The organism is Alteromonas confluentis (assembly GCF_001757105.1).
Lineage (GTDB): Bacteria > Pseudomonadota > Gammaproteobacteria > Enterobacterales > Alteromonadaceae > Alteromonas > Alteromonas confluentis.
Map to the genome: position 1 here is coordinate 1 of NZ_MDHN01000032.1, position 108,377 is coordinate 108,377.

Consider the following 108,377-nt stretch of genomic DNA (forward strand, 5'->3'; position numbering starts at 1 on the left):
CCAGGACACGCTGATTACGTTAAAAACATGATCACTGGTGCTGCTCAGATGGACGGCGGTATCCTGGTAGTTGCGGCGACTGATGGTCCTATGCCACAGACTCGTGAGCACATCCTGCTGGGTCGTCAGGTTGGTATCCCTTACATCATCGTATTCATGAACAAATGTGACATGGTTGATGATGAAGAGCTGCTGGAACTGGTTGAGATGGAAGTTCGTGAACTTCTGACTGAATACGAATTCCCAGGCGACGATCTGCCAGTAATCAAAGGTTCTGCTCTGAAAGCCCTTGAAGGCGACGCAGAGTGGGAAAAGAAAATCATCGAACTGGGTGAAGCACTGGATTCTTACATTCCAGAGCCAGAGCGTGCTATCGACAAGCCGTTCATCCTGCCAATCGAAGACGTATTCTCAATCTCAGGCCGTGGTACTGTTGTAACTGGTCGTGTTGAGCAAGGTATCGTTAAAGTTGGTGAAGAAGTAGAAATCGTTGGTATCAAAGATACGACTAAAACGACTTGTACCGGTGTTGAAATGTTCCGTAAGCTGCTTGACGAAGGTCGTGCAGGTGAGAACGTTGGTGTTCTGCTGCGTGGTACTAAGCGTGACGACGTTGAGCGTGGTCAAGTACTGGCTAAGCCTGGTTCAATCACTCCTCACACTAAGTTTGAAGCGGAAGTATACGTACTGTCTAAAGATGAAGGCGGTCGTCACACTCCATTCTTCAAAGGTTACCGTCCACAGTTCTACTTCCGTACAACTGACGTAACTGGTGCCGTTGAACTGCCAGAAGGCGTTGAAATGGTAATGCCAGGCGACAACCTGAAATTCGTAGTTGAGCTGATTGCTCCTATCGCGATGGAAGAAGGTCTGCGCTTCGCAATCCGTGAAGGTGGTCGTACTGTAGGTGCTGGTGTTGTAGCTAAAATCATCAAGTAATTGATGACTACAAACTAGTCCAAAAAAAGGTCGCGAAAGCGGCCTTTTTTGTTTTTGTTCCGCTGTAAAATCTAGCTTTGCCCCCGCTATATCTTTTCTCTTCGCTAAATTAGCGTACTTGCGCTTATCGTCTATAGTTAATTCATCGACTTAAATCCTAATTGCGAGCGCTTTTTTAACGAAATGGCAATTCGTCTGGCTAGCCTCAAACTGCTGTTTGTCTTTGTTGTACTGAGTACTTCGCCTTTTGCCGTGTGTGCAATAAGTGCAGATCAGCAAATAGTGGTGGTGGTGCCATCAACGAGCAAGGTAACAACGCTTTCTAAATCTGAAGTTATTGATTTGTTTATGGGGCGCTTTAGTGAAACCAATAAAGGGCAAGCCCTGGTACCACTAGACTATAAAGCTGAAAGCGAGCTAAAAGGCGATTTTTACCAAACCTTAGTTAATCGTTCGTTACGTCAGGTTAATTCCTACTGGTCTCGATTGCTGTTCTCGGGGCGTGCCAGAGCGCCCATTCAGGTTTCTTCTATCGATAATTTGGATGATCTTTTCAAAGATAATCAAAATTATGTCGCGTATGTTCCTATGAATGCTGTTTCGAAGGAGATGAAAATTGTTCTCGTACTCGAATAAATGGCTTCTGCTTTTCGTCTTACTGGTACTGTGTTGTGTCGAAACGCGCGCAGATGAAAACGATAACTGGCGCTTCAGCGGGTTTGCAACGGTGGGAGCAAGCTATAGCAGTAACGACGAACTTGCATTTCGTTCTTCTTATCTGAATAAGCCGAAAAAGCACTTTAATTTACTTACCGATACTTTGATTGGCTTTCAATTCAACTATCACTTTTCTAGTGACTTTGACATGGTCGTTCAGGCTATTGCGCAAGATCGGGGCGATCACGACATCACCAATTACTTCGAAATGGCATTTTTACGTTATCAGTTCGGTCGCAACTGGTCTATGAGAGCGGGGCGAATGAACTACAATGCTTACCTGCTTTCTGAGTATCGAAACGTGAGCTATGCGTATCCTTGGGTGCGTCCGCCGGTAGATTTTTATCTTCCCACTTCATCGGTGTCGTTTGTCGACGGAGCGGAAATTCAATATCGGCACAACAGTGAAAGCGGTATTTGGCAACATACTTTCGCTGCCGGAGAGTCTCAATCGAACCTGGTAACACTCGACAGCTTCACCACCATCCTTTACGACTATGTGCTTAACGCTACAACGTCTTTTGAGTCTTACGACTGGTCATTCAAGGTAACGGCGTCTTATTTTATGGGTCACAAAACGGAGATCCGCGGTGCCGACTTTGATGTTCTGTACAATGCACTACTGAATACTCCAGACTTTCTCTGGCCAGGTGTTGCTGGGGTTTACGATCATCTGCATATGGACGATGAGCCAATCTATTATCTGTCTATGGGTTATCAGTACAACGATGATGAATGGATGTTCATGACAGAACTGGTTGGAATGAATTCGGAGTGGACGTTGCTGTCTCCTTATCTTGCGGGTTATGTGAGCGTCGGCTATCGGTTTGGAGAGCTACTGCCCTATGTAACGGTTGCTGCAATAGAGCCACTGGAATCTCCCAAGCAGCTACCGACGCCTGCTTATGAGCGCGCGCCAGATTTGGCAACTGCAGAAAGCCTGGCACAGCTGTCTTTTATTACACAAAGCATTTCCGATGCTATTACGCAGAAACAGCAATCGCTGGGCGTGGGCGTACGATGGGACTTCACTGAAGAGTCAGCCCTGAAATTTCAGTATGATCACTACTGGATACATGTGCCTGGATACGCCTTGTGGGGCTCATCGGTGGGGCAGCAGATAACCGGCGATCAGAACAGCAACGTTATCAGTGTAACTTACAGTACCACTTTCTAAATGTAGCCGGACTGAACGGGTTTTATGTTTCTCAAACGACTCCATTTACGTGTTGCATCAATTATTGCTCTTATCGGCACCGTTATCGCTGTAGCAGGTGGCGCAATAGTCTATCAACAAAGTGAAGAGACGCTGTTGACGTCGACAGACAGATTGATTCAGCAGTTGGCCGATAGTACCCGCAAACCTGCTGCTATTTCGGTTTACGTTGAAGATGACATACTGGCTAAAGAGATTACCGAAGGGCTGATTAAAAATGACCTTATCCGTTCGGCTGTGGTAACCGGAAATACAGAAGATCTCGCCGTCAGTGGCACCATCCCATCCGATGAAACCGGCATTGAAATTCAACTGGCCCATCCGTTTATTGAAGAGCAAATCATAGGCAAGTTAACTATATATCCTGCCCGCTCTTTTATTCTGGAGAATGTAAGCAATCTATCCATGCAGAGCAGTTTATCGATGCTGCTCGTCGCACTTGCCATTACCGTGGCGGTAGCCGTAGTCACCAACGAAATGTTGTCCAGACCGCTTCTTAAAATGAGTCGGGAATTCGAATCTGTAGATCCGTCTGATCCAGAAAATCTGCAAAATATTAAGCAGGGCTCTCGCCGCGAGGACGAGTTAGGGAATCTCATCAAACGAATGAACGACATGATATCAGCCACGCGCCATTTCTATCAGGAAGAAAAGTTACTACGCAAAGAAACGGAAAAACTGGAGCGTCAATTTCGTTTGCTATTTGAAAGGGCAACCATTGGCATCGCCTTAATATCATTAAAGCGCGGCGTGTTGCAGGTCAATACTGCGTTTATCGGCATGCTGGGGAAAATTGATAGCATGCAGGATTTTTGTAAAACCTTTAATGAAGAACACACGGTAAATGAAATTGTAACAGCTATTCGTTCGCAAAATGGCACCAGCCATGACTCCGCCGACCTGTCTTATTATGTAGACGGGAAAATTCGCTGGGTACATTGCCTTTTCGCTGTCGTCAGTGAGCAGCGATTAAATCGAGCCAGTGAGGGGGATGTACTCATAGAAGTGGTGGTTAATGACATTACTGAGAGAATGAAACGTGAAGAGCAGGTCCGCTTCGCGGCAGAGCATGACCCGCTCACCGGCTTGCACAATCGCAGAGGGGGGGAAGCCTTCCTGCGCAACCTGATCACAGCTTCCAGTATTGATAAGCCCTTTGTACTCATGATGATTGATCTCGACAGGTTCAAGCCTATTAACGATGAGTTTGGTCATGAGGCTGGAGATAAAGTACTTGAAGCAGTGGGTAGACGTATTCCCAAATTCTTCTCTGATTACACCTGTGTGTGTAGCCGTTGGGGCGGCGATGAATTTGTTGTTGGCCTGATTGCCCCGCGAAGTTTTATCAGCGACATCGATATTCAATGCAAATTACTCATCGATATGATCAGTGTGCCAGTGCCCGTTGAAGGAGTAGGAAAGTGCGCGGTGTCAGCCACCGTGGGTGCAATTTTGCTAAGGAAAGAATCGGCCGACCTGAACACGTTACTGGTTAAAGCCGATGAGTTGATGTACGCGGTTAAACGGCGAAACCGGGGCGAACATCAAGTCGATACTTACTGAATTTTCCCTTCTGAATTCTGCTTTTAGAGCAACGTTATATTTATCAGGTTGAATGAACTGTTTTGTTAGATTAACGTAGGTAAAATTTAACGGCTTATAAACAATTCAGTATCTTTTATACGTGTCTGCAGCGGGTACAAAAATAATCGATGGCAGCGTGTATTTGTTAACTCGTTAAAGAAGTTTAGCGAAGCCGTAGTTAGCACAGAAAGGATGCGACTTTACCTTCAGGATATCGCTATGCAATCAATTATGATCGTCGTGTTGGGTATCATTGGCATGTTGTTGGGATGGTTCGTTTATTCCAAATTCATTGCCAGTAAAATATTCCGTCTGGACGAAAACTTCGTAACTCCCGCTCACGAATTGCGTGACGGCGTCGACTTTGTACCTACCAATAAAGTTGTTCTCTGGGGGCACCATTTTACCTCTGTAGCAGGTGCTGCGCCTATTGTTGGTCCAGCTATTGCCGTTTACTGGGGTTGGGTTCCCGCCGTACTTTGGGTGGTATTCGGCACCATGTTTTTTGCTGGTATCCACGATATGGGCGCGTTGTGGGCGAGTAGCCGCCACAAAGGTAAATCCATGGGCGCGCTGGCAGAAGACGTCATTGGTAAACGTTCCCGATCGTTGTTCATGGTGGTCGTATTCCTGGTGCTGCTAATGGTAAATGCGGTGTTTGGTGTGGTCATCGCCAAGTCTTTCATTTCGCAGCCTAACGCGGTATTCCCTGCCTGGATGGCGATTGTAGTTGCCCTGATTATCGGCCAACTTCTGAAGCGTAACTTCAGCCTAATTCCTATGTGTGTTGTGGGTATCATTGTGCTGTACGCCTCGGTGTTTGCGGGTAGTTACATTCCTATTGAGTTACCAGAAACACTGTTTGGTTTGTCTGCGAATGCGAACTGGATCATCATCCTGTTTATCTACGCCGCTATTGCTTCACTGCTACCGGTGTGGATGCTGCTGCAACCCCGTGACTTCATTAATGGTATGCAACTGCTGGTAGGTTTGTTCCTGCTGTACGGCGCGGTGTTCTTCTCGCTGCCAGACATTACAGCTCCGGCATTTAATACCCAGACTGCAGTAGATACACCCAGTATTATTCCGCTGCTGTTTGTAACCATTGCCTGCGGTGCGGTATCCGGCTTCCACGGTATTGTTTCTTCAGGTACCAGCTCTAAGCAGCTGAATAAAGAAACCGATGCGCGATTTGTGGGTTATTTAGGTGCGGTAGGCGAAGGCTGTCTGGCACTCATCACCATCGTTGCGGTAAGTGGTGTTGCACTGGCTGCATCGCCTGAAGAGTGGCACGAAGTGTATAGCCATTTAGGTGATGGTTCGGTGTCTGCGTTCATTACCGGTGGCGCAAACCTTATACAACAGGGTTGGGGATTACCGGTAGATTTCTCATCCACTATTCTGGCTACCATGGTAGTGCTGTTTGCCGGTACGACCATGGACTCGGGTGTGCGTTTACAGCGCTACATCATTCAGGAATGGGGCGAAATCTATAATATTAGCCTGCTGAAAGGTGGTTTCGTTGCTACCATGATTGCAGTAGGTACCTGTTTGCTCTTAGCCTTTGGTGCCGGTGGTTCATCAGGTAGCGGCGGCATGATCATCTGGCCTCTGTTTGGCTCAACTAACCAAATTCTGGCTTCTATGACGCTGCTGGTGATCTCAGTGATGCTAATCAAAATGGGCCGTCCGGCGAAGTACACGTTAATCCCAATGACTTTTGTTATCGTGATGGCGTTCCTGGCCGGTGTTATCAAACTGAAAGAATACTGGCTGGCAGAGAATTATCTGCTGGTAACACTCGACGCGGTTGTTCTGGTGGTGAGTGTTCTGGTTATGCTGGAATCCTGGTCGGTAATTTCTAAATTTAAGCGTGAAAGTAAGGCGTCTCAATAACGTTTATTGACTTCTCAACGCTTTAAACGCCACCTTCGGGTGGCGTTTTTGTTGGCGTTTATTTCACCGTAGAGTGAACAAACTGATCTCGGAATACGTTTTAGTAATCTGTACACTGGTTGCAATTAAACTCAATGTTGGCTGAATGGTCGGCACAAAATAACGAAAATCATGTTTCTACTCATCATCTATGTTGTTATCGCCCTCGGTTTTTCTTTTCTCTGCTCTATTGCAGAAGCCGTTATTCTGAGTATCTCATCGGCTTACATCTCTGTACTGGAAAAAGAAGGCTCTCCAACCGGTCAGCAACTGCGTAGCCTGACTGACGATATCAACAAACCCTTATCGGCCATTCTTACATTAAATACCATTGCGCATACCATGGGGGCTGCGGGCGCAGGTGCACAGGCTGCGGTGGTATTCGGCGATGCCTACCTGGGAATCATTAGTGCCATACTTACTCTGCTTATCCTGGTGTTCTCTGAAATTATCCCCAAAACGCTCGGTGCGACTTACTGGCGTGCGTTAGCTACGCCAACAGCATGGTTTTTGAAATACCTTACCTGGTTACTGACACCTTTTGTGTGGTTCTCTGAGCTAATCACAAAGGGATTTAAAGAAGAGAGTCCTTTACGGGGTTTAAGCCGCAATGAATTGCAGGCAATGGCGGACGTTTCCCGGCAGGAAGGCCAGCTTGCTGAGAAAGAGAACGTGTTTTTACAGAACATGCTGAACATGTACGATGTGAAGGTGAAAGATGCCATGACGCACCGCACATCTATGTTTTCACTCTCTGAAGATCTCACTGTGGAAGGGTTCTTCCATCAGCACGCCCATATGGAATTTTCCCGCATACCGATTTATGGCGAGAACGACAGTGAGCACATCACAGGTTTTGTTATGCGCTCCGATTTGCTGCTTGCTTACGCCAGAGGAAACACCTCAAAGCAACTGAAAGACTATCGTCGTGACATGATTACCGTACTGAGCAGCATGCCTATCGCAAATGTGGTGGATTTGTTTACGGCTAAAAGAGTGCATATCTTTCTGGTGGTAGATGAGTACGGTGGCCTGGAAGGGATTGTTACCCTGGAAGATACCATTGAACATCTGCTGGGCATTGAGATTGTCGATGAGAAAGACTCAACCGTCAGTATCCGGCGCTATGCGCAGAATGTGGCGCGCAAGCGAACGGCGATGTTTATGAAGAATGTACCCGACAACAAGATGTCTGACGGAGAATAGTCAGACATCTATGCTTAGCCGGTATCAAAAGTAAACGCTCAGATTAGCCCTGCAGCGGTAACTGCACAACAACGCATACACCGGTGTTATCTGGCAGGTTCGCCAGTTGAATGCGCCCTTTGTGGTAGCTGGCAATCATATTGGCGATAAACAGTCCGAGCCCAAGGTGAGGGTGGGTACTGGTTTTATGCCTTTCTTCATCGGGACGAACTGAGACCATCGATTGCAGTAATTGGTCGTTCATGTCTTTTGGCAGTGGCGGACCGGGGTTAGTAACCGAGAGCTTCATTTGTTTGTTATCCCGCCACAGATGCACGGTAATCGTGTCACTTACGTGGCTAAATTCCACCGCATTAGCGATGATCTTATCAAACATCTGCGCGAACAAATCCGCCGAGCCCCGCAACTTAGCTTCCTCCAGCGATATTTTTAGCTGGAATTGACGCTCGGTAAATATATGGGCGTAACCATCCACACAGCCAGAAACCACCGCGGCAGCATCGAAATATTCCGGCTCTTCCTGAGCGATGGCATGTTCAAGACGTGTAGCTTCACTCATGCTATTTAAAATGGTGCTCAATCGGGTAATACCGCTTTGCGCACGCTCTATGAGTACAGACTGCTGCGACGGGTCCTGCACTTGCCCAATGGTATCCAAAGAAGAGCGAACTACGGCGATGGGTGTCCGCAGTTCGTGAGACAACCGTGACGCCATATTTTCAAGATAAGAGTTGTATTGCTGTAGCCGGGAAAGCACGTCTGAGAATGAGCGGTGCAGATCATCAATTTCATCTACCCGGCGAACATCGGGCAGGCTACCAATGATTTTACCGTTGTCATCGATGACCGCTTCGGTATCGTCACGGAGTTTACGGATGCGGCTGGAAATGCGGTTAGCAAACAGAAATAAGCTTAGCGTGCCTAAAAGCATGACCGCCAGAATAACGTGAAAAAGCTGTTCCAGAGCTCGATTTCTCAAAGTACGAATGCCGTTAGTCGTCTGTTCAACCACCACCGCGCCCATGACATTTTCACCGATATAAATCGGATAAGCGGCTGATAAAATCACCGCTTTGCTGTCTGGCGACAATCGCCACAGGGAATCGGGGGCACCGCCAAGCGCAGAGGAAATATCCTGGCCAGCCAGTGCATAAGCGCCTTGAAGTTCATCGACGAAGTCTGCCGGTGGACGAGTGAGAATATGGTAATAAAGCGGAAACAGAATAGTATTTTCCAGCCAGCGTACCCAGTCGTAACCGCCTTCTTGCTGGTTACGTACTTTAAAGCCCGACGCTGAATGTATCGAACCCGCCCGGGCTAGCACGCGCTTGTGGTTGTCCACCACCCACACCCGGGAATCAGCATATTTCAAGCCAGACAAAATACGTTCAATTTCCGGTGATGGCGTTACCACCGTGCCCATGCCGTCGGCGTTGTTGGGGTTGGCGGTGCCCACAGCGTACTGTTTAATCCGCGTTTCCGGGTTGTCTACATCTACCAGCGCAAAGGCCAGTGCACCGGTGGTCATAGCAAGAGGAAAACGCAGCTCAATGCCATAGCCTTTATCAGTGAGTTGCCAACGACCCTGAATACGCAGTTCGTTGTCGGTGGCGCGGTAACCATTTGCGGTGTCGTCGAGTTTAAAGGCGTTTACCCAGCCTTCACCGTAGGGAGCAATAACAAAACGCTCCAGTTCTTCTTTATCATCGATAACGCTGATAAGCAGATGATCACTTTGATCGACGGCCAATGCGTTAGTCGAACGCCAGATAACAGCATCATCTTCCACATCGAACATGGCATACAGATACTTATCGTAGCGCCCCACCATGTGCCTGAAAGAAAGGGTTACAGGGGGAAAGTTCGTTACCTGACCAAACCAGGAAACCACTTGCTGCTCGCCATAAACCTGACTCAACCCCTGCACCGATTGCCAATCGCTGAACTTGCCATCTAACTGAATGGGAGAGGTAATTGGCGGCGCATAAAGGTCGGTACCGGGGCGCACATCTTTGAGGTACGCAGACTGACTGTCGAACAGTGCCGGGCGCTCATGCAGCGCGGTAGCCACTGCCCGGGCCGTGCCTATCATGGTTTGTTCCTGCCCAATACGCAGGTACTGCTCCAACTCCCAGACATAACGGTAACCCAGCCAGGGAATGGTGAATAAAAACAGTGACAGTACCAGTAACTGCAGACGGATGGTAAAACGAAAATTCACGTGTTATCAGCCCTGCCAGCGATAGCCCATACCGTAAACAGTATCGATATGGTCAAAAGTGTCATCCAATTGCACAAACTTCTTACGCATGCGCTTGATGTGAGAGGTGATAGTGGTGTCGTCCACGACCATGCGGGATTCATCCATGAGTTGCTGGCGACTTTTCACATGGCCAGGGTGCTTAATGAGCGCGTGTAACATCCAGAATTCTGTTACCGTGAGGGCAACGGGCTGGGATTTCCAGCTCACGGTCATCCGGCTGACATCTACCAGCAGGTGTCCCAATTGAATTTGTTCACTCTGTTGCTTGGGCGACGACAATAAATCGGTGCGGCGAAACAACGCGGCAATCCGCGCCAATAGGTGCGCCATGCTGATATCTTTGGTGAGGTAATCGTCTGCACCCATGCGCAGGCCGCTAATGGTATCTACATCGTTATCACGGGCAGTAAAGAATATGATCGGCATGGTCTGAGATATCTGACGCAATTGCTGGCAAAGCATGAAGCCGCCTTCCATTTCATCTTTAAGACCAATATCAATGATCGCCAGGTCGGGCAGAGTATGCTCAAACGCCGCTGAAGCTGAAGGACGGTCTGCGTAGGCATTTACCTGATAACCCTGCGCCTGCAGTGCCGCGATATAGTTTTCGCGAATGGCTACATCATCTTCGATTAGGGCAATTGTTCTTGGCATGATAATACGTGTTCCTGAATACTGAGGCGCAGCAGTGAATTGCGCGATGGCAAGACTATACACCAAGCAAACTGAACAAATCCTGATTGAGACAAAAATTCCCCGTCTCGCCACTTTTTAGCCATATTTGCCCGAATTTACCAAGCTGCAGCGGCCTCAATGGGCTAATTGACGTTTTTCATCACAATGTTCCGCCACCTTTCCCCATTTCTCCTCTGGCAAGGTCACATTGTGATTGTGTAATGCATTCTATCAGCACAGACAACCTCAAAACTGTTAAGGAAATCATGATGAACATGGCTAAGAAAACACTTATCGCTGCCGCAACCGCACTTTGTCTTAACCCAGTGGCAATGGCGAAAGACTATGAGCAGGAGAAAAGCAAAAATGCGGCTATTGGACTGGGCACCGGTATGGTGGTTGGCGCGGTGATAGCTGGCCCTATCGGCGCCGGTGTAGCAGGCATTTTAGGCGCAATGATTGGTGAGAATAAAGCGGCCACGGAAGCACTCACTGACAGCAGGGAAGAACTAGCGGCCAGTCAGGCTGCACTCACTGCATCACAGAAAGAGCTGTTTGCGGTGCGGGATTCACTCAATGAACTTCAGCAGCAAGCGACAATAACGCATGTGGGCCTGACGTCTTTCCCCAACGAGCAGGTGATGGCTATGGAAAGCGCCATTCAGTTCAAAACCGGTTCTGAAAATATAGAAGCGCTTTACACCGAACAGCTGGATCTGATTGCCAAAGCCCTGCGCAGCCATAAAGGCCTGGCGGTGCGACTCACCGGCTACGCTGATTACCGCGGTGATAGCGACTTTAACCAACTGCTGTCAGAGCAGCGCGCAAACGCGGTAAAAACAGCACTCACCGAGCGTGGTGTAAGCAGCGAGCAGATTTCTCTGCTAGCGGTGGGCGAGGCGGGCAGTACCAGTAACTCGCCGGAAAGTACCTTCTTCGATCGCAAAGTGGTAATGCAAATTATGCCTGACGAGAACGGCATGACCGCGCAGCGATAAATCCCTTTCGTTGTTCCTACCAACCGCAACGTTTAGCGCCCGCAACGGGCGCTTTTTTCATGGTAGACTAACCGGCTGAAATATGAATTAAAAGACGGGCAGAGCATGAAAGCGCTGGATATAAACGATCTTAAAAAAGTCTACAAAGGTGGCGTGCAGGCCTTGCGCGGTGTCAACCTGGAAGTAGACGAGGGTGACTTCTTCGCCTTGCTGGGGCCAAACGGCGCCGGTAAATCCACTACCATCGGTATTATCAGTTCACTGGTGAATGCTTCAGAAGGCGAAGTGAAAGTCTTTGGCTTCGATTTGAACACGCAGAAAGAGCAGGCGAAATCCTGTATTGGACTGGTACCGCAGGAATTCAACTTCAACCAGTTTGAAACGGTACTGCAAATTGTACTGAATCAGGCAGGATATTACGGCGTGCCACGTGGTGTTGCCAAAGAGCGAGCCGAGAAATATCTCAAGCAACTCGATTTGTGGGGAAAGCGCGACATGGCTGCGCGCACCTTGTCTGGCGGTATGAAACGTCGCCTGATGATAGCCCGCGCGCTGATGCATGAACCTAAGCTACTTATTCTTGATGAACCTACCGCCGGCGTGGATATTGAAATCCGTCGCTCCATGTGGGATTTCCTCAAAACCATCAACGAGCAGGGCATTACCATTATCCTCACCACCCACTATCTGGAAGAAGCAGAAATGCTTTGTCGCAACATTGCCATCATCGACAAAGGCACCATTGTTGAGAACACCAGCATGAAAGCGCTGTTGTCTAAGCTCACGCTGGAAACCTTTGTACTGGACTTAGGTGAGTACACTGCCAAGCCGGAAGTGGCTGGCTATCAAACTCGCTTTATCGATGACACTACGCTGGAAGTGGATGTAGAGAAAAGTGAAGGGTTAAATCCGGTGTTCTCCCAGCTTACTGAGCAGGGCGTACCGGTACTGAGTATGCGGAACAAGTCGAACCGTCTGGAAGAATTATTTGTGACCTTAGTTGAATCGGGTCGTCAGGCTCAGAAGGAGGCGTAAGCATGCACGGACAAAATAACTGGATTGCACTGAACACGATCTGGATAAAAGAGTGTACCCGTTTTCTGCGCATCTGGGTGCAAACGCTGGTGCCACCGGCCATCACCATGTCACTGTATTTCGTGATTTTCGGTAACCTGATAGGTAACCGCATTGGTGAAATGGGCGGCTTTACCTACATGGAATTTATCGTTCCCGGTCTTATCATGATGTCGGTGATCACCAACTCCTACGCTAACGTGTCGTCATCTTTCTTCAGCGCGAAATTTCAACGCAACATTGAAGAGCTGCTGGTGGCACCGGTGCCAACCTGGGTAATCATTTTTGGTTACGTAGGCGGCGGTGTTGCGCGGGCCATTCTCATTGGCATCATTGTTACCGCGGTGTCTATGTTCTTTGTGGACGTGAATATTCACAGTTTTACCGCCATTATCGTTACCCTGTTGCTAACCTCAACGTTGTTTGCCACGGCGGGTCTGGTGAATGCGCTTTACGCAAAAACCTTTGATGACATCAGTATGGTGCCTACCTTTGTGCTGACGCCGCTAACCTATCTCGGCGGTGTGTTTTATTCATTGTCCTTATTGCCTGAATTCTGGCAAGCAGTCAGTAAAGCCAATCCGATTGTGTATATGGTTAACGGTTTCCGTTACGGCTTTTTGGGTGTGTCTGACGTAAATGTGTCGGTTTCGGTGGGCATTCTGGTTGGTTTCAATATTTTGCTGTACGGCATTGCCCACTATCTGCTGACCAAAGGTCGCGGTATTCGGAGTTAATGTGAGTTCAGGTAATTCAAGGGAAGTCCTGAGTAATCAGCAGGGCATTCATGACAAACTGGATGAGCTGGTAGCGCGCTATCGCAAGAGTGAAAACAAGCGACCCATCAGCGACCATACCCGTCAGACCTTCAACGATGTGTGCGCCTGGCTCGATGGCTGGCAGGGCGAGGTTATACTCGATTCATGCTGTGGCGTGGGCGAAAGCACGGCCAATCTGGCGGCGCGGTTCCCGGATGCACGGATCGTTGGCATTGATAAATCTGCACTACGGGTAGGTAAGCACGAGCACTATCAGTCTGAAAATCAGAACTATGCGGTATTTCGTGCCGATGTGAATGATTTCTGGCGTCTGGCAGGTGAAACGGAATGGAATATCGTGCGGCATTTTTTGCTGTATCCCAACCCGTACCCGAAGTCAGCGCAAATTCAGAAACGCTGGTATGCATCGGCCGCAATGGTGGATTTAATGGCGCTAACGCCGAATATCGAGGTGCGCAGTAACTGGTTACTGTACCTTCTGGAATTTGGCCGTGCGGCTGCACAGTATGGATTGTCCAGCGATGTGGGTGAAATCACTGGCGATGATCATATGACGCCCTTCGAGCGCAAATATCGCGGAAGCGGTCAGACCTGCTGGCAGCTTAACGTGTATCATGATGAAGCGGAATAGGTCCTACTGACTGAGAAAACAAAGCGGGCTGAGTTTATTCAGCCCGTTTTTTGTTCAGCCCGTTTTTTTGCGTCGATTAATTGGGATAGCAAGCCTTCGATGCGTTGTACGCTTGCGGTCAGGGCGGCTAAATCCGATGTGTCAGCAGATTGCTTCGTGTCGCTCTCAGGCGGTGTAGAGGGCTTCCCAGCGAGGTTTTCTTTCTGTTCCAGTATCAACTCACGAAAATGTTCTGCGTCGACCACTCCCAGCAAAGATACCAGCGCCCCCATGCCGGATTGCCCTGCAGTTTCGAAACTCAGTTTATGAATGTTGAATGCACGCATGATAGGGCCTTGGACCAGAGACACATCGGTGATCTTATCCAGTGGAATCGTTTTTTCTTCTTTATTGAACACGCCCCGTTTGACGATGAGCTTACGTTCGGTCAGCGTCGCAGAAATCGACGCGAGCACGCGCCCGGCGCACAAAAAGAAAACAGGTATTGAGAGTACAAGTAAAGGAATACCAACCACTGTCACGGTGGAAATCAGCAGCAAATTGATTAGCCAGTAGGTTTTTACTGCCGGGTTCATCTGTGCATTGAATAAGACGTTTTCTGCCATAATTTCTGATTAATCTCAATGAGCCGTAGCGGTATTGGGTTGCGGCGAAGGCTCGCAGAATACAAAGCCTTGAGCGTACTGAATAGGCATGCTCATGACTTTCTCCAGGGTGTCGGCATCCTCAATGTGCTCGGCAACGATGCTCATATGGCGCTCTTTTGCTAAATCGCATACGCTCAATACAAAGTCTTCAATGGCCGAATGCTGGTCAAGACGGCGCAGCAGGCTCCCGTCTAGCTTCACACCGCGTAAGGGGAGGTTCATTAGGTTGCGGATATTGGCGCTTTGTTTGCCCAGGTTGTCGATGAATACGCCCATTCCGCTGTGCAAGGACTTATCAATAAAGCGCTTTAGCTTATCGTAATGCTTAAAGGCCACATCTGCACTCACTTCAACACTTACCCTGGACGGATTGGGATAGTTTGCCAATTGCGCAATCAAAGAATGAAGCAGATCATCGTTTTCCAAATCGCTGGCATCAAGATTAATATTCCAAGGGGTATTGGAATCTTCGAAATAGACGGCGCTTTTGCAAAACATCATTTCGGCAAGCTGCTGAACATGATTATGACGCTCAATTAAATAAAGAAAATCGCTGGGTAAAAATACTCGCTGCTCTGGAGTAACTAGACGTGCCAGACACTCATAGCGCCATACTCTTTCAGACCGGATATCGACGATAGGTTGAAAGTAAGGCACAATAGCATCCAGAGTGTAGTTATCTGTTATTTCTCGAAATGGCATGTCACTCGCCTCTGGCTATTCCTCATCTTTTCACTATAGCAGAGGTTGTCAGATTGCCCATTCTCTATTTTACCGTTCGTAGCGGAAACGGTGATGATGGTCGATAGTTACCATCATGTTGGCGGTATATCACGACAGCTTAATTCGACTGCCTCTTGGCGTTCGAGGGTTTCTGGGGTAAAGTTCCGCACTTTGTAAGATGCGTGCTAAGTTTTCATGGTTACTGACGAAGTGAGTCAGGGAGTGGTAAACGCCGTCCATTTCAGTGACGTGGCGCGGTTGCTCCGAATTAAATAAGAGGTGTGTGGAGTGGGTGAAGCTCAAGTTAGTCTGAAACATCTGTTTCGGGTCTTTACCAAGCCTGAACACAAAGACTCAAAGCTTGCACAAATCGAACAGCATTTGTCAGATAACATTCTGGATTTCTTATCCCAGCATGTGGTGACAAAGAAGACGTCTCTTGAAGAGATTGAGCAGGATTTCTCCGATGCTTTTGTACCGGAGTCACCTGAGTTCGTGTCGTCTCATGCCGAAAACTTGCTCGACAAACTGGTCGCGCATTCTGTTAATACCTATTCCCCGACCTTTATTGGTCACATGACTTCTGCGCTTCCTTATTTTCATTTGCCGCTGGCCAAGCTGCTGGTGGGGCTGAATCAGAACCTGGTGAAAATTGAAACCTCCAAAGCGTTTACCCCGCTGGAGCGTCAGGTGTTGGGGATGATGCACAATTTAGTGTATGGCCAGGAAGACAGCTGGTATCAGCAATATTTGCACAGCGCCCGTCATGCGCTGGGGGCGTTTGGTTCCGGTGGCACGGTTGCGAACATTACTGCATTGTGGGTTGCCCGCAATAAAATGCTGGGCGCGGATAAGGGCTTTGCCGGTGTGGCTAAATCAGGTTTAGCCGCGGCGTACCGTCACTACGATATCAATCAGATGGGCGTCATGTGTTCCCGTCGGGGTCACTATTCACTGTCTAAAGCGGTGGATGTACTCGGTATTGGCCGTGACAACCTGATCACATTGCCGTGCCCGCAGCAAACGCTACCGCCTGAGCAAGCGCTGGCAGAAGGTAAGCGCTATCAGGAAGAGGGAAATAAGCTATTGGCGTTGGTGGGGATCGGTGGTACCACTGAGACCGGCCACGTAGACCCTCTGGATGAATTGGCTGATGTGGCCAGAGAACTGGGGTGCTGGTTCCATGTTGATGCTGCCTGGGGCGGTGCGACGTTGTTTTCAGAAACCTATCGCACACGCTTAAAAGGCATTGAACGAGCAGATTCAGTTACTATTGATGCCCACAAGCAAATGTATGTGCCAATGGGCGCGGGTATGGTGCTGTTTAAGAATCCGGAAGATGCGAATAGCGTGCGTCATCATGCTCAGTACATTTTGCGCCAGGGTTCTAAGGATTTAGGTGCGACTACCCTGGAAGGCTCCCGGAATGGTATGGCCATGATGGTGTATTCGTCACTGCATATCTTCGGTCGCCGTGGTTACGAGCTGCTGATAGACGAAAGCATCAAGAAGGCCCGTAAGTTTGCGGACATGATTGAAGCCCATCCAGATTTCGAGCTGGTGACTGCGCCAACCTTATCTATTTTAACTTATCGCGTGTGTCCGCCGGTTATTCAGGAGAAACTGAAAACGGCTGATGAAGGTGAGAAAAACCAGATCAATCATAAGATTGATGTGCTGGTGGTGAATGTGCAGAAGCTGCAGCGTGAAGCCGGTAAGTCATTTGTTTCTCGAACCCGATTGGAAAACCCTGACTTTAATTCGCGCCCGATCACCGTATTCCGTGTGGTCATGGCGAATCCATTGACTACAGAGCAAGATCTTAAAAACATTCTTGCAGAGCAATCTAAAATTGCCCATGCACGCCATCTCTGGAAAGAACTGGAGAAAAGTGAGTCATCACTAACGACTTAGTAGTTAGTATTTGCTTGCATAAAAAAACCGCAAAAATTGCGGTTTTTTTGTAGGCAAATTTAGGTGAGCCAACGGGCCGTGCTTACACGCTGAAATAGAGGTTATCAATCAGTCGCGTAGTCCCTAAATACGCAGCGACCAGAATCACCAGGCTTTCTGTTTCAGCGTCGGCATCGCTTAAGTCGGTAGCATTCTTAACCGCGAGATAATCCGTTTTGAATCCGGCGTGATTAATTTTGCCAACAAACGCTTCGGTCAGGGCGGCGTAATCATTATTGCCGGCGAGAACAGACGCCTTCATTTCGCTAATCAGCTTATACAGTTGAGGCGCCAGTTCGCGTTCTGCGTCGGTCAGGTAGCCATTGCGGGAACTCATGGCGAGGCCACTGGCTTCACGCTCTGTGGGAACGCCAATGATTTCCAGGTTCATCGACAAATCCTTTGCCATTAAGCGAATGACCTGCAGTTGTTGAAAGTCTTTTTCACCGAAGAAAGCGATGTCCGGCGCTACCATATTAAAAAGTTTACACACGATGGTGGCTACCCCTCGGAAGTGTCCGGGACGGCTGGCACCACAGAGGATGTCGGAAATGCCTGGCACCTGAACAAATGTTTGCTGCTCCAATCCGCGAGGATACATCTCAGCAACTGAAGGCAAAAATACTGCAGCAACGCCAGCGGCTTCGAGCTTGGCCTTATCGGCATCAAGGGTACGCGGATAATTGTCCAAATCTTCGTTTTTGCCAAACTGCAAGGGGTTCACAAAAATCGACACAACCACTTCGTCGCATTTTGCTTTAGCAGCGTGAACCAGTTGCAAATGGCCATCGTGAAGGTTCCCCATAGTAGGAACAAACCCCACAACTTTCCCTTGTTTGCTCCATTCACGGCGCAGGGCGCGTAGATCATTTACAGTAGTCAGTGATTTCATGGATTACTCGAAGCTATGTTCTGGGCCAGGGAATGCACCGCTTTGTACATCTTCAATGTACTTTTGTACGGCCTTACGCATATCACCGGTTTCAACGAGGAAATTCTTGGAAAATTTCGGCATGTAGTTGGCTGAAATGCCGAACATGTCGTGCATTACCAGTACCTGGCCGTCGGTTTGTGCTCCCGCACCAATACCAATAACAGGAATAGACAGGGCTTCAGAAACAGTTTTTGCCAGCGAGGTGGGCACGCATTCCAGAACCAGCATTTGTGCACCGGCCGCTTCTAATGCTTTGGCATCGGCAAGTAACTTAGCCGCTTTATCTTCTTCGCGCCCTTGTACTTTAAATCCACCAATAACGTGTACAGACTGAGGCGTTAAGCCGAGGTGGCCGCACACCGGAACGCTACGTTCCACTAAGCCGCTAATGGTTTCCGCCAACCAGGTGCCACCTTCAATTTTTACCATACTGGCCCCCGCGGCCATGATCTTCGCCGCATTTTCGTAAGCAGCGACAGGCGTGGGATACGACATGAATGGCATATCGGCAACCACGAAGGCACGCTGCGTACCTTTACGTACGGCGCGGGTATGATAGGCAATGTCGTCGACGGTCACTGGCAAGGTGTCATCTTCGCCTTGTAAAACCATGCCCAGAGAGTCGCCAATAAGCAGAATATCTACATTTTGCTCATCGAACATTTTGGCAAAGCTGGCGTCGTAGGCCGTTAACATCGTTATTTTTTCACCGGCGGCTTTTTTCTTTTGCAGGCCAGAAATGGTGATTTTTTTCATAGAAAAACCTCAGTTGGCACAACCGACACAGGCAATTGGCGATGTGCGAACCATTCGGATTTATGCCTGCGTAGAAGGCGTCAGGCGTCGAAGTCCATCAAGATTGCAGCGGGATACCCATAAGGCGATAGGATTGCCGTCAGGCATAATCATTGATGGGGCAATTTCAAATAACGGAACCATCACGAACTCCCGCTCGGCTATGCCGTAATGGGGAAGGGTGAGTTCCTCGGTATTCATTTCTACGTTGCCGTAGAGCAGTATATCCAGATCCAGTGTCCGTGGACCCCAGCGCTCAGCTTTTCGCTCACGGCCATGTTCTTTTTCGATCCGTTGTAACTGGTGCAGTAACGTGAGCGGCTCCAGCGAGGTTTCCAGCAGACATACTGCATTCAGGTAGTCTGGCTGGTCCTGCGGACCCATAGGGGATGACCCGTAGACTGAAGAGCGCGCAAGTAAACGAGTCTGATCCAGCATGGCCATTTCACTACAGGCGGCTTCCAGCAGGGCGCCGGAATCCCCCAGGTTACTGCCTAGGCCAATGTAAACGTGTTCTTTATGCATCTCCGGCTTCCCGCTTTTGCGGCGCGCGACGGCGACGCTTGCGTGGACGAGGCGTGTTGCCGCCTTCGGTCTGGCGAAGGGTATTCAGCAGTTTCTTCTGCTTACCTGGATCGGCATGCTGGAATTCAGTCCACCAGTCAGCCAGTTCCATGGTGTCGCCGCCTTCAATTTCCCCTCGGACATGCAGGAAATCGTAACCGGCGCGGAATTTAGGATGGGACAACAGTTGGAATGCCCGGCGGCCAAATCGGCGGGGCAGGCGCTGCTGTAAAATCCAGATATCGCGGATCACCGTGGAGAAACGTTTCGGGATCATAATGCGCTGGGTCTGACGATGAATGACCTCGCCGGACGCAATATTAAAGGCGTCGTGCTGATTCAGGCCGCTTTCAGCCTGCAGCTTCTGTGCATGCTCTTCCAGCGGATACCATAGCAGGGCGGCGTACAAAAATGCCGGCGTCACACGCTGGTTGCTGTTAATGCGCTCGTCGGTGTTTTCCAGCACTTTCAGAATAAACTGGAATTCGCGGCTTTCCGGGTTCTTCACAATAGTTTCCAGTTGTGGGAACAGCGGAGCCAGTAACCCGTACTGCTGCAGCATTTTGAATGTTTTTACCCCGGCACCAGCCAGGAACAGTTTCAGGGTTTCTTCGAACAGGCGGGCCGGCGGAATATTTGCCAGCAGATGGGCCAGTTCAGGAATAGGTTTAGCCGTACGCGGCGTGAGCGTCATGTCGAGCTTGGCGGCAAAGCGTATCGCGCGGATCATGCGTACCGGATCTTCCCGGTAACGGGTTTCCGGGTCGCCAATCAGTTCTACTTCGCGGTTTGCTATGGCTTTACGGCCATTAGCAAAATCCGTCACGCTGAAATCAGCCACGCTGTAGTACATGGCATTAAAGGTAAAGTCGCGGCGCTCGGCATCTTCTTCGATGGAACCGAAAACATTGTCACGAACTAACTGGCCTTCTGCATCCTGCTGGCCGAGTTTGTTGCCGTCCTCATCATCGCTGTGATGACCACGGAAGGTGGCAACTTCAATGATTTCACGCCCAAACACGATATGTGCTAAGCGGAAGCGACGGCCAATCAGACGGCAGTTTTTGAACAGCCCTTTAATTTGCTCTGGCGTGGCATTCGTTACCACATCAAAATCTTTTGGCTTCTGGCCCAGCATGAGGTCGCGGACACAGCCGCCTACCAGGTAAGATTCAAAGCCAGATTTATTGAGGCGATACATCACTTTCAGCGCGTTATCACTGATATCTTCCCGTGAAATCCCGTGTTCTGCACGGGGAAGGGTAAAGGCCTGTATTGCCGCTTCTGAGGCCGAGTCCTTGTTAAGAACCCGTTTTACCGTTTTTAACACGCGCGTAATGATGATGCTGTCTCCAAAAAATGGGGCTGAAATTAAAAAGTCGTATGATAAGTGGATTCTGTTGCAGCGACAATAATTTCCCGCTGCCGAGGAAGTTTATCACAATTCCAGTGCTCAATTGCCCATTGTAGCACGCCGTTTACCGATTCGTTTAGCAGGTCATTCGGTACAGGCAAACCGAGAAAGGCCAGTGCCCGATGAAGGTTCTCAACTGCATGGGCATTGTCTAATGCCGTGGCATGGTTCTGCTTGCTTAGCTTTCTACCTTCGGCAACAGAAGCTACCGGAATATGAGCATAGCGGGGAGGAACTTCATTTAGCAAGGCATACAGGCTGAGATGCGTTGCAGTGGTGGTAAGTAGGTCGCTGCCGCGCACAATATCGGTGACACCTTGAAAAATATCATCCAGCACTACAACCAGGTTATAAGAAAACAGGCCGTCCCGTCGTTTAAGTACCGTATCTTCCAGAGCGTGTTCATCTGTTACCGTGATATCGCCGAGAATACGGTCGTGAAACTGATTTACTGGCATATCTAGTTTCAGCCGTATCGCCGCCCCTTCACTGCTATGCTGACTGTGGCGACACGTCCCCTGATAAATACCACCGGTTTCTTTAATCTTTTTGCGCGTACAGGTGCAATAGTACGCCATACCTTGGGCGACAAGTTTATCTACCACGGCTTGATAACGCGCGTGTTGCTGTGACTGGTAAATCACCTCACCGTCCCACGTTAAACCGTGAGCTTCAAGGGTTTTTAGTATGAGCTGGTCTGCGCCGGTAATGCATCTGGGTTCATCGATATCTTCCATGCGAAGCAACCATTTACCATGATTAGCACGGGCATCGAGAAAACTGGCTAGCGCGGCAACAAGAGAGCCGAAATGGAGCGGGCCGGAAGGCGAGGGAGCAAATCTGCCGATGTAAAGGGAGGAACCGGTCATGATTTTAAGCGTAAAAAAGGTTAAAAGTGCAGATCCAAGACCTGCACCTTCTTAAACAACAAAGCAGAGATTAGCCTTGCAGCTGTTTCTCTTTGATCTCAGCCATGGTTTTGCAGTCGATGCATAAGTCAGCAGTCGGACGTGCTTCCAAACGACGGATACCAATTTCGATACCGCACTGATCACAGAAACCGAAATCATCGTCTTCGATGCGACGCATGGTTTTCTCAATTTTCTTAATCAGTTTACGTTCACGGTCACGTGTACGTAGTTCAAGGCTGAATTCTTCTTCTTGAGCGGCACGGTCTACCGGATCAGGGAAGTTAGCAGCTTCGTCTTTCATGTGCGTTACTGTGCGATCAACTTCTTCACGCAATTGGTCACGCCAGGCTTTCAGCAACAAACGGAAATGTTCCATTTGCGCATCGTTCATGTACTCTTCGTCAGGCTTTGGCTGGTAAGGCGCAAGGCCGGCTAAGGCTAAAAGGCCCAGGGATTTCGTTTCTTTTCCTGTTGGCATGTGCCACATCTCCTACACTACGACACCCATAGTTATTGTCCTGAACAACCCAGTATCTATAGCAGAATCACTATGTTCAGGCAACGTTGGTGTCAAAGTTACCCTTCCGTTAATCACTGCATCCAATGCTTATCGATGCAAAGCGCCGGTGGCGTTTATACACCACTACGGTAAAAAGCAATGCGCAAATATGGCGTCCATCTGTGAAATTGCAACTACTTTTTCACAAAATAACAGGGAGTGTTTGATTTACTTTGATATTTTGTTCGTTGATCTCGCAGCCCACCGCGATTATCCGCATGCCTTTTCCATGAGCATCGTTTACGGCGGCAGCATATTTAGGATCAATATGTTCTGCTGGGCGCACGTTGGTAATACCGGTGTGTTGTACACAGAACACCAATGTGGTTGCCACCCCGCTGGCCGCTAAGTTTCCTAATGTCTCACAATGTTTTGCTCCCCGGTCGGTTTTCGCGTCCGGAAAGTAGCCCTTATTATCGGACAGAAGTGTGACAGACTTTACTTCTATATAAGCATCGCCTGCATCGGTATAAACGCAAAAGTCGAAACGACTGTCTGCGCCTGGCGGTGTCACCTCAGCTTTCCACCCATAGATCGCAGAAAAAGCAGGGATGACCTTGTTATCCAGTGCTTCCGCTACCAGTTTATTAGCATTGTGGGTGTTTATGCCGATAAAATCGCCGTTAAAGGTTTTGGCCAGTTCCCAGGTGTAGCCGAGTTTTCGCTTCGGATTATTTGAAGGGGACAGATAAACGTCGAACCCTGGTTCGGCGCAGCCTGTCATGGCACCAGTGTTAGGGCAATGGGCAACCACTATTTCGCCGTTGTCGAGTTCGACATCAGCTAAAAATCGTTTGTACCGGCGAATAAGCTTTCCGTGTAGTAACGGCGTAGTAAACTGCATACAGACCACAAATTATTTTGATTTAAATAAAGGCATGCTGAATTTCATACCCGCGAACCTGTTACGTTCGCAATGAATGAATCCAGTGTTCCCAGTGTAACAAGCAAATAAGGAATTGTTATGTCGATTTTTTCCGTATCGCTTTCTTCTGATAAAGCGCCTGCCCATTGGGGCGAAAATGCAAAACTAAGCATGACGGCAGAGGGTGCCGTAGTGCATGTAGGTGGCGCTAGCGATACTGTGCGCGTGATTCGTCAGGCTGGTCGTCGCATCGATGGCTTGGGTATTGCTGAAGTGAAACTGAGTGGCGAATGGAGCAAAGATCAGCAGTGGGCCTTCGCAATGAGCTACACCCGTGCTCGTAAGCCGGGTTCAATTATCTGGGCAGAAACAGCTGATAAAGACGAGCTTGAGCGTTGCTATGCTGCGTTGCTGTTTACCCGGAGCCTGGTAAACGATACTCCGGAAGATTTGTCACCTGAAACGCTGGCTTTGCGTGCGGCGCAGTGGATTGAATCCCTGGGCGGTGACAAAGTTACCGTGTCGACGATTGTTGGTGAAGCACTGAAAGAAGCAGGCTGGACTGGTATTTATAATGTAGGTCGCGGCAGTGAGCGGCCCCCTGTGTTCTTAGAGCTAGACTACAATCCTACTGGCAAAGAAGACGCGCCGGTAGATGCCGTGTTGGTAGGAAAAGGCATTACTTTCGACAGCGGTGGTTACAGTATTAAATCCAGTGAAGGTATGCTGGACATGAAATGTGATATGGGTGGCGCAGCCACCGTCACTGGCGCGCTGGGTTTGGCAATCAGCCAAGGGTTGAACAAGCGCGTTAAGCTACTGCTTTGTTGTGCTGAAAACCTGATCAGCGGCCATGCCTACAAGTTGGGTGATGTGCTGACCTACAAAAACGGCCTGACGGTAGAAATCGTGAACACCGACGCCGAAGGCCGCTTGGTACTGGCTGACGGTTTGATCCGCGCAACGGAAACCGGTGCTCCACTTATCATTAACGCCGCCACCTTAACGGGTGCGGCTACCGTGGCACTGGGTAACGAATATCATGCGGTATTCAGTATGGATGAAAAAGCCCGAGCAGCGATGCTTGACGCGGGTAAAGCTGAAAACGAAGGATTCTGGCCGCTGCCAATTGAGAAATTCCACCAAGACAAGTGTCCTTCAGCGTTTGCTGATACCGCAAACAGCCGTGCCCAGAAAGGTGGTGGTGCCGGTGGTGCTTCTAATGCCGCTGGCTTCTTGTCTCGTTTTGTTAATGAAGAAGGGACTGGCTGGGTGCACCTCGACTTAGCCGCGGCTTATCACGGTAGTGCAACCGCAGAAATGCCTGCGGGTGCAACGGGAATTGGCATTCGCAGTATTGCCAGAATGTTGCAGGATTATCAGGGCTGATAAAACCTTTGAACGACCAGGCCGGTAATGGAAACGTTACCGGCTTTTTTTATTTTTTTGCAGACAGTGTGAGAGGCTATATACCGCCAAGGCGCTCGGCCAGCTGTTTATAACGGGCAACGTCATCTTCTTCAAAAAGGGGTTTGCCATCTTCAGATTTACTTTTCGCAATTAAAAGGTGCTCACGTTCCAGACGCTCTACCCGGATAGGTTGTACGCCAAGATAATTTGCCACTTCTTCTATAGACATCATACTCATAGTTTTCATTCCTGATTGATTAGATAGTAAAATCAACGCGTAAATGCGACAATCCCGCGCTCATTCAGCCTTGCCTGCCGAAGCTTTCTGGATCTGATTTGCATTTGCCGGAAATTTAAAAATAGCAGTGCATGCTGTTAAGTCCAATTTCGTATCACTTTAGGAGTCAATCGTTAATGGATACCTGGTCTGCGGCCATCATGTTATTTCTGATCATGGATCCGCTAGGTAATCTGCCGGTGTTTATGTCGGTACTCAAAAGTATTGAGCCGAAACGCCGAAGAGTGATTTTAATCCGCGAGCTAATTTTCGCTCTGGTGATTCTGCTCATCTTTTTATTCAGCGGCCAAGCGGTGTTGGATTTTCTGAATGTACGGCAGGAAACCGTGAGTATTGCTGGTGGTATCATTCTGTTTTTGATTGCGCTTAAAATGATTTTTCCACCGCAGTCTGGTAATGCACTTGGATTAGCGGTGGGCGAAGAACCTTTTCTGGTGCCATTGGCAATCCCGATGATTGCCGGGCCGTCGACGCTGGCAGCATTGATTCTGCTAGCAAACCAAGGGCCAAATCGTATGCTCGACTGGACGTTGGCATTAGGTGGTGCTTGGCTCATCAGTGCGATAATTCTGCTATTTTCAGAAGTGTTCCATCGGTTGTTAGGTGAAAGAGGTCTCACGGCTATGGAGCGACTGATGGGAATGATTCTGGTTATGATCTCAATTCAAATGTTTTTAGATGGCATTAGCCACTACCTGGTTCACGCGTCAGGAGCGTTGCAACAATGAAAAAACTGTCAACTTTTGCCCGTGTAAGACAGCTGGAAGGCTGGCAAGCGGTGGCCTTCAGCGCAGCGCTGCTAGAGCGTATGTTACCGAACTATGCATTGTTTAAAGAAGTGACCGGCTACGATGACGAAGGCGTGTGTGCGAGTTGCCTGTCGTTGTTGTGGGAATCGGTGCGTAGCCCGAAAAGTAAAATCAACTTTTCTCTTCAGTTGGAAAAAGTGGAACTGGTCACGCCGGATACGGCAGACTACGACACTTTTGGTGTATACCCAGCTATCGACGCCACCATTGGTCTGGCGGCGGCAATTGGTTTAGTACTGAAGCAAGATTTACAAGGTGCTGTCGTAGTAAGTAAACTGTCTCAGGGCAGTGTTGAAGCCTATTTGCTGGCCTCTGGCGTTGACGAAGAAGAAATTAAAGGCCATCCACTGATGGTTTTCGAAGTGGAACTGCAAAACGCCATGCTCGACCTGCTGGAAAAAGACGGCAGCCCTCTGGCCACCTGCGATAAACTCAAAGCCCTCGCCCTCGAAGAAGGCATCTCTAACATCGGCCTCGAAATCAATCCTGAGTGAGCGTGCGGATCGCTGGGCAGGCGTTGATGCAGAAAACACGCAGTGAACCCATCCATGGGTGCTCGACTGCCGCATCCCTGCGGCAGACGGTTTTCTGCATCAACGCCTGCCTCTGGCTTGTCCGCTCGCCCCCGAGGAATTAGCTATCAAGGGAACACGCCGTGAATCCATTCCTGGCTAAGCAGTTATAGATAGCGCAGTCGCATCCCTGCGACTGACAGTTCCCGAACTACACACCTTCACCGCCTGCGGGCTCACTGCGTGCAGCAGTGCTCGACTGCCGCATCCCTGCGGCAGGCGGTTTTCAGCGACAACAACTTCCGTCGACTACGTGCTTTGGTTGGCATCATCAGGGAAGCCGCGCTTCACCGCTCGCCTTTAGTCTTCCAGCGACAGCAGGCAGTACATCACCTGTGCGAGTTTCTTTTCTTTGACAATCTGCAGGCGTTCGCTGATGAGCGGGGAAGGGGCGCTGATTTCCTGTTCGACATAAATCACGCCGTCAGGTTTGAGCAGGTTTCTGTCCAGAATGGTCTTCAGCACAGGTTCAACCAGCCCTTTGTTGAAGGGCGGATCGATAAAAATGATATCGAACTGCTTATCTGTCGTAGTTAACACCTGTACCGCATCGCCGTTTATCACTTCGCCACTTGCAGACAACGTCGAAAGGTTGGTTTTCAGCTGAGTGGCCACATTTCGGTCTTTCTCAATAAATGTGCAGTAACCTGCGTAGCGGGAAAGGGCTTCAAAGCCCAGGCCGCCAGAGCCGGCAAAGGCATCCAGACAGTGGGCGTCGGGCAGATCATGCATCAGCCAGTTGAACAGGGTTTCTTTGTTGCGGTCGGTGGTGGGTCGCAGTCCGTCTACGTCTGCCACGGGCAGTTTTCGGCCGCGATACTGGCCTGAAATGATCCTGACGTTGCCTGATTTCGTCTTTTGTGTCTGAGGCTTTCTGGAGACTCGCTTCATAGGGGCTGACAATGTATGATAACGGCTATTGAAAGCCGGCCAGTGTAGCCGAATTTTGCCGATTTACTAAGGATTTGACCAAACAATGTCGAAACTTTTTGGCTGGTTCAGAAAGAACAAGCAACCTGAAAAAGAACAAAGTGAAGTAAAACCGCAAGAAAGCATCGCGGTTGAGACGCCAGCAACAGAAGTGCCTGTGCCCGCGCAAAGTAACGTTGAAGCAGAGGCCCCTGCCGAAGAAACGAAACCTGAAGAAGCTGTACAGAATGAATCTGTGGCTGAAGCGAAAGTTGTTGAGCCGGTTGAACCTCAGGTCATCCTACAGGCCCAGCCAAAGAGTACGGCTGCTGAGCAACCTGAACCCGACGTGCCTGCTTTTGATGAGCCTGTAGAGCCGTCATTACGGAAAACTGGTCCTGAGGATGCATCGGGGCCTGGATGGGTTGAGTCTGAGAAGGTTACCCAACAGGTAAAACAAGACGAAGTTCAGTCGGAAGTGGTTACTGACGAAGACATTACGCCAGAAGAAATTACGCCGGTTGTGGCCGCTGTGCCGGTGCCAGAATCTGAACTGGAGCAGGAGCCAGTATCTGAACCGGAGCTGGAAGTAGAAGCAGAACCAGAGCCGGTTATTGAAGCAAAGCCTGAACCGAAAGAAGAAAAGAAATCCCTGTTCAGTCGTCTGAAAGCTAGCTTGTCTCGCACTAAAGCGAATCTGGGTAGTGGTTTTGTTAGTTTGTTTCGTGGCAAAGCCATCGACGATGATCTCTACGAAGAGTTGGAAACCCAGTTACTGGTTGCCGATGTGGGCATGGACACCACACAGAAAATCATCAACAAGCTCACCGATAGCGCCAAGCGCTCGCAGTTGAAAGACGCAGAGGCACTGGTCGATATTCTGAAAGGTCAGATGCGCGATATGCTCAAATCCGTTGAGCGTCCGCTGGTTGAAGACATGAAGAACCATGATGCTAGCACCGGGCCATACGTCATTTTGATGGTAGGCGTGAACGGTGTGGGTAAAACCACTACCATCGGTAAGCTGGCTAAACAGTTCCAGCAGCAGGGCAAGAAGGTCATGCTGGCCGCTGGTGATACCTTCCGTGCCGCAGCGGTAGAGCAGCTGCAAGTGTGGGGTGAGCGTAACAAAATCCCTGTAATCGCGCAGCCTACGGGCTCTGACAGCGCGTCGGTACTTTATGATGCATTGGAAGCTGCGAAATCACGTGGAACCGACATCCTTATTGCTGATACCGCGGGACGTTTGCAAAACAAAAACAACCTGATGGAAGAGCTGAAGAAAGTCGTACGGGTAATGAAAAAGCTGAGCCCGAATGCCCCCCATGAAGTGATGCTGACTTTGGATGCCGGTACTGGCCAAAATGCGGTGAGCCAAGCGAAACTGTTTAATGAAGCCGTGGGTCTGACGGGTTTAACATTAACCAAGCTAGATGGCACTGCCAAAGGTGGCGTGATTTTCTCAATCGCCGATCAGTTTGGTATTCCTATCCGTTACATCGGTGTGGGTGAAGGCATTGACGATTTGCGCACTTTTAACGGCGACGAATTCATTGATGCTCTTTTCAGCGAGACCGAAAACGATTAACGTAACTGTTTTATCAGCCTTTTTCATCGTTGTAGGACGAGTAGATGATCAAATTTGACCAGGTGAGTAAAACCTATCCCGGCGGGCAGCTCGCGTTGTCGAAAGTTAGCTTTCACATTGAGCCCGGTGAGATGGCGTTTTTAACTGGTCACTCAGGAGCCGGTAAAAGTACCTTGCTCAAGTTGATCAGCATCATGGAACGTCCCAGTGTAGGAAAAGTGCTGATTAATGGTCACGACCTCAATCAAATAAAACGTCGGCAGATTGCTTTTATCCGTCGCGACATCGGCATGATTTTCCAAAGTCCTCACCTTCTCGATTCCAAAACGGTGTTCGATAACGTGGCACTGCCGCTGATCATTGAAGGTTATACCCGCAAAGAAACCTCGAAGCGGGTAGCGGCGGCATTGGAAATGGTCGGCTTACGTGACAAAGCCCGTAGTCTGCCTATGATGCTTTCCGGCGGTGAGGCCCAGCGTGTGGGTATCGCCCGTGCAGTCGTCAACAAGCCACCGTTATTACTCGCTGACGAACCTACCGGTAACCTAGACCCAAAACTCTCAATGGAAATAATCCGTCTGTTTGAAGATTTTAATCAGGCCGGTGTTTCTGTATTTGTCGCCACCCACGACCTGGGGCTTATTGCCAGAATGAAGTATCGCACCCTGACATTGCGGAACGGACAGATGATCACGGATGGGCTGAATGATGCCGCAGGAGAGGGGTGGTAATGAGTATTCTATTCAAAGGCCGTACCCAGGGCGCTAGTGATACCCGTATAGGCATTGTGCAAATGATCACTGCCTTTTATATCTCGCATGCCCGTCAGGCGTTGGGTAGTCTGGGAGAGCTTTGGCGGCAGCCTGCTGCATCGATAATGACTGTGGCCGTGTTGGGTTTGAGTATTACGTTGCCAAGCACCTTGTACATTCTGGTGAAGAACACAGAAAAAATCAGTGCTGGCTGGGATCAGGCCTCAGAGATCTCCTTATTTCTGAAAGAAGACACACCACCGGCCAGTGCACAGCAGTTGGTGGCCCGGCTTAATACCTGGCCGGAAATCGACAGCGTTACCTTTATTCCGGCTGATGACGCCCTTAAAGAGTTCCAGCATTTGTCTGGGCTCGGTGATGCCATTGCCTATCTTGAGTCTAATCCACTTCCCGATGTAGTACTTATCTCGCCAAACGAGAAACACGCTTCACCCACTGCGGCGCGCATGCTGTTGGAAAAGCTAAAGAGTCAGCGTGAGGTAGACATTGGCAAACTCGATATTGAATGGCTAGAGCGCCTCTATGCGCTGCTGGACATTGCCCGGGAACTGGTATCTCTCATCGGTATCCTGTTGTTCGTGTCGGTGGTGTTAATCATCGGAAACACTATCCGCCTGAATATACTCAGTAAGCGTGAGGAAATTTTGGTGATGAAGCTGGTGGGCGCTACGGACGCCTTTATTCATCGTCCATTTCTCTATACGGGGTTCTGGTACGGGCTGCTAGGCGGGCTGATTGCCTGGCTTGCTGTTATTATCATCCTTTGGTGGATGGACAGCAGCATACAGGCATTTGCCAGCATGTATCAGAAAGAATTCAACATCACGGGCCTGTCAGGTACGGCCTTGCTTACCATGCTCGGGCTTTCAATTTTGCTCGGTTTACTGGGGTCGTTGATGTCGGTGCAACGCCACGTGAGGGGAATCGAACCCCAGTAGCTTGATTCGCTACCGGGGCATAGCAATATGCCTATGTTAGGTTAACGGATAACTGGTTTCGGGAAGTAAGCCGAAATGGTTGAGCGTACACCGTTACCCCACTGAATGGCTTGGTTGTACATCATGTGCAGCTGTTTCTGATCGAAATCCAGTGCCTTGGATTGTTTAATGATGTTCATCCAAAGCGCCCCTTCGAATGCCCGTGACAGGCTGATGTAGCTGTTAAATTCGTCAGATTTGCCCAACAGGGCATCATTCACTTCATCGGTCAGTGGCAGCTGTTTTAATACATCTGGCATGTCTTGATCTAACAACGCATCCAGCAATGAAAACAGTCCGATAAGGAAACCAATTGGCGGATTCAAATGTACGCCCCGTTGTTGAGAAAGCAAATCGAAAAACTTCGCTCGCACCAGAGACATGTGAATTAGCTCCAGTGGTTTGTCATCGCTGAGGTTAGCCAATGATAACAGCGCGATAAACTTCTTAATTTCTACTTCGCCCATATAGGTCAAAGCATGTTTTAGCGATGTAATTTTATAGCGCTTATTAATGGCCGGATTATTTATAAACTTCAGTAGCAAGAAGCTCAGTGCTGCATCCCGTTCAATAATCTGATTAATTCGGTTTAGGTTAAAATCACTGCGGGCACTTTCACCCATTAGATCAACCAGGTTCATCTTCGACGCGGGAAGATGGCGCTGAATACGGGCTTCAGGCATGGCGAAGAAATAGCCCTGAAAGAAATCGAAACCCAGTGAGCGGCAGCTATCAAAGTCTTCGTGAGTATTAACCTGTTCTGCAACCAGTTTGATATTTGAATCGATATAGCGAGGAATATTCTTTTCAATTAAATCGTAATTGGTGCGGGTAACATCCACTTTGACGATGTCTATCAGTGAAAAAATATCCTGTTTGCCACTCAACATTAACGGATCGTCGATGGCCAGTTTAAATCCCAGATCTTTAATATGGGTACAGGCTTCAAGCAAGCCGGGCGTCGGTGCGTTAGGTTCATTAAGCTGAACAATCACTGACTCAGGATTTAAAGACGTTGGAAAGCGGGAGATCAGTGTGTCTGGATTAAAGTGAATAAAAGACTGCTTCTCGCCTGAGATGTCATCAAGACCCAACGGGTGAAAATGTTGGGCGATGTACTTTGCTTTCTCTGGCTCTAACTCTGGATACGCGCCACCCTTACCGTCGCGAAACAACAATTCGTAGGCGAAAACATCCTTTTCGCGATCTAGTATCGGCTGGCGTGCAATAAATGCGAACATACGACTGGCGTGTCCTTCCATCAGTGGTAAATATAATGATTCTGCACTACATGATCACCCTGTAATGCTGCAACAGCAAAGTATCAACTTTATCCTATAGGCCGCTGATTATCTATGGTTTCGTCATTCTTTTAACTTATGCACACCGCTTAATTGCAATAAACACCATATAAATAAAAAACTGAATACACGCCCAATTCGTAATAACTATAGTAGATGGTTCGCGACTTGCCGCGCAGCAGCGGCTTAGGCATTAAGCTATCGCAATGCACTGATAGGTTGTATCGCAGCAAAATTACGTTTAATCGTGATCCGTTTTTACTATTTTATTTTACACTAACTGCCATTGAACGCTGCTTCATGCAGGTTTATCGCCACAAAGGAACTTTTTTGTGGTAAATCAGGTCTTGATATTTAGTAGTTTGTCACTATATTCCTGAATTGGAATGATGTGCGACAATCAAGGACTCGAAAGGCACTTCCACTTTTGATACCATGAAGTGCTTAGCAAATTGAGGTGAATATGAGCAATAACATGCAAACAATGGCATTATCGGTGCCCCACAGCGGTAGCATCGAAGGCTACGTACAAGCTGTGAGCAGCATTGACATGCTCACTGCAGAAAAAGAAAGAAGTCTGGCATCGCGTCTGCGTGATGAAGGCGATCTTGAGGCAGCGAGACAGTTGGTAATGTCGCATTTACGCTTTGTTGTACATATTGCCAAGTCGTACTCGGGCTACGGGTTACCTCAGGCTGATCTTATTCAGGAAGGTAACATTGGCCTGATGAAGGCAGTAAAACGTTTCGACCCTAGCGTAGGTGTGAGACTGGTATCTTTTGCTGTTCATTGGATCAAAGCTGAGATTCATGAGTTCGTGCTGAAGAACTGGCGCATCGTTAAGGTTGCTACCACCAAGGCGCAGCGCAAACTTTTCTTCAACCTGCGTAAAGCGAAAAAGCGTTTAGGCTGGTTTACTCATGAAGAAGTGCAAACTGTTGCAGACGAGTTGGGTGTAAGCACCAAAGAAGTACTGCAAATGGAAGCGCGAATGAGCAGTCAGGATCAAGCTTTTGATCTGAGCGCCGATGATGACGAAAATGGCAACTTTGCTCCTGTGCAGTTCTTAGAAGACAAAAGCACAGACGTGGAAATGGACGTTATCAATAACGATTGGGATACTAACGCCTCTAAGCGCTTGTATTCTGCCATTAAAACATTGGATGAGCGTAGCCAGGACATCATTGAAACACGCTGGTTAGCCGACAATAAGATTACGCTTCAGGATTTGGCTGATAAGTACCAGGTTTCTGCAGAACGTGTTCGTCAAATTGAAAAGAACGCGATGAAGAAACTGCAAGCGGCAATGGCTGCATAGTGTCAAATATTTAAAAAAAGCGCCTTAACGGCGCTTTTTTTATGCATCTTGTTTGAGATTTAAATAATCAGAAACACAAGCAACGATCCACAAAAGTGATCCCAACATAAACAAATACACGCCAATAATCGCGTAGTCTGCCAATGAAGGCAGAAAACATGTACTGCCTATCAGAAAAGAAAATCCAGCTAAAATGTTAATTACCAAACAAGTCTTGGGTTTGATGAATGGCATATCGTGCCCCTTATTGGTGTGTCATTTCAGGAACGAACCCAAACCCGATGGAGATTCGGTTCCAACTGTTGATTTCAAGAATAATGGTTGTGAGTTCGACAATCGCTTGCTTGTCGAAAACATCTGACACGACCGCAAAGTCAGCGTCTGTAACGCCATCGGTAACCGTTGTCAGGGTTTCAGCCCAATGCAGAGCACTTTGCTCTGCAGCTGAAAATGCATCAGGTACTTCTCTCCATGTTGCCAGGATATCTAATCGTTCCTGCAACTCACCCTCCGCCCGCAATTCTGCTGCATGCATATGCATACAGAAGGCACAGCCATTAATTTGAGAAACCCTCAGCCGGATTAATCCGATAAGCGAAGCCCCAAAAGGACTCGCAGAGGATTGTTCACTTAATCCGGTCAGGTTCTTTAAGATACGCGGTGCCAACCGATAAACATCGTTTTGGTCGATTCTTGTAGACATAATATTCTCCGTCAAGTTTTAACGTTGAGAATAGAGGGGAGCTACTTTTTTATATTGGAAAAACGCGACACTTTTCGTTGTCGGTAGGCTGCCGGGGTTTCTCCGACAAATTGATGGAAGTGGTTAGTAAAATGCGCTTGATCAAAGTAGCCGCTTGTCAGTGCGACGTCGGCCAGTGAACCTGAGCTGTATATCAGTTGTTGTCTGGCGGTGTAGATGCGTGAGAATTGCACCAATTCTTTAGGGGACAGACCAAGCACACGCTTACAAGTGCGCTGTAGTGTGCGGGAAGAGACGCCAAGCTGTCGTGCGATGTCGGTATTGTGTTGCAACGGCGTGGCTAAGTTGCTGATAAGCCGCTCTCTGTCTTCGCTTACTGCCGAATTTTGATGCAACCGCTGTGTTAGCCATTGCAGCAAAATACGAACGCGCTCACAGTCAGGCGCAGCACAGACTTCGTTAACGGGGAGTGACACATTTGGGTGCAGTGAAGCAAAACTGCTTATGGCGTCTCTGGGGAGCGATTCAGCGGGAATACCAAAGCATTCTGTAAAAGCACCAGGCAGAAAACGAATACTGATTAACGCATCGCCGGGTAATGTGACAAATGGCGCGGTGCGCGTACTGAAAAGAACACTGGCGTTGAGACTGTGATCTGAAAGGGTAAATGTCAAACTCACGCCGCCGTCAGGATAACAACGATCCTGGCTTGGCAGACAATGGGGATTGTCACTGAACCAGATTGAATGCAGCCAGCGTGAGAGACTGAGGGGCACCGGCACAAAGGCTATCTGCGCCGGCTTGAATGCGTCTGGAACCCCCGTGGGAACAACGGTTTTTGCGTTACTCTTCTTCGTCATTCTCTTTTTTCGGCGGTAATACCCAAAATACGCCACGGAATTCAGCCACAGCGTTATTGTCGTCCATAATATCAACTTGCAAGGTGAAACGGCATTTCTTTCGCTTTTCCAATGGCGCGAACTTGCCACTGAGCGATTCAATGTGACACATGGCCCGTGGCTTCATGGTGATGGGTTTGTGATAGTGTATATCGCCGTCACCTAATACTATCTCGCCCATTAACTGGCGCTCTTTTAACTGCAGAAAAATCATTCCCCAGCCAGTTAAGGTGGCAAGTGAAAAAATGCTGCCGGCGAACATAGTGCCGTGAATATTAATATTCTTGTTCAGTGAAGCGCGGGTTTCCAGCGTACGACCGGTGTACTGGTGCAGCTTTATGCCCATGTGCTCAGTAATAGGAATGGTTTCTGTCCAGGTATCCTGAAGTTCTTTGCACCATTTCGGATGCAGCATCACGATGCCCGGGTCTGTGAGTTTTTTCACCATTTGCTGGCGCTTGAGCATGCCCAGTTCATTGGGGGCTTCTCGCTCAATCACAAAACCGCAGGAGCTGAAAAAGTCGATGGAGGTTTCGCGGCTGTTGGTTACCGCGCGAATGGCGCCTAATTCCCGGGCAACGCCTTCCAGTGCACCCAGGATCATCTGACCCAAGCCGCGACGTAAATAGTCACCGTGCACGGCGATATGACGAATTTGTGCTTCTTCAGCGGTGTTCAGATGCACCCGGCCGGCAGCAACGATTTCGCCTTTGCCATTCATAATAACCCGGTGTTCGGCTACCTGTTCATACTCATCCCGTTCTGAGCCGGGGGCAAAATTCCAGGGCTTGCGCAGGTATGTCCAGCGAAACGTGAAATATTGTTCTAGTTCTTCTTCAGTTTTCGGAGTGGCTACTCTAAACACAATATTAAAGCCTTATGTGATTACTACCGGTATCCATTTAACCCTATGGCACAGGTTGTTCACAAGTGCATTTATCAAAGAGCGCGAAGATCCGAATCTATTGAGAGGATAAGTACGGGAAATAACGGCTAAAGTTTCAGACCTGAAATTGGAACGTCACCGGCCCGTCATTCAACAGCGATACTTTCATATCTGCGCCAAAACGGCCCGTTTGTACTGGTACTCCCAGTGAGGAAAGGTGGGTGATAAACGCGTTGTACATAGCCTCGCCGTGGGCGGGTGTTGCACCTTTAGAGAAACCAGGGCGATTACCTTTCTGCGTATCGGCGACCAGAGTGAACTGAGAGACAACCAGCACAGACCCGCCAGCCTGTTGTACATTCAGGTTCATTTTTCCCGCTTCATCACTAAACATGCGGTAATTAGCAACTTTTTTGGCTAGCTTGTCTATTTGTTCCTGAGCATCTTCTTTTTCTACGCCAAGTAACAAAAGAATACCCTGTCCAATTTCGCCAGTGATTTCGCCATCCACTGTCACTCGCGCCTCAGATACCCGCTGAACCAGTCCTATCATTTTTTCTCCCGTAGATATTTCGACATGTCCCGGGTCGCTCTGCAGAGTGCCAGTGCGATGCCCGGTTCCGACGTGCTGTGACCCGCTTCCTGCACAATCTGAAGTTCACTGTTGCTCCACGCCTGGTGCAAGGTGTAAGCAGATTTTGTACTGCATATAACATCGTAGCGGCCGTGGACTATTGTACCGGGTATGTGGTTAATTTTATGCACGTTCTGAAGAATAAAGTTTTCGGGAATAAAGCATTGATGAGACAGATAGTGGCACTCAAGCTTGGCGAGACTCGTCATCAGATTAATGGGATAGTGGCTGGTAAATTCCCCGGTGCCGTGGGGTAGTGACAGTCTGGATAACCTTTCTTCCCAGATGTACCAGCGCTTTAATGCGGCTAACCGTTGAAGTTCATCCGGCGAATCGAACATGCGTTGGTAGTGCTCACAGACCGACGTTGTCGTTATAGGAGGGTTAATGCCGTCGGTGAACATTTCATAGTGTTCGGGAAACAAGGTAGCTGCTGCACCGTGCTGGGAAATGAACCAGTCACGATCTTCTCTTCTGGCGAGAAAAACACCGCGTAAGATCAGGCCTGAAACCGTGTTTGGTTCGGTAATCGCGGCCATCATCGCTAACGTAGAACCCCATGAGCCGCCGAATAGGATCCACTTGTCTACCTTGAGAAATGCGCGCAGCGCCGCAATATCATTAAGAATGTGCTGAGTCGTGTTGTTCTCGAGCGAGCCGAATGGCTTGGAGCGACCACAACCCCGTTGCTCAAATGCGATAATACGAAAGTGATTACCGTCGAAAAAACGGCGATAGCCTGGGGATAATCCAGCGCCGGGACCACCGTGCAAATAAAGCACCGGGAAACCATCCGGATTGCCACTTTCCTCGTAATAGAGAGTGTGGCCGTCTCCGGTTTCAAAGTACCCACTGCTGTAACATCCAATGTCAGGGTAAAGTCGTTTCATTTTGTTTCAGTGCGTTGTTTGAGGTATTTTTTTGGTTTAGTTTAGCTACTTAACCACATATTTAAGCAATATACGAGGATGTTTATATGTCAGGGCAAGGTTCTGGCGGTAATGTGATCGCCGCAATTTGTAATTTTTTTATTCCCGGGCTGGGCCATTTGGTTCAGGGCAGAATTATGGGAGCGTTGTTTTTCTTCTTCGCTTGCTTAGTTTTTTACGGGCTGGCAGCAACCGTCGTACTCTTTTTCCTATGGCCGGTAGGCGCCATTTTCCATCTGTGGTCAATTATCAGTGCGGCCCGTTATCGCGGCCCCGGAATATAAATATGAATATGAAAGTAAAAACGAGTTTGATGGCGGTTGCCGCCTGTTTCGCACTCTCTGGATGTCAGTCTGCCTATTATGGTGCTTGGGAAAAACTCGGCGTAGAAAAGCGGGACATCATGGTTGACCGTGTTGAAAACGCCAAAGAATCTCAGGAAGATGCGCAAGAGCAGTTCGCCGATGCACTGGAAGAATTCAGCGCACTGATTAACTTCGACGGCGACGAGTTAGAAGATGTTTATGACGAGCTAAACAGTGAGTATCAAGACAGCAAAGCCGCCGCGCAGGAAGTGTCCGACCGCATAGACAAAGTGCAAAGCGTTGCTGATGCATTATTCTCTGAGTGGGAAGATGAACTGACTAAATACGATAGTGCTACGCTACGTCGCTCCAGCGAGGAAAAATTGCGTGCCACTCGCCGTCAGTACGAAACCATGATTAAAGCGATGCGCAAAGCAGAAAGTAGAATGGAGCCTGTACTAACAGCACTGCAGGATAATGTGCTTTATCTGAAGCATAACCTGAATGCCAGTGCCATTGGCGCATTGGAAGGTGAGTTAAAAACCATTCAGCAAAATGTATCGCGATTGATTAACGAGATGAAAGCCTCAGTGGCTGAATCTGACGCCTTTATCCGCGCAATGAAAAATTAAGCAAGTGAAACGAAAATGACCGGCAACTGCCGGTCATTTTGTATTATTCGGTGGGGACTTTTCTGGGCTCTTCACTGGCCCTGATGTCACCGAAGGCATCTTCCAGGCTGCAGGTAAACTCTGCGCCAATCAGTACAACCACCCACGATACATACACCCATAAAAACAGAATAGGCAGCACTGCCATAGCCCCGTAAATTACCTGATAAGAGGTAAAGTTTGTAATGTACAGGGCAAATCCTTTCTTGGTGAATTCAAAGAATATGGTCGCTACCACCGCGCCAATAAACGCATGGGAATAGCGTACTCGTCGGTTGGGAACCAACAGGTATAGAATGATGAAGGCTAACAGTGCTGCGAAGCTCGGTACCAGTTTCAACATAAAGGTGCCTACACCCGGCGTGTATTCTTCAGCGAACTCAGCCACACCCACTAGGTAAGAACTGATTGCTACACTCGACCCCATCAGCATCGGGCCCAAGGTGATAACCATCCAATAAATGGCGAAGGTATAAATCATCGGCCTGTCGCTCTGGGTGCGCCAAATCCGGTTCAGGGTTTTATCCACATTGGAGATCAACAGCAGAGCAACAACCAGCAGCGACAGTATTCCCACCGCCCCCATTTCCGAAGCGTTAGCGACAAAGTCACCCATGTACTTATGCACCACGTCGCCAGCAGTCGGTACGAAGTTGGAGAACACAAACTGTTCCAGTTTACTGCGCACCGAGGCGAAAGCCGGAAACGCCGACATCACAGTGAACGTCACCATGATAAAAGGCACCAGCGAGAGCAGGGTAACGTAAGCGAGATGGCCAGCAGAGATGGTGATGTTGTCCGCTTTGCAACGGCGCAGAAAAATATGGAAAAAAGCAATAAGACCGGGACGTTTATCGTTCCACAGTTTTACCCAGCGATTATCTGTCAAAACAGACTCCTTTCAAACTGCACTGTTATGTTCATGCTCTCACAGTGTAACCATTCAGGGTCGTGGGGGAAATGTTTTGTTGATTTGTCAGTGGACTGAGATGTCTGGTGTGGTGGCGAAATTGCGTAAATCGCCAGGCGTCGTAGCGATAAGGGGGAGGGTGCCAGAGAAAAAACCGTCTGCAGCAGGGATGCTGCAGCGTTCTCTATAACAGCTTAGCCAGGCATGGAGCTCCGGCGTGTTTTTTCTCTGGCCTTCGTATCCGGCGGAGATGCCGGAATACATCGTCAGAAGAAACGCGATAGGAGGGAGGTGATTCGGTAACAAACCGTCTGCAGCAGGGATGCTGCAGTCGAGCCTCCATGGATGGAATCTCGGCGTGTTTGTTACCGAATCGCCGTACTCCCAGCGTATTCGAAAATGTTAGTCGGCGCGAACGCCCAGCATGTGGCAGATGGCGTAGCTGAGTTCGCAGCGGTTCAGGGTGTAGAAGTGGAAGTGCTTCACACCTTCTTTAGCCAGCACTTTTACCTGTTCCATGGCGATGTTTGCGCCAATCAGGTTACGGGTGATCTGGTCGTCATCGTCAAGGCCGTCGTACATTTTGTGCAGCCAGCCTGGTACGTGAACGTTAGTGAAACCCGCAAACTTAACCAGCGTTTGATAGTTGGTAACCGGCAAGATGCCAGGAACAATATCTAAATCGATGCCTGCCGCTGCTGCTCGGTCACGGAATCGAAGGTAAACACTGGTATCGAAGAAGAACTGTGTGATCGCTTCTGAGGCACCGGCTTCTGCTTTACGCTTCAGATTCAGTAAATCAAACTGTGCATTTGGCGCTTCAGGATGTTTTTCTGGATAAGCCGCTACTGAGATATCGAAGTCAGCCACGTCTTTTAACAGAGATACCAAATCAGACGCGTACATTTCAGTTTTATCTACGCCTTTTGGCAAATCACCACGCAGGGCCACAATGCGACGAATACCAGAATCCCAGTATTCTTGTGCAATTTGCTTGAGTTCGTCACGGCTGGCATCAACACAAGTAAGGTGAGGTGCGGCCTGAACACCCGTTTGCTGCTGAATGCGTTTTACCACATCGTGGGTGCGATCGCGCTCGCCGCTGTTCGCACCATAGGTTACAGACATATATGAAGGCTTAAGAGGTGCCAGACGCTCTACAGATTTCCATAAGGTTTGTTCCATCTTTTCCGAGTTTGGCGGAAAAAATTCGAAGGATACATCGATGTCACGCAGTTCTGACAAAGATTGATTTAAGGCATCGATGCCCTGTGCATAGGAAACCATTTTCTGACTCACTCATTTTTTGGCCGTTTAGACGTCTAAACTAATTAATATATGTCTGGACGTCAAGAGGTTTACACGGCTTAATTGACCTTTTCGCTACATTGTTTAGAATTTCCGCTCATAAGATAAAATAACAGGCAGTCCGAGATTTCACATGGCAGAATGGAATGGTAAGTATATACACCCTTATGCAGAGCATGGGAAAAAGAGTGAACAGGTAAAGAAAGTCACTGTTTCTATTCCTATTAATGTGCTTAAGGAGCTCACAGATGAGCGCACCCGGCGACAGATAAACAATCTGCGTCATGCAACAAATTCAGAATTACTGTGTGAGGCATTCCTGCATGCGTTCACCGGGCAACCATTGCCTAACGATGATGACTTGCGCAAAGATAATCCAAATCGTATCCCGGCTGTTGCTCGAAAGATGATGGAAGAGATGGGTATCGACCCGTCGGTGGATAACGAAGAAGAATAAAAACCAAGCCAGGGTAAATTAAATACTCTGGCTTTTTTTTAGGTCGCTTGCCTTACTCTGGTTTACTCAGCTCCGGCGGCTCAATTTTCTGCAGCTCGAACAGCGGCCGGAACGTTTTCCTGAACAATAACACCACGCCCAGACTCATCACGCCGCCGGTTACGGCACAGGCCACCGGACCAATTGCTGCCGTTACTGAACCACTTCGGAAATCTCCCAGCTCGTTTGATGAGGCAATGAACAGTGAATTCACCGCGCTTACCCGGCCGCGCAGGGCATCCGGCGTCATGATCTGAACCACTGAGCTTCTTATTACCACACTGATCATGTCTGAGCCGCCGTAAATCAGCAGCGCAAAACAGGCAACATAGAGATTTTGCGAGAAAGCAAAACCGATAATGGAAAAGCTGAAGATGAGCAGTGACCAGAACAGCAAGGGACCATTGCGCTCGATGGCGCGCTTACGCCGTACCATGGTTAACCCGATAATGGTTGCGCCAACGGCAGGCATGGCCCGGAGTAAACCCAGCGTCTCCGGCCCTTCATGCAATACGTCTTTAACGAACACCGGCAGGATTGCCATCACGCTGCCACACAAAATCACCACCAGATCGGTAAACAGGGCGCCGCGCACCACATTGTTATGCATCAGATAATGCACGCCACTAAAGATGTCTTTCAGATCCAACTTGCGCTCAGAGTGAATCTTCAGCGCGGGTAGCAGTGAGAAGCCACCCAATGTGAACAAACCGAAGATGATGAGTACCCAGTAGAGCTGTCGGTCGAGCATCGCCAGTAACACACCGGCGAGAAAAGGGCCAACCGTCAGCGCAATATTCCACATTGAGCTGATAGCAGCCACGGCGCGACCCAGATGGTCGGTACTGACAATATTTGGCAGTACCGACTGGATCGCCGGGGCGAAAAATGCCCGTCCGGCGCCCAGCACCGATAGCGACAGGAACAGCGCCCATTTATTCAGTTCCGGCTGATTCATCAGTATCGCCACCGCCAGCACAACGAAAAGCTGCAGGCTGGCGGAGAGCAACAGAATGCTTTTGCGGGAAAAATTATCCGCTGCCCATCCGGCTACCAGAAACAGACTAATCACCGGCACAATCTGGAAAATGCCTACCAACGCCAGATCGAAAGCCTCGCCAGTGGATTCATATAAATGCCAGCCGATACTGACGCTCATGGTAGAGCCTATCAGGGTTGTTGCAATACGCCCGATAATGAGCCCAATGAGTGCTTTAGACCACATGATATCTATATCCGTTAGATTTGAAGAAGAATGCGTGCGCCAAAACGCAAACGGGCCGGTAGAATTACCGGCCCGTGGCAGATGAGTGCAGTATGCCCTAATTAGGCATTGTTACCCAGATATTTTGCTGGCAGTGTCTCGACACCGGCCACGCCGGAATCAATGGCAGCCTGTGCAACAGCACTGGCGATGCGGTTCAGTAAGCGCGGATCCATTGGCTTCGGAATAATGTAGTCCTTACCGAAGGTCAGCGACGCAGATTTACTGGCTTTCAATACTTCTTCAGGCACCGGTTCTTTTGATACAGAACGTAGTGCTTCAACCGCAGCGACTTTCATTTCATCGTTAATCGTGGAAGCGCGAACATCCAGTGCGCCACGGAAGATGAACGGGAAACACAGCACGTTGTTAACCTGATTCGGGTAATCCGAACGGCCTGTCGCCATGATGAGGTCAGAGCGTACTTCATGAGCCAGTTCAGGTTTAATTTCCGGATCTGGGTTTGAACAGGCGAAAACGACCGGGTTTGGTGCCATCAGTTTTAAGGTTTCGGGTGGCAGAACATCCGGGCCTGATACACCAACGAAGATATCGGCACCGTCCATCACATCATCAAGGGTACGCTTGTCGGTGTTGTTGGCGAACAGCATTTTGTGTTCAGTAAGGTCGTCGCGACGGGTGTGGATAACGCCTTTGCGATCGAGCATATAAATGCGTTCACGCTGGGCACCACATTTGATTAGCAGTTCCATACAGGCAACGGCGGCTGCGCCGGCACCCATACACACAATCTTTGCATCTTCGATATTCTTGCCCTGAATCTCCAGCGCATTCAGCATACCGGCGGCAGTCACGATAGCAGTACCGTGCTGGTCGTCGTGGAATACCGGGATTTTGCAGCGCTTGATCAGCTCCTGCTCAATCTCAAAACATTCTGGTGCTTTAATATCTTCCAGGTTAATACCACCGAAGGTATCGGCAATATTAGCCACCGTATTGATAAACTCTTCGGTGGTACGGTGTTTTACTTCAATATCGATAGCGTCAAGGCCCGCGAAGCGTTTGAACAGCAGCGCTTTACCTTCCATTACCGGCTTTGAAGCAAGGGGACCTAAATTGCCCAAACCTAAAATGGCAGTACCGTTACTAATAACAGCTACCATGTTGCCTTTCGCGGTATAGCGATAAGCGGCATCAGGATCTTCTGCAATTTCGCGCACTGGCTCGGCAACACCGGGGCTGTACGCAAGAGCGAGATCATCAACACTGTCTGCCGGGGTAGACAGCTCTACTTTAATTTTACCTGGTGTAGGGTACTCGTGGTAATCCAGGGCGCGTTGTCTGAAATCTGACATGCTTTTATGTGTCCTTCTCAGGGTTATTCGTTACAAAGATACACCTGTCGTTCTGGCTAATTTGTTGTTTTTGTTATAACAGCCATATAAGACCAATGTAGCATATCGCCTTTCACAGTACATATCTGATCAGGACTAATCTCATGATTACTCTAGTGGTCAAACCGCCACGACACAAAACGGTATTATCAATGGTGACCATTTATCAAATTAATAAACAGTCCTTAACTTATATTTAAAAGCATATAAACAGCGTAGAAGCTGGTGTTTGTTTTTTGATCGTTAGTGAAGTGGGGGGCTAGAAGACAGCCTAAAAGGGATGAATATCGAAATGGAAATTATTGCAGACACAAAAAAAGCGCCATAAAGGCGCTTTTTTCGCAATTCACTGCAGGGCTTATTTTTTGCCCAGTGCACCGAAACGCTTCTTGAAGCGGTCAACACGACCACCGGTGTCAACGTTACGTTGCTTACCAGTGTAGAACGGGTGACAGTTAGAACATACGTCCAGGTTCAGATCTTTACCTGCAGTAGAACGAACTTTGATAACATTACCGCAAGAACAAGCAGCAGTAATTTCTTCGTAAGTAGGATGGATATCTTGTTTCATGGGTTACCTCAATCTTAAGGCCGTATCGCTATCCAGCCCGAAGCTGAACACCATACGCAACTATATTCAAATGCAAGACACAACTGGCCTTGCCGTAAAGAGCGGCGCATATTAATGTATGGCGCCCGTTTGATCAAGAACGATAAGCGAAAAATGCGGAAAAAATAGGCGGATTATGCATTTTGTCGAGGTGGCGGTACCGGTACCGCTACGCCAAACTTTTACCTACAGCTGTGACATCCTCCCGGAACCTGGTTGTCGGGTCAGTATTTCCTTCGGCCCCCGTAATCTTGTCGGTGTCGTGACAGGTGAACTGACTGCGCCTGAAAATCCAGACAAGATCAAAGCCATCGATAAAATTATTGATGACACGCCTGTACTAGACCGGGTTTTGCTGAAGCTTTGCCATTGGCTATCGCAGTACTATTTGCATCCCATTGGTGAGGTGATTCATACCGTACTCCCTGTGCTTTTACGAAAGGGCGAATCTGCGAGTCCGGTGGATGAAGTGTGGTGGCATGCCGCCGATAATATTGATGAAAACCTGGCTGCGCTTAAACGGGCGAAACGCCAGTATGCCTGTTTGGAAGCGCTGGTGGATGAACCGGTGCGCGAAGGCGACCTCAAAAATACGTTTCCCTCTACCATTATTAACGCACTGGAAGAAAAAGGCTTTATCCGTCAGGAAAGTAAGCCGCCGCCGTTGCGCCCGAAAATGTGGCTGGATTATTTTGATGTGGCAAAAAAGCCATTACCAGACAAAGAGCAGGCCGTCGCGATTTCCACGATAGTGCAAAGTCGTTCTCGGTTTGCGCCTTATTTGTTAGAAGGGGTAACGGGCAGCGGAAAAACGGAAGTCTACCTCCAGGCTATCGAAGATGTGCTGGCAGAAGGGCGGCAGGTGTTAATTTTGGTGCCGGAAATCGGCCTTACACCACAAACGGTGTCGCGCTTCGCCAGCCGATTTGGTATCGACATTGGTATTTTGCATTCACAGCTAAACGATAAAGATCGGCTATCGGTGTGGCAGCGTGCCCGTGCTGGTGAGTTGGGAGTCATTATTGGTACTCGTTCGGCAATTTTCACGCCGATGAAATTCCCCGGCATGATCATCGTAGATGAAGAGCATGATGATTCCTACAAACAGCAGGATGGTTTGCGCTATCACGCCCGCGATCTGGCAGTAATGCGAGCGCACACAGAAAATATTCCACTGGTGTTAGGCACGGCCACGCCGTCGCTGGAAACGCTGAACAACGCGTTGACGAAGCGATATGGTCATCTTCAGCTAACAAAGCGAGCGGGCGGGGCATCGAAAACCCATCAGCAGGTGCTGGATGTGCGTGATCAGCGTCTGCAGTTCGGTATCGCCGATGGCATGTTAAGTATCATGCGTCAGCACTTATCTATGGGTAATCAGGTGCTGGTGTTTGTAAACCGCCGCGGTTATGCCCCTGCACTGATTTGCCATCACTGTGGTCATTCCTACGATTGTCGTCGCTGTGAGCGTCCTTACACGGTGCATCGCACTCAGCAGCGGTTGCAGTGTCACCACTGCGGTGGCGCCCGACCTATTCCGCGGCAGTGTGAACACTGTGGCGAAAATAAACTCATAACCGCGGGTGTGGGTACCGAACAAATCGAAGACGGATTGGCAAAGATGTTTCCCGGCGTGAAGCAAATCCGTATCGACAGCGATTCGGTGCGGGGCAAAGACAAACTTCAACGCTCGCTAGATGATATCAACGCCCAGAAATATCAGCTATTAATCGGCACGCAAATTCTTTCGAAAGGTCATCACTTTCCCCATGTAACACTGGTGGTGGTTTTAGATTGTGATGGCGCGCTGTTCAGTGCCGACTTCCGTGCCAGCGAGAAACTGGCACAATTGGTAACGCAATTGGCAGGCCGAGCGGGCAGGGCGTCGAAGCCGGGAGAAATGTGGCTGCAAACCCACAATCCGGGACATCCGTTATTACAAGATTTGGTACACAATGGTTATGCCCACTTTGCCCGTCAGGCGCTGGATGAGCGAAAACTCTCCTGGATGCCACCGTTTCAATCGCAAGCGGTGATTCGCTCAGAAGCGACTAACGGTGAGCTGGCCTGGGAATTTCTTGAGCAGGTTCGAACGCTATTGCAAAGTGAAGTGGTGCGGCTGAATGGTCCGCTTCCATGTTTAATAGAGAAACGGCAGGGGCGGTATCGGTTTATGTTGGTTTTGCAATCGGCGCAGCGCAAGGCGATAAATGATTTGCTCAGGCGAGCGTTACCGAACATCACGTCGCTGCCCACGGCGAGCAAAGTGCGCTGGTCGCTAGATGTCGATCCATCAGACTTCAGTTAGCAGATGTTGCTTGAGTCTGACGACGAATTCATTAGACTGAGCGACTTCGGCTAAGATACCGACAGCAAAGTTAAGAAATAAAAGCTACACTGCTTTACCTGAACCATCGCTACGGAATGTGCGCTTTCTGAATGAAAAAAGAAGCGATGGTCAGTTGTCTGAAATATAAATTTTAACGGGATAGATGCCGGTTATGGCTCAACGTGATTATGTATCTCGTGGACGTGCGCCACAGAATAAAAACAAAAATAACAATAAGCGGAAGCCGCCAGCCCCAGAGCAGAACAGAACCAAGATCTGGATGCGCCTGGTGGTGGTGATTATTGCCATTCTTGCACTGATTTATTTTCTGTTTTCAATTAAAGATAACGTGGACGAAACGGCTGATTCGACCATGGAGCAGTTGCCGCAAATCGTGGAAGAAGACGAACTGCCAGAAGTACCAAAAGAAGAGTGGGATTACATTAAGAGTTTGCCTGGCTACGAAGTGGAAGTAGAAGTCGCGGAACAGCAGAAATCTGACAAACTTTACCTGCTGCAATGTGGCTCATTCCGTACCCGTTCTCAGGCCGAAGAAATGAAAGCGAAAATTGCCTTCCAGGGCCTGGAAGCGCAGGTTCGTGCCACCACCGGTTCAAACGGCGAATGGTTCCGCGTGATCATGGGACCACTGCAAACCAAACGCGACGCAGAGCGGGCCAAACACAGCCTGCGAAAAGTGAACATCACCACCTGCATGATCCTCACCTGGAACTTATAAGGAAAAGAACCTATCGCTATCGGGGCTTCCGAAATTCTGGTACAGAACTCGCGGTAAACCCATCCATGGGCGCTCGGCAGCCGCTTCCCTGCGGCTGACGGTTCTGTACCAGAATTTCTACAACCCCTGCGCTCAAGGTTCTTAGCTTTTTCCGTGAGCCCTTGTGGCCAGGGCAGGCATTGTCGGCGAGAACTCGCCGTGAACCCGTCCCTGGGGGCTCGACAACCGCATCCATGCGGTTGACGGTTCTCGCCGACAACACCTTACCCCGTCCGCGGACTCACAACCGTGCTCGGCAGCAGCATCCCTGCTGCTGACGGTTTGGAATGGCTTTCCTTTCTTTGTCTGCGGGCCTGACTTTCGTTCGTCCGTGGGCTCACAACCGTGCTCGACAATGGCGCTCCCGGCCTGAAGAGTTCACAACACCTCACAGTTTCTCCCTTGAAAAAATAATGTCTTCCCCCACTTATCTCTTCATTGAAATTAATTTGCTGAGCGCGACGGCCAGCGACACCCGAAACATGGGGAAGTGTAGTGACTACTATTGTATCTGTAAGACGCGACAATCAGGTCGTAATTGCCGGAGACGGACAGGTTTCTCTGGGTAACACCGTAATGAAAGGTAACGCGAAAAAAGTGCGTCGCCTTTATCACAACAAAGTGCTGGCGGGATTTGCTGGTGGCACTGCCGATGCATTTACATTATTCGAGCGATTTGAATCCAAGCTGGAAATGCATCAGGGGCATCTTACCAGGGCCGCGGTAGAACTGGCCAAAGATTGGCGTACAGACCGGGCGTTGCGCAAACTGGAAGCGCTGTTGGCTGTGGCCGATGAAACGGCTTCGTTTATCATTACTGGTAACGGTGATGTGGTGCAGCCAGAGAACGATTTAATTGCCATCGGTTCAGGCGGGAACTACGCGCAGGCAGCGGCCACGGCGCTGCTGGCGAATACCGATTTATCCGCGAAAGACATTGCTGAAAAGAGTCTGACCATCGCCGGTGATATCTGCGTATTTACTAATCACCACCAGACGGTTGAAGTACTGGATTATTAATATTCACAGGTTCGTACGCGACCATGCGCACGGGCCTGATTACCGCCACGGGGCGGCATAAGTAAGAGAAGGTTTATTATGTCTGAAATGACACCCAGAGAAATTGTTCACGAGCTCGACCGTCACATTATCGGTCAGCAGGATGCCAAGCGTGCTGTGTCTATTGCACTGCGTAACCGCTGGCGTCGTATGCAGCTGCCAGAAGAGCTGCGCGTAGAAGTTACGCCAAAAAATATTCTGATGATTGGCCCAACTGGTGTGGGTAAAACGGAAATTGCTCGTCGTTTGGCGAAACTGGCAAACGCGCCGTTCATCAAAGTGGAAGCGACTAAATTCACCGAAGTAGGTTATGTGGGTAAGGAAGTAGAAACCATTATCCGTGACCTGACTGACATTGCCGTGAAGCTCACCAAAGAGCAGGAAATGACGAAGGTGAAATTCCGCGCCGAAGAAGCGGCGGAAGAGCGAATTCTTGATGCTTTGTTGCCACCACCGGAAGATCCATGGGGCAAGAAAGAACAGGTTGAAGACCGTGGCACCCGTCAGGCGTTCCGTAAAAAGCTGCGTGAAGGGCAACTCGACGATAAAGAAATCGAAATTGATGTGGCCCTGCCGCAAATGGGCGTAGAGATCATGGCGCCTCCAGGCATGGAAGACATGACCAACCAACTGCAGTCAATGTTTCAGAACCTGAACTCTGACTCGCAGAAGAAAAAGAAAAAACTGAAAATTAAAGATGCGCTAAAAATGCTGATCGAAGAAGAAGCAGCGCGTCTGGTTAATCAGGAAGATTTGAAAGAAAAAGCGATTAATGCCGTTGAACAGCACGGTATCGTGTTTATCGACGAAATCGATAAGATTTGTAAGCGTGAAGGTAACAACTCTGCGGACGTATCCCGTGAAGGTGTACAGCGCGACCTGCTGCCATTGGTCGAAGGTTCTACGGTATCGACAAAGCACGGTATGGTGAAAACCGACCACATGCTGTTTATTGCCTCTGGTGCGTTCCAGATGAGCAAACCGTCAGACCTTATTCCTGAATTGCAGGGGCGTCTGCCAATTCGTGTTGAGCTGTCAGCACTTAAAGTGGAAGACTTTAAACGTATCCTTACCGAGCCAAAATCAGCACTGACTGAACAGTACCGTGCGCTGATGGCCACTGAGGGTGTGACCATTGATTTTGTAGAGTCGGGTATTCAGCGTATCGCTGAAGCGGCATGGCAGGTAAACGAGAAGCTGGAAAATATCGGTGCACGTCGCTTACACACCGTACTTGAGCGTCTGATGGAAGATATCTCTTTCGACGCGTCTGAGAAATCGGGTGAAACATTTGTTATCGATAAGGCCTATGTTGATTCGCATCTGGAATCGCTGGTGGACAACGAAGATCTGAGCCGCTTTATTTTGTAAGTCATACGCTCATGAGAAGAAGGCAGCAGAGACTCACGTCCTGCTGCCTTTTTTGTTTTCAACACGTTAGTAGCTAACCCGGAAAAAAGACCCTGTCCGCAACGGATAACGGACAGAGCCAACGGAGTTCATCCTCCGGGGGATTCATGCTTTTCACGAACAGTCGAAGAAAGCGGTGCCTGCGTAGCCGCTAAGCTATCAACAAGGTTTTGCCTCACTTCATATACATTCGTCATTTTCTCTCCGCGATGGGCGCGTACTTCTTCTGCGGTGAACGCGGTGTGGTTGTCGACTTTCACAATATCGTTGGCGATATAATTAAGCACATCTGCAAGTTCTCCATCGGTGAGTGGGGAGTTGGCTGCGCCTGGTACACTTATCCAGTAACGTCTTCCCGCTTCGGAATGCATAAATGCATTTCCATGTTCATGAAAATCCGGCGTTTGCGGGGGCATGCCTGAACCACTGGCTTTGTGGCATCCCTGACATTGCAGCATGTAATTGGTCTGCGCCCGGGTAAGGCCTTTGGCGCTGACTAACTGCAATGATCCTGTAAGCAGGAACAGGCCCAGCATCGAGAGTTTGGTTACATTCCCCATTGCTCATCCCTTTAATACTGTGGTTCAGTCGTCTAACTGCTGGCGAAGTGCATGGCTTGAAGGCAATGATTTGTCTGCTATTTTCTTGCGTACTGCCGCCACGTCTTCAGCACTTACTGGTGTCGCTTCTGCAAGTGGCGATTTTGCAATGCCCGTGAGTACGTAACTCAGAACGCCGGCAACTTCATCGTCACTCAGAGTGGGAGCAAACGCCTGCATAAATCCGGCGTAAGTCTGTCCCTGCGATTTGATTGGCCCATTAAGCCCTTGTAGCACCACACTGATGAGATATTCCTTTCCGCCTTCTTTTGCAAAAGTTGCGGGTAGATTAACCAGCGGCGGAAATGCGCCTGGCAGACCTTCACCGGTGGCAAGATGACAGGCCGCGCAGGTAGTAAATACGGTTTTGCCGTCTCGTCCTTCAGCAAGGCTGGCGGTAGTGTTTAGTCCCATGGCTGCGCAGAGCGCAGCCATGGCAATAGCGCGTAACTTACGCATCAACGGCCACCCCCAACACCACACCGGTAGAGCAGGTGTACACATTACTGCTGGTACCCAGGCACCAGTTGATGTCGTTGTTAGATTGCGGGCGGTATACTGGCTTGTCGTTTTCGTTGCGATTACATAAGCAGCGACCACAACTGGTTTTACCGCAACAGTCGTTGTACGAAATAATGTAATCTTTACCGTCAGCAGGGTTGCGACAAGTGCCAATCCAGGTGATGGGCGACATTTCGGTGCCCGGCGGACAACTCGATGCCGTACCACCACAACAGGAGCATAAAAATCCGTCGATGGCACAGTAGCGCCAGTAATCACAACTGGTAGGATCGCCGGGGTCGCCCTCCAGGCCAGATACCTGAGAACCCACTCCCGGGTAAGCGCCGGTCGATTCCGAAGCTCGGGCAACGGGTAATAAAGGAATGGCTGCAGCGCCCACCATCAGTTTGGAAAGGTTAGTGAGCAAGTGCCGACGAGACGTATTCTGCGCGACCTTGCGGGAGCCACGCTCCATCAGTTTGTCGAGAAATTTCATTTGTGTGCTCCTTACGCGTAATTCTTCTGCATGTATTCCTGAAGACTCGCATAGCCAGTCTCTTTCACGTTAAACAGGCTTTCGATGTGCTCGCGAGAGTTCACGATGCCCATAGCCTGTAGCGTGCCTTTTTCATCAATCAGTACGGCATAGGGCAGTTTCGCCACGCCGAAACTTTTGCCAACGATTTCAGAGTTAACGAAGTTGGATTGCTCTAATTTTTGTGCAGCAATGAAGGTGTCTATTTCTGATGATGCGCCGTCGGAAGCAAAGACCAGATCCACCCAGTTCTGTTCTTCTTTGGCGATTGATTTCGCAACACCAATGAGTGACTTACACATGGGGCAGGTAGGCGATACGAAAAACAGCAGCTGACATTTTTCTACTGGCGATTTTCCGCCAATGTGCAGTGTTTGCTGGTTTTTCAGATTAATGACGTCAAGCTCTGGGGCATCCTGTCCTACCTTAAGCTGTTTGTTGATAGACAGTGCCCCCGCGGGTGCAACACGCTCGTAAAGCACGCCAATCTGGCGAACCAGTGCAAATACCATTGTTGCCAGCACGATAACGGCAATCCATAAAATAACGTTTGAAGCAATGAGTAAATTAGTCATGACGTAACCTCAGGTTTTTCAGTAAAGCGTGGTTTTCCAGCAAGCCATCAATGCTGCTGTATGAAATAAAAAGTAACAGTGAAAAGGTGATGCCCATCAGCCATTCCGACAGTGTGCCGGTGCTGACTTGTTGGGTGAGGTGGAATACCGCCACCAGTGCCAGCAAAGCCAGATTGCGTATGACTAACAAGGCGGGTTTTACGTTGGCATCGCTGCCATTTAGCGAGCAGCCGCAGTCGGCAAGAGAGCGGCCGGTAAGCATGGCAAAGCTCAGGAACGCGGCGTAGGTAAGTAGCAGGCCGCTTAACATGAGCGTGGTTACTGCTGTTGCCTGCAAAGCGAAGGCAAGCACCGCCACGGCAATAACACTGATTTCAACGAACGGTACGATGCCGGCGAGGGTCAACGCCAGGTTTCCCGGTAGCAGTTCGTAACCCACCAGTGCCTGACGGAATTGTCCAGGAGCACGAAGTTTATGGTGAGCACTGGCAAGCACCAGAGAGAGCAGAAACCCCAGTACGCCAATGTGCACAACCTGCAGAAGAGAACTCAGCATGGCTATCTCCCCTTGTGCAGCACGATGGGCATGGTGGAATCGCCCACCGAGATAAAGCGCTGGTATTTACCGTTGGTGTCGTAAACATCCAAACCCATTTCGGTGTTAGTCACCACCAGTAACGGGTTATCGCCGCGGGTCAGTTCTATGGAGAACGCGTTTTTCTTCAGCTCGATGCGTTTTGTTCGTTTTTGTGTGGTGGTGTTGTAAACCCAAATTTCCTCACCGCCGAATTTGTGACTGCCGTTGTAGCCATTCTTATGCATCACCACATAAAGCAGCTTACTGTCGTCTGAAGTGGCAAACTGCCAGCCGCCAGGGCGCCAGTTGTCCTTCGCTTCCGCTTCACTTACCAACGACCAAGCTGGCAGTAGCTCGGCATCAGGGGTGGTTAAATCCACTGGCTGCACTTTGCTTTGGTAAGAGAAGAAGTAGGCGGTATCACCGATGTACACGGGCTTATCGAACAGTGGGTCGTCATCGACGCTAAAAAACGGCGGAATGTCGGTACGCTTGGTTTCTTTGCCGCTGTCGTCAAAGGCGATAGTTTTCATGCCGCCGTTACCACACAGTGAAGCAAAGCCGTGATCGCCAGCCGGGTAAATCAGGTTACACCCTGCAACGCTAATCTCGTTCAACAGTTCACCGCTTTCGGTGTCCATGATGATCACCGACGCCGCTGGGGTAAATGCCAAAATCAGCAGGTATTTGTCATCGTTAACCAGTTTCAGCATGTATTTGCTGGCCACAATTTGCGCCCGGTTTTTATTGGGCAAAATCACTTCTTTTGTTTTCTTCAGCGTGGCCTTTTCGTAAATGGAAATAACATCTGTGCGGTCGCCACTGGTACCTCTGGAATAGAAAGATTCAGCCACGTACAACAGCGGCTTCGCTTTCGATTCAACAAAGTTTGCCATCATCGATGCATCTACAAAGCCTTTGTATTCGCGGGTGTCGGCCGCCGCATCAATAATGACGACCTTGCCGGAAATCATGGCATTGAAATTTACGTCGTGAGCAAAAATCCATGAATCGGGATAGACCGACGGTAACGTCGCTACCGAAGGGATTGGCTCTGGTTCAAGTTCTGCTATGGCGGGCAAACCAACGCATGCCATCAGTAACGCGGGTAATGCCTTTAGCATTGTTCTTTGCATGTTCTGTGCTCCCTGTTTTAAAGAGTGTATTAAGTGAAGTCGCGGGTTTATCAGAACCACGAGTATTTGAATGACACGCCCCACCATCTCGGCTTGCCGTAGTACTGTTCGGTGAGTCCGAACACGTCCATACCGGAGAGATCGAAGGCTTGAACGATGTATTCCTCATCCCCCAGGTTGTCTACAAATGCACTTAGCTGCCAGGTATCGTCGGCTGAGGTGTAGGTCACCGAGGCGTTGTATAAGGTGTAAGCGTCTTGCTGCACGGTTTCGGCATCAGACAAGGCAAACTTCACGTCGTCGCGAAACACGAAATCGGTTTGAAAGGCGAGGTAACCTGCGTCCAATTCCATGGTGTAGCGAAGCAGGCCGTTATAGTTCCATTCCGGTGATTGTACTGGTCGGGATGTAGATCCATCAGCGAGTTCGGCTTCGGCGTCGTTGTAGGCCGCGCCTAACATGACGTCCCAGTTTTCAGCTAACTGCCCCTGATATTCCACTTCGAAGCCATTGGCTGAAGCATCGGGTGAGTTGATAGTGATGGTATCCAGACCAATGATGTTGAATACCTGGTAGTTGTTGTAATCGTAGTAATAGGCTGCCGCATTCAGTCGTCCGAAATCACCAAGCCGGGTTTTTACACCTATTTCGTAGGCATCGAGGTGTTCAGGATCGAAAGACAGGGTGGCATCGTTATAGTCGTTCGGTGGTGCCAACGGGAAGATTGGCGCATTGTAGCCACCCCCTTTAACGCCGCGGTTGTAGCTGATGTAGGTCAGCACATCTTTGGTGGGCGTCCAGTTTAGCTGTAAGCGGCCAGCCACTTCGGTATCTTCCCGGCTCGCGGTGTACTCACCTAATGTGGCCTGTAACACCATATTGTCGGTATCGGCAAAGCCAGGTTCGGAAGATGGGTTAAGAAACTCCATCGCCATCACAGAAAAATCAAAGTCTTTCTCGTCGCGGATCACCCGTAAACCCGCAATCAGGGTAAGGTCGTCAGCCAACGGATATTCTATTTGTGCAAATACCGACGTTGACGTGAGATCAGACTGATAAGGGTTGTAAAGGCCGCCTTCACTGCCGACAGCACTGGTGCCGCCGCCACCGATAAGAGGGTCGGAAATGGCACCGTTAGAATCGTTAATATCAAGATCAAGATAATAAGTACCGGCTACCCAAAGCAGGTCGCCTACATTACCCTCTAGGCGAAACTCTTGAGAAAATTGCTCGGCATCCGTGGTTAAAAAGAAGTTAAAAAACGAGACTGGCGACGCGTCGCTATCTTCAATGTAGGTGCGCTCTACTGTGGAGAAGTCGGTAATTGAGACAAATTTCAGGTCTTCATCGATTTGCCAATTCAGGGTCGCTGTTGCGCCTTTGGTTTCTAATTCATTGAAACCCGGATCATCATAATCACCCGCGTAGACATCGCCGTCGTTGTCGATGTATTCCAAAATCGGGTTCATTTCTGTTGGGGTGAGCTCGCCGGCACGAATGGAACTGACGTTTTCAAAAAAGCCGGTATCAATATCCTGTTTGCTGTAACGCACATTCAACAGGGCATCAAAGTTTTCTGTGGGGGTGAATAAAAACTGTGCGCGCACCGTTTTATCGTTGGCGTTATTCAGATCGTTACCGGTATAGCGGTTTTCTACGTAGCCATCGGCTTTATTAATATTTACCGATACCCGTGCCGCCAGTTCGTCGGTCAGACCGCCACCGACAGCGCCTTCAAACTTTTTCTGTGAGTAGTCACCCAGGGTAAGTTTAGCGTAGGCATCAAAATCCTGGGTTGGCTTGCGGGTAATGAAGTGCGCCAGACCGCCGGTGGCGTTACGCCCGAACAGGGTGCCTTGCGGGCCGCGCAAAATTTCTACCCGCTCTACATCAAACAAACTGAATCCGGCTCCGGACATCTGGCTTATGTACACCTCATCGACATAAAGCGCTACCGGGCTTTCTACATTGGTGGTGAAATCGGAATTGGTGACGCCACGAATACCAACTGAATAGTTTGCTTCGCCGTTAGGCTGCACAGTTTGTACCCCCGGTGCCATTGCCGTTACCTGCTGGGCATTATCGAAACCTAACGCTTCAAGCTGATCACCGGTTAAGGCGGTAATTGCAATACCAACATCCTGGACACTTTGTTCGCGCTTTTGTGCTACAACACTAATTTCTTCAAACACTTGTTGTGCGTATGATACTGATTGGCCGCAGGCCATTAGTGCCATAGCAAAAGCGATTTTGCTCTTTTTCATGTGGTTTCCCTCAGTCGCAAAAAATTGAATTGTTTTTTTGTGTGTCCTGAGAGGGCAAGAGCAACATCTACGCCAAAAATGGTACGGGTGAACTAATTTGGGTTTGATCCCGGTATGTTCATGGTGGTTATTAACGTATACTTAGCTAGGTATTTTTCAGGAATTTCAGGAGCACGGCTTGTCACCAAACAGACTCAATGAGCAGAGTGAAACAGGCGTAAAACGCGGACCTTACAAAGCCGGTTTGGAACGCCAGAAACAGATTCTGGTTGAAGCAAGAAATTTGCTGATTGAAGAGGGCTACCACAATTTTTCTATTCGCAAAGTGGCGAAGCGGGTAGGTATCTCTGCAGGTAATTTACAACACCATTTTGCTACCCGTGATGACCTGGTAGCTGCCATGTTAGATCATGTGATTAGTGTTTACTTACTTCGTCTTGAAGAGCTAAAAGAAGAGGCGTCATCGCCAAAAGAATGCCTGCAAAACGTAATTGAATTCGTGACGCGAGATCTGCAAACGCGAGAGACCACTATTTTCTTCCCTGAGATATGGTCGTTGTCGAATCATGATGAAACCATCAATAAACTCATGGAGCACATGTACGAAGTTTATCGTAAGGTTTACCAAGATATCGCGCTGCAAATGAATCCCGATTTAACCCTTGAGCAGAGACGGCTAATCGCGTTATTTATTTCCGCTACTATTGAAGGGCACACCATGTTTATCGGGTATCGCAAATCTGATGCTTATGCCTGTGAATCGGTGATCAAAATGATTGTAAATATGGCAGTGCAAACCATCGAAAGTGGCAACGTGCCTAAGGTGTCTGACTAAATAAAAAGCACTAAAATGGTACGCGTGTACTATTTGTGCACCAAAAATGTTCATATATTAAACGCTGAGCCCACGCTTTCTCTTTTCAGCAAGACCCTATTATCAGCCTGTTGCGGTAGTGAGAGCGTGCACCAACGCTTCGGTGACAGGCAGTCCGGTTTCTGCTTCAAATTTGCAAAACATGGGGGCGGGGTTTGCTTCCAGAAATACATACTTTCCATCAGCCTCGCGACGCCAGTCGATGGCACACCATTTCATGCCGAATTGCAGACAAATTGCCACGCTCAATGCCTCTATATCCTTCGGTAACGATATTGCTTCAGCTTGGGTATGGCTGTCGACGCGGTAGTCTGGTTGGTCGGAATATATCGCGGCGGCAAAAACACGCTGACCGATGACAAAGGTTCTTACTTCGTCACCCTCAATGTATTTCTGTAATGTCACAGGTTGGTGATGTTGCCATTCATCACGCGCCATTTGGGCATCGTCCTGGCCAACAAGTTGGGTGTGAGCGCCGCCGAATACCGGTTTAATGATCACCTTGTCATAGCGCTGACTGAAATGTTGAAGGCGGCGTTGGTCGTTGCTGATCAAGGTCGCCGGTATATTCGCACCAAGCTTTTGCGCTTCTTGCAGTTGCACAGGCTTCGCTTGATGAAACCGGACGGCTGAAAGCGAATTAAACCAACGCTCGGGGCGGTAGTAAAAAAGTGGCGATAATGCACTTAAGGCATTTTTGCTATCGTGGGGATGTTGGGTAATTGGTGGATAGTACCGTTGCCAGAAGAAGCTATCGAACTGGTCGACTTCAAACACTTCGTTATCTATTACCAGGGCAAAGCTGTCTGAATTTGGTTCGCAGACCACCGAGAATGATGCTGGATAGTGCGCGGTGTTTACTATTAGCGGGCAGGCTCCTGCATCGCGAAGCGCTGAAGCCAGATGTTGCAGTTGTCCATCGCTTTCACTGCCCAGGCAGAGAATGTTCGTCATATTGGGTTTACCGGTTTAGATAATATTCCGGCTATGTGGCGACTTCTGGAAAGGACTCCCGCCACAAAGCCTACGAGATGGCTTACCAGATAGATTCTTCCGGCAAGTCACCACCGTGTTCACCTAATGCAGTGGTAAAGTTGCGAGACGGGATCAGTTTTGGTTTGTCCTCAATCTCTACGGGCAGCTTAATGAAGCCTGCGCCGGTCACGGATTTAGCGGCGTTTTCAGTAAGTAATTGCGGGGTCTTATTTGTTGATTTCATCGTGTTCTCCTTGAACATTGGTCATTCCATTTGGTTTGCTGTTATTCGTACAGCAGGGTTTAGTTTACGGGTTCTTCTTCTGCCGTCTGCTGGCCGTAAGTGCGGTTGTTACCCATTTTCGGTTTCAGGTAAGGTGAATCCTGTATTGAGTCCGACACCCCTTGAAGATAGCTACTGAGAATGGTTTCTCTGAGGCTTAGCACCCAGCAGAGGTTAAAGGTAAAACCGACTACCCACATGTTTGGCTGCAAGCCAGTAATTGCAAAATAAATCAGGCAGCACAGTGAGGCTGTAGCCATAGGTACTAAGCTGTTTACCACCATCATCTCGGCTTCAAAGGTAACGGTATTTCTAATCCGAAAGCTCATCGTTTTCCCTTATTCAGGTTGCTGAGAGGGTTGATGAAACTGGCGGTAATATGACGCCATTAAACTGGTGCGATTACGGATTTCAAGCTTGCGATAAATATTTGCACAGTGAAACTTTACCGTTCGCTCACTAATAAAAAGCTGAGACGCAATACGTTTGTTGGGCAGGCCTTCCATAATCTTATAGGCAACCTGCAGTTCACGACGCGACAGTTGGTCCAGGCGTTCATTAATCGTATGATCATTATTCATGGTGGTTCTCCTTGCTGGTGGATAGATTAGGTGTCGCGAGCCCCGCGACGGGGTGTAATTTGCCTTGCTGTAATTCGAAAACCCGGTCCGCCAGCGCAATCGTTTGTGGCCGGTGGGCAATGATGATTCGGGTAATGCGTAGCTGCTTGAGGTTGTTATTGATCTGCGCTTCGTTGCCCATATCCAGGTGACTGCTGGCTTCATCGAGAAACAAAATATCTGGTTGTTGATAGAGGGCGCGAGCCAGCATGATTCGTTGTACTTGTCCGCCACTGAGCGTGCTGCCCATGTCGCCCACGAGTGTCTGGTATTGCATGGGCATGGCGATGATTTCTTGATGGATACAAGCGAGTTGGGCGGCTGCAGTGGCGAGTTTAATGTCTGGGGTATCGGTGTAACCGGATATATTCTCAAGCACCGAACCACTCAACAGGGCGTCATCCTGATAAACGGCGGCCGAACGTCCTTTCAACGCGCCTTTGCTTACCAGGTTTCCGCCAAACGTAATTGCGCCATGAGTGGGGGCATTAATGCCAGTAATGCACTTCAGTAACGTAGATTTGCCACTGCCACTCTTGCCGGTAATTGCGATAGCTTCCCCGGCTGCTACTTCTAACGAAACGTTGTCGAGAACCGGAGAAGACTGACTATCGTAGCGGAATGTCACATCATTAAGCGTGAGCGTTGGTGGCTGAGATGAAACGGTGTTGATGTGCTGAGGTAATGACGGAAGCGGCTCTGACTGCACAATATCAGACAGACGCTCAAGGTGGAGTGACAACATGCGCCATTCTAAAGCAGTAGAGATCAAACTCTCGAACGCAGTGACAAAGCGGTTTTTATAGCTAATGAACGCGTAGAGCATGCCCACCGTCAACGCATTTTCCATCGCCATTGCTGCACCAAAGTAAATGACCAGCAAATTTTCTGCGCCACTGACAAATTGTTTAGCCAGCGAATTACGCATCTGCCACTTACCAATTCGAATATCCGCATTGAGTGATGCCGTGAGTTTGTTGAGCCAGCTACCGTGGCGATGAACTTCCTGATCAAACTGCTTCACGGTTTGAATAGCGCGTATCGATTCAATAAAGTGACTTTGTTCCTTCGCTCCCTGAACCAGTCTTTCCGCATGATGAGGCCGCTCGCACTGGTAGGCGATGATGCGGTAGGTCGCATATAGCAGGGTTGCGCAAATAACAATACAGGCGAGTGTAGGGGCGTAGATGAACATGACCACAAGGGTGATGGTGGCCATTAGTCCATCCATGATGACGGTGATGAAGCGAGCGCTGACAAAGTCTCGCAGCGCTGCCAGAGAACCGAATTTTGAGATAATGTCGCCAGTGTGACGGCTATGAAACCAGTGGAGCGGTAGACGTAATAGGTGAGCGAAAACCCGTGCACTCATAAGCAATTGCAGGCGGCTGGTAAAATGCAATAACACATGCTGGCGAAGCAAAGAGGCCACACATTCGATACACAGAAACAGACCGAAGCCGAGGGTTAAGGCGAGCAGGTAATCGTCAGCGCCGGCGGGCAGGGCTTCATCAACCACAATCTGCATATAGTAAGGCGATAACAGTGCAAAACATTGGATCACCAGCGTAATCGTAAACGTGATGAGCAACGTGCGGCGTAATCCGGTAATTTGCTGGAAAAGGGTGGTGAGCTTTAACGTGGGTGCGCCTTTTACTGGCTCGAAATCGGGCTCTGGCCAGGCTTCGAGGGCAATACCGGTGAAATGTTTCGATGCCTCTTCAAAACTTAGCGCGCGTTTGCCTTGGGCGGGGTCGTGGATCACAATGCCATGGCGGGTCACTTTCGACAGCACCACAAAATGTTTCATGTCCCAGTGCAGAATACACGGAGTTTGCAGCTCACCCAGCGAAGACAACTCTAGCCGAAGTGGTCGGGTAGACAATGAAACCTCTCTGGCCAGCGACATCAAGTCGCCTAGCGTAGCTCCCTTCATCGATAACCCGTACTGCTGTCGTAACTCCCTTAGCGAGCGTTTGTCACCATGTGCTTGTAAAATCATGCACAGGCAGGCGAGCCCACATTCCGCGGCTTCAGCCTGATAGACAACGGTTGGTTTGGGTTGGCTGGAAAAACCGTTAAATGGGTTTGAAGACACAAGAGAAATGGTCATCACCAGGCTCCTTTTACGGCATGAAGTGGCGACAATAGCCAGTCAATAAAGCTGGATTCACGTGTTGTCACATCGGCGCTAAACGTCATGCCGCTGCGTAACGCTGCCAGCTCACCAAAAGTGCCGATGCTTTGTGCCGATAATTGCACTTCAATAAGATAGGCAGGCTCATTCAGCACAATAGGCTGGCGCTGGCGGGTTTCAGCAGACATTACGTCATCGGCAACGCGAGTAATCGTGCCTTCAAGAACACCAAATTGTTGATACGGAAAGGCATCGAGCTTGATACGCACGGGTTGGCCTGGCTCAACCTGGCCGGCAGTTTGTGCAGGAAGCAGGAGCTTGCCGTGAAGCTGACCGTTTTCAGGAATGATGGAAAGGAGCGGACGTGTAGATGAAATGTATTCGCCAACCTGGGTATCAAGATCGGTGACCTGACCGCTGATCGATGCGGTAATTACCCGCTTATGCTGACTGTCCCATTGCAAAATTTGGTTTTTAAGGTTGCTGAGCTGGTGCTCAATGTCGAGCCGTTCCTGGCGATGCTGTGCCGGTAATCGGGCGAATTCATTCTCAGCCTCGTTGAGTTGTGCTGTTTTGGCGGCATATTCACGTTGATACTCTAATCGCTCTTGTTCGAGAGTGAGCACGGTGCTTGCGGCGTTACGGTGATCGCTTTGAGAAAGGAGCTGGGCATCTGATAATTTTTTTACAGACTGTTCAGAAGCCCGGGCGAGGCTAACGCGTTTTGCCACCACGTCTGTGAGCCGGGAAAGCCGGGTAATATCGTTTTTGAGCTCGGCGATGCGCTGGTGCAAGTTTCGCTGACTAAAAAGCTGCGTGGTCGCGAGATCTTCAAGTTGCTGCTGCAAACGCGATTGTTGAGATAGGTATTCGTTAAGAATGGCTGAGTGAACAGCCTCGCCGTTATCAAGGGTTTGGCCACTGTCGATTTGTAACAGAGGGTCGCCAACGTTAACAATATCGCCGTTTTCTATCATCAGTTTGCTGATGCGGCCGCTCAGGTTGTCAGGGTAAACCAGCACACTGCCCGCGGTGGTTTCCAACCAACCGCTCACTCGGGTGAAGGTTTTGTATTGCTGAGTATTCAGGTACCAGCCGAGCGCAATTACCCAGACAAAAATGATCATTATCAACAGCCTGGTCGATAATGATGGAAGTACAAATGTTTCTCCCTGATTAGCCGCGAACTGAAATTCTACGGCCTCCTGTCTGAATAAATGTTGCTGCATAAATACTCCCTGAAGTTCAAAAGTACCGACAGATTGTCCTGCTCACTTCCTTACTGATTTTTGAATCCCTGGCATCACAATCCTTGACGCCTCCCTTTCAAACCATCAGGCCAATCTGTCGGTAAACACCAGCGTCCTGCTGACGGTTCAAAATTTAAGCGGTTCAGCATAAATCAGCTTTTCTGCCGGGGACCGGGGCGCTAAGGGCACTGTTTTCGGGGGATTTTGGCCGGATTTGTCAAAGCATGTCCGTTTTCGACAAGTGGTTTCGATGTGCGAAAGGTCAAAGAATGCACACGCGATAACCGATATAAAGTGAAAAACTTGTGAACTAACGTTATGGTGCAGAGGTAAAAAGCGTCTGCAGAAGAAAAGGCAATCAGGAAAACCAGAAGATAAGGAAGGTGCCGCAATGTTTATTCCCAGCATGTTACTGAAGCAGTTGTATACCCATGGCAGTTTGCAGAAAACCGAAGATGGGTTGTGCTTTATGCTGAAGAATCGCCTGAAAGATGCGCACCTTGAAGAAATCCTGCAGATATCACTAGATGGAAAGCACATCGCCAACGAAAAAATCACCCTTAAAGTGGGGCCTGATACCCTGCTGAGTGCTGAGGAAGTAAACGCCAGTGGCAACGTGCCATTTCCACTACGAGAAGTGATAACGGTTTTTCTCGACGTAAAAGCCAAGTCGGGGCCTGAGAAACTCAAATTAGGTATCGAGTTCAAAGCGGCGCCTTTCGGCAAGCTTAAATTCACCGTTGAAGACAATATCTCTCCGATTGCAGAAAAGCCGGCGGGTATTCCCCGCGACCCTCACGATGATTATCGCCCGGAAATTATTGAGCAGCGTCAGCAGTATTTTGCTTCAGCTACTGGTGCGCCTGTTGACCACATTGGTAAATATTCTATCGACCCAGGGACACTTCGCGGCAATATCGAGCATTTTATTGGTGTGGCGCAGGTGCCTATCGGCGTGGCGGGTCCGCTCAAAATTAACGGCGAACATGCGCAGGGTGAATTCGTGGTGCCATTGGCTACTACCGAAGGCACACTGGTGGCATCTTATAATCGCGGTATGAAGTTGCTGAATATGTCGGGTGGGGTAAAAGCCACAGTTGTTGATGATGCGATGCAGCGGGCTCCGGTCTTTATTTTCAGTGACGCCCGAGGTGCCCGGGATTTTGTAAAATGGGTAAATGAAAATATCGACCAAATTCGTGACGAAGCGGAAGCCACGTCTTCTGTAGCAAAACTCACTTATATCGACCATTTCCTGTCGAACAAATTTGCCTTCCTGCGTTTTAATTATCTAACCGGCGATGCGGCGGGACAGAATATGGTAGGGCGCGCGACCTTCGCGGCCTGTGGCTGGATTTTGGATAACTATGAAGGAATTGAAAACTTCTATCTGGAATCGAACTTCGCTACCGACAAGAAAGCATCGCAGATAAACATTATGCGTACCCGTGGGAAACGGGTTACGGCAGAAGCGACGATTAAGCGCGAGCACTTGCTGAGCGTAATGCGGGTAGATCCAAAACAGATTGATTATCACGGCAGAGTCGCGGGCGTAGGCTCGTTCCTTTCAGGCGTGAACAATACGGGGCTGCATTCGCCAAACGGGATCACGGCGATGTTTATTGCCACAGGGCAAGACGTGGCAAACGTGTCTGAATCCTCTGCGGGTATCATGTATTCCGAACTCACCGAAGACGGCGATCTCTACGTGTCGCTGACAATCCCCTCGCTGATTGTGGCCACTTATGGCGGCGGCACGGGCATTGGCACACAGAAAGAATGTTTAGAACTGATGGACTGTTATGGCAAAAACAAAGTCTATAAGTTCGCCGAAATCGTCGGTGCGGTAGCGCTTGCCGGCGAAATTTCGTTGGCCAGTGCCATCTCATCCTCAGACTGGGTATCATCCCACGAACAATACGGGCGCAACCGGTAGGGCGGCTTACCGGCCTGTTCGCAGGAACGGGGTCTGACTCGTAAACACGCCGTGAATCCATCCGTGGAGGCTCGGCAACCGCATCCCTGCGGTTGACGGTTTCCGAGCCAGAATCCCTTTTCCAGCTGCGGCCGGAAGCCTAGTGGCTCCTGAACACGGCGTACACCTATCCATGGGGCCTCGACTGCCGCATCCCTGCGGTGCAATATTCCATGATGGCGAGTATTGAAGATAAGCAGAAAGAGGTGTATCTGGTGTGCGAAAATCCTGAAGAGGTTGTTCAGGCGCTACAGCCGCCACCGGTATTGCAAACTGCGTTTTAGAGCCTGACCGTAAGTCGCGTTACTTTCAAAATTCAACTCACTTAAACTTGCCTTCTAATTTAAAATAACTACATTGTAATTATGGAAGCGTTATATTTTGAGTGGGACTTAGCGAAGGCTGAATCTAACGCAAAGAAACATGGAGTAACATTTTCGGAAGCTTCAACGGTGTTTTACGACGAACTTGCTCGCGTTATTTCCGATCCTGATAGCTCTGAAATGGAAGAACGTTTCATTATTCTAGGGCAAAGCAAAAAGGAAAAGTTGCTGGTAGTTTGTCATTGCTATAGGGCTGAAGAGCAGGTTATCAGGCTCATCTCTGCACGCAGAGCCGATAAACGTGAAAGAAAAATCTATGAGGAGTTCAGACATGCGTAGTAACTATGATTTTACTGATTCCGAAAAAAATCCTTATGCGAAAAAGCTGAAGAAGCAGATCACCATTAGGCTAGACGCGGACGTGATTGACTACTTCAAAAAGTTATCAGACAAAAACGGGATCCCTTATCAGAATCTGATTAATCTTTATCTGAAAGATTGTGCCAGTCAGGAAAAGGAGCTGAGGATAGACTGGCAGTAAGTTGAAGGTGCTCTGTATCTGTAATGTGTGAATTTGTAAGTCTGTTATCCTGACAAAAATAAACCGACATGACGTCGGTTTATTTTTAGCACTCGTTAAACTGGTTTCAGTTTAATCATGCTTCCAGTGGTACATATGCGCTTTGGCTTCGGTTTCCGCTGCGGTGTCTTCCGGCATAAACAACTTGTTGTTGTCTTCGAAGAAGAACGGTTTGCGGGTTTTACGGCTGCCGACTTCGTTCATGGTAGCGGCTTCATACACACGACCATTCAGTACCGTGTATTCCACAAACTCACTGCGGCGCAGGTCGCTTAGCACATCGCCGTCAATTACCACGAGATCGGCCAGTTTGCCTTTCTCGATACTGCCGATGTCTTTGCCCATGCCTAAGTGTTTGGCGCCATCAATAGTGCCGCCGCGCAGCGCTTCCCAGGGCGTGAATCCACCCTGTTCCATGCTCCATAGTTCCCAGTGCGCGCCTAAACCTTCACGCTGACCGTGAGCACCAATGTGTACGCTTACGCCTTTGTCACGGAGTTCTTTGGCGTACTTCGCTACTTGTGGGTGAGTATACTGATTGTCCGGTGCAGTAGGGCGACGGATAGAACGGCTGTCGAGCATGGTTGACGGTACGTAGCGCAGCAGGCGCTCGTTTTTCCATACCTCGGTGCGATCGTACCAGTATTCCTCGCCCATCAGACCGCCGTAAGACACGATGAAAGTTGGTGTGTAGCCAAACTCGGTGGCAGACCACAGCTGCGTTACGTCGTCATAGCCACGGGTAACCGGGAAGCTGTGCTCAAGGCCGGTGTGACCGTCAACCAGCATGGTCAGGTTCTGCTGCATCTTACCGCCGCCTTCCGGCACCACCATCATCTGCTGCTCGTGAGACGCCCACAGAATTTGCTGACGCTGGTCACGGCGCGGCTGATTATAGCTTTTCACCGAAATCGCACCGGCTTCTTTCAGGCGCTGAACGTGGAAATATGCATCGTCATAGTTGTTGATGATGGCTTTGTAGCCCAGTGATTCGGCACCGTACAGGATGGCGCCGGTGGAGTAGATACGGGGCGCAACAATGTCACCGTGACGTTGTAACTCAGAAGCGGAGAAAATCTCGGTAGTGTCGTTAGACGGATCGTGAATGGTGGTCACACCAAACGATACATTGGAGTACTGGCTCCAGTTTTGCTGCGGGATAATTTCGTTGCGGCCCTGGGAGCCGTGAGCATGGGCATCTACCAGACCAGGAATGATGGTTTTGCCACGGGCGTCGATGCGCATGGCTTCATCAGGAATGGAAACCTCATCCATGGTGCCAACAGCTTCGATGCGGTTATCACGAATAAGTACCACACCGTTTTCAATCACTTCCTGCTGATTGTCGGCATCGCGCATGGTCACCACTTTGCCGCCAACTAGCGCTTTGTAACCTGTAGGTTTATCGGCCTTAGCTTTAAACGAAAGATTCATGCCTTCAGCCAGTGGATCAGGCAGCGCCTCTTTTTCTTTACCGCCAACAAAGGTGAAAGCATCGTCCAGACTGCGCTCGTAGTAGTTCGGACCGTGGAACCAGCCAACGGTTTTGTTATCCGGGCTCCAGGACAGGTATTCACCGGCACGGGCAGACAGCTGGGTTACCGGCAGTGACGTCATGTTCGGACCGATGGTGACCTTTTTGCCGTTCTCGACAAATGGCGTGACGTAGGTTTTGAACTGATAGGTGAAGGCGACCCATTTCTTGTCGTGAGAAAGACGGTACTCGCTGACCTGAGCGGCACCGTACAAATGTGTGCGCTTGTCTTCGCCGTTCATGTCTACACTGCTGAACTGGGTTTCAGGATAGGCAGAACCACCGGCATATTCAGTGAAGTACACACGGCCATCGTTTCCGGCAAAGTGCGGCTCGGAGCCCCGGTCACTGACTTTCACTTCAGTGTCGTTTTTCAGGTCGGCAACGTAAATGCCCGGCTCAACAGAGTATTTCGGATCGAGCAGATAGCCGCCGTTGAATTTACGGAAAGCCACGTAACGACCGTCCGGTGAGAAGCTCGGCTCGATGTAGTGACCCGGTTTCTTGCTGATCACCTTACCTTTGCCGCCTTTGGCAGAAACCACTCGCACATCACCTAAATCCTGATCGTTCCAGGTGGTGTAAACGATAAATTTTCCGTCGTTGGTGTAGCGCGGGAAGTATTCGTCATGGTCATTCTGCGACGTCAGACGTTTCATCTTGCCGGACTTCAAATCTTTCACGTACAGTTTGCCCAGCGCCTGGAACAGGATGCTGGAGCCGTCCGGGGATTTCTGCGACCAGCGAATCATTTTCACGTCGAATTCGTCAGGTGCTACATCCACGTCGAAACGCAGTGCATCAGCATACTGCAGCGTGGCTTTCACGTTCACATCAATATCGCTTATGTTGCCATCTTTGATGGCAATCTTGTGGAACTTACCACCGGTCCAGTACACCAGTGCAGAGCTGTCTGGCAGCCAGTCGTAGTAAGCGTAATAACCTTCTGTACCGAAGCCTTCCTGCAAGTCTTTTTCCAGTGTCAGTGTGAGAGGTTTTTCCAGACCGGTTTCCAGATCTTTAAGGAACAGACCGGACTTGTTTTTCACCCGACGGATGAACGCAACGTATTTACCATCCGGAGAAGGGGTTGGCACAATGGCACCGCCCACACCACCAATGAAGCTTTCTTCTTCACCGGTTTCACGGTCGTAACGGGTAATGTCGAAAATGCCTTTTAGCGGGTCGCGGTTATATTCAAAGCCGCCACCGGGCACGGTGTTGTGGGTGTAATAGATGTAGTTGCCGTCTGGCGAAAAAACGGCGTCGGTAATGTTCTGTTGATCGCCATTGCCGTGCTCACGTGCTTTGATTTGCAGACCGTCGCCACCGGCGATGTGATACATCCAGATTTCACCGGCAGGAATACTGCGGCTGGACATAATGCCTTTGGTGGCCACGATATACTGTCCGTCCGGGCTCCACTTAGGTGAGTGGATCAGGTTTTTCTTTTCTTTGGTCACTTGACGTAGGTTTTCGCCGTTGATGTCCATTACCCAAACGTTAGATAAGCCGCCACGGTCAGAAATAAACGCGATTTGGGTGCCGTCTGGAGAAATGGTCGGATGCAGGTTCCAGGCAAAATCCTGAGTCAGTGGCGTCGCCTGACCGCCTTTTAAATCTACCTTGTAGATGTCACCCAGCATGTCGAACACCATGTATTTGCCGTTCGGCGCTACATCCAGGCTCGACCATGAGGTTTCATTGGTGTTGATTTCAACGCTATTCAATTTGAACGGCGGGTTTAGCACGTCCCAACTTTCTTTGTCTGATTTCTCTGTTTCAGCCAGTGCTGCGGTGCTGCCCAGCAGCAAACCCATGGCCACAGCCAGAGCATGTCGTGAGGTTTTTACCATTGTGTTCCCCTGAGGATCTTATAATTGGTGTTATTTCGCAGAAGCAAGAAGGGCGTTGGAGTTCGGGAGGGAGAGCTAGCTTGAAGCGTTACGTGTCGTGACTCGGAAACACGCCGTGAATCCGTCCCTGGAGGTTCGGCAACCGCATCCCTGCGGTTGACGGTTTCCTCGCCACAACACTTCACACTTCGCCAGCTCGTCCGCCCGACATTTCGCCGGTTCGCTAATTAAAACGCGGTATTCACCAAGCTTCTGCGGTAAATCCAAGAATACGTCAGGGGGCAACGTTTTGGCAAAGGTAGTGGCTTGTTGGGGGAGGGCGTTCATCGTATTTGTTAGTGAATGCCGGAAAGAAAACGTGACTTACCAAGAAGTAAAAGACTCGGAAATATCGGCAATTACCCAATTCATCGCAAGCTGAAAACCCACCAGTAATGCGCCTGCAAACAGGCTGATAGCCACATTGGCAGTTAGTGCGAATGTGACAGCCAGTGCCAATGTAAAAAGCAGGGCCAATACGATATTGTCGATTTTCATGTGTCTTCTCTTATGTGCTTAACGATGCAGTGAAGTATGAATAGTATCGCCCAATAAAGATAACAGGGTTAATCGATATCAATAATCTTGAAAATCAATCAGAGAAAATAATCGAGACTGTTCAACGCAATGCGAGCTAGTCTAATGCACCCTGCAATACTCTGGAGAAGAAGTGCGGTTTCTGCGGTTGCTTATGCGTATAAAGCTTTGCTCTGCTGCGTTTTACAATTTTGCTTTCACCAGTTTCTTCTACTGAATCGCTTTCCTCGATGCGGTCGCGGAAGTTCTTTTTATGCAACGGCTTACCCAGCACAATTTCATACACCGTTTGTAATTCCGAAAGGGTAAACGGTTCGCGGAAAAAGTAGTTCGGTTCGGTGCTGTACTTGGCACGGTGATACAACCGGTGAAATGCTTTCTGAATCAGTTGCTGGTGGTCGAAGGGCAAATTAATCGATGGTGATTCGCCAAGAAAATCAGACACTGACATCCAGCAAACCTGTTCGCTACATGAAGCCGATTCGTCTATGAGGCAAAGATAGGGGCAGGTAATGCTCCAGCCTTCAGGATCGCGACTGATATTACCTTCAAATTCCAGTTTGGCGATGTACGCCGGTGACAGTGCTACTTTTTCTTTGAGATTACGCAGCAGGGTGTCGTTAAGGTTCTGATCAGAATCTACATGTACGAAGCCGCCGGGTAAAGCCAGCACATTGGCATACACCCGGGCGTCAGAGGGGCGGCGGATCAGTGCAACCTGCAGCTGCTCGTCGTGGATGCGGAACAATACTGCGTCGATAGTACATACCGGCGTGGGGTAAGCCTGCTTAGTCATACAGCTTATGCTCCTGCAGATACATTGCCACAGAAGGCGTCACTAAGTGGTCTATCGGTTGGCTTGTGCTCAGTGCGTCTCTCACCAATGTAGAGCGGATAGCCTTGCGTTCTGGTACCACAAAAACGCCCCAGCGTTGTTCGATTTCTTCGGCCTTGTAAAACTTCGACCAGTTGGCCTGATTATCCGGACCCATCACGAAACTAAGCTGATCGCCGCCAAATTCCGTATTTTCCAAATGAGAAAGCACATCAAAGGTGTACACCGGCTTGCCATCATTAGCAATCAGGTGCTCCACCGGGTAGGCCCTTACCCGCTTATCAGCAATATCATCGACAAACGCCTGTAGCAGTGCCACCCGATGGTTGTAATCAATCATCGATTTAGCAAACGCATGCTGGTACGACGGAATTAACAGCACCTGTTCAAAATTATTTTCGTGGTCCAGCACATGCTCAATGGCATCGAGGTGCCCCCGGGTAGGTGGATTGAACGCAGAACCGAATACGGCTGTTTTCATACAAAGCCCTTTTTAATGAGTATTTAAAAGATACTTGTTTAATCGCAGACAGGCAACCGTGAATTTCAGCAATCGCTTGCGACGCATTATTTAATAAATGGGATGAAGCGGTGAGCCGAATTAATGTTCAAAAATTAATTGACTTTAAAGGGTATTGATAGAATACTCGTTTTATCGAAAGGAGACTGTTTATGAAGATCGCATCGATTAACGTAGATCCGCAAAAAGGATTTACCCCGCTATGCCCCGATGAACTCCCGGTACCGGGTGGTGACGAAATTGTGTCGGCATTGTTGGCGCAGAATGCGTTGGCTGACTATTTAATCGGTTCCAGCGATTCCCACTGCGACGCCGCGCTGTTTAAAGTGGATGCCGATGAAGACCAGTTCAAACCGCTGGATTACGAAAATACCGACACCACGTTTAAGATGCACTGCAAGCCGGGCACCAAGGGTTTTGAATTACTCGATGGTTTGCCTGCACCCACTGAGTATGATTTTTTCGTGTGGAAAGGTGTGGCCCCCGATCTTCATCCCTATGGCGCGTGTTATCACGATTTGGCCGAAAAACTGTCTACCGGCGTAATAGAATTTCTTCGCTGTAACGACGTGACCACTATTATTGCGGGTGGCCTGGCAACCGACTTCTGTGTCGCCACTACCGCACGACAGTTACAACAAACAGGGCGTTTTAAGGTTATTCTGCATTTAGATGCCTGTCGTGGCATCGCTCCGGATGGTACCCAAGCGCAAATTCAATCACTTCAGGAATCAGGAGTTGTCATCGCCGACACCATCGACGATGTCAAAAAAGCCATTGTTGCATAATCCCTTAAGGAACAAACCCATGTCCCGCAATTCATTATTCAAGGAACATCTGAATTTTTCTGCGCTGGATAACGACTTTTATAAAATGAACATGTGGCAGTGCTTCATGCACCAGTATCCCTACGTTGAAGACGTTGAATACCGGTTCGTTGTACGAAGTGATATTGATTTGCGGCCCTATCGTGGTGAAATCCAGCAAGAGTTAGAAAAGCTTGATGGCTTGCGCTTCACCCCAGATCAAATTAGCTGGCTGGAAAGCATTCCGTGGTACACCAAAGACTTCATCGAATGGGTGAGAATGTGGTCTTATCAATCTCGGTTTCTGCACATTGGTGAAGAGGACGGTCAGTTGTCTATCCGCGCGAAAGGCCCGTTGATGCACGTGCATAATTTTGAAATGCCCGTGCTGTCTACGGTGGCCGAGGTTTATAACCGCCGTAACTATCCCGATAAGACTTACGAAGACGTGCGCCAGCCTTTGTTTGATAAGCTAAAATGGCTGAAGGAACAGCATGAAAAACACGATCTTACGGGGCTACAAATTGCCGAATTTGGCACTCGCAGACGTTTCAGTTATGAAGCGCAGCTTACTGTAGTGGATATGCTGAAAAGCATGATCCCTGAGGTGTTTGTGGGTACCTCCAATATGCACCTCGCCAAAGAGTTCGACATATCGCCCATTGGCACCATGGCCCATGAAATCTTTATGCTATCGCAGCAGATTGGCGTACAGCTTGTGTATTCTCAGAAACATACGCTGGAAACCTGGGTAAAAGAATTCCGTGGTCAGCTAGGATATGCCCTTACTGACACTATCGGCATGGATGCCTTTGTGCGTGATTTTGACCTCTACTTCGCAAAACTGTTCGATGGCCTGAGACATGACTCCGGCGATCCGATAGAATTCGGTGAAAAGGCGATTCGCATGTATGAGAACCTCAACATCGATCCGAAAACTAAAACCATCATCTTCAGCGATGGTCTGGATTTCGAAACCATGGTGTCGTTGTTCTTGCGTTTCCGTGGTCGCATACAGACATCCTTCGGTATTGGCACCTTCTTGTCTAACGACGTGCGTGGTGTAAACCCACTGAATATTGTGATGAAACTGGTGCGGGTGAACGGTAAGCCGGTGGCGAAGATCTCTGACGCGCCGGGCAAGAACCTCTGCGAAGATCCTGAATTTGTTAGCTACCTGAAAAAGGTATTTGAAGTGAACTGGGCTTAAGAGTTTTATGGCAAATTACACCCGAATTGGTACAGCAGCGCTGCGCCAGATCCCTTTTGATTTTAAGGGCAATGTTTCCCGAATCCTTACCGCCATCGAGCGTGGACTGGATGCGCACATCAACATTCTGCTAATGCCGGAGTTGGCGCTCACCGGTTACGGGTGTGAAGACAACTTTAGCTATCAGGAATTTAATCAGGCAGCCGAAGCCGCACTGAACGACGTACTGGCTGGCTACCAGGCACTGGCCCACGAACGTGAGCATGCCGACAACATGCTCATTGCCATGGGCATGCCGGTCATGTTTCCCGGCGGTCAGGTGTATAACACGACGGCGTTTATCAGTGCTGACGGCCTGCATGGCTTTGCCTGTAAACAATATCTGGCTCGAAATGGCCTGCACTATGAACCGCGCTGGTTTGAAGCCTGGCCACGGGGCAGGGTGGTAAATCATCCCACATTCAATGTGCCCTTTGGTGATGTGGTAGTGAATGCCGGTGGCCTGCGCATTGGTGTAGAAACCTGTGAAGACGCCTGGGTGGCAAACCGTCCTGGTCGCGACCTTTATCATCGCAATGTGGATGTGCTTTTAAACCCCAGTGCCTCTCACTTTGCGGTGGGCAAAAACTTTATCCGTGAACAGTTTATTAAAGAAGGCTCCCGTGCCTTTGGTGTGGTGTATGCCTACGCGAATTTAGCCGGTACCGAAAACGGCACCAGCATTTTTGACGGCGGTTCACTGATTGCGTCGGAAGGAAAAATCGTCTCCCGTGGCGACCGCTTCAACGTGCGCGATGTGGTGATGAACCAAACCCTGGTGAACGTGAGCGCCAACCGTGTATCCCGCGTGATCAGCTCTGAAACCATTGATATCGACGATACCAACGTAGTGGATATCGAATTATCTCTCACCCTGCCAAATGACGCCGTGCTGGCTGCTCGCAGTAACGACCGCGTAGATTCCGCCAAAGATGAATTGCCGGTATTCTGGGATTCACTCAGCGGTGACGACTACGCTTTTACCGAAATTTGCTATGCGCTTGGCAACGGCCTGTGGGACTGGACTACGCGCACCCATACCGACGGTTACGTGGTGAGTTTGTCCGGCGGTGCGGATTCTGCGCTGGTGGCAGCCTCGGTGTATGTGTCGCATTTTGTGGCGCTGGAACAACTGGGTGTGCACGATTATCTGGCGACCTTACCGAAAGGATTAGCTGCGAAAATAGACGCCATCGCGCCGGGCGAAGACAAAATTGCCTGGCTGAAAGAAAAGGCCATGCCGAAGGTGTTGCTGTGTTTGTATCAAGGCACGGATAACTCATCGGAAACTACGTTCAATGCGGCGAAGTATCTGGCAGAGGAAATCGGCGCCACCTTCCACAGCTGGAACATTGAACCGGTAGTACAGCAGTATCATTCTCTGGTGAACGGCCTGTATCCAGATCGTCCGCTAAGCTGGAAAACCGACGATATCGCCATGCAAAACATTCAGGCCCGCAGTCGTAGTCCGGGTGTATGGATGCTAGCGAACCGTGAGAACAAATTGCTGATTGCCACGTCGAACCTGTCTGAATCTGCTCTGGGTTACGCGACAATGGATGGTGATACGTCCGGCGTGATCTCCGTGATTGCCGGTATCAACAAAACCACCATTCGGAAGGTCAACCGCTGGCTTGAAGAAGTGGGTTTGCCGCTATCTGTGGATGGTAAAAGCGCCCGCCATCAGCTGAAAGAAATGCACCGCGTGAACGTACAGCAACCCACAGCGGAACTACGTCCTGAAGAGCAGACCGATGAAGCGGATCTGATGCCTTATGTGGTGTGCGATTTCATCATGGATTGCTATCTGGCCCGCCAGATGTGGCCAAAGAGCATTCTGGTAGAGCTGATGCTCAACGGTTTCGACAAAGATCACGACATGCGCCAGCTGGCCGCTTATGTTGAGCGCTGGTTCAGACTGTTCTGCCGTAATCCGTGGAAACGCTACGGCACCCGTGCCGGATTCCACATTGAACAGGTGTCACTGGATCCGAAAACCTTCCACCGTTTCCCATTGCTGAACAATGGTTTCAGCGAGCAGCTACAGCAGATGTGGGATTATGTTGAGGAAGTGGAGGGGTAATAAATCAAAGAGCTTGCAATAGCATTTGCAAGCTCGTTAAACATTACTTGCACGTTTTGTAGTATTTGCCACTCGGGTTGGCGAAAAGCAATTCGAGTTGCCCTGATTTGTATGTAGATTGTTAACAAATAGTAAAAAGCGTGATTTCAGCGCTTTGCATTAACAGCCACAGGAAGTCGGGACACCACACATGCATAACATCAACAAAATCACCCTGGCCATGGTTTTTGGCCTGGCTTTTTCTGCTCACGGGCAGGAAGCCACTACCGAACAAGCAGACACATCAGCTCAAACCGAAGCGACCGAAGACGAGCTTGGCCTTGAGGTTATTTCGGTTACTGCCACCAAGCGTAAAACCAAACTTATGGAAACGCCAGTGGCAATCTCGGCACTCAGTGAGGCGCAATTAAAACAGAATGGTGTGAATAATGTAAAAGACATTGCCAATCTGGTGCCTGGCCTGGATATTTCTACGGCTACCGATCAGTCTGCGCCGGTGATTTCCATGCGTGGTGTTCGCTCTACCAACATCACTGAGTTGGGCGACCCGGCGGTAGGTGTGCACCTCGATGGCGTGTATTCGCCACGTATGCAGGGTGCGCTGGCCCTGATGTACGATGTCGACCGGGTTGAGGCGCTTCGCGGACCACAAGGTACGCTGTTTGGCCGTAACTCCACGGTAGGGAGCATCAATGTGATTTCGGCGAAGCCGAAATTCGAAGCCACTTATGGTGGTGTTAATGTTGAAGCGGGCAAGTACAAAAGCCGGGTTATCGACGGGTTTGTCAACGTACCCCTGAGCGACGACTTTGCAATTCGTGTCGCGGCCAAAGGCCTGCAGCGCGATTCATACCTGGAAGGCTATTACGACCCCAACCAATATGACACTCGGTGGTTAAGCGATGAGGTGCTCTCAGCACCGGTGATTTCTGAAGATTCCTATCAGGATATTGGCAGCACGGTTACCCAGCGAGAGAACTGGTGGATTGACGCTGCGGGCACCGATCCGGAAGCGCAGAAAGTACGCGCACTTACCCCTGCCAGCAAAGATAACTTCTACAACAATGCCGATGAATATTCATTCCGCATTAGCACCCTGTGGGCACCACTGGACGGCAATTTTTCTAACCACACGGTGTTCCAGCAGTATGTGAATCGCAGCGGTGGCAATATCGACCTGGTGAACTGTGACAAGTTACGTGGTCGCCCGGCGGAATACGGCGGTGACTGCAATAACTTGCTGCCCAGCGACAATACCTATCAAGCCGTGGTGAATGTACCTGGAGAGCTGAATCTGGACATCACTTATCTGCGCAACACCTTAAACTACAACCTGAATGACGAGTTGAGCGTGGTGTGGTTGCTTGGTTATGAAGACATGGAGCGTTCATCACAACAGGATTCGGAAATTGGTCTGGATCCATGGGATGGTGCCATTTACTTTCTCGACGGTACCGGCGCGACCTCGTACTCCACCGAATTACAATTGCAGTCTGACGAATACGGCGATTTAATCTGGATTGCCGGGGTGAACTATTTCCACGAGAAAACCACTACCCTGGGTTACTACGACAACGCCATGGATGATAAAGCGTTCTGGGATCAGCCGGATCGTTCCACGGATGCGCTGGCGGTATTCGGCCAGGCAACCTATAACCTGAGCAAGGATTTACACCTTACCTTAGGCTATCGCTACAGCGACGAAACGAAAGAGGACGTAGGCGGCCGTACATACCGTTGCTCCAATGCCGATGGATGTGCGCCGGGCTGGTTCGGCCGCACTATTCTGAACGACCTGCCAACAGATGCCTTTGAAGACCCGTCTATCTATCCGAGTTACTTTGCCAACGACAACAAAGGCAGCTGGACTCATCATGATTTTCGCGTGGGACTGGATTACGACATTTCTGCCAACACCATGGTGTACAGCTATATCGCATCGGGCTTTAAAGCGGGCGGCATTGGTGATGTGTATGAAGTGGTGAACGACCGTACCGGCGATACCACACGCTTTGAAACCCAGTTTGATCCGGAAGAAGTGCTTACCTGGGAAATTGGCGCGAAATCCAGCTTGTTGAACAACTCGCTGAACTTGCAGGCGGTATTTTTCTATACCGACTACACCGATATGCAGTATGCCTCGGTGGGTTCCATCGGCAACGTTGAGCGTTTGTCGTCGGTGGAAGATGAGGAAGGGCGTCCGATCCTGGATGAAAACGGTCAGCCAGTGCTGGACTTCCAGAACCAGCCGGTTATTGCTTACTACACCCAGAACGTACCGGGTTCTACTATCAAGGGTATTGAACTGGAATTTGACTGGAAACCGTATGCGGGTGGCCGTATCACCGGTTATGCCACCTGGACGGATGCCAAGGTCACAGAAGACTGGATCACCAAGTGGGATTACGACCCGGAATACCTGTTTAACATGTCGTATGAAGAGTCTATCGACCCCACCAACGATGTGCTGACCACAAACTTAAACGGTAACAACATGGCGATGACGCCACGATTCACCGCCAATGTCAGCTATACCCACACAGTGAACCTGGGCAACTATGGCTATCTGCATGGCTGGTTCAACGTAAACTGGAAAGACAAGTCATACACCACCATCTGGAACCTCGACAAACACCTTGATGATATGGATTTCGTGGTACCGGATGAAGCCACTACCTACATGAACGATACCCGCGACAGTTTCGCCATGGTGAATGCGTCGGTGAAATATGAGCCATTAAGTCAGGGTTGGTACGCCGAAGTATTCGTCAATAACGCCAGCGACGAGCTGGTGCAGTACTGGAACAATACCAGTAAGGGCATCGGTAAGGGCAGCTTCGGTATGCCGCGTTATTACGGCGTGCGTGCTGGCTTCTCGTTCTAACCTGAACCGTTTCATTCCCTCGTAGACTGCTGCACTGGTTTCCAGCGGCAGTCTGCACCCACTCATACCGGAGGTTTTATGAAAACACTGACTGGATTATGTATGGCCGCTACCCTCGCTACCACGGCAGGTGTTAGCATTGAGGCAACTGCTGCAGGCTATTTTAAAGATGATTTTAGCTGGGGCTTTAACAGCACAATTTGGCAGCCTCGCAATGGCAGCAATGGCACACCGTTTGGCTGTACCTTCAACGAAGGTGCTATTTCGCCCAGTTCTCATGGCATTACATTGTCGGTATCCGATGGCACCTGTTCAGAATTGCAGTCGAAAGCGTTTTACGGATACGGCAAAGTGCAAGGCTCGCTGAAAACCGGTAACACCGCAGGCACGGTTTCATCCATTTTCACTTATACCTCATGGTGGGATTCACCGGGCCGGGCATGGCAGGAAATTGATATTGAATTTTTGCCCAGCCTTGGCAATGTTGTGCATACCAACGTGATTTATCAGCCACAGGGTGGACAGTACCAGAGTTGGGAGCAGGATGTACCTCTGGGCCAGTACGGCCTGAATATCCAGAACGATTTACTGACCATAGGCTTCGACTGGTCTGAAACGCAGATCCGCTGGTACGTGTATGATTCATCAGGCAATGAACAAACCGTACGCGTGGTGTATAAAGACAATGGCGATGGCTATATTGCCAGCGATGAAATCCCCGCCTATGCCTGGCCGGTGGATAATACCAAAATCATGATTAATCACTGGCACGGTGACAACAGCGCGGAAGCGTTTTATTTCCCCGGCCAGTACTACCATCAGACCGCATGGGCGTATTACGATTTTCTTGAATACATACCCCATTAAACACTGCTTCGACAGGCGGGTCTGACCGAGGGCCCGCTGTGTTGGCAAGCGAAAATAACGACAACAACATTGATGTATTTGTGCAGAAATTACCTTCCCGAATAAAACTCTTTTGGTTCTGCCAGTTGAGCGGCTGGGCTGTTTACGCCCTGCTAACCGAAATCATGATAAAGCTCTCCGGCGACGAACCCTGGCGCATTCATTTACCCCATCTGGTGATGGATACGCTATGCGGTATCGCCATTACACTGGCGTTGCGTTGGCTGTACCGGCAGTCATCTGTTTCCCAGCATTATGTGGTAGCAAAGCACGTGGTGTTACTTCTGCTAGCTGCGCTGCTTTGGACGCAGTTCAAGTGGTATACCTTGCAGGCGCTGTTTGGCTCGTGGTGGGTGTCTATGACTTGGTTCGATTTTGGTACCTGGACGTCGGCGTCACTCACTATGCTGGCAACCTGGACAGCGGGCTACTACGGCATCAAAAATTACCTCACCAGTGTGGAAGAGCGGGAACGTGCCGACAAAGCGCTGCATCTGGCCAACGAGGCACAATTAAAAATGCTGCGCTATCAGCTTAACCCGCATTTTATGTTTAACAGCATCAATGCAATCTGCACGCTGATACTGAAAAATGAAAACACCCACGCGGTATCGATGCTGGAGCAGCTGTGCGATTTTCTGCGCTACAGTTTGTATACCGACCCCCTGTCGACCATTCCGGTGGCTGAGGAAATCGACATTCTGAATAATTATCTGGATATCGAAAAAGGCCGTTTTCAGTCGCGCTTACAGGTAAATATTCAGGCTGATAATGGTTGTCAGGATATTCTTATCCCCTCTCTTATCGTACAGCCGCTGGTGGAAAATGTGCTTAAACACGGCATGATCCCGAATCAGACTATCGTAATTAAGGTGAATTTTGAAAGCCAAAATCAGGGGTTATTAGTTACTGTAAAAGACAACGGCAAAGGCTTTACGGAAAATACTCCAATGATGACTACAGACAGTGAATCGGGTATTGGTCTGAGTAATTGTCGCCAGCGTTTGAAGCTTATCTATCATGGTGATGCGACACTGGATACCGGCAATAACGCCGGGGGTGGGGCGTGGGTAAAAATCTGGCTACCGGTGAAAGAAGGAGCCCGCGATGCAGCCCATTAAAACTCTGCTGGTGGATGATGAATTTAGTGCCATAGAAGGCCTGCGCATACGGCTTGCACAATTCCCGGCCATTGAGATTATTGGTGAAGCCACCAGTGTGAATGAAGCTCTGGCGTTTATCAATAAGTGTATGCCAGACCTTATTTTCCTGGACATTGAGATGCCCGGCCAATCGGGCTTTGAATTGGTAAAAGCATTACAGCCGGAAACCTATCCCGCGATTATCTTCGTTACCGCCTATCATCAACATGCAATTCGTGCGTTTGAAGTGAGGGCTGTGGATTACTTGCTAAAGCCTATAAAAATGGCGCGATTGCAGGAATCTGTCGCCCGGGTAGAAGAGAACATCGCACTGAAATCGTCAAAGGCCACTATGCTGGCAACCCGCGAGTCAATGAACTCGCCAACACTGGCTCACAAGGTGATGAATGATAGTTGTGCTGTGCCAACCGAAGGGTATTACGTCGACAAGGAAAAGCTGGTGATTCAGGATGGCCGTTCGCCGACTGCGTTGGTTCCGTTTACTGATGTGTTCTGGGTGGATGCAGCCGGTGATTACATGTGTGTACATACCTGCAGTGACACTTACGTGATGCGGGCACGGCTGAAGAATTTATTGCACGACACACTGCCCGATGAGTTCGTACAAATTCACAAGTCCACCATTGTAAATCTGCGACACATTCAGCAACTGGAAGCTTTGCGTAACTCTGAATTTAACGTGCAGCTGGCAAACGGCAAAATGCTCAAAGCCAGCCGCACGTACAGTAAAGAACTAAAGGCTGCAATACTGAATAAAAAACGTATTTAAAACCGAAACAGCATAACCATATCAGTGAGTCTCATTAATTAGTTCATAAACTAATTATAATAGTTACATCGTAACAAACTCTTCCGCGCTGGTGGGGTGAATGGCAATACAGCTGTCGAAGTCCGCCTTGGTTGCACCCATCTTCATCGCCACGGCAAAGCCCTGCAGAATTTCATCCATACCCATTCCAATACCATGCAGGCCAACAACACGCTCATCGTCACCGGCACAAATCAGCTTCATCTTGGTGGCCTGACGGTGCTTGGTCACAGCCGTATACATGGCGGCAAACGATGAGGTGTATACCTTCAGGTTTTCTTTACCGTAGGCTTCTTCTGCTTCCGGTTCTGTCATGCCCACGGTACCGATAGGAGGGTGACTGAATACCACGGTGGGAATAAGATTGTAATCCAGGTGCGCGTCGCTCTGACCATTGAACAGCCGTTCACTCAGCAAACGCCCGGCCTTGATGGCAACAGGGGTCAGCTCTGCATGGCCGGTAACGTCGCCCACACAGTAAACACCATCTACGGTAGTGTTCTGGAATTTATCTACTTTGATAAAGCCTTTTTCGTCGGTGTCGATGCCGGTGTTTTCCAACGCCAGCTTGTCGCTGGAAGGTACTCGGCCGATGGCCCAAATAAGCACATCGGTTTCGATGACTTCACCGGTAGAAAGGGTCACTTTAAGCGAGTCGTCATCCTGTTTTTCCACCTTTTCAATTTCTGAAAATTTGTGCAGGGCAGGGCCTTCGCTGTCGATAATTTCTGTTAGCGTTTCAGCAATCATGGGGTCGAAATGACGAAGCGGTTGACCGTGACGGATCACCAAATCGGTTTTTGTGCCCAGTGAATGCAGTACGCCCGCCAGTTCCACGCCGATGTAGCCAGCACCTACGACCACCGCCCGTTTGGGCTGTGTTTGCAAAGCAAAGAAGCCGTCGGAGTCGATACCTAGTTCTGCCCCGGGAATGTCCGGGAAGCGAGGACGACCACCAACTGCAATGGTGATATGTTCTGCTGTGTACTGTTTGCCGTCTACTTCAACGGTTTTGTTATCAACAAAGCGGGCAAAGCCTTTGATAACGGTAATGTCGTTGGCGCCAAGCACGCGATCGTAGGAAGCATGGATGCGCTCAATGTACGCCTGACGGTTTGCCACCATCACTTCCCAACTGTAGTTATTAACGGTGACATCAAAGCCATAGTCAGGGCCGTACTTGTGAATGGCTTCCGCCACATTCGCACCGAACCACATGGCTTTTTTCGGAACGCAGCCTACGTTCACGCAGGTACCGCCAATGTCAGCCCCTTCTATAAGTGCGACTTTCTTGCCGTGTTTGGCTGCCCGGTTGGCCGATGCGATTCCGCCGCTACCGCCACCGATACAGATATAATCAAAGGTTTCCATAATTATTTTGCCTGATTTGGGTTTATGGTTATTCTTGCATGAAACTTTTCTTCGCTCAAAACGCGGCGACTGTCTACACTACGAAGTAACAACAAATAAAGCCTAGTTGGATTTTAGCCGTAACGCCCAGGACAGCATATGAACGATAATTTGCAGATCCATCTACTCAGACAGCAGATAGGAGACACAATCTGCGCAGCGCCCTCGCTCCATAAGTTACTCGATAGCTACGTAGAACATCTGCTAAATTATTTTCAGGCCGGTTGCGGCTTTTACACGCCATTCTGGTATGAAGAGTTGTCTCTGGTGTCATCGCTCCGTGTTTATCGTGATGATAACTGGCAAGCCAGTGAAGAGCGGGTAGACAAATTATGCGTGCAGGCTAATCAGGCATACGAAGCCGATCCTTCCCGTTATTTTCTGTATTCCAGCAATGAAGAGCCGTTTGTTTGTATTCGTTTGCAGGATCAGGGGCACCCTGAAACCTGGCTGATTTTTGGATTGGATGCGCCACTTGATGAAACCACACTTAAAGATGTCAGTAGCATTGTGCCTTGGTTGCAAAATGGAGTAACCCAATGTCGGCAGGGCGTGTTGCTAAATAGCGCGCAAACCCGCATTGAAGAAATGACCCGCGGTATGGCAGAAACCATGTCGCAGCTCGTTCAGGCTGAGAAGATGTCTGAATTAGGTAAACTTACGGCTGGTATTGCCCATGAAGTGAATAATCCTATCGGTTTTATCCGTTCGAATCTTGAAACCCTGGTAGATTACGTCGATACCTTTGACAGCTTGTTCAAGGAACTGAAATCCTCTGCGAAAACTAACGAAGAATGGGGTAATCTGATAACGGAGATCGTGGAAAAATTCGACCTCGATTTTCTCATCGAAGATGCTCATGAGATTGTGAACAGCAATGTAACGGGCATCGACCGTATTCGCGATATCGTTTCCGATTTATATGCATTCTCGCGCAAAGGTAACGGTACGCTGCTGCCGATAACTCTTACCGACGTGGTGGAGCGTTGTGTAAAACTCACTAAAACTCGCTTTGACAACAATCACCAGGTGGTGGTGAATTGCCGAACCGACAGACCCTTTTGCGTGGGGGATGCTTCTCAGCTTGAGCAGGTGGTGATGAACATGATGATCAATGCTGCTCATGCGATGCCCACCGGCGGTACGCTCACCATTGATATTAGTAGTACTGCAAACCGGCTGTTACTGAAATTTAAAGACACTGGGTTGGGAATGGATAAGGTAACGCAGCAGAAAATCTTTTTGCCGTTTTTTACCACTAAGCCAACCGGTGAAGGCACCGGACTGGGCTTATCGATTTCTGCGGGCATTTTGCAAACCCATAATGCAACGGTTACCGTGGAAAGCGAAATCAATCAAGGCACCGAGTTTGTTATTAGTTTCCCGCTTTACGTGGAATAAGTTGTCAGCACGCTAAAACTACAACGTTTCTTCTTCCGCTTCCGACGACTCGGTTTCTTCAGGAAGAGACTCTGGTTGTTGAGGCTTCACGGTGATTTCAAAGTGCTTGCCATGATCTTCTTCATACGAACGCATTTTGGCGATGGTTGAATCGGTAAATACGTGGCCTTCTGGCAGTATTAAAATATGGCTATCGTTATACAGGTTTGCCGCCAGTACCATGCCGGGTTCAAGATCGTTAGCACTTAGCATGTTGTCGATATGCTTCGGCATACCAATTTCCGGCGATTCCAGCAGCACATCCAGAAACGTCGCATCATAGCGGGTATTGCGATGCTTCTTCAGTTCCTGTTTCGCTTCGTTTGGCGTCATGTGCTTTTCAGTGAGTCTGCCGGTAACACAACGCCAATAGTCACGACTAATCGCCAAAATACGCGCGCCCACGGGAATTTCCTTCGCCACTTTGTTATAAAGGCCTGAGCCGTTGTAATGCTCAAACTGGAACTCAAGAATGTCCGAAATTGGCTGCATGTGCTGAGCCGGGGCGAGTATGGTTGCTGCCTGCCGGGTTTGCGTGAGAAAGTTCTTCTGCTGCTCATAATTCATTTTACTGAACGGCGTGGCATAATCGGCAGGTTTTAGCCCCAGGCAACCCAGTTCGCCTATCAGGCACGCATAGCGCACAAGTTTGATTTCTTCTGGCGGTAACCCTGAACGCTTGGCCAGAAGCGTGGCCAATTCACTAACCTCAATGGCAAACTTACCGTCGATATCCGGGTTAATACTGATAACGTTAAACAGCACCTGTTCAATTGCCAGGTTGTGTTTCTCGATGCGCTGTAAAGCCAGCTTTATTTGCTTGGTACGTTTAACCACCGTTTGCTCAAGATGACTATTAATGTCTTTCAGTTTCTTGTTTTGTAGGCGCGTTAATTTTTGCAAACGGGCATTTTCGTCTTTCAACTTAACCCGCTCGAGACCTTCCTCGAGGGTGTTCATGAGCTCCTGGTTATCCCAGGGTTTTTGCAGATAACGATGGATCTTGCCCTGGTTCACCGCTTTTATGGTTGAATCGATATCAGCGAAACCCGTTAACACGACACGGAATGTCTCGGGGTAGAGCTTGGCGACTTGTTCAAGCAGTTCAGCGCCAGACATGTGAGGCATCTTCATGTCAGAAACCACAACATGCACCGTATTGCTTTCTAGCAGTTCGAGGGCTTTCTTGCCGCTGTCTGCCAGCAGCATATTAATATTCATTTTGAACAGAGCACGCTTCAGCGCACGAAGAATATTCGGCTCATCATCGACGAACAATATCGTATATTTCTTTTCTTCCTGCTTAGGTGCTGGCTCGCTCATAAATTCTCCTGATACCTCGTTCCGATTCGTTGGCGTTCGCCTTCGCAACGAAGTAGGTTATCCCTGATCTGACGCACTGGTTTCATCACCGTCGTCCTCAGGGCCGGTGGTTGGCAGCACCAGCGTAAAGGTACTCCCTACGCCTTCTTTACTGATCACCTTAAGGCTTCCGCCGTGTTCTTCCGCAATACCGAACGAAATTGAAAGCCCTAAACCCGTACCCTGGCCCTCTGGCTTGGTCGTAAAAAACGGGTGGAACAGTTTGTCCAGGTGTTCCTGTTTAATGCCACAACCTGAGTCCGTTACACTGATGTGCACGAATTCGTCTTCCAGCCAGGATTTAACAATTATCTGGCCTTGTTTTCCTGTTGCTTCGATGGCCTGGCCCGCGTTAATCAGTAGGTTGGTAAAAATCTGCGTGATTTTTCCAACATTGATATAAACCCGCGGCACCTCGCCGAAACGCGTTTCTTGCTGACAAATATATTTCAGCTTATTGTTCACCATACTCAAGGTGGTTTGCATGCATTGGTTAATGTCAAACCACTGTCTGTCATCAGAATCAATGCGGGAGAAAAGCCGCAGACCTTTCACAATTTCACTAACCCGAATCAATCCCTCTGCCGACTCTTCCACCAGCGATAAAATGTCTTCATTAATAAATTCTATATCGTGTTCTTCAATGGCGGCTTTGAGTTTTACTTTTTTTGCTTCCAAATCTGATTTGTCATCGCACTGGGTGCACTCCAGCATTTGGCCCATAACCATTTGATAGGTGCTGATGTAGTCGGCGAGTGTTGCCATGTTGCTGGAAACAAATCCAACCGGATTATTAATTTCATGCGCAACACCAGCAGCAAGTTGACCCACTGAAGCCATTTTCTCAGCTTGCAGAAGCTGGCGCTGGGTGTCTTGAAGATCTTTCTTCAGGCTGTCGACAAGCCTGTTCTTCTTTTCAAGCTCAAGCTGCAACGCGTCAATGTTATGGTTTACATCTCGTTCAGTCATGTTAGCCCGTACTACACAAATTGTTCAGATACATAGCATGCAGACTTTTGGCGTCTGGCTGTCGCTCCCGATGTACCGGAATATTGGATGAAAAGAAGGCTGCTAGCTGCCCAAAGGCCAGCATTGAGTCATTATTGAAATTGCTAACTACAGCCATACCGTTCCCGGAATTCCGCCAACAATCATAAAAATAGACGCTATTCCCTAATTTATGTAGTTTTGGAAGGCAAACCGTCGTTAAATTATTCTCAGCAAGAGGTTCATCGGCCAGAACGGCGCACGTCATCAACACAAAAACGACGGCACCGACCACCGGTGAATGCCAGAAAAAAATGCGTTTAACCATTTTCTGTCTCCTGCTGGTAGGTGCTACTCAGGGCGTCATAAATTTATCAAACAATTCGGTAAGATCATGGTTTGAAAATGGTTTTGATAAAACCGCATCTGCACCGAGATCCAATGCGCGTTCAAGGCTGGTGTCATCAAGCGCTGAAATAACGACAATCTTCATACGCTTGTATCGTGCTTGTTCGCGGGTGAACTGAATAACACTGTAACCGTCCATGCCGGGCATACTCAGATCCAGTGTCATTAGGCGAGGGTTGTGCTGACTAAGCATAACACCGGCCTGGAAACCGCCCGTTGCTATCATGGTGTCGTATCCGGCGCGTCTGGCTACCCGTTGAATGGATTTTGCTACCGGCAACTCATCGTCCACAATCAAAATGCCCGGGGTCGCTTCGCCTTGAAGCTGCGCGGGAATAGGCATGTTGTGCTGTTCGAGAAATTCAATGAAATCGTCTATCAGCACCCGGTTGTTGCCTCTACCTGGCAGTTTGAAGCCTTTTAATTTTCCACTCTCGATCCATCTGATGACAGTTCGGAGGTTAACGTCGCAGTAGGATGCGATCTCCCCAGACGTGAGCGTTTTCATGTTTGGTGCTCCATAGCGGTGCTTATAAAATGTACGACTGAGTTATAGCACTGAAAATACAGGGTGACAATAAAGACTAAAGTATATGATGTGACAAATGCGACATTTTGATTTGCGCGAATATTTTTAAGTTACTAATATTTATAAATTTTTTATTTTTAAAACATAAGCTTCAAGACATGAGTAGGGAAAATTATATCAATTTATAACTGAGTACTAATCCCCATTCAGCCAAAACTTCATCGGAAACTATAATCAGACAAAGGGTCAATTATGTTGAAAAAACCAACAATATTGCCTGCATTGCGCACTTAGTTTTATCAGTGTCTAACATTCTGGCTCCGGGCTGTGAGGAAAATCATGTCAGCAACAAATACGGCAGTAACGCAATTACACAAACTTGAGCTTCTTATTGTAGATGATGAACCGTCGGTCGTCAGATCATTGAAGCGGGCTATCAGGCCCTCAGGTTACGTGATTCATACCGCTGGGAGCGGCCAGGAAGCCATGAAAGTACTGGCCAATAATAATGTGGCGGTGGTGCTAACCGATCATAGAATGCCGGGCATGTCCGGTGCCGAACTGCTGAAATACATCAATCAGTTTTATCCACAAACCATTACGCTCATGCTTAGTGGTGAGAGCGATTTTAATATGGCGGTGGGCTTGTTGAATAATGGCCTGGCGAATAAGTATTTCACCAAACCGTGGAACACGGGTCAGCTTGTGAATGAAATCGACCAGGCTTTTGCATTTTATAAAGGTCGACGTGAGCTAGGTTGGCAGCGCCGGATAGAAGAGTTGTCGAGCCAGGTTGAAGAACAAAGCGCGTTACCTGACGCTTCCAACGTGGTGAATATCGATGCCAGTGCTGCGGTTGTCGCGGTGAAACTCGTGAATATGGACGATGTTTCGTATAGCCATGGGGAGTCCACCATGGCCGCGCTTATCGAAGAGGTTGATAAGATCATCTTTGAGACTGCAGAAAACGCGTTCAATATGAAAAGTGATGAGTTTGGTTTGTTTACTTTTCAGTTGCGTCAAACCGACGAAGCCGAACTGCAAAGTTGGTGTGCCATGTTACGCCGCAAATTACAGCGCACGTATTCCATCAACAAACGGGCAGTCTATTGTCAGGTGGGTGTTGGCTTCCGCGTGCTTGGTAAGTCGCCCGTCGACTTCAATACATTAGTGAAAAACCTGGAATTAACGATTTTGCGGGAAATGCATTCCAGCAACGTGTCTAACCTCGATGATGATGCCATTGAGCGCTATCAACGACAGCAACATATCCGTGCCGACGTGCAAAGAGCGTTGGATGACAACCAGTTTAAGCTGGCATTTCAGCCGAAAGTGACCTTAAAAACCGGCATGGTAGAAGGGGCTGAAGTATTGCTTCGCTGGCAGCATCATCAGTTAGGTTGGGTGCCGCCTGCAGAATTTGTGCGTTTAGCTGAACTCGATGGTCAGATTGAAGCGATTGGCGAGTGGGTGTTACGTCAGGGCGTGCGCAACGCTTCTGAACTTATCCGTTTAAATCCAGACATTAAGCGGATCTCGATGAATGTGTCTGCAAAGCAATTGCAGAATCACCGCATTGTGCAAATTCTAAAAGATGAGATTGAGCTGTACGCACTCGATCCTGCCAGCCTGGAACTTGAAATTACAGAAACGGCCATCGCCACCAATAGCGAGTATGTGCACGGGCTATTGTGGCAACTGAAATTGCTGGGAGTCAAAATCGCCATTGATGATTTTGGTGCAGGGTTTACTTCAATGTCGTATTTGGCCAAGCTGCCCGTAGATGTATTAAAGCTGGATAAATCGCTGGTAGACAATATCGACTACGAAGTGAATAAGCGTGAATTGGTGAAAAGTCTGATTGATGCCTGTAAACGCCTGAACATTGAAACCATCGCTGAAGGCGTGGAAACCGAAGAAGTGTTACGGGTGCTCCAGCACATCGGTTGCGAACAGGTGCAGGGGTTCTATTTCAGCAAAGCGGTACCGCGCATTGAACTGGAAAAGATTGTCATCAAGCAACCATTTACCTCAATGATATAAAAACGCTTGTTTTTGTGTTCTGTGATCCCAACATCTGAGTTAATGTTATTAAGTGATGCGGGCTGTGTGACAACGGCCCGCAGTGACACTTAGCTACAATAATCAAGTCACATGACATCAAATTACGAGCGAGATCATTATGACTACCCCTGCTATCGAGCAAGTCGACGGATTGCCACTGTTCTCCGGCATCAAACCTGAAGAAATTAAACCTGCTATTGAAAAGGCGATTGCCCACTGTAAAACCACCATTGATGAGGTGGTGGCGAGCCAAGACTACAGCTACGCCAATGTAGTCGCAAAAATTGAAGAAGCCGACGACCGTTTAGGCAAAATGTGGTCGCCGGTATCCCACATGAATTCCGTGGTAAGCAGTGATGAACTGCGCGACGCCCACGACGGTTGCCTGCCGCTGTTGTCTGAATACGGCACCTGGGTTGGCCAACACGAAGGTTTGTATAATGCTTACATTGCGCTGAAAGACAGCGAAGAGTTTGCCGAACTCGACGAGCAGCGTCAGAAACTCATTACCAATACCATCCGCGATTTCACTTTGTCTGGTGTAGCACTCCCTACCGATCAGAAAAAACGTTTTGCTGAAATTCAGGCTCGTCTAAGCGAGCTGTCTTCAACTTTCAGTAACAACGTGATGGACGCCACCATGGGATGGAGCAAGCATGTTACTGACGAAGGTGAACTGTCAGGCTTACCAGAATCCGCATTGGCAGCAGCGGCGCAGGCTGCCCATCAAAAAGATTTACAGGGCTGGCTATTTACCTTAGATATTCCTTCTTATCTGCCGGTGATGATGTATGCCGACAACGCGGCGTTGCGTGAGGAAATGTATCGCGCTTACACCACGCGTGCCTCTGAGCAGGGGCCAAATGCTGGAAAGTGGGACAACACGGGTATCATTCAGGAAACCCTGGCACTGCGCACCGAGATTGCCAAAATGCTGGACTTCTCTAACTACGCAGAACGCTCTATTGCCACTAAAATGGCGCAGTCAACGGATCAGGTTGTGGGCTTCTTAGAAGATCTCGCGGCTAAATCCCGTCCGCAGGCCCAGCAAGAATTGGAAGAGGTTAAAGCGTTTGCCGAAGCGCGTTTTAACGTAACCGAGCTGAACGCCTGGGATTTACCTTACTACAGCGAAAAGCTGAAGCAGGAAAAGTACACCATTTCAGATGAAATGCTGCGTCCTTATTTCCCAGAAGACAAAGTACTGCATGGTCTGTTCCGCGTTGTGCACCAGCTGTACGGCTTGAAAATTGTCGAGCAGCCTGGCGTGGACGTATGGCATGACGATGTCCGTTACTTCACCATTACCGATGATGCCGATACCTTGCGTGGAAGCTTCTATCTCGACCTGTACGCCCGTTCGAAAAAGCGTGGCGGTGCCTGGATGGATGAATGTCGAGTACGCCGCATCAAAGAAGATGGCGAACTCCAATTACCGGTGGCGTACCTGACCTGTAACTTCAATGGGCCGGTAGGTGACAAACCTGCGTTGTTTACCCACGACGAAGTGGTAACCATGTTCCATGAGTTTGGTCACGGTATTCACCACATGCTGACAAAAATGTCGGTGGCTGGTGTATCTGGTATCAACGGCGTACCCTGGGACGCGGTTGAGCTGCCCAGTCAGTTCCTGGAAAACTGGTGTTGGGAAGAAGAAGCGCTGAATTTTATCTCTGGACACTACGAAACCGGAGAACCGCTACCTAACGATCTGCTGGATAAAATGCTGGCTGCCCGAGACTACCATTCTGCTATGCAGATGGTGCGTCAGCTGGAATTTAGTTTGTTCGATTTCCAAATGCACCAACAAGACGGTGCCACTGTTGATGTGCAGGCCGTATTAAATGGCGTGCGTGAGCAGGTTGCGGTAGTTATCCCGCCAGAGTTTAACCGCTTCCAGCACAGCTTTGGTCATATCTTTGCTGGTGGCTACGCGGCCGGTTACTACAGCTATAAATGGGCTGAAGTGCTGTCTGCCGATGCGTTCAGTAAGTTTGAGGAAGACGGCATTTTCAATCGGGATACTGGTAAGTCGTTCCTGGAAAATATTCTGGAAATGGGCGGTAGCCGTGAACCGATGGAACTGTTTGTCGCGTTCCGGGGCCGCGAACCGAAAGTGGATGCGCTGCTGCGTCACTCGGGGATCCGCACCTAATGAACATCGAACCGTTTGCAGATATTCTCAAACGGGCTGAACAACGAAAGGGTGGCGCTGCCGCCCTTTCTTATTATGTGTCTCAGCCTTTATCGCGAAAGCAAATTGCTGCCATTCCCGATGATCGCTTTCTGGCCGAAATGACCAAGAAAGTGTTTCAGTCGGGTTTTGTCTGGCGGGTGATTGAAGCCAAATGGCCAGATTTCGAAACCGTGTTTTTTGGTTTCGATATTGAAAAAATCCTGCTGATGCCAGACGAAATGTTCGAGCAAAAAGCCACCGATAAACGCATTGTACGAAACTTTAAAAAAGTAATGACGGTACGGGATAACGCCCTGATGATTCAGGATATCCGACATCATCATGGAAGTTTCGGTGAATTCGTTGCCAGCTTTGAGCCCGAGCGCATTACCGAACTTTGGCTGTATCTGAAAAAACATGGTGCGCGTCTGGGCGGCAATACCGGGCCTTATATGTTGCGGGCGCTGGGTGTGGACACGTTTTTGTTCTCCCGCGACGTAGAAGATTACCTGCGTAAACACGAAATCATTGATGGTACACTTACCAGTCAGAAAACCCTGAAAGCCGCAAATGCTTGTTTTGTGCAGTGGCAGCAAGAGAGCGGGTTATCGTTGCAGGAAATCAGCCAGATAGTGTCATTAAGCTGGGGTACCAATAACCGCTGAAGTATCGTGTCCCGGCATATTGATACTCGTCGTCTGGCCGGACAATATTATTGATTTAAATCCTAAACCCGATGGCAAAGCGCTGTAGATTGTCATCGGTTTTGGGTACACTTCTCATCACTTAATTTTAATGACAGGACTGCCATGAGCGATAATACGGCAAGCACAAATACACCTACCTCCGAACCCACTACGACGCACTTCGGCTACAAGCAGGTTGATAAGTCGCAGAAGGCATCAATGGTCGCCAGTGTGTTTGATTCTGTAGCAGCGAAATACGATGTCATGAACGACCTGATGTCGCTGGGTATTCATCGTTTATGGAAGCGCCATGCCATCGACTGCTCTGGCGTTCGTGCGGGACACAAAGTGCTGGATATTGCCGGTGGTACCGGCGATTTAACTGCCAAGTTCTCTCGTTTGGTAGGGCCTACCGGTTCTGTCACACTGGCAGACATTAACCTTTCTATGTTGAAAGTGGGCCGCGATAAGCTGCGCGATCGTGGTCTGGTAAACAATATCGATTACGTGCAGGCCGATGCCGAAGCACTGCCGTTCCCGGACAACACCTTTGATGTGGTTACCATGGCATTCGGCTTACGTAACGTCACCGAAAAACAAAACGCACTGAATTCTATTTTCCGCGTGCTTAAGCCTGGCGGTCGTCTGTTGGTTCTGGAATTCTCCAAACCCACCACGGAGCAGCTCTGCAAACTGTACGACGTCTACTCGTTCCACATTCTGCCGAAGATGGGCCAGATTGTGGCTAACGATGCAGAAAGCTATCAGTACCTGGCTGAGAGTATTCGTATGCACCCTGATCAGGAAACACTGAAAGGCATGTTTGAACAGGCTGGTTTTGAGCAGTGTGATTATCAAAACCTCACCGGTGGTATTGTAGCCTTGCACCGGGGATATAAATTTTAATGCCTGCTGTTGCACTGTTCACCGCATCCATTGAGACAGCGATAAATAAAGCATTGTCACTGGATAGTGGCAGTGCAGCCCGCCTCAAGCCTCTCAATGGTAAGCGGCTCACCGTATTTCTCGCTGGTACGCCAATTGCGCTCACATTGGTATTTTCAGACAAAGTCGACGTGCTGGCAGAGAACCAAAGCTTTGAAGACGTGGTTGCCGAACTCGACGGTGCCACGTGCTGTATTAAAACCCGTCCCGAGGTGCTGCCCGAGCTGCGTCAGAGCAGTAAAATCACCAGTCTTATCCAGCAAAACCGTTTATCGGTTGAAGGCGAGTTAAGCATTGCGCAGCAGGTGAGTAGCCTGTTCCAGAACTTGCATATCGACTGGGAAGAGCACGCGTCGGCATATATTGGCGACGTGGCAGCGCATACGCTATTTTCCTCGATCCAAAACGTGAAACTGCGAGCAGAGCGGTTTTTCGGTAATGCAAAAGCCGGTTTGGGCAATGCACTTACTGAAGAAAAAGATGTGGCAGTGCCAAGTATCGCCGTAGCGCATTTCGCCGATCAGGTAACTGACTTACGAGACGACGTAGAACGTTTCGAAGCCCGACTTGCCCAATTGGAACAAAAAACAACGTCTGCGGACAATCTCTGATTCGGATTTTTCATGCGTATTGGTCGTTTATATTTCATCAATAAAATCTTCCTGCAGCACGGGCTCGATGAGCTTATTCCATCACGCTGGCAGCCCTGGTACGTGCGCCTCGCTCGCAAACTGATATTCTGGATCCCCAACGAGCACAAAGACAAAACGCCCGGCGAACGTATTACCTTGGCGTTGCAGGAGCTTGGGCCAGTATTCATCAAATTTGGCCAGATGATGTCGACCCGACGCGATTTGCTGCCTCCGGCTATCGCCAACGAATTGGCTCGCTTGCAAGACAAAGTTGCGCCCTTCCCATCAGAAGAGGCAACCGCCCGGGTGCTGAGTAGTCTAAACATTCCCAAGCTGGATCTGATTTTTAGCTCCTTTGATGAACAACCCTTGGCGTCGGCATCCATCGCGCAGGTGCATGCTGCGGTGTTGAAAGAAAACGGTAAGGACGTGGTGGTAAAAGTGCTGCGTCCTGGCATTCGTAAAACCATCGACGCCGATATGGAACTCATGTTTACCCTGGCCGGTGTGCTGCAAAAATGGCTGCCTGACGGTAAGCGTTTGCGCCCAGTTGAGGTAGTAACTGAATATCAGAAAACCTTGGTGGACGAACTCGATCTCATGCGTGAGTCGGCCAACGGTATTCAATTGCGTCGTAATTTTGAAGGCTCTGAGAGTCTGTATGTGCCGGAAATTTTCAGCGATTACTGTCGCCACGATGTACTGGTGATGGAACGTATTTACGGCATTCCAATCTCTAACATCAACACGCTGCTTGAACAAAATACCAATATGAAAAAGCTGGCAGAGCGGGGCGTAGAGGTCTTTTTTACTCAGGTTTTCCGTGACAGCTTTTTCCATGCCGATATGCACCCTGGTAATATCTTCGTATCACGAGAACATCCTGATAACCCGCAATACATCGCCATCGACTTTGGCATTGTGGGTACGCTGAACCGTGAAGATAAGCGCTATCTGGCAGAAAACTTCATTGCGTTTTTCAATCGGGATTATCGTAAAGTCGCTCAGCTGCACGCCGATTCTGGCTGGGTGCCAGCTGACACCAATATTGATGAATTCGAAATGGCTATCCGTACGGTGTGCGAGCCTATCTTCCAGAAACCGCTGGCAGAGATTTCCTTCGGCAATGTACTGCTGCAACTGTTTAACACCGCGCGCCGTTTTAACATGGTTGTGCAGCCGCAACTCGTGCTGTTACAGAAAACCTTATTGTATGTTGAAGGGTTAGGGCGTCAGTTGTATCCGCAATTGGATTTGTGGCAAACCGCTAAGCCATTTTTAGAGAACTGGATGAAGCAACAGATTGGCGTGAAGGCCATGTTCTCGAAGGTGAAAGATAACTTGCCGTTCTGGTCGGAAAAGCTGCCAGAAATGCCCGATTTGCTGTACGACAGCTTAAAGCAAGTCAAAGCTATGCCGCTGCAAATATCGCGCAATCATCAGGAACTCACAAGGCTTCAGTTGGAAGCGGCTAAAGCCAATCACTGGGTTATTGCTGGGGCGACATTTATTGTTGTTGCGGCAATTCTGCCTATTTACGTTCCTCAATGGTGGGTACCAGTTATTAGCGGTGCTGTGGGTGTGGGCTGTTGGATTCAGGGCTGGCGACATAGCCATCCTGCGTCTTCGTAAACGGCATTTTTTCTGACATTCCCGTTACGAAATTATTATAATTTTCTGATACCGGTGAATTTTTGTATCATTTTTCTAACCAACTGTTATAGTGGTTTCTGGCTTAATTGCCTTAGGTCTTTTTAAGACGAGATTATTTTTGTTTCTACCATGATGTTTTGAACGCTCTGGTTACACCTGTAATTGTAGTAAGTTGTTTTTCCATCCAATGTAAGACCCAAATATTTCGTTCAAAGAGGCCGAGAGTTAAGCGCTTCGGCGCAGTTTTATTGAAAGTTTTGAGGTCTACATGTCTAAAGTTACAGGCACCGTTAAATGGTTTAACGCAGATAAAGGTTATGGATTCCTGACTCAGGATAGCGGCGACAAAGATGTATTCGTACATTTCCGTGCTATCGTTTCTGAAGGGTACAAAACCCTGAATGAAGGTCAGCGAGTTGAGTTCGAAGTCGAGCAAGGTCAAAAAGGTCTGCAGGCTGCTAACGTAAGCGCTATCTGATTTCCAAAAAAAACGGTGACATCTGTCACCGTTTTTTTATTTCTCCCCCCTTTTAACAGCAACGATGGTCATCGTGTCTTATTGCTGTTGATTTCTATTTCTTTACACTATTTACTTAAAACTGCGCATTCTTGGCACAACGTTTTGTGTCAGTTACATTATGTAACGGTTTATTTCACTGCAATTTGCTCTTGTTCCATATACTCATGCGTATACGCTAAATATAGTGCGCGTACAGACATCTTAAAGGAGCTTTCATGTCGCTAGTTTCTCGCCAATTTTTCCTGGTCTTTCTGTGTTGTATTTTTAGCTCGTCCAATGCGTTTGCTCGGTCGGCAGATGAAATTGTGGCAGTGGTGTTAGGTGATTCAATAACAATCGGTGAAGTGTCGCCAACGGGGGAAGAGTTGAATGCGGTTGCCAAAGCGACCGGTGTTTCTCGGGACCTGGCAATGTCTCAATTTCAGCATGCCCAACTCACCGAGCTGATCATCAAGGCTGTTTTGGATGACTATGCATTGCAGAAGGGCATCGAAGCAGATCCTGCTATGGTGAAGCGCTTCCTCGAGGTTTTCGGCGAAAGTTTAGCAGCCCAAGATGATGTACCAAAGGAAGTGGGGGAAGATGAAGAGCTAGCGAAAGCCTTTGCCGAGAAAAAGCGAGCACCAAAGGAAGTGGCTGAAGAGCAGGTTAAACACTGGCTAATTGAGAAAGCCATGTACGAAGAATTTGGCGGTCCAGTGGTATTCCGCTCAACCGCACCGCAATATCCCGTTGGCGCTTATCAGAAGCTCTTAACGCAATATGCAAAACAAGAGAAACTCATCATTCGTGCTCCCGCCTTTGCAGGTATATTCTGGCGCGGTTTTGAGCCACCTTATAACGCAGAAATTGAGCCTCAGAATGTCGATTTCAGCAAGCCTTGGTGGTACTGAGTCTCGATAATGCCTACGGGTTTAGAGGCTTCTTTTTGTTCTTTTTAAACAGACCCATCCAAAAAATGCTCTCAACAGCCAAGGCTAATACAACCAGAGCAAAGGTACCGGTAGAAATACCTAGTGAGTAGAGGTGAATAGCCAAAAACAGTATGCAGGCTAGCAGTAGGTAACGCAAAAAGGTTTTCATGAAAACGCTCGCAAAAAATCTTGTGAATGAAGATTAAACAGGCGGCACGACACAAATACAAACATGGAAATGTAACGAGTTAATTCATGGCCTGCGCCGCTGCAGATTAAGGCTTTTGCTTAATATGCCGGTAACTGGCTCTACCTGAACATTCTTTAGTTTAGTTGAGTATTCTAAGTAAGAATGGCAACTTAACCTGCTTCTTCACGCATCTATGGCTTTGGCAATACGGCTTGTTAGCTTTTGGATGAATTTTGCAAAACCGCTTTGTCAGCCGATATCCTCAGCCCCTCTGTTTGCACTAAAATTTCCGCATTGGCGATAACAATCGACCCGATTTCTGTTTTTATCGTTACATGTGATTCACTGACTGAAGGTGCTTGTTCATTCCCCGATAAGATAGTGAAGGCTACATGTCGGGGAATAAATATTTGAACATTGCCCACAAAAGTATCTGTAGTGCGATCTTCAGACATTGTCATAGACATTGCCTCAATTTTCACATCTGAGGCTGCCGTGGTTGCGGATGTCAGAACAAAACTGCCTAAAAGACTTAGTAAGATTGCTGAGGTTGTTAGCGCTTTCTTTAAATTAAAGCGCTTGGTACTTGGTAGCAACAACGCATGGCTTTGGACTGCTGATTCCGATTCTTCAGCAACAACCAACGAATTCGCACTCATTTCAAAAGTGGCGGCGAGAGATTTCAGGGTCTCAAATGAACCTGTGCCGTTATTCTCTACCCGTTGAATGGTGCGCAGACTGAGTCCGCAAATGTCAGACAAATGCTGCTGACTCCACGCGCGTTGTTTGCGTAACTGAATGATTAAATCAGAGTTTATTTTCATATCCATAATTCAGGCTCCATAAGGTTTGTTAAGGAGACTGAGCCTAGTCAAAACTGTCCATTTCTTATACGACAACCTTACGACACTATGGCGTCAGTTGCACGCCAAACTGCGCTGCCAGAAGCCTACATCCAGCCATTGGTCAAATTTGTAGCCGATGCTCGGAAAGTGTCCGACCTTTTTCATCTGCATTTTTTCATGGAGTGCTACGCTGCCGGGATTAGGAAGGGTAATACAACCAATAACATTGATTATGCCCAGTGCCTGTAGCTCATCTATCAGCGTTTCGTACAGCTTCGTGCCATAGCCGTTACCGTGATGCTCAGGGGAAAGATAAACAGTAGATTCGACTGAAAAGCGGTAAGCACTGCGTGCTTTAAATGGCGTGGCGTATGCGTAGCCAATAATTTCATCGCTTTCTGTTAGCACAAGCCAGGGTAAATTTGATGCCTGAACGGCCTCAATCCGGCTGGCTATTTCCGAGGTTGTTACCGGCGTTTCCTCAAAAGTAATAACCGTATTGCTAACATAGTGATTATAGATAGTCGCAATCGCCTCGGCATCGCTGGTGAGTGCATTTCTATTCATGATTTCCCCCACTGTTCTGCTGATGATAATGTAACTCTGAGATTCATGATTATTGCTAATTAACAGTTTGTGGCGGAAGTTTCCTAAAGCGGAACGAGGCTGAGATAACCACCGCAATGACAAAAGCAGTTCCAATGAATTTTGAAAACGCCAGTGACTCAAGTACAGGTCTGAAAACCAGCAAATTCATTAAGACCAAAGGAATCAAAATTGCTGTCGCCGCTTTCGCACTTATTTTACTTTCGAACGGTTGTTGGCAGTGAGGGCAATGCTTTATTCGTCCAAAGCTGTTGTTTGTTCTGGAGAAAAAGCCAATTTTCTTTTCGCAGTGTGGGCATTTATAAAATTGTTCGTTCGTATCGAAATCTTCCGCTTTTTTCTCGCCCGTGGGCACAGTTTGGGCGCGGATTTTTAATTCCTCTTGTATGTGCTTTGTCCTTTCAGGGTAAGTGGCCTGATCGATTTTTCTGAGCGCATCTTCCAGGTCTGTTGTTGAATAGCTTGCGTAATCTGGTTCCATGAGATCTCTTATCTTTGTATTCGTTTTTGTTCTGTATATTTGAGAAAGTTTGAGGGGAATTTCGAATGCATTATTTTAATTCTGTTATATGGAGTAGCTCACCTGATGGGCCCCATAAGTAAAATACCTTTCCCCAGGGCTCTTCAGATATCGGTGAAATTCTTTGCTTGTGCTGTGATGCTGAACATACTGTAAAGGCGTCTTCAATGTTGGTTACACAGATCTGTAGCATGAAATTTTCGGCCAATGCTGGCTCGAAGAAACGTTGCAGGAAAAAGAGACAGTCACCGTTTTCAAACAAAGTGAGGTCATCACTGACGTATTCCGAATGAAAACCAATTTCGGTGTAAAATGCCTGTGATACAGCGTAATCCCTAGCTGGCAAAAATGGCTTAATATCTGTGACTTTCATTAATGCCCTTCGTTATTTAATTAAGTTCAGAATGTGTTTAAACGCGGGTGCCCGGCAATCCTTAACCAACTCATAAAGACACATTTCTAAGCCAGTAATTTCAACCCCGGCGGCGCTAAGCTTATTCATCGCTAACTGCTTGTTGGCATCTTCCCGGGAGGACACACAATCGCTAACCAGATGAATGTCGTAGTCTAACGCTTTGAGGCCCATAGCCGTTTGATACACACAAATATGTGCTTCAATGCCGCAAATAAGCCAAGAGGTTCTTTCTGAATCTTCGATTTCTTTAATAAAACGCAGCTCTTCACAGCCATTAAACGTGAATTTGGTAATAGGTTTAAAGGCCGTAAGCTGAGATGCTATCTGCTCTGATGTTCTGCCCAATTTATCGGGGTTTTGTTCTAACCAGACAATGGGTAAGCCCAAAGCTTGGGCGCCTTCGACCAGCTTTGCGCAGTTCGAAAGAAATGCATCACTGTTTGCCACTATTTGCGCGAGTTTGCCTTGTATATCAACAACCACCAAGCCAGTGTTATTTTTATTCAGCATAGAAGTTACTCACTTTAGTTATGATCGCAGTTTTAATCGTCGTTAGGTTTCAACGGTGCGAGGAGTAAATATAATAATAAACACGCCCAACTTATAAACAAAGTCGCGATGATCCAAGCGAGTTTTTCGCTTCGGCCTACTTTCTTTGAACTGGAAATCACGAGGATCGGAATTCCCCAAAAAATGAAAATAAGCAGAAGCAAGGGAAACCAAGAAATGAAGATTGATGTTGCGATATCCATAATGAAGTCCTTTTATGCTATTTGAGCCCTGCAATAAGGCGGGTACTCAAAAGCCAGGTTAGGTATTTTTGAGAATATTTCGGCTTGATGAATTCACGCCAGGCAAAGTGCGTGGCGTTTCCAAAGCGGGCAGCACTACCAAAGCAGATAGCTACTTGCTCTCAAGGCTGCTCACAAACGTTTGATATGATTGTTCAGATTTATCCAAAAATTTGTAATCTAATAAGTGGCTAAGTGCTGGATAGTTAACGTGTTCACAAGTAGATAACTTGTTGCGCTGCATCCTTTGACAGACTTTTTCTGCCATTAAATTCGATGGCCATATTTCATCTTTGCCACCGGAATACAGAACAACATTACCCTGTATATTTTCTGTTTTTATTGTTGCTTTACCGCCATCTTGACGATTAGCGAGAGATTGGGAATAAAGGTCGAGCAAACCGTTTACGGCACCACTTGGATTAAATTGCACAAAGGGCAGTGCTTGTTGTTCTCGAGTCCAACTTGAACCTGGCGTTTTCTGCCAGTCTTTTAAAATGCCAGCCCAAACCACCGCGCTCGGCGCAATTGCGATAACTCTGTTGAACGCTGTGTCTTGTGAAGCAAGAAGCAACGATAATTCAGCCCCTTTCGACCAGCCCACTAATGTCAGGTTGTTGTATTCTGGGTGTTTGTGGCGCAACCAATTTTTAGCTTTTTCAAAATACTCTAGAGGTATCTTTTCTAATTCGTCAGGGAGTGATTCTTCTTTAAAGTAGGCGACAGCGAGGGTAGGGAAGCCATTATCGGCAATTACTTGAGCAAGACGAGTCGGGATGCCGCCCTCTGAGCCACCAAGCACAATAATGGGTTGTTTCAGAGACTCGGGCGATTGCGCATAATAATGTGCGACAAAACCATGGTCTTCAAAATCAATCTTCTGAACTGTAGAGCCTATTGCGAGAGTAGGGGCAAGAAAAGACAAAGCACAAAGTAATTTTTTTATTATTAATTTCATTCGTTATACATTCCGTGTGGTGTTATAGGTGGCTAATCTTCGCGACAGTTGCTTCAGCGCTAACTGTTTTTCCCAGCGAGTGACGTCGACAGCAAACTGTGCTCATTCGTGATATTTGCGGATTACGGCCACTTTCCCATCTTCAATTTCTAACACTTCCATCATTGTTTGAGAGTACTCAATGGGCTGATTATTTTGCGGATGGATTCCCTTTGCATGGTTTTTATATCGGATAGCGATAGCTGATTGGTTAAACGTAAAAACATCCAATAATTCAGCGCTGTAATCGGTGTGCGCGCCTAAGTAGAAGGTCATACCTTGGCGCATATCTTCTTTACCAGAAGGTAAACGAGAGTCATCTGTAACCCAGGGAAGGTGTGAGTGACCAACATCGTCAGCTAATAGCGCGAGATAGGCTTCCAATTCTTTTTTTGTCGCTGTCGGGCTCTGCGTTGCAATCATCTTTTCAAAGTAAAGCTTGGCTAAAGCATCGAGATCAATTGGTGCATCATCGGCAAGTAAAGCACTGGAAAATAAAAGGGTAAGAAATAGTACGAAAACTTTTTTCATCAAAACTCCATTTCTGATATTCAGATAACGCTGTGGCCAATACTTTTAACGCAGTTCGATGATATGGTGAATTGCGTATATATATTTGAGTTTATGCATAATATATCTAACCAAGCATCCATCGTAACCGTAGAGCTTACGAATCGCCAATGATAAATCAGAAGCTATAGCCTCGGTTGAAAGCAAATTGTGTTAGCGACTAAGCCGAAATGGCAACTGATAAAGCCCTGGCTAAAATGGTTAAAGCGCAGTAGCCAAGCACTGAAATGGAGCGTCTACGACGTCTCGGCAATAGCTCCTCGACAACACTATTATTATCTTTCTTCAATTTAGCGCTCCAGATAAGAAGCTTGTATACGCTTAACCGATAGTCCTCTGCGCCGATTTGAATAAAAGCGTTATGCCGTGGCCAGAACCAGATGTGTTTTGAATAGAGAATAGCCCTATTTACTTTAAGTTCGATTTTGGTAGTAAATCGGTCATAGATAACATCAAGTTTGTTACCAGCCACTACGTGCTGGTGACTTTCAAATCTGGAGAAGCCCATTTTTCTTGTGTTCAACAGGGCAGGCTAAATAAACCTGCACATGCCCATACCTAAATCTTTACCATTTCTCAATGTGAAGCCATGTCTGAGATAAAAATCTTCTTTCCCTTTTGCTGCCAGTAACCCAACAGTTGAACCAGACGGGCAATTAGAAGTAACAAAACCGTTTATAGACTTCATGATTTTTGTGCCTAAACCAAGCTTTTGATACTCAGGATGTACCAGGACATCCTGTACATAAAAGTACATGAAACCATCACCGATAACACGACCACATGCAACCAGTAGATCAACATGAAATATCGAAACCCAATACAATGAAGAATTGATGCTGCTTTCAATAATTGGCAGTTCAGGATTTGCCCATCCGACAGCAGCTCTCAGCGAGGAGAAATCTTTTGCCGAAGGTGGACTTTCTTCTAAAAAACAATCCTGTGGTGACATTTTAAGCTCCTCACAACAAGCGTAATCGGATAAAAAATCTGCACAGCAGCTTTTGAAGTCCGATTTTATGCGCTTGTATGCACAATTTTGTTTATGACCAATTGTTGTGATGTTTATACAGTTAGCGCTTTACTTCATACCAGTTCTTGTCGAGATACTCTCGATCATTCCCGGTAATAGCCTGTCGAACGCGGAAAGGATTTCTGAATATCCGTACAAAATGCCAGTCTCCAAATTCATCGAATTTTCTGCAAGATGTTGTTATGGATTCGAGCGAGATAATTTTGTGTCGTCTACCTGTTTTCTTTCCATGTAACTTGAGTCTTCTAAGAAAGTCTACATCTTCAGCAATATGGCGTTTTTCATCAAATCCACCGATAGCATCAAAATCTGACTTTCTGAACCAATACATACCAAAAGAAAGCCCAAGGAAAAAAGCAGGGATCAGCATCATTCCGTACCCTACCACTATTCCCGGCGAGATTCTTTCAGGTTTAATTCGTATGCCTCCACCGAGAGAGCCAGGCGACTTTGCATGTTGATATATTTCCGTCAACACCCCTTTAGACATCCAGCTATCAGCATCGATTGTGATTACCCATTCAGTTTTTGCGTGAGCGACGCCCGTATTTTTAATACTCGAAAGGTTCTTTGAATCATTTGAAACAACGGTAGCTCCGTGAGCCTTTGCGACTTCTTCGGTTTTGTCTGAGCATCTGTTTAGCACGACAATTTTATCTACCTGCATGTCGTGTGGGATTGACTGATCATCTACCGATGACAAACATCGACCGAGATATTTTTCTTCATTATGTGCTGGAATTACTATTGTGATATTCATTGAAACCTACTTGCTATGGGCAATGGCTTTTAGTGCATATCGCTAAGCTAGCGGGCGCAAACATGCTGTGGGAATGGCAAAGCCGCCGCGTGTTTGTAGTGGCAGCGAGCCCGCGAGCGATTTATTGCGTTTGTTATACCTGCGTTCCACCCCAAATGGCAAGCAATCCTATTGGGAGAAGTAAAGACCATTGCGGAAGTTTAATCAGTGTTGATGCTGAGAAAAAATAAATACCAATTACGATGAAAACTATGCCATAAAGACAATAAAGAACGCCTAAGAAGAAAACTACATCGTACAGCTTTACTTCATCGACCCAACCAACATAAGTTAGCAAGCACGATGACGTTAACAATGTTACAGATGTAATGTGCCAACAAGCGAGTAACGTTGCTTTAGATATGCCGTCTAGACGGCTTTTTAAGAAAGGTCTTACTGGCTCAATTTGACCCGCAAATATGTGAATGAAGGAAGTCAATAAAGCAATTAGCCCAGAAATGAAAATCCAAATATTCATAAGACCTGTCCGTAGGTATACCGCCCTAATCAGCCGCGCCGCTGTTTATGTCTCAGTGAACGTCGTGAGTGAAAATAAGCGCTTTGTTTGCTGACATTACCAAATTGAAAAGTGATAGCATATACGCTAGCATTAGCCGTATGAATACAGTCGTTATTGATACCAGTGTACTTATAAGTGCCTTGATTGGCAAAGCTGGCCCAGCCCGTGAAATTATTCGCCGTTGCCTACTTGGCCAACTAAAACCTTTAGTGAGTACAACACTGTTTCTAGAATATGAGACCGTTAGCAAAAGGCCTAAAATACGAGAGCTATGCCCGTTAACCGAAGATGAAGTTAATACGTTGATAGCATCGTTTTTTGGTGTTTGCGAGTGGGTACAAATTCATTACCTGTGGCGGCCAAATTTAAAAGATGAAGGCGATAACTTTCTCATCGAACTTGCCGTTGCAGGAAATGCTGGATTTATCATAACGAATAATCTTAAAGACTTACGCAATGCTGAGTTGCAGTTTGATGGTCTGAAAATTTATTCGCCCGAACAATATTTGAGAGGGGTTTAATATGTCGACTCTAACAGTACGTTTACCAGACGATAAGCACAATAGATTAAAGGCACTGGCGGCACACAAGAAACTGAGCCTAAATAAATTGATAGAAGAGTTAACAACTCAGGCGATTGCTGAATTTGATACTGAAGTAAGATTCAAAGCATTGGCTGCTACCGGGGATCAGAAGAGAGGCTTAGATTTACTGAAGAAGCTGGATGAGCACTTTGGCAGTTAACATCTGTATAACGGGCAATAACACGTAGACTAAAATTGGAGCGAAGCGACTGAGCTTACGTGCTTGCGTCTCAGCGAGCGACTACAGCAGATTGTCATGCGATTTTTTTAATGTAACCTTGAATTGCCTGCTGGTGATGCTGAGGGTTGAACTCATCTGGGCAGCAACAATATAGCGGTTCATGGTATTTCAGGCCAAGGTATCCAGAGATTAGCTCGAATTGACTTGTGAAACTCAAAGGCAATTCAGGCTCTGTACCTGTAGCAATTACCGATATTGGCATGCCGCGTAGTTTTCGCCCCAGTTCTTTGTTTATTGTAAGTAAATCAGTAAACCGGTCAAAGAACGTTTTCAATTGTGCTGACATGGAATACCAGTATACAGGCGTTGCGAATACAACAAAGTCTGACGACACGATGCGTTCAATTAACGGAATGAAGTCATCAGATTGATTACGAGATTCGTAGTCAAAATATGAAATTGATAAATTTTGAAGATCGACGGTGTGGGCTTGAAGACTATCAGCAATCACACGGGATAACTTTGCAGTATTACCGTCAGATCTTGAGCTTGCTAAAACTACCAGAAAATTCAAATCGATATCCTTATCGCATACACCCAAATAAGGGGCGGAAACACGTAGGCTAACATCCCGAACGAAGCCACTGACCCTACATGTTATAGCCCCAGTGAGCGCTAGCGAGTATTAACGCGCCGTATTTGTTCGAAGAACATAATGATCAAAATTAATAACCTTACTGAAGCCATGTTTCTGGTAAAGCATTTTCGCGGCTTCATTATCAATCGCTGTGGCTAATTTCAAAGAGAGACTATCGTTATCTTTTGCGAATTGTTTTACATGATTCAATAGTTCACTAGCAACTCCTTTACCTCTTACATTTGGCATAACAAACAAGTCATTTAGGTACCACATTGATTTCATTGCAACGGATGAAAATGAAGGGTAAAGCTGTATAAAGCCTAAAGGATTGCCTGTTTGATCACATGCAAGAAAGAAATGAGAATCTTCCCTGAAGTTGCATATATGTTAGGCACGTAGTCACCTTGAAAAACTGAAATACCACCATGACGATTCTCCGACTGTATTCTCGTTAGAATCAATTGCTTTCACTTTCCATCTCCCGCCCTGAGCCCCAATAAATTCAATGCTTTGAAAACTGTTTGTTGTTACAAAGCGATCATCAAAAGGTGTAGGGTTCCACTTGCCTTTATACTGGTATTCTATATTTACTACGTACCGAGATGCCTCTTTGATGGGCTCCCATTTGAGTTCGAGATTTCGAGGAAAATGACTAAATGATGCTCCATCTGTTGGTTCAATTGGCTTAATTAATTGAATGCCACTGTCACTATTTAGAACATTTACCAAATTTGAGCCTCCCCAAGTTAGAAGCCCGACTATCAAAGTGGCTACAATTCCCATGAACCACTTCTTTGACTCTGACCATTCACTTGGCTTATTCATTTCATATTCCTTTATTTATGCTGTAAGTGCCTAACGCCCGCATAAAGGGCGATAACGCATGGGCTAAAATTAGGAACGAAGTGACGTTGCCCATGCGTTAGCGTCCCAGCAAGCGTTTTAATGCGATTGTATGGATTGTTATGCGCGCCGAATTCATATACTAACTGCAACACGCCCAAAAATTAAAACGGTGAGCTATCGTTACTTCTCCATTTTCTTTCCGGCAAGAAGGTAAATGTCATGAAGTATCAACAGCTCACCGAGAATGAAAGGTATATGTTGTCTGCGCTCAGAAAGCAAGGATTGACTGTACCGGATATTGCGGCTGCACTTTCAAGACACCGTACAACAATATGGCGTGAAGTAAAAAGAAATTCCTGTTGGGGAATTGATGGCGCGTATCGCCCTGCTATCGCTCAGCGAAGAACGCACGTCAGACGACGAAAAAGCCGCAGGCGGTGTGCTTTGGCAGAACCTCAGGGTAAGCGTCCGCTAATCCCACCTATCGTTTTGCAAACTGCCATGGTAGATGTTGCTCGATACCGGTTTCGGGTTTGCTGAGCTGCTCCAGGCAGGCCATGACATAATCGAACGCATTGAGGTCGTTAGCCTTCGCTGTTTCAATGATGCTGTAGAGGATGGCGCTGGCATTGGCACCGGTTGCGGTCTGGCTGAACAGCCAGTTTTTTCTGCCGATGACGAACGGTTTAATGGCTCGCTCTGCGCGGTTATTGTCGATGGTGAGCTGGCCATCGAGTGTGTAACGAACCAGTTTATGCCATTGATTAAGGCAATACTGTATTGCCTCGCCGAGTTTTGTTTTCGGTAATACCTGTTGGGCTGATTTTATCAGCCAGGCTTCAAACTGATTAAGCAACGGCAGGCTTTTTTCTTGTCGTTGTGCATAGCGGGTTGCTGCGGTTTCTTCTTTTAACTGCGTCTCGACACGGTAGAGCTTCTGTATGTGGTTCAGTGCCCAGTCGGCTTTGCCACTGCCTTTACTGCCAGCGCCTTTTTTCGCTTCCATGAACTTGCGTCTCGCATGGGCCCAGCAGCCGACTAAGGTGGCCTGCGTTTGTTCGTAGCCCTGATAGCCATCCACTTGCAGATAGCCGCTATAACCATCAAGGAAGTCCACGGCACATCGCCCCGCACGACTATTGTGATAATCGTACAGTACGATATTGGGTGTTGACGAGCCGGTAATGGTCGCTTGCGGTGAATCTGCACCGGTGGCATACAGCCACATGTAACTGGTCGCTTTGTCAGAATCGACAACCTTCAGCGTGGTTTCATCCGCCTGGATAACCGGTTGCTTTAGCAGATGTTGATGAAGCTGGTCATAAAGCGGTTTAAATAACTCAGCGCAACGGATTATCCAGTCTGCCATGGTTTTACGGCTGAGTTCGATGCCATGCTGTTTGAACATGGCTTCCTGCCGGTAAAGTGGCAGACCATACTGATATTTGCTGGTGATTATCTGGCTTAACAAGCTGGGTGTTGCATAGCCTTTAGGGATAACGCTGTGAGGTACCGGCGCTTGTTTAACCGTATTGCTGATACCCTCTTTTTCGCAGGTACGGCACGCATATTTCGGACGTACATGCTCAATCACTTTCACCTGAGCAGGAATGAACTGAAGTTTCTCAGACTTATCTTCACCGATGCAGTGCAGTGTGCCAGCGCAGCAACCACAGACTTTATCTTCATCAGGGATATCGTGAACGATGACTTCACGCGGCAAGTCCTCAGGCAGTGGTTTACGCTTAGGTTTATTGCGTGTATAGCTGATGGTTTCCTGCTCTGGCGTTTCAACATCGGCAGTCAGTTCTTCCGCCTCATTAAACAGCTCACCCTGACCAGGGTGGCCTTCAGTACTTTTGCCAAACTGTTTTTGCTGTGCGATACGGAACTGCTCTTCCAGGTATTGATACCGGTTATTCAATTCCCGGAGCTGCTGCTCCAGTTCAGCGATGCGGCGTTGATAATCTTCTTCGTTCATAAGACTATTATCGCCGATTAAGGTACTGATTACCTGATGTTATTCAGACTATTTCGTGATCGATAAATGCTACTTATGATCACCGGTTATAAGCCGGAAGCCGTGTAGTTCAATGGCGAATGGCCTATCACATCAAAGCCCGACAATAGCCACTGCAACTGCTGCTCACTCAGGTGCATGTGCTGTAATTCAGTGTCTGATGGCCATTTGAAGCGATGCTTCTCCAGGCGCTTATACCACAGGGCAAAGCCAGTTTTATCCCAGTACAACACCTTCAGTTTATCCCGCTTTTTATTGCAGAACACAAACAACGCATCCCGGAACGGATTCAATTCCATCTGCTGTTCCACCACGACAATCAGGCCGTTGATGGATTTACGGAAGTCGACATTATCCAGATAAAGATAAATGTCAGAAGGCTCGACGAACATCTTCATTCGTTCAGCGCCTTCATCAGGTCGGCTAACCACTGTGGGCTGACATTGGCGGGTATGCGCAATGTCGAAGCAGCGCATTCAAGCGAAAGGGTCTGCGGGTCATCTTCAATACGGGATTCGAACGTGGTGACTTCGCGCTTAACGTGAACAAACTTATTGCTGGTTCGCTGAAGCCGGATGTCACTGCGTCTGGCATAAAACGTCTGAATGTTTATCTGATGCTGACGGCAGAACGCCACCGCTGATAATCCACTTTGTTCCTGACGTTCGAAAAGCGCCAGCCAGGTATTAACGTCTCGTCGTTGGTATCGCATGGTGTTCTCCTTAGCAAAAGAACACGATGCAGTAGCGACATCAGTTTTTGAATGTGGGGATTACCGGACGGTTAC

110 protein-coding genes and 1 pseudogene are annotated in these 108,377 nt (G+C 48.5%); 48 read left to right on the forward strand and 63 right to left on the reverse strand.

Annotated elements, in window-relative coordinates; all coding sequences use genetic code 11:
* The 6 genes from tuf to BFC18_RS14015 all read left to right on the forward strand — a co-directional run.
* The coding region (gene tuf / locus BFC18_RS13990) for an elongation factor Tu (protein ID WP_070126189.1) at positions 1 to 939 on the forward strand (939 nt) is incomplete at its 5' end.
* A 183-nt stretch (positions 940 to 1,122) separates the two neighbouring features.
* Positions 1,123 to 1,575 (forward strand): hypothetical protein, encoded by a 453-nt coding sequence (locus BFC18_RS13995; protein ID WP_083273103.1) that lies wholly within the window; start codon positions 1,123 to 1,125, stop codon positions 1,573 to 1,575.
* Positions 1,556 to 2,833, forward strand: coding sequence for a hypothetical protein (locus BFC18_RS14000; RefSeq protein WP_070126190.1), 1,278 nt, complete (start codon positions 1,556 to 1,558; stop codon positions 2,831 to 2,833). The genes BFC18_RS13995 and BFC18_RS14000 overlap by 20 nt, the downstream gene beginning before the upstream one ends.
* Positions 2,834 to 2,857: 24 nt before the next feature.
* Positions 2,858 to 4,435 (forward strand): GGDEF domain-containing protein, encoded by a 1,578-nt coding sequence (locus BFC18_RS14005; protein ID WP_070126191.1) that lies wholly within the window; start codon positions 2,858 to 2,860, stop codon positions 4,433 to 4,435.
* Positions 4,436 to 4,675: 240 nt separating this feature from the next.
* Positions 4,676 to 6,352, forward strand: coding sequence for a carbon starvation CstA family protein (locus tag BFC18_RS14010; protein ID WP_070126192.1), 1,677 nt, complete (start codon positions 4,676 to 4,678; stop codon positions 6,350 to 6,352).
* A 171-nt stretch (positions 6,353 to 6,523) separates the two neighbouring features.
* Positions 6,524 to 7,597, forward strand: a complete 1,074-nt coding sequence (locus BFC18_RS14015; protein ID WP_070126193.1) for a CNNM domain-containing protein — start codon at positions 6,524 to 6,526, stop codon at positions 7,595 to 7,597.
* 43 nt (positions 7,598 to 7,640) lie between these two features.
* Here BFC18_RS14015 and pdsS read toward each other — a convergent pair whose 3' ends face one another.
* Both pdsS and pdsR read right to left on the reverse strand, forming a co-directional pair.
* On the reverse strand, positions 7,641 to 9,818 hold the full coding sequence (gene pdsS / locus BFC18_RS14020) for a proteobacterial dedicated sortase system histidine kinase (RefSeq protein ID WP_070126194.1): 2,178 nt from the start codon (positions 9,816 to 9,818) through the stop codon (positions 7,641 to 7,643).
* Between the two features lie 6 nt (positions 9,819 to 9,824).
* The gene (gene pdsR / locus BFC18_RS14025; RefSeq protein ID WP_070126288.1) at positions 9,825 to 10,514 is read right to left on the reverse strand and encodes a proteobacterial dedicated sortase system response regulator; all 690 of its coding nucleotides are present in this window, start codon (positions 10,512 to 10,514) and stop codon (positions 9,825 to 9,827) included.
* Positions 10,515 to 10,810: 296 nt separating this feature from the next.
* On the opposite strand from pdsR, the gene pdsO reads away from it, so the two are divergent.
* The 4 genes from pdsO to trmB all read left to right on the forward strand — a co-directional run bounded on the left by pdsO (position 10,811) and on the right by trmB (position 14,017).
* A complete protein-coding gene (gene pdsO, locus BFC18_RS14030) occupies positions 10,811 to 11,533 on the forward strand; it encodes a sortase-associated OmpA-like protein PdsO (protein ID WP_170826607.1) in 723 nt (240 codons plus the stop codon).
* A gap of 105 nt (positions 11,534 to 11,638) precedes the next feature.
* Positions 11,639 to 12,568 (forward strand): ABC transporter ATP-binding protein, encoded by a 930-nt coding sequence (locus BFC18_RS14035; protein WP_070126196.1) that lies wholly within the window; start codon positions 11,639 to 11,641, stop codon positions 12,566 to 12,568.
* 2 nt (positions 12,569 to 12,570) lie between these two features.
* Positions 12,571 to 13,344, forward strand: coding sequence for an ABC transporter permease (locus tag BFC18_RS14040; protein ID WP_070126197.1), 774 nt, complete (start codon positions 12,571 to 12,573; stop codon positions 13,342 to 13,344).
* Position 13,345: 1 nt separating this feature from the next.
* A complete protein-coding gene (trmB, locus tag BFC18_RS14045) occupies positions 13,346 to 14,017 on the forward strand; it encodes a tRNA (guanine(46)-N(7))-methyltransferase TrmB (protein ID WP_070126198.1) in 672 nt (223 codons plus the stop codon).
* Positions 14,018 to 14,055: 38 nt separating this feature from the next.
* Here the strand turns inward: trmB and BFC18_RS14050 are convergent, their stop codons facing one another.
* Both BFC18_RS14050 and BFC18_RS14055 read right to left on the reverse strand, forming a co-directional pair.
* The gene (locus BFC18_RS14050) at positions 14,056 to 14,622 is read right to left on the reverse strand and encodes a PH domain-containing protein (RefSeq protein WP_070126199.1); all 567 of its coding nucleotides are present in this window, start codon (positions 14,620 to 14,622) and stop codon (positions 14,056 to 14,058) included.
* Positions 14,623 to 14,637: 15 nt separating this feature from the next.
* Positions 14,638 to 15,366: an EAL domain-containing protein gene (locus BFC18_RS14055; RefSeq protein ID WP_070126200.1), complete on the reverse strand. Its 729-nt coding sequence runs from the start codon at positions 15,364 to 15,366 to the stop codon at positions 14,638 to 14,640.
* 309 nt (positions 15,367 to 15,675) lie between these two features.
* Here BFC18_RS14055 and panP point away from each other — a divergent pair, with 309 nt between their 5' ends.
* Positions 15,676 to 17,301: a pyridoxal-dependent aspartate 1-decarboxylase PanP gene (gene panP, locus BFC18_RS14060; RefSeq protein WP_070126201.1), complete on the forward strand. Its 1,626-nt coding sequence runs from the start codon at positions 15,676 to 15,678 to the stop codon at positions 17,299 to 17,301.
* 82 nt (positions 17,302 to 17,383) lie between these two features.
* Here panP and panC read toward each other — a convergent pair whose 3' ends face one another.
* The 7 genes from panC to sfsA form a co-directional block, all read right to left on the reverse strand.
* The gene (panC, locus tag BFC18_RS14065) at positions 17,384 to 18,223 is read right to left on the reverse strand and encodes a pantoate--beta-alanine ligase (RefSeq protein ID WP_425388393.1); all 840 of its coding nucleotides are present in this window, start codon (positions 18,221 to 18,223) and stop codon (positions 17,384 to 17,386) included.
* Between the two features lie 12 nt (positions 18,224 to 18,235).
* Positions 18,236 to 19,030 carry a 3-methyl-2-oxobutanoate hydroxymethyltransferase gene (gene panB / locus BFC18_RS14070; protein ID WP_070126203.1) on the reverse strand — a complete coding sequence of 265 codons (795 nt, stop codon included), beginning with the start codon at positions 19,028 to 19,030 and terminating at the stop codon, positions 18,236 to 18,238.
* Positions 19,031 to 19,090: 60 nt separating this feature from the next.
* Complete coding sequence (gene folK / locus BFC18_RS14075; protein WP_070126204.1) at positions 19,091 to 19,594, reverse strand: 2-amino-4-hydroxy-6-hydroxymethyldihydropteridine diphosphokinase; 504 nt, start codon at positions 19,592 to 19,594, stop codon at positions 19,091 to 19,093.
* Positions 19,587 to 20,909: a polynucleotide adenylyltransferase PcnB gene (pcnB, locus tag BFC18_RS14080; protein WP_083273109.1), complete on the reverse strand. Its 1,323-nt coding sequence runs from the start codon at positions 20,907 to 20,909 to the stop codon at positions 19,587 to 19,589. Before pcnB ends, folK begins: the two co-directional genes overlap by 8 nt.
* 95 nt (positions 20,910 to 21,004) lie before the next feature.
* Complete coding sequence (gene gluQRS / locus BFC18_RS14085; RefSeq protein WP_070126205.1) at positions 21,005 to 21,916, reverse strand: tRNA glutamyl-Q(34) synthetase GluQRS; 912 nt, start codon at positions 21,914 to 21,916, stop codon at positions 21,005 to 21,007.
* A gap of 70 nt (positions 21,917 to 21,986) precedes the next feature.
* On the reverse strand, positions 21,987 to 22,436 hold the full coding sequence (gene dksA / locus BFC18_RS14090) for an RNA polymerase-binding protein DksA (protein ID WP_070126290.1): 450 nt from the start codon (positions 22,434 to 22,436) through the stop codon (positions 21,987 to 21,989).
* Between the two features lie 223 nt (positions 22,437 to 22,659).
* Positions 22,660 to 23,361, reverse strand: a complete 702-nt coding sequence (gene sfsA, locus BFC18_RS14095) for a DNA/RNA nuclease SfsA (protein ID WP_070126206.1) — start codon at positions 23,359 to 23,361, stop codon at positions 22,660 to 22,662.
* Between the two features lie 120 nt (positions 23,362 to 23,481).
* On the opposite strand from sfsA, the gene pepB reads away from it, so the two are divergent.
* A complete protein-coding gene (gene pepB, locus BFC18_RS14100; protein WP_070126207.1) occupies positions 23,482 to 24,771 on the forward strand; it encodes an aminopeptidase PepB in 1,290 nt (429 codons plus the stop codon).
* A gap of 76 nt (positions 24,772 to 24,847) precedes the next feature.
* Here the strand turns inward: pepB and BFC18_RS14105 are convergent, their stop codons facing one another.
* Positions 24,848 to 25,030, reverse strand: coding sequence for a MerR family transcriptional regulator (locus BFC18_RS14105; protein WP_070126208.1), 183 nt, complete (start codon positions 25,028 to 25,030; stop codon positions 24,848 to 24,850).
* 176 nt (positions 25,031 to 25,206) lie between these two features.
* On the opposite strand from BFC18_RS14105, the gene BFC18_RS14110 reads away from it, so the two are divergent.
* Positions 25,207 to 25,818, forward strand: a complete 612-nt coding sequence (locus BFC18_RS14110; RefSeq protein WP_070126209.1) for a YhgN family NAAT transporter — start codon at positions 25,207 to 25,209, stop codon at positions 25,816 to 25,818.
* Positions 25,815 to 26,393 carry a YjaG family protein gene (locus tag BFC18_RS14115; protein WP_070126210.1) on the forward strand — a complete coding sequence of 193 codons (579 nt, stop codon included), beginning with the start codon at positions 25,815 to 25,817 and terminating at the stop codon, positions 26,391 to 26,393. The genes BFC18_RS14110 and BFC18_RS14115 overlap by 4 nt, the downstream gene beginning before the upstream one ends.
* Before the next feature lie 378 nt (positions 26,394 to 26,771).
* Here BFC18_RS14115 and rsmD read toward each other — a convergent pair whose 3' ends face one another.
* Positions 26,772 to 27,362: a 16S rRNA (guanine(966)-N(2))-methyltransferase RsmD gene (gene rsmD, locus BFC18_RS14120; protein WP_070126211.1), complete on the reverse strand. Its 591-nt coding sequence runs from the start codon at positions 27,360 to 27,362 to the stop codon at positions 26,772 to 26,774.
* A gap of 85 nt (positions 27,363 to 27,447) precedes the next feature.
* Here rsmD and ftsY point away from each other — a divergent pair, with 85 nt between their 5' ends.
* The 3 genes from ftsY to ftsX are packed head-to-tail and all read left to right on the forward strand — an operon-like array spanning position 27,448 to position 30,679.
* Complete coding sequence (ftsY, locus tag BFC18_RS14125) at positions 27,448 to 28,968, forward strand: signal recognition particle-docking protein FtsY (RefSeq protein WP_070126212.1); 1,521 nt, start codon at positions 27,448 to 27,450, stop codon at positions 28,966 to 28,968.
* A gap of 44 nt (positions 28,969 to 29,012) precedes the next feature.
* Positions 29,013 to 29,699 carry a cell division ATP-binding protein FtsE gene (gene ftsE, locus BFC18_RS14130; RefSeq protein WP_070126213.1) on the forward strand — a complete coding sequence of 229 codons (687 nt, stop codon included), beginning with the start codon at positions 29,013 to 29,015 and terminating at the stop codon, positions 29,697 to 29,699.
* Positions 29,699 to 30,679 carry a permease-like cell division protein FtsX gene (gene ftsX / locus BFC18_RS14135; RefSeq protein WP_070126214.1) on the forward strand — a complete coding sequence of 327 codons (981 nt, stop codon included), beginning with the start codon at positions 29,699 to 29,701 and terminating at the stop codon, positions 30,677 to 30,679. Before ftsE ends, ftsX begins: the two co-directional genes overlap by 1 nt.
* Before the next feature lie 41 nt (positions 30,680 to 30,720).
* Here ftsX and BFC18_RS14140 read toward each other — a convergent pair whose 3' ends face one another.
* Positions 30,721 to 31,959, reverse strand: coding sequence for an EAL and HDOD domain-containing protein (locus BFC18_RS14140; protein ID WP_070126215.1), 1,239 nt, complete (start codon positions 31,957 to 31,959; stop codon positions 30,721 to 30,723).
* A gap of 523 nt (positions 31,960 to 32,482) precedes the next feature.
* Between BFC18_RS14140 and rpoH the strand changes: the two genes are divergently transcribed.
* Positions 32,483 to 33,337 (forward strand): RNA polymerase sigma factor RpoH, encoded by an 855-nt coding sequence (gene rpoH / locus BFC18_RS14145; RefSeq protein WP_070126216.1) that lies wholly within the window; start codon positions 32,483 to 32,485, stop codon positions 33,335 to 33,337.
* Positions 33,338 to 33,376: 39 nt separating this feature from the next.
* Here the strand turns inward: rpoH and BFC18_RS14150 are convergent, their stop codons facing one another.
* The 6 genes from BFC18_RS14150 to pip form a co-directional block, all read right to left on the reverse strand.
* Positions 33,377 to 33,571, reverse strand: a complete 195-nt coding sequence (locus BFC18_RS14150) for a YrhK family protein (RefSeq protein WP_070126217.1) — start codon at positions 33,569 to 33,571, stop codon at positions 33,377 to 33,379.
* A 10-nt stretch (positions 33,572 to 33,581) separates the two neighbouring features.
* A complete protein-coding gene (locus BFC18_RS14155; RefSeq protein WP_070126218.1) occupies positions 33,582 to 34,040 on the reverse strand; it encodes a carboxymuconolactone decarboxylase family protein in 459 nt (152 codons plus the stop codon).
* 41 nt (positions 34,041 to 34,081) lie between these two features.
* The gene (locus tag BFC18_RS14160) at positions 34,082 to 34,900 is read right to left on the reverse strand and encodes an AraC family transcriptional regulator (protein ID WP_070126219.1); all 819 of its coding nucleotides are present in this window, start codon (positions 34,898 to 34,900) and stop codon (positions 34,082 to 34,084) included.
* Complete coding sequence (locus BFC18_RS14165) at positions 34,884 to 35,804, reverse strand: bifunctional GNAT family N-acetyltransferase/hotdog fold thioesterase (protein WP_070126220.1); 921 nt, start codon at positions 35,802 to 35,804, stop codon at positions 34,884 to 34,886. Before BFC18_RS14165 ends, BFC18_RS14160 begins: the two co-directional genes overlap by 17 nt.
* A 136-nt stretch (positions 35,805 to 35,940) precedes the next feature.
* Positions 35,941 to 36,378: a D-aminoacyl-tRNA deacylase gene (dtd, locus tag BFC18_RS14170; RefSeq protein WP_070126221.1), complete on the reverse strand. Its 438-nt coding sequence runs from the start codon at positions 36,376 to 36,378 to the stop codon at positions 35,941 to 35,943.
* The gene (gene pip, locus BFC18_RS14175) at positions 36,375 to 37,349 is read right to left on the reverse strand and encodes a prolyl aminopeptidase (protein ID WP_070126222.1); all 975 of its coding nucleotides are present in this window, start codon (positions 37,347 to 37,349) and stop codon (positions 36,375 to 36,377) included. The genes dtd and pip overlap by 4 nt, the downstream gene beginning before the upstream one ends.
* 86 nt (positions 37,350 to 37,435) lie before the next feature.
* Between pip and BFC18_RS21835 the strand changes: the two genes are divergently transcribed.
* The gene (locus BFC18_RS21835; protein WP_070126223.1) at positions 37,436 to 37,672 is read left to right on the forward strand and encodes a hypothetical protein; all 237 of its coding nucleotides are present in this window, start codon (positions 37,436 to 37,438) and stop codon (positions 37,670 to 37,672) included.
* An 8-nt stretch (positions 37,673 to 37,680) separates the two neighbouring features.
* Entirely contained in the window at positions 37,681 to 38,325 is a 645-nt protein-coding gene (locus BFC18_RS14185) for a DUF2959 domain-containing protein (protein WP_070126291.1), read from the forward strand.
* 43 nt (positions 38,326 to 38,368) lie between these two features.
* Here BFC18_RS14185 and BFC18_RS14190 read toward each other — a convergent pair whose 3' ends face one another.
* Together BFC18_RS14190 and metF are read right to left on the reverse strand one after the other, a co-directional pair.
* Positions 38,369 to 39,253 carry a virulence factor BrkB family protein gene (locus BFC18_RS14190; protein WP_070126224.1) on the reverse strand — a complete coding sequence of 295 codons (885 nt, stop codon included), beginning with the start codon at positions 39,251 to 39,253 and terminating at the stop codon, positions 38,369 to 38,371.
* 423 nt (positions 39,254 to 39,676) lie between these two features.
* Entirely contained in the window at positions 39,677 to 40,561 is an 885-nt protein-coding gene (metF, locus tag BFC18_RS14195; protein ID WP_070126225.1) for a methylenetetrahydrofolate reductase, read from the reverse strand.
* Between the two features lie 154 nt (positions 40,562 to 40,715).
* Between metF and metJ the strand changes: the two genes are divergently transcribed.
* Positions 40,716 to 41,039 (forward strand): met regulon transcriptional regulator MetJ, encoded by a 324-nt coding sequence (gene metJ, locus BFC18_RS14200; protein WP_070126226.1) that lies wholly within the window; start codon positions 40,716 to 40,718, stop codon positions 41,037 to 41,039.
* A 52-nt stretch (positions 41,040 to 41,091) separates the two neighbouring features.
* Here the strand turns inward: metJ and BFC18_RS14205 are convergent, their stop codons facing one another.
* The 3 genes from BFC18_RS14205 to rpmE all read right to left on the reverse strand — a co-directional run bounded on the left by BFC18_RS14205 (position 41,092) and on the right by rpmE (position 44,268).
* On the reverse strand, positions 41,092 to 42,303 hold the full coding sequence (locus BFC18_RS14205; protein WP_070126227.1) for an MFS transporter: 1,212 nt from the start codon (positions 42,301 to 42,303) through the stop codon (positions 41,092 to 41,094).
* Positions 42,304 to 42,404: 101 nt separating this feature from the next.
* Positions 42,405 to 43,658, reverse strand: a complete 1,254-nt coding sequence (locus BFC18_RS14210) for a malic enzyme-like NAD(P)-binding protein (RefSeq protein ID WP_070126228.1) — start codon at positions 43,656 to 43,658, stop codon at positions 42,405 to 42,407.
* A gap of 397 nt (positions 43,659 to 44,055) precedes the next feature.
* Positions 44,056 to 44,268, reverse strand: coding sequence for a 50S ribosomal protein L31 (gene rpmE / locus BFC18_RS14215; RefSeq protein ID WP_070126229.1), 213 nt, complete (start codon positions 44,266 to 44,268; stop codon positions 44,056 to 44,058).
* 175 nt (positions 44,269 to 44,443) lie between these two features.
* Here rpmE and priA point away from each other — a divergent pair, with 175 nt between their 5' ends.
* From priA to hslU, 4 genes are all read left to right on the forward strand, one after another.
* Positions 44,444 to 46,615 (forward strand): primosomal protein N', encoded by a 2,172-nt coding sequence (priA, locus tag BFC18_RS14220; RefSeq protein ID WP_070126230.1) that lies wholly within the window; start codon positions 44,444 to 44,446, stop codon positions 46,613 to 46,615.
* Between the two features lie 193 nt (positions 46,616 to 46,808).
* Positions 46,809 to 47,375: an SPOR domain-containing protein gene (locus BFC18_RS14225; RefSeq protein ID WP_070126292.1), complete on the forward strand. Its 567-nt coding sequence runs from the start codon at positions 46,809 to 46,811 to the stop codon at positions 47,373 to 47,375.
* Positions 47,376 to 47,909: 534 nt separating this feature from the next.
* On the forward strand, positions 47,910 to 48,434 hold the full coding sequence (gene hslV / locus BFC18_RS14230) for an ATP-dependent protease subunit HslV (protein ID WP_070126231.1): 525 nt from the start codon (positions 47,910 to 47,912) through the stop codon (positions 48,432 to 48,434).
* Between the two features lie 78 nt (positions 48,435 to 48,512).
* Complete coding sequence (gene hslU, locus BFC18_RS14235; protein ID WP_070126232.1) at positions 48,513 to 49,844, forward strand: ATP-dependent protease ATPase subunit HslU; 1,332 nt, start codon at positions 48,513 to 48,515, stop codon at positions 49,842 to 49,844.
* Positions 49,845 to 49,972: 128 nt separating this feature from the next.
* Here the strand turns inward: hslU and BFC18_RS14240 are convergent, their stop codons facing one another.
* The 7 genes from BFC18_RS14240 to BFC18_RS14270 are packed head-to-tail and all read right to left on the reverse strand — an operon-like array spanning position 49,973 to position 56,070.
* Positions 49,973 to 50,443 carry a c-type cytochrome gene (locus tag BFC18_RS14240; protein ID WP_070126233.1) on the reverse strand — a complete coding sequence of 157 codons (471 nt, stop codon included), beginning with the start codon at positions 50,441 to 50,443 and terminating at the stop codon, positions 49,973 to 49,975.
* A gap of 24 nt (positions 50,444 to 50,467) precedes the next feature.
* A complete protein-coding gene (locus tag BFC18_RS14245) occupies positions 50,468 to 50,941 on the reverse strand; it encodes a c-type cytochrome (protein ID WP_170826608.1) in 474 nt (157 codons plus the stop codon).
* Positions 50,934 to 51,479: a methylamine dehydrogenase light chain gene (locus BFC18_RS14250; protein ID WP_070126234.1), complete on the reverse strand. Its 546-nt coding sequence runs from the start codon at positions 51,477 to 51,479 to the stop codon at positions 50,934 to 50,936. The genes BFC18_RS14245 and BFC18_RS14250 overlap by 8 nt, the downstream gene beginning before the upstream one ends.
* 11 nt (positions 51,480 to 51,490) lie before the next feature.
* Positions 51,491 to 52,093, reverse strand: a complete 603-nt coding sequence (locus tag BFC18_RS14255; protein ID WP_070126235.1) for a thioredoxin domain-containing protein — start codon at positions 52,091 to 52,093, stop codon at positions 51,491 to 51,493.
* The gene (locus tag BFC18_RS14260; RefSeq protein ID WP_070126236.1) at positions 52,086 to 52,649 is read right to left on the reverse strand and encodes a MauE/DoxX family redox-associated membrane protein; all 564 of its coding nucleotides are present in this window, start codon (positions 52,647 to 52,649) and stop codon (positions 52,086 to 52,088) included. Before BFC18_RS14260 ends, BFC18_RS14255 begins: the two co-directional genes overlap by 8 nt.
* Positions 52,650 to 52,651: 2 nt before the next feature.
* Complete coding sequence (locus BFC18_RS14265) at positions 52,652 to 53,806, reverse strand: amine dehydrogenase large subunit (protein WP_070126237.1); 1,155 nt, start codon at positions 53,804 to 53,806, stop codon at positions 52,652 to 52,654.
* 50 nt (positions 53,807 to 53,856) lie between these two features.
* Positions 53,857 to 56,070, reverse strand: coding sequence for a TonB-dependent receptor (locus BFC18_RS14270; RefSeq protein ID WP_070126238.1), 2,214 nt, complete (start codon positions 56,068 to 56,070; stop codon positions 53,857 to 53,859).
* 178 nt (positions 56,071 to 56,248) lie between these two features.
* Between BFC18_RS14270 and BFC18_RS14275 the strand changes: the two genes are divergently transcribed.
* Positions 56,249 to 56,905 (forward strand): TetR/AcrR family transcriptional regulator, encoded by a 657-nt coding sequence (locus BFC18_RS14275; RefSeq protein ID WP_070126239.1) that lies wholly within the window; start codon positions 56,249 to 56,251, stop codon positions 56,903 to 56,905.
* Positions 56,906 to 57,007: 102 nt separating this feature from the next.
* Here BFC18_RS14275 and BFC18_RS14280 read toward each other — a convergent pair whose 3' ends face one another.
* The 6 genes from BFC18_RS14280 to BFC18_RS14305 form a co-directional block, all read right to left on the reverse strand.
* On the reverse strand, positions 57,008 to 57,898 hold the full coding sequence (locus tag BFC18_RS14280; protein WP_070126240.1) for an ATP-grasp domain-containing protein: 891 nt from the start codon (positions 57,896 to 57,898) through the stop codon (positions 57,008 to 57,010).
* A gap of 82 nt (positions 57,899 to 57,980) precedes the next feature.
* Positions 57,981 to 58,163, reverse strand: a complete 183-nt coding sequence (locus BFC18_RS14285) for a hypothetical protein (RefSeq protein ID WP_070126241.1) — start codon at positions 58,161 to 58,163, stop codon at positions 57,981 to 57,983.
* Positions 58,164 to 58,222: 59 nt separating this feature from the next.
* Positions 58,223 to 58,531: a hypothetical protein gene (locus tag BFC18_RS14290; RefSeq protein WP_070126242.1), complete on the reverse strand. Its 309-nt coding sequence runs from the start codon at positions 58,529 to 58,531 to the stop codon at positions 58,223 to 58,225.
* Positions 58,532 to 58,540: 9 nt separating this feature from the next.
* Positions 58,541 to 58,783: a helix-turn-helix domain-containing protein gene (locus BFC18_RS14295; protein ID WP_070126243.1), complete on the reverse strand. Its 243-nt coding sequence runs from the start codon at positions 58,781 to 58,783 to the stop codon at positions 58,541 to 58,543.
* On the reverse strand, positions 58,776 to 60,935 hold the full coding sequence (locus tag BFC18_RS14300; RefSeq protein WP_070126244.1) for a peptidase domain-containing ABC transporter: 2,160 nt from the start codon (positions 60,933 to 60,935) through the stop codon (positions 58,776 to 58,778). Before BFC18_RS14300 ends, BFC18_RS14295 begins: the two co-directional genes overlap by 8 nt.
* On the reverse strand, positions 60,935 to 62,188 hold the full coding sequence (locus BFC18_RS14305) for an HlyD family secretion protein (protein WP_070126245.1): 1,254 nt from the start codon (positions 62,186 to 62,188) through the stop codon (positions 60,935 to 60,937). The genes BFC18_RS14300 and BFC18_RS14305 overlap by 1 nt, the downstream gene beginning before the upstream one ends.
* Before the next feature lie 412 nt (positions 62,189 to 62,600).
* On the opposite strand from BFC18_RS14305, the gene BFC18_RS14310 reads away from it, so the two are divergent.
* The 3 genes from BFC18_RS14310 to BFC18_RS14320 all read left to right on the forward strand — a co-directional run bounded on the left by BFC18_RS14310 (position 62,601) and on the right by BFC18_RS14320 (position 65,048).
* Entirely contained in the window at positions 62,601 to 64,145 is a 1,545-nt protein-coding gene (locus tag BFC18_RS14310; RefSeq protein ID WP_070126246.1) for a hydroxymethylglutaryl-CoA reductase, read from the forward strand.
* Between the two features lie 404 nt (positions 64,146 to 64,549).
* Positions 64,550 to 64,846, forward strand: a complete 297-nt coding sequence (locus tag BFC18_RS14315; protein WP_070126247.1) for a BrnT family toxin — start codon at positions 64,550 to 64,552, stop codon at positions 64,844 to 64,846.
* Complete coding sequence (locus BFC18_RS14320) at positions 64,839 to 65,048, forward strand: BrnA antitoxin family protein (RefSeq protein ID WP_070126248.1); 210 nt, start codon at positions 64,839 to 64,841, stop codon at positions 65,046 to 65,048. Before BFC18_RS14315 ends, BFC18_RS14320 begins: the two co-directional genes overlap by 8 nt.
* A 111-nt stretch (positions 65,049 to 65,159) precedes the next feature.
* On the opposite strand, the gene BFC18_RS14325 is transcribed toward BFC18_RS14320, so the two are convergent.
* The 4 genes from BFC18_RS14325 to BFC18_RS14335 all read right to left on the reverse strand — a co-directional run bounded on the left by BFC18_RS14325 (position 65,160) and on the right by BFC18_RS14335 (position 70,369).
* On the reverse strand, positions 65,160 to 68,477 hold the full coding sequence (locus tag BFC18_RS14325) for an amidohydrolase family protein (RefSeq protein ID WP_070126249.1): 3,318 nt from the start codon (positions 68,475 to 68,477) through the stop codon (positions 65,160 to 65,162).
* A gap of 363 nt (positions 68,478 to 68,840) precedes the next feature.
* Positions 68,841 to 69,014, reverse strand: a complete 174-nt coding sequence (locus BFC18_RS21730) for a hypothetical protein (protein WP_170826609.1) — start codon at positions 69,012 to 69,014, stop codon at positions 68,841 to 68,843.
* Between the two features lie 136 nt (positions 69,015 to 69,150).
* The gene (locus tag BFC18_RS14330) at positions 69,151 to 69,849 is read right to left on the reverse strand and encodes an NUDIX hydrolase (RefSeq protein ID WP_070126250.1); all 699 of its coding nucleotides are present in this window, start codon (positions 69,847 to 69,849) and stop codon (positions 69,151 to 69,153) included.
* Positions 69,842 to 70,369, reverse strand: a complete 528-nt coding sequence (locus BFC18_RS14335) for a nicotinate-nicotinamide nucleotide adenylyltransferase (RefSeq protein ID WP_070126251.1) — start codon at positions 70,367 to 70,369, stop codon at positions 69,842 to 69,844. Before BFC18_RS14335 ends, BFC18_RS14330 begins: the two co-directional genes overlap by 8 nt.
* Positions 70,370 to 70,560: 191 nt before the next feature.
* On the opposite strand from BFC18_RS14335, the gene BFC18_RS14340 reads away from it, so the two are divergent.
* The 7 genes from BFC18_RS14340 to BFC18_RS14370 all read left to right on the forward strand — a co-directional run bounded on the left by BFC18_RS14340 (position 70,561) and on the right by BFC18_RS14370 (position 80,268).
* The gene (locus BFC18_RS14340; protein WP_070126252.1) at positions 70,561 to 71,196 is read left to right on the forward strand and encodes an isochorismatase family protein; all 636 of its coding nucleotides are present in this window, start codon (positions 70,561 to 70,563) and stop codon (positions 71,194 to 71,196) included.
* A 19-nt stretch (positions 71,197 to 71,215) separates the two neighbouring features.
* Positions 71,216 to 72,424: a nicotinate phosphoribosyltransferase gene (pncB, locus tag BFC18_RS14345; protein WP_070126253.1), complete on the forward strand. Its 1,209-nt coding sequence runs from the start codon at positions 71,216 to 71,218 to the stop codon at positions 72,422 to 72,424.
* A 7-nt stretch (positions 72,425 to 72,431) separates the two neighbouring features.
* On the forward strand, positions 72,432 to 74,546 hold the full coding sequence (nadE, locus tag BFC18_RS14350) for an NAD(+) synthase (RefSeq protein WP_070126254.1): 2,115 nt from the start codon (positions 72,432 to 72,434) through the stop codon (positions 74,544 to 74,546).
* Between the two features lie 190 nt (positions 74,547 to 74,736).
* The gene (locus BFC18_RS14355) at positions 74,737 to 77,430 is read left to right on the forward strand and encodes a TonB-dependent receptor (protein WP_070126255.1); all 2,694 of its coding nucleotides are present in this window, start codon (positions 74,737 to 74,739) and stop codon (positions 77,428 to 77,430) included.
* A gap of 78 nt (positions 77,431 to 77,508) precedes the next feature.
* Positions 77,509 to 78,297, forward strand: coding sequence for a family 16 glycosylhydrolase (locus BFC18_RS14360; RefSeq protein WP_070126256.1), 789 nt, complete (start codon positions 77,509 to 77,511; stop codon positions 78,295 to 78,297).
* Positions 78,298 to 78,335: 38 nt separating this feature from the next.
* Positions 78,336 to 79,457, forward strand: a complete 1,122-nt coding sequence (locus BFC18_RS14365) for a sensor histidine kinase (RefSeq protein ID WP_245680394.1) — start codon at positions 78,336 to 78,338, stop codon at positions 79,455 to 79,457.
* On the forward strand, positions 79,444 to 80,268 hold the full coding sequence (locus tag BFC18_RS14370) for a LytR/AlgR family response regulator transcription factor (protein ID WP_070126257.1): 825 nt from the start codon (positions 79,444 to 79,446) through the stop codon (positions 80,266 to 80,268). Before BFC18_RS14365 ends, BFC18_RS14370 begins: the two co-directional genes overlap by 14 nt.
* 63 nt (positions 80,269 to 80,331) lie before the next feature.
* Here the strand turns inward: BFC18_RS14370 and gorA are convergent, their stop codons facing one another.
* Entirely contained in the window at positions 80,332 to 81,678 is a 1,347-nt protein-coding gene (gene gorA / locus BFC18_RS14375) for a glutathione-disulfide reductase (RefSeq protein WP_070126258.1), read from the reverse strand.
* A 138-nt stretch (positions 81,679 to 81,816) separates the two neighbouring features.
* On the opposite strand from gorA, the gene BFC18_RS14380 reads away from it, so the two are divergent.
* Entirely contained in the window at positions 81,817 to 83,118 is a 1,302-nt protein-coding gene (locus BFC18_RS14380) for a sensor histidine kinase (protein WP_070126259.1), read from the forward strand.
* Positions 83,119 to 83,136: 18 nt separating this feature from the next.
* On the opposite strand, the gene nosR is transcribed toward BFC18_RS14380, so the two are convergent.
* The 4 genes from nosR to BFC18_RS14400 are packed head-to-tail and all read right to left on the reverse strand — an operon-like array spanning position 83,137 to position 86,422.
* Positions 83,137 to 84,480 (reverse strand): response regulator c-di-GMP phosphodiesterase, NosR family, encoded by a 1,344-nt coding sequence (nosR, locus tag BFC18_RS14385; RefSeq protein ID WP_070126260.1) that lies wholly within the window; start codon positions 84,478 to 84,480, stop codon positions 83,137 to 83,139.
* Between the two features lie 57 nt (positions 84,481 to 84,537).
* Positions 84,538 to 85,488 (reverse strand): sensor histidine kinase, encoded by a 951-nt coding sequence (locus BFC18_RS14390; RefSeq protein WP_070126261.1) that lies wholly within the window; start codon positions 85,486 to 85,488, stop codon positions 84,538 to 84,540.
* 1 nt (position 85,489) lies between these two features.
* Complete coding sequence (locus BFC18_RS14395) at positions 85,490 to 85,834, reverse strand: hypothetical protein (protein ID WP_070126262.1); 345 nt, start codon at positions 85,832 to 85,834, stop codon at positions 85,490 to 85,492.
* A gap of 27 nt (positions 85,835 to 85,861) precedes the next feature.
* Positions 85,862 to 86,422: a response regulator gene (locus tag BFC18_RS14400; protein ID WP_070126263.1), complete on the reverse strand. Its 561-nt coding sequence runs from the start codon at positions 86,420 to 86,422 to the stop codon at positions 85,862 to 85,864.
* Between the two features lie 360 nt (positions 86,423 to 86,782).
* Between BFC18_RS14400 and BFC18_RS14405 the strand changes: the two genes are divergently transcribed.
* The 8 genes from BFC18_RS14405 to BFC18_RS14440 all read left to right on the forward strand — a co-directional run bounded on the left by BFC18_RS14405 (position 86,783) and on the right by BFC18_RS14440 (position 96,012).
* On the forward strand, positions 86,783 to 88,486 hold the full coding sequence (locus tag BFC18_RS14405; RefSeq protein WP_070126264.1) for an EAL domain-containing response regulator: 1,704 nt from the start codon (positions 86,783 to 86,785) through the stop codon (positions 88,484 to 88,486).
* A 139-nt stretch (positions 88,487 to 88,625) separates the two neighbouring features.
* On the forward strand, positions 88,626 to 90,662 hold the full coding sequence (prlC, locus tag BFC18_RS14410; protein ID WP_070126265.1) for an oligopeptidase A: 2,037 nt from the start codon (positions 88,626 to 88,628) through the stop codon (positions 90,660 to 90,662).
* Positions 90,662 to 91,348, forward strand: coding sequence for a DNA-3-methyladenine glycosylase I (locus BFC18_RS14415; RefSeq protein ID WP_070126266.1), 687 nt, complete (start codon positions 90,662 to 90,664; stop codon positions 91,346 to 91,348). Before prlC ends, BFC18_RS14415 begins: the two co-directional genes overlap by 1 nt.
* Before the next feature lie 144 nt (positions 91,349 to 91,492).
* A complete protein-coding gene (gene ubiE, locus BFC18_RS14420) occupies positions 91,493 to 92,275 on the forward strand; it encodes a bifunctional demethylmenaquinone methyltransferase/2-methoxy-6-polyprenyl-1,4-benzoquinol methylase UbiE (protein WP_070126267.1) in 783 nt (260 codons plus the stop codon).
* Positions 92,275 to 92,925, forward strand: coding sequence for a ubiquinone biosynthesis accessory factor UbiJ (locus tag BFC18_RS14425; RefSeq protein ID WP_070126268.1), 651 nt, complete (start codon positions 92,275 to 92,277; stop codon positions 92,923 to 92,925). Before ubiE ends, BFC18_RS14425 begins: the two co-directional genes overlap by 1 nt.
* A gap of 12 nt (positions 92,926 to 92,937) precedes the next feature.
* On the forward strand, positions 92,938 to 94,578 hold the full coding sequence (ubiB, locus tag BFC18_RS14430) for a ubiquinone biosynthesis regulatory protein kinase UbiB (RefSeq protein ID WP_070126269.1): 1,641 nt from the start codon (positions 92,938 to 92,940) through the stop codon (positions 94,576 to 94,578).
* A 289-nt stretch (positions 94,579 to 94,867) separates the two neighbouring features.
* Complete coding sequence (cspE, locus tag BFC18_RS14435) at positions 94,868 to 95,077, forward strand: transcription antiterminator/RNA stability regulator CspE (RefSeq protein ID WP_070126270.1); 210 nt, start codon at positions 94,868 to 94,870, stop codon at positions 95,075 to 95,077.
* Positions 95,078 to 95,334: 257 nt separating this feature from the next.
* Positions 95,335 to 96,012, forward strand: coding sequence for a hypothetical protein (locus BFC18_RS14440; RefSeq protein ID WP_070126271.1), 678 nt, complete (start codon positions 95,335 to 95,337; stop codon positions 96,010 to 96,012).
* Between the two features lie 426 nt (positions 96,013 to 96,438).
* On the opposite strand, the gene BFC18_RS14445 is transcribed toward BFC18_RS14440, so the two are convergent.
* From BFC18_RS14445 to BFC18_RS14500, 10 genes are all read right to left on the reverse strand, one after another.
* Entirely contained in the window at positions 96,439 to 97,053 is a 615-nt protein-coding gene (locus BFC18_RS14445; protein WP_070126272.1) for a helix-turn-helix transcriptional regulator, read from the reverse strand.
* An 87-nt stretch (positions 97,054 to 97,140) separates the two neighbouring features.
* Positions 97,141 to 97,635, reverse strand: coding sequence for an arsinothricin resistance N-acetyltransferase ArsN1 family B (locus BFC18_RS14450; protein WP_070126295.1), 495 nt, complete (start codon positions 97,633 to 97,635; stop codon positions 97,141 to 97,143).
* A 55-nt stretch (positions 97,636 to 97,690) separates the two neighbouring features.
* Positions 97,691 to 98,155, reverse strand: coding sequence for a hypothetical protein (locus tag BFC18_RS14455; protein ID WP_070126273.1), 465 nt, complete (start codon positions 98,153 to 98,155; stop codon positions 97,691 to 97,693).
* 70 nt (positions 98,156 to 98,225) lie between these two features.
* Positions 98,226 to 98,567, reverse strand: coding sequence for a VOC family protein (locus BFC18_RS14460; RefSeq protein WP_070126274.1), 342 nt, complete (start codon positions 98,565 to 98,567; stop codon positions 98,226 to 98,228).
* A 12-nt stretch (positions 98,568 to 98,579) separates the two neighbouring features.
* Positions 98,580 to 99,119, reverse strand: a complete 540-nt coding sequence (locus tag BFC18_RS14465; protein ID WP_070126275.1) for a hydrolase — start codon at positions 99,117 to 99,119, stop codon at positions 98,580 to 98,582.
* 393 nt (positions 99,120 to 99,512) lie between these two features.
* Positions 99,513 to 100,358: an acyl-CoA thioester hydrolase/BAAT C-terminal domain-containing protein gene (locus BFC18_RS14475; RefSeq protein ID WP_070126277.1), complete on the reverse strand. Its 846-nt coding sequence runs from the start codon at positions 100,356 to 100,358 to the stop codon at positions 99,513 to 99,515.
* A 102-nt stretch (positions 100,359 to 100,460) separates the two neighbouring features.
* Entirely contained in the window at positions 100,461 to 100,928 is a 468-nt protein-coding gene (locus BFC18_RS14480; RefSeq protein WP_070126278.1) for a nuclear transport factor 2 family protein, read from the reverse strand.
* Between the two features lie 571 nt (positions 100,929 to 101,499).
* Positions 101,500 to 101,919 (reverse strand): GNAT family N-acetyltransferase, encoded by a 420-nt coding sequence (locus tag BFC18_RS14490; RefSeq protein ID WP_070126280.1) that lies wholly within the window; start codon positions 101,917 to 101,919, stop codon positions 101,500 to 101,502.
* Positions 101,920 to 102,040: 121 nt separating this feature from the next.
* Positions 102,041 to 102,760 (reverse strand): glycosyltransferase family 2 protein, encoded by a 720-nt coding sequence (locus tag BFC18_RS14495; protein ID WP_070126281.1) that lies wholly within the window; start codon positions 102,758 to 102,760, stop codon positions 102,041 to 102,043.
* A 133-nt stretch (positions 102,761 to 102,893) separates the two neighbouring features.
* Positions 102,894 to 103,277, reverse strand: coding sequence for a hypothetical protein (locus BFC18_RS14500; protein WP_070126282.1), 384 nt, complete (start codon positions 103,275 to 103,277; stop codon positions 102,894 to 102,896).
* A 140-nt stretch (positions 103,278 to 103,417) separates the two neighbouring features.
* Between BFC18_RS14500 and BFC18_RS14505 the strand changes: the two genes are divergently transcribed.
* Entirely contained in the window at positions 103,418 to 103,840 is a 423-nt protein-coding gene (locus BFC18_RS14505) for a putative toxin-antitoxin system toxin component, PIN family (RefSeq protein WP_070126296.1), read from the forward strand.
* A 1-nt stretch (position 103,841) separates the two neighbouring features.
* Positions 103,842 to 104,063: a toxin-antitoxin system HicB family antitoxin gene (locus BFC18_RS14510; RefSeq protein ID WP_070126283.1), complete on the forward strand. Its 222-nt coding sequence runs from the start codon at positions 103,842 to 103,844 to the stop codon at positions 104,061 to 104,063.
* Between the two features lie 94 nt (positions 104,064 to 104,157).
* Here BFC18_RS14510 and BFC18_RS14515 read toward each other — a convergent pair whose 3' ends face one another.
* The 3 genes from BFC18_RS14515 to BFC18_RS14525 all read right to left on the reverse strand — a co-directional run bounded on the left by BFC18_RS14515 (position 104,158) and on the right by BFC18_RS14525 (position 105,549).
* Positions 104,158 to 104,658 carry a flavodoxin family protein gene (locus tag BFC18_RS14515; protein WP_070126284.1) on the reverse strand — a complete coding sequence of 167 codons (501 nt, stop codon included), beginning with the start codon at positions 104,656 to 104,658 and terminating at the stop codon, positions 104,158 to 104,160.
* 111 nt (positions 104,659 to 104,769) lie between these two features.
* A complete protein-coding gene (locus BFC18_RS14520) occupies positions 104,770 to 105,108 on the reverse strand; it encodes a GNAT family N-acetyltransferase (protein WP_070126285.1) in 339 nt (112 codons plus the stop codon).
* Positions 105,109 to 105,123: 15 nt separating this feature from the next.
* Positions 105,124 to 105,549 carry a hypothetical protein gene (locus BFC18_RS14525; protein WP_070126286.1) on the reverse strand — a complete coding sequence of 142 codons (426 nt, stop codon included), beginning with the start codon at positions 105,547 to 105,549 and terminating at the stop codon, positions 105,124 to 105,126.
* Positions 105,550 to 105,789: 240 nt separating this feature from the next.
* On the opposite strand from BFC18_RS14525, the pseudogene BFC18_RS22170 reads away from it, so the two are divergent.
* Positions 105,790 to 106,023, forward strand: a pseudogene (locus BFC18_RS22170) (helix-turn-helix domain-containing protein); the annotation flags it as partial.
* A 28-nt stretch (positions 106,024 to 106,051) separates the two neighbouring features.
* On the opposite strand, the gene tnpC reads toward BFC18_RS22170, so the two are convergent.
* The 3 genes from tnpC to tnpA all read right to left on the reverse strand — a co-directional run bounded on the left by tnpC (position 106,052) and on the right by tnpA (position 108,302).
* Positions 106,052 to 107,551, reverse strand: a complete 1,500-nt coding sequence (gene tnpC, locus BFC18_RS14530) for an IS66 family transposase (protein ID WP_070125564.1) — start codon at positions 107,549 to 107,551, stop codon at positions 106,052 to 106,054.
* A gap of 86 nt (positions 107,552 to 107,637) precedes the next feature.
* On the reverse strand, positions 107,638 to 107,988 hold the full coding sequence (gene tnpB, locus BFC18_RS14535; RefSeq protein WP_070125565.1) for an IS66 family insertion sequence element accessory protein TnpB: 351 nt from the start codon (positions 107,986 to 107,988) through the stop codon (positions 107,638 to 107,640).
* Positions 107,985 to 108,302 carry an IS66 family insertion sequence element accessory protein TnpA gene (gene tnpA / locus BFC18_RS14540; protein WP_070125566.1) on the reverse strand — a complete coding sequence of 106 codons (318 nt, stop codon included), beginning with the start codon at positions 108,300 to 108,302 and terminating at the stop codon, positions 107,985 to 107,987. The genes tnpB and tnpA overlap by 4 nt, the downstream gene beginning before the upstream one ends.
* Positions 108,303 to 108,377 lie beyond the last annotated feature (75 nt).

Bases quoted from the DNA above. Each gene is read 5' to 3' on its own strand.
- BFC18_RS14400 (WP_070126263.1), bottom strand. From the start codon at position 86,422: ATGAAAACGCTCACGTCTGGGGAGATCGCATCCTACTGCGACGTTAAC.
- hslU (WP_070126232.1), top strand. From the start codon at position 48,513: ATGTCTGAAATGACACCCAGAGAAATTGTTCACGAGCTCGACCGTCAC.
- BFC18_RS14205 (WP_070126227.1), bottom strand. From the start codon at position 42,303: ATGTGGTCTAAAGCACTCATTGGGCTCATTATCGGGCGTATTGCAACA.
- BFC18_RS14510 (WP_070126283.1), top strand. From the start codon at position 103,842: ATGTCGACTCTAACAGTACGTTTACCAGACGATAAGCACAATAGATTA.
- BFC18_RS14395 (WP_070126262.1), bottom strand. From the start codon at position 85,834: ATGGTTAAACGCATTTTTTTCTGGCATTCACCGGTGGTCGGTGCCGTC.
- BFC18_RS13995 (WP_083273103.1), top strand. From the start codon at position 1,123: ATGGCAATTCGTCTGGCTAGCCTCAAACTGCTGTTTGTCTTTGTTGTA.
- gluQRS (WP_070126205.1), bottom strand. From the start codon at position 21,916: ATGACCGGTTCCTCCCTTTACATCGGCAGATTTGCTCCCTCGCCTTCC.
- BFC18_RS14505 (WP_070126296.1), top strand. From the start codon at position 103,418: ATGAATACAGTCGTTATTGATACCAGTGTACTTATAAGTGCCTTGATT.
- BFC18_RS14440 (WP_070126271.1), top strand. From the start codon at position 95,335: ATGTCGCTAGTTTCTCGCCAATTTTTCCTGGTCTTTCTGTGTTGTATT.
- sfsA (WP_070126206.1), bottom strand. From the start codon at position 23,361: ATGCAGTTTACTACGCCGTTACTACACGGAAAGCTTATTCGCCGGTAC.
- BFC18_RS14415 (WP_070126266.1), top strand. From the start codon at position 90,662: ATGAACATCGAACCGTTTGCAGATATTCTCAAACGGGCTGAACAACGA.
- tnpA (WP_070125566.1), bottom strand. From the start codon at position 108,302: ATGCGATACCAACGACGAGACGTTAATACCTGGCTGGCGCTTTTCGAA.
- BFC18_RS14055 (WP_070126200.1), bottom strand. From the start codon at position 15,366: ATGCCATTTCGAGAAATAACAGATAACTACACTCTGGATGCTATTGTG.
- BFC18_RS14240 (WP_070126233.1), bottom strand. From the start codon at position 50,443: ATGGGGAATGTAACCAAACTCTCGATGCTGGGCCTGTTCCTGCTTACA.
- pepB (WP_070126207.1), top strand. From the start codon at position 23,482: ATGTCGATTTTTTCCGTATCGCTTTCTTCTGATAAAGCGCCTGCCCAT.
- BFC18_RS14390 (WP_070126261.1), bottom strand. From the start codon at position 85,488: ATGACTGAACGAGATGTAAACCATAACATTGACGCGTTGCAGCTTGAG.
- BFC18_RS21730 (WP_170826609.1), bottom strand. From the start codon at position 69,014: ATGAAAATCGACAATATCGTATTGGCCCTGCTTTTTACATTGGCACTG.
- nosR (WP_070126260.1), bottom strand. From the start codon at position 84,480: ATGAGCGAGCCAGCACCTAAGCAGGAAGAAAAGAAATATACGATATTG.
- BFC18_RS14140 (WP_070126215.1), bottom strand. From the start codon at position 31,959: ATGTTCGCATTTATTGCACGCCAGCCGATACTAGATCGCGAAAAGGAT.
- BFC18_RS14010 (WP_070126192.1), top strand. From the start codon at position 4,676: ATGCAATCAATTATGATCGTCGTGTTGGGTATCATTGGCATGTTGTTG.
- BFC18_RS14105 (WP_070126208.1), bottom strand. From the start codon at position 25,030: ATGAGTATGATGTCTATAGAAGAAGTGGCAAATTATCTTGGCGTACAA.
- ftsY (WP_070126212.1), top strand. From the start codon at position 27,448: ATGTCGAAACTTTTTGGCTGGTTCAGAAAGAACAAGCAACCTGAAAAA.
- BFC18_RS14110 (WP_070126209.1), top strand. From the start codon at position 25,207: ATGGATACCTGGTCTGCGGCCATCATGTTATTTCTGATCATGGATCCG.
- panB (WP_070126203.1), bottom strand. From the start codon at position 19,030: ATGAAAAAAATCACCATTTCTGGCCTGCAAAAGAAAAAAGCCGCCGGT.
- BFC18_RS14250 (WP_070126234.1), bottom strand. From the start codon at position 51,479: ATGAAATTTCTCGACAAACTGATGGAGCGTGGCTCCCGCAAGGTCGCG.
- pncB (WP_070126253.1), top strand. From the start codon at position 71,216: ATGTCCCGCAATTCATTATTCAAGGAACATCTGAATTTTTCTGCGCTG.
- BFC18_RS14455 (WP_070126273.1), bottom strand. From the start codon at position 98,155: ATGGAACCAGATTACGCAAGCTATTCAACAACAGACCTGGAAGATGCG.
- BFC18_RS14040 (WP_070126197.1), top strand. From the start codon at position 12,571: ATGCACGGACAAAATAACTGGATTGCACTGAACACGATCTGGATAAAA.
- BFC18_RS14305 (WP_070126245.1), bottom strand. From the start codon at position 62,188: ATGCAGCAACATTTATTCAGACAGGAGGCCGTAGAATTTCAGTTCGCG.
- BFC18_RS14425 (WP_070126268.1), top strand. From the start codon at position 92,275: ATGCCTGCTGTTGCACTGTTCACCGCATCCATTGAGACAGCGATAAAT.
- BFC18_RS14035 (WP_070126196.1), top strand. From the start codon at position 11,639: ATGAAAGCGCTGGATATAAACGATCTTAAAAAAGTCTACAAAGGTGGC.
- BFC18_RS14210 (WP_070126228.1), bottom strand. From the start codon at position 43,658: ATGTCAGATTTCAGACAACGCGCCCTGGATTACCACGAGTACCCTACA.
- BFC18_RS14370 (WP_070126257.1), top strand. From the start codon at position 79,444: ATGCAGCCCATTAAAACTCTGCTGGTGGATGATGAATTTAGTGCCATA.
- tnpC (WP_070125564.1), bottom strand. From the start codon at position 107,551: ATGAACGAAGAAGATTATCAACGCCGCATCGCTGAACTGGAGCAGCAG.
- pdsO (WP_170826607.1), top strand. From the start codon at position 10,811: ATGGCTAAGAAAACACTTATCGCTGCCGCAACCGCACTTTGTCTTAAC.
- BFC18_RS14255 (WP_070126235.1), bottom strand. From the start codon at position 52,093: ATGACTAATTTACTCATTGCTTCAAACGTTATTTTATGGATTGCCGTT.
- BFC18_RS14310 (WP_070126246.1), top strand. From the start codon at position 62,601: ATGTTTATTCCCAGCATGTTACTGAAGCAGTTGTATACCCATGGCAGT.
- BFC18_RS14445 (WP_070126272.1), bottom strand. From the start codon at position 97,053: ATGGATATGAAAATAAACTCTGATTTAATCATTCAGTTACGCAAACAA.
- BFC18_RS14340 (WP_070126252.1), top strand. From the start codon at position 70,561: ATGAAGATCGCATCGATTAACGTAGATCCGCAAAAAGGATTTACCCCG.
- BFC18_RS14500 (WP_070126282.1), bottom strand. From the start codon at position 103,277: ATGAATATTTGGATTTTCATTTCTGGGCTAATTGCTTTATTGACTTCC.
- BFC18_RS14330 (WP_070126250.1), bottom strand. From the start codon at position 69,849: ATGACTAAGCAGGCTTACCCCACGCCGGTATGTACTATCGACGCAGTA.
- BFC18_RS14325 (WP_070126249.1), bottom strand. From the start codon at position 68,477: ATGGTAAAAACCTCACGACATGCTCTGGCTGTGGCCATGGGTTTGCTG.
- BFC18_RS14315 (WP_070126247.1), top strand. From the start codon at position 64,550: ATGGAAGCGTTATATTTTGAGTGGGACTTAGCGAAGGCTGAATCTAAC.
- BFC18_RS14005 (WP_070126191.1), top strand. From the start codon at position 2,858: ATGTTTCTCAAACGACTCCATTTACGTGTTGCATCAATTATTGCTCTT.
- BFC18_RS14355 (WP_070126255.1), top strand. From the start codon at position 74,737: ATGCATAACATCAACAAAATCACCCTGGCCATGGTTTTTGGCCTGGCT.
- BFC18_RS14185 (WP_070126291.1), top strand. From the start codon at position 37,681: ATGAAAGTAAAAACGAGTTTGATGGCGGTTGCCGCCTGTTTCGCACTC.
- BFC18_RS14380 (WP_070126259.1), top strand. From the start codon at position 81,817: ATGAACGATAATTTGCAGATCCATCTACTCAGACAGCAGATAGGAGAC.
- rsmD (WP_070126211.1), bottom strand. From the start codon at position 27,362: ATGAAGCGAGTCTCCAGAAAGCCTCAGACACAAAAGACGAAATCAGGC.
- BFC18_RS14015 (WP_070126193.1), top strand. From the start codon at position 6,524: ATGTTTCTACTCATCATCTATGTTGTTATCGCCCTCGGTTTTTCTTTT.
- pip (WP_070126222.1), bottom strand. From the start codon at position 37,349: ATGAAACGACTTTACCCTGACATTGGATGTTACAGCAGTGGGTACTTT.
- tnpB (WP_070125565.1), bottom strand. From the start codon at position 107,988: ATGAAGATGTTCGTCGAGCCTTCTGACATTTATCTTTATCTGGATAAT.
- rpmE (WP_070126229.1), bottom strand. From the start codon at position 44,268: ATGAAACAAGATATCCATCCTACTTACGAAGAAATTACTGCTGCTTGT.
- BFC18_RS14460 (WP_070126274.1), bottom strand. From the start codon at position 98,567: ATGAAAGTCACAGATATTAAGCCATTTTTGCCAGCTAGGGATTACGCT.
- BFC18_RS14270 (WP_070126238.1), bottom strand. From the start codon at position 56,070: ATGAAAAAGAGCAAAATCGCTTTTGCTATGGCACTAATGGCCTGCGGC.
- BFC18_RS14260 (WP_070126236.1), bottom strand. From the start codon at position 52,649: ATGCTGAGTTCTCTTCTGCAGGTTGTGCACATTGGCGTACTGGGGTTT.
- priA (WP_070126230.1), top strand. From the start codon at position 44,444: ATGCATTTTGTCGAGGTGGCGGTACCGGTACCGCTACGCCAAACTTTT.
- ubiE (WP_070126267.1), top strand. From the start codon at position 91,493: ATGAGCGATAATACGGCAAGCACAAATACACCTACCTCCGAACCCACT.
- metF (WP_070126225.1), bottom strand. From the start codon at position 40,561: ATGGTTTCCTATGCACAGGGCATCGATGCCTTAAATCAATCTTTGTCA.
- ftsE (WP_070126213.1), top strand. From the start codon at position 29,013: ATGATCAAATTTGACCAGGTGAGTAAAACCTATCCCGGCGGGCAGCTC.
- BFC18_RS14290 (WP_070126242.1), bottom strand. From the start codon at position 58,531: ATGAGCTTTCGGATTAGAAATACCGTTACCTTTGAAGCCGAGATGATG.
- gorA (WP_070126258.1), bottom strand. From the start codon at position 81,678: ATGGAAACCTTTGATTATATCTGTATCGGTGGCGGTAGCGGCGGAATC.
- BFC18_RS14225 (WP_070126292.1), top strand. From the start codon at position 46,809: ATGGCTCAACGTGATTATGTATCTCGTGGACGTGCGCCACAGAATAAA.
- prlC (WP_070126265.1), top strand. From the start codon at position 88,626: ATGACTACCCCTGCTATCGAGCAAGTCGACGGATTGCCACTGTTCTCC.
- dksA (WP_070126290.1), bottom strand. From the start codon at position 22,436: ATGCCAACAGGAAAAGAAACGAAATCCCTGGGCCTTTTAGCCTTAGCC.
- BFC18_RS14405 (WP_070126264.1), top strand. From the start codon at position 86,783: ATGTCAGCAACAAATACGGCAGTAACGCAATTACACAAACTTGAGCTT.
- BFC18_RS14115 (WP_070126210.1), top strand. From the start codon at position 25,815: ATGAAAAAACTGTCAACTTTTGCCCGTGTAAGACAGCTGGAAGGCTGG.
- BFC18_RS14320 (WP_070126248.1), top strand. From the start codon at position 64,839: ATGCGTAGTAACTATGATTTTACTGATTCCGAAAAAAATCCTTATGCG.
- rpoH (WP_070126216.1), top strand. From the start codon at position 32,483: ATGAGCAATAACATGCAAACAATGGCATTATCGGTGCCCCACAGCGGT.
- pdsR (WP_070126288.1), bottom strand. From the start codon at position 10,514: ATGCCAAGAACAATTGCCCTAATCGAAGATGATGTAGCCATTCGCGAA.
- ftsX (WP_070126214.1), top strand. From the start codon at position 29,699: ATGAGTATTCTATTCAAAGGCCGTACCCAGGGCGCTAGTGATACCCGT.
- BFC18_RS14475 (WP_070126277.1), bottom strand. From the start codon at position 100,358: ATGAAATTAATAATAAAAAAATTACTTTGTGCTTTGTCTTTTCTTGCC.
- cspE (WP_070126270.1), top strand. From the start codon at position 94,868: ATGTCTAAAGTTACAGGCACCGTTAAATGGTTTAACGCAGATAAAGGT.
- BFC18_RS14490 (WP_070126280.1), bottom strand. From the start codon at position 101,919: ATGTCACCACAGGATTGTTTTTTAGAAGAAAGTCCACCTTCGGCAAAA.
- metJ (WP_070126226.1), top strand. From the start codon at position 40,716: ATGGCAGAATGGAATGGTAAGTATATACACCCTTATGCAGAGCATGGG.
- dtd (WP_070126221.1), bottom strand. From the start codon at position 36,378: ATGATAGGACTGGTTCAGCGGGTATCTGAGGCGCGAGTGACAGTGGAT.
- BFC18_RS14160 (WP_070126219.1), bottom strand. From the start codon at position 34,900: ATGACGAAGAAGAGTAACGCAAAAACCGTTGTTCCCACGGGGGTTCCA.
- BFC18_RS14155 (WP_070126218.1), bottom strand. From the start codon at position 34,040: ATGTCTACAAGAATCGACCAAAACGATGTTTATCGGTTGGCACCGCGT.
- BFC18_RS14280 (WP_070126240.1), bottom strand. From the start codon at position 57,898: ATGACGAACATTCTCTGCCTGGGCAGTGAAAGCGATGGACAACTGCAA.
- BFC18_RS14495 (WP_070126281.1), bottom strand. From the start codon at position 102,760: ATGAATATCACAATAGTAATTCCAGCACATAATGAAGAAAAATATCTC.
- BFC18_RS14265 (WP_070126237.1), bottom strand. From the start codon at position 53,806: ATGCAAAGAACAATGCTAAAGGCATTACCCGCGTTACTGATGGCATGC.
- BFC18_RS14450 (WP_070126295.1), bottom strand. From the start codon at position 97,635: ATGAATAGAAATGCACTCACCAGCGATGCCGAGGCGATTGCGACTATC.
- folK (WP_070126204.1), bottom strand. From the start codon at position 19,594: ATGCATAAAGAACACGTTTACATTGGCCTAGGCAGTAACCTGGGGGAT.
- BFC18_RS14480 (WP_070126278.1), bottom strand. From the start codon at position 100,928: ATGAAAAAAGTTTTCGTACTATTTCTTACCCTTTTATTTTCCAGTGCT.
- BFC18_RS14335 (WP_070126251.1), bottom strand. From the start codon at position 70,369: ATGAAAACAGCCGTATTCGGTTCTGCGTTCAATCCACCTACCCGGGGG.
- BFC18_RS14525 (WP_070126286.1), bottom strand. From the start codon at position 105,549: ATGAATAAGCCAAGTGAATGGTCAGAGTCAAAGAAGTGGTTCATGGGA.
- BFC18_RS14300 (WP_070126244.1), bottom strand. From the start codon at position 60,935: ATGACCATTTCTCTTGTGTCTTCAAACCCATTTAACGGTTTTTCCAGC.
- ubiB (WP_070126269.1), top strand. From the start codon at position 92,938: ATGCGTATTGGTCGTTTATATTTCATCAATAAAATCTTCCTGCAGCAC.
- BFC18_RS21835 (WP_070126223.1), top strand. From the start codon at position 37,436: ATGTCAGGGCAAGGTTCTGGCGGTAATGTGATCGCCGCAATTTGTAAT.
- BFC18_RS14150 (WP_070126217.1), bottom strand. From the start codon at position 33,571: ATGCCATTCATCAAACCCAAGACTTGTTTGGTAATTAACATTTTAGCT.
- BFC18_RS14050 (WP_070126199.1), bottom strand. From the start codon at position 14,622: ATGGCAGAAAACGTCTTATTCAATGCACAGATGAACCCGGCAGTAAAA.
- BFC18_RS14285 (WP_070126241.1), bottom strand. From the start codon at position 58,163: ATGAAATCAACAAATAAGACCCCGCAATTACTTACTGAAAACGCCGCT.
- BFC18_RS14360 (WP_070126256.1), top strand. From the start codon at position 77,509: ATGAAAACACTGACTGGATTATGTATGGCCGCTACCCTCGCTACCACG.
- BFC18_RS14465 (WP_070126275.1), bottom strand. From the start codon at position 99,119: ATGCTGAATAAAAATAACACTGGCTTGGTGGTTGTTGATATACAAGGC.
- BFC18_RS14295 (WP_070126243.1), bottom strand. From the start codon at position 58,783: ATGAATAATGATCATACGATTAATGAACGCCTGGACCAACTGTCGCGT.
- BFC18_RS14245 (WP_170826608.1), bottom strand. From the start codon at position 50,941: ATGCGTAAGTTACGCGCTATTGCCATGGCTGCGCTCTGCGCAGCCATG.
- nadE (WP_070126254.1), top strand. From the start codon at position 72,432: ATGGCAAATTACACCCGAATTGGTACAGCAGCGCTGCGCCAGATCCCT.